Genomic DNA, 115343 nt, shown 5'->3' with positions numbered 1-115343 from the left:
AATGGCGATCGGACCGGTTGTTGACAACGGTTTTTACTACGATATCGATCTTGACCGTACGTTAACCCAGGAAGATGTCGACGCGCTCGAGAAGCGGATGCACGAGCTCGCTGAGAAAAACTACGATGTCATTAAGAAGAAAGTCAGCTGGTACGAAGCGCGCGAAACCTTCGTGAAGCGTGGCGAGACCTATAAAGTCTCTATTCTTGATGAAAACATCGCCCATGATGACAAGCCTGGCTTGTACCATCATGAAGAATATGTCGATATGTGCCGTGGCCCGCACGTGCCGAACATGCGTTTCTGCCATCACTTCAAACTGATGAAGACCGCAGGGGCATACTGGCGTGGCGACAGCAATAACAAGATGCTGCAGCGTATTTATGGTACTGCATGGGCCGATAAAAAAGCCCTGAATGCCTACCTGCAACGCCTGGAAGAAGCGGCCAAGCGAGACCACCGCAAAATTGGTAAGCAGCTTGACCTGTATCATATGCAGGAAGAAGCACCGGGTATGGTGTTCTGGCATAACGATGGCTGGACTATCTTCCGCGAGTTGGAAGTTTTTGTTCGCTCGAAACTGAAAGAATATCAGTACCAGGAAGTTAAAGGTCCGTTCATGATGGACCGTGTGCTGTGGGAAAAAACAGGTCACTGGGACAACTACAAAGATGCAATGTTCACGACCTCGTCTGAGAACCGTGAGTACTGCATTAAACCTATGAACTGCCCGGGCCACGTGCAGATCTTTAACCAGGGTCTGAAATCCTATCGCGATCTGCCGTTGCGTATGGCTGAATTTGGTAGCTGTCACCGTAACGAGCCGTCAGGTGCGCTGCACGGTCTGATGCGTGTACGTGGCTTTACTCAGGATGATGCACATATCTTCTGTACTGAAGAGCAGATTCGCGATGAAGTTAACGCCTGCATTCGTATGGTCTACGATATGTACAGCACCTTTGGCTTCGAGAAAATCGTCGTCAAACTGTCCACTCGCCCCGAAAAACGTATCGGTAGCGATGAAATGTGGGACCGTGCTGAAGCTGACCTGGCCGTTGCGCTGGAAGAAAACAACATCCCGTTTGAGTTCCAACTGGGTGAGGGCGCATTCTACGGTCCGAAAATTGAATTTACCCTGTATGACTGCCTCGATCGTGCATGGCAGTGCGGTACTGTACAGCTGGACTTCTCTCTGCCGTCCCGTTTAAGCGCCTCTTATGTTGGCGAAAACAACGAACGCCAGGTGCCGGTTATGATTCACCGCGCAATTCTTGGGTCGATGGAACGTTTCATTGGTATCCTGACCGAAGAGTTCGCTGGCTTCTTCCCGACCTGGCTTGCGCCGGTTCAGGTTGTGGTCATGAACATCACCGATTCTCAGTCTGAATACGTCAACGAATTAACGCAGAAACTACAAAATGCGGGTATTCGTGTAAAAGCAGACTTGAGAAATGAGAAGATAGGCTTTAAAATCCGCGAGCACACTTTACGTCGTGTCCCTTACATGTTGGTCTGTGGCGACAAAGAGGTAGAAGCAGGCAAAGTTGCCGTGCGCACCCGTCGTGGCAAAGACTTGGGCAGCCTGGACGTAAATGAAGTGATTGAGAAGCTGCAACAAGAGATTCGCAGCCGCAGTCTTCAACAACTGGAGGAATAAGGTATTAAAGGCGGAAAACGAGTTCAAACGGCACGTCCGAATCGTATCAATGGCGAGATTCGCGCCCTGGAAGTTCGCTTAACAGGTCTGGAAGGCGAAGCTTTGGGTATTGTGAGTCTGAGAGAAGCGATCGAAAAGGCTGAAGAAGCTGGAGTAGATTTAGTTGAAATCAGCCCTAACGCCGAACCGCCAGTTTGTCGTATTATGGACTACGGCAAGTTCCTTTATGAAAAGAGTAAGTCTTCTAAGGAACAGAAGAAAAAGCAAAAAGTTATCCAGGTTAAGGAAATTAAATTCCGTCCTGGCACCGACGATGGCGATTACCAGGTAAAACTCCGCAGCCTGGTACGCTTTCTGGAAGATGGCGATAAGGCTAAGATCACGCTGCGTTTTCGCGGTCGTGAGATGGCCCACCAACAGATCGGTATGGAAGTGCTCAACCGCGTCCGTGACGATCTGAGTGAACTGGCAGTAGTCGAATCCTTCCCTACGAAGATCGAAGGCCGCCAGATGATCATGGTGCTCGCTCCTAAGAAGAAACAGTAAGGCCTTCAAGTAGCAATGCCTGTGGAGCCTACGGGTTCCACAGCCGTTGTTCGCCTACGTTTCGTTTATTAACAATGCGAAGTGGAAGTTATTAAAATGCCAAAAATTAAGACCGTACGCGGTGCTGCTAAGCGTTTCAAAAAAACCGGTGGTGGTGGATTTAAGCGTAAGCACGCAAACCTGCGTCATATTCTGACCAAAAAATCTACTAAGCGTAAACGTCACCTGCGTCCAAAAGGCCTCGTGTCTAAAGGCGATCTGGGTCTGGTTATCGCGTGCCTGCCGTACGCATAAGCCGTTAACGTTTAATTCATTTTTTTACTAAGAATATAGAGACAGGAGAGCACATATGGCTCGCGTAAAACGTGGTGTAGTTGCCCGTGCACGTCACAAGAAAATTTTGAAACAAGCTAAAGGCTACTACGGTGCGCGTTCTCGCGTATACCGCGTTGCCTTCCAGGCTGTTATCAAAGCTGGTCAGTACGCTTATCGTGACCGTCGTCAGAAAAAGCGTCAGTTCCGTCAACTGTGGATTGCGCGTATCAACGCAGCAGCACGTCAGAACGGTATTTCTTACAGCAAATTCATCAACGGCCTGAAAAAAGCCTCTGTTGAAATCGACCGTAAGATCCTGGCTGACATCGCAGTATTCGACAAAGTAGCGTTCACCGCTCTGGTCGAAAAAGCGAAAGCAGCTCTGGCATAAGCCGGTGAAAAGAGGGAGCCTTGCTCCCTCTCTTTTATTTGTAGTGCAATCAATTAGTTGACAATTTATCCGTAAGCCTTTTCAATAAAGGTTGTCCGGTTTTTACCACACAAGGTAACGCAAGCATGAATGCTGCTATTTTCCGCTTCTTCTTTTACTTTAGCACCTGAAATCAGGAGGCTTGCGCGTGAAAGAAGAAACGGAAAACAGCGCCTAAAAGCCTCCCTGGTGGAGGCTTTTTTTATACGCGTCATCCTTCAAGTTGTCTCTGTATTGGCTGCATTCGCTCTTTTGCAGCGTTGATACAACTTGAATGATTTTGCGTATATACGAGCGACTAGTGAATATCGCAACATAACGAGGAAAACCATGTCACATCTCGCAGAGCTGGTTGCCAGTGCAACGGCCGCCATTAACCAGGCTTCAGATGTTGCCGCGTTAGACAATGTCCGCGTCGAATATTTGGGCAAGAAAGGGCACCTGACCCTTCAGATGACAACCCTGCGCGAGCTGCCACCGGAAGAGCGCCCGGCAGCAGGTGCGGTAATCAATGAAGCCAAAGAGCAGGTACAGCAAGCGCTGAACGCGCGTAAAGCCGAATTAGAAAGTGCCGCGCTGAACGCGCGCCTGGCTGAAGAAACTATCGATATCTCCCTGCCGGGACGCCGTATCGAAAATGGTGGACTCCACCCGGTAACGCGTACTATCGACCGTATTGAAAGTTTCTTCGGTGAGCTGGGCTTTACCGTGGCGACTGGTCCGGAAATCGAAGATGACTATCACAACTTCGATGCGCTGAACATTCCTGGCCATCACCCGGCGCGCGCTGACCACGACACTTTCTGGTTTGATGCAACGCGTCTGCTGCGCACACAGACTTCCGGCGTGCAGATCCGCACCATGAAGGAAAAACAGCCGCCGATCCGTATTATCGCCCCGGGCCGCGTTTATCGTAACGACTACGATCAGACGCACACCCCGATGTTCCATCAGATGGAAGGCCTGATCGTTGATACCAATATCAACTTCACCAACCTGAAAGGTACGCTGCACGATTTCCTGCGCAACTTCTTTGAAGAAGACCTGCAGGTTCGTTTCCGTCCTTCTTACTTCCCGTTCACTGAACCTTCTGCGGAAGTTGACGTCATGGGCAAAAACGGAAAATGGCTGGAAGTACTGGGCTGCGGCATGGTTCACCCGAACGTGCTGCGTAACGTCGGTATCGATCCAGAAATCTACTCCGGTTTTGCCTTCGGAATGGGGATGGAGCGTCTGACCATGCTGCGTTATGGCGTTACCGATCTGCGTTCTTTCTTCGAAAACGATCTGCGTTTCCTCAAACAGTTTAAATAAAGGCAGGGTAATACAATGAAATTCAGTGAACTGTGGTTACGCGAATGGGTTAACCCGGCGATTGATAGCGATGCGCTGTCAAACCAAATTACGATGGCGGGTCTGGAAGTTGACGGTGTGGAACCTGTTTCCGGCGCGTTCAACGGCGTTGTGGTGGGTGAAGTGGTTGAATGTGGCCAGCACCCGAACGCTGACAAACTGCGTGTCACCAAAGTGAATGTAGGCGGCGACCGTCTGCTGGATATCGTCTGCGGTGCGCCAAACTGCCGTCAGGGGCTGAAAGTGGCCGTGGCAACCGTGGGTGCCGTTCTGCCGGGCGATTTCAAAATCAAAGCCGCAAAACTGCGCGGTGAGCCGTCTGAAGGTATGCTGTGCTCATTCTCTGAGCTGGGTATTTCCGACGATCATAACGGGATTATCGAACTGCCTGCCGATGCGCCAATTGGCACCGATATCCGTGAATACCTTAAGCTTGACGACAACACTATCGAAATTAGCGTCACGCCGAACCGCGCCGACTGCTTAGGCATTATCGGTGTCGCACGTGATGTTGCTGTGCTGAACAAAGCTCCGCTGGTTGAGCCGGAAATCGCGCCTGTAGTGGCAACCATTAGCGACGTCCTGCCGATTCAGGTCGAAGCCGTAGAAGCCTGCCCTCGCTATCTGGGCCGCGTGGTTAAAGGCATCAATGTTAAAGCGCCGACACCGCTGTGGATGAAAGAAAAACTGCGTCGTTGCGGTATTCGTTCAATCGATGCCGTGGTTGACGTGACTAACTATGTGCTGCTCGAACTGGGCCAGCCGATGCACGCATTCGACAAAGACCGCATTGAAGGCGGAATTGTTGTCCGTATGGCAAAAGAGGGTGAAACCCTGGTATTGCTGGATGGCAGCGAAGCGAAGCTGAATGCGGATACGCTGGTGATTGCGGATCATAACAAAGCGCTGGCGATGGGCGGCATCTTTGGTGGCGAACATTCCGGCGTGAATGATGAAACGCAAAACGTCCTGCTGGAATGTGCATTCTTCAGCCCGCTGTCTATTACCGGTCGCGCACGTCGTCACGGTCTGCACACCGATGCTTCTCACCGCTATGAGCGTGGTGTTGATCCGGCTCTGCAACATAAGGCCATGGAACGTGCAACGCGCCTGTTGATCGATATCTGCGGTGGCGAAGCGGGTCCAGTCATTGACGTGACGAACGAAGACACGCTGCCAAAACGCGCAACCATTACGCTTCGTCGTAGCAAACTGGATCGTCTGATCGGACACCATATTGCGGATGAGCAGGTGAGCGACATTCTGCGTCGTCTGGGTTGTAACGTGACGGAAGGGCAGGATGAGTGGAAGGCTGTCGCGCCGAGCTGGCGTTTCGATATGGAAATTGAAGAAGACCTGGTCGAAGAAGTCGCCCGCGTATACGGTTATGACAATATCCCGAATACCCCAATTCAGGCGGGTCTTATCATGGGTACGCATCGTGAGGCGGATTTATCGCTGAAACGTGTTAAAACCATGCTGAATGACAAAGGCTACCAGGAAGTTATTACCTACAGTTTTGTTGATCCTAAAGTCCAGTCGCTGTTGCATCCGGGTGAAGAAGCGCTGCTGCTGCCAAGCCCAATCTCTATTGATATGTCGGCTATGCGTTTGTCCCTGTGGACCGGCTTGCTGTCTACGGTAGTGTATAACCAGAACCGTCAGCAGAACCGTGTGCGTATTTTTGAAACAGGTTTGCGTTTTGTACCGGATACGCAGGCTAACCTCGGGATCCGTCAGGATCTGATGCTGGCGGGCGTTATCTGCGGCAACCGTCATGATGAACACTGGAATCTGGCGAAAGAGACGGTTGATTTCTATGATCTGAAGGGCGATCTGGAAGCGGTTCTCGACCTGACAGGCAAACTGGCGGACATCCAGTTCAAAGCTGAAGCGAATCCAGCCCTGCATCCGGGTCAGTCTGCGGCGATTTATCTGAAAGGTGAACGTATTGGTTTCATTGGGGTTGTTCATCCTGAACTGGAACGTAAACTGGATCTGAACGGTCGCACTCTGGTGTTCGAACTGGAGTGGAATAAGCTCGCAGACCGCATGGTGCCTCAGGCGCGTGAAGTTTCTCGCTTCCCGGCGAACCGCCGTGACATCGCCGTTGTTGTGGCAGAAAACGTTCCCGCAGCGGATATTTTATCCGAATGTAAGAAAGTTGGCGTAAATCAGGTAGTTGGCGTAAACTTGTTTGACGTGTACCGCGGTAAGGGTGTTGCGGAGGGTTATAAGAGCCTCGCTATCAGCCTGATCCTTCAGGATACCAGCCGTACACTTGAAGAAGAGGAGATTGCCGCTACCGTCGCCAAATGTGTAGAGGCATTAAAAGAGCGATTCCAGGCATCATTGAGGGATTGAACCTATGGCGCTTACAAAAGCTGAAATGTCAGAATATCTGTTTGATAAGCTTGGGCTTAGCAAGCGGGATGCCAAAGAACTGGTCGAGCTGTTTTTCGAAGAGATCCGTCGTGCTCTGGAAAACGGTGAGCAGGTAAAACTCTCTGGTTTTGGTAACTTCGATCTGCGTGATAAGAATCAACGTCCGGGACGTAACCCGAAAACGGGCGAAGATATTCCCATTACAGCACGGCGCGTGGTGACCTTCAGACCCGGGCAGAAGTTAAAAAGCCGGGTTGAAAACGCAACGCCCAAAGAAGAGTGATTTAACGATACGCAAAGTATGACGCGTATAACTAAAAAGGCCGCTATGCGGCCTTTTTCCTTTTCACTACTGAATCAGCACCGTAGAATCTCCCCATCTTTTTTCAGCAGAATGGAAAACATGCTGACTTTCGCCCATCAACAGCAGCGACGAAACGTGCGCTGGATACTGTCTCTGTCAGTGCTGATGCTGCTGGCAACCATGATAAGTTTATGCGCAGGAGAACAGTGGATTGCTCCCGGCGATTGGTTTAGCGCTCGCGGCGATCTGTTCGTCTGGCAAATTCGACTGCCCCGTACACTTGCCGTATTGCTGGTAGGCGCCGCACTGGCCCTGGCTGGCGCGGTGATGCAGGCGCTGTTTGAAAACCCGCTCGCGGAGCCTGGTTTACTCGGCGTGTCTAATGGCGCGGGGGTAGGGCTTATTGCGGCTGTGCTGTTGGGGCAAGGGCGATTGCCCGGCTGGGCATTGGGCCTATGCGCCATTGCTGGCGCGCTGATTATCACCCTCATTCTTCTTCGTTTTGCCCGCCGACATTTATCGACCAGTCGTTTGCTGTTGGCCGGCGTGGCGCTGGGGATTATCTGCAGCGCGCTGATGACCTGGGCTATCTATTTTTCCACCTCTTTTGATCTTCGACAGTTGATGTACTGGATGATGGGGGGATTCGGCGGCGTAGACTGGCATCAGGCCTGGCTCATGGTGGCATTGATTCCGGTGCTGGTGTGGATCTGCTGTCAGTCGCAGCCGATGAATATGCTGGCGCTGGGGGAAACCTCCGCGCGCCAACTGGGGCTGCCTTTATGGTTCTGGCGCAACTTGCTGGTGGTTGCAACGGGATGGATGGTTGGCGTGAGCGTGGCGCTGGCAGGGGCAATTGGTTTTATCGGGCTGGTAATCCCTCATATTATGCGACTGTGTGGATTAACCGATCACCGCGTTTTACTCCCTGGGTGTGCGCTGGCGGGGGCAATTGCACTACTGTTTGCTGATGTTGTCGCACGTCTGGTACTGGCATCGGCTGAATTACCCATTGGCGTGGTGACGGCCACGATGGGCGCACCGGTATTTATCTGGTTATTGTTAAAAGCTGCGCGCTAGAAAGCGCAGGTTCGGTCTATGCTTAAAAGCTGAACAGGGTCATCCCACTATTCACCTGTTGTTCTGGAGATGCTATGCAAAACACGCTTTTTAATACGGAAGTGACAACCATCGACGGCGAGGCGACCTCATTGCAGGCGTATGCCGGAAATGTACTGTTAATCGTCAACGTAGCCTCAAAATGTGGGTTAACGCCGCAGTATGAGCAACTGGAAAACCTGCAGAAAACATGGCATGGGCAGGGTTTCACCGTTCTGGGATTCCCCTGCAACCAGTTTCTGGGGCAGGAGCCCGGCAGTGAAGACGAGATTAAGACGTATTGCAGCACAACCTGGGGCGTTACCTTCCCGATGTTCAGTAAGATTGATGTCAATGGCGAAGCCCGCCATCCGTTGTATCAGAAGCTGATTGATGCGGCACCCACTGCGGTTGCACCTGCAGATAGCGGATTTTATGCGCGTATGGCGAGTAAAGGCCGGGCACCGCTCTACCCGGACGATATTCTGTGGAACTTCGAGAAGTTCTTAGTCGGTCGGGATGGACAGGTGCTGCAGCGTTATTCACCTGATATGACGCCTGAGGACCCGGTTCTTGTACACGCTATAAAGACTGCATTGGCCAACTAATGTCCCGATTAATGCTGCTACAGGATGTTGCGGAATCGACCCGACTCGGCCCGCTATCTGGTGAAATTAAAGCAGGAGAGATCCTGCATTTAGTGGGCCCCAACGGCGCGGGGAAAAGTACGTTGTTGGCGCGAATGGCGGGACTGACGACCGGAGAGGGGTGCATCACCTTTGGTGATACACCGCTCGGTGATTGGCCGGCAGCGAAGCTGGCGCAATATCGTGCTTATCTTGCGCAACAGCAAAATCCGCCTTTTGCGATGCCGGTCTGGCATTTTCTGACGCTGCATCAGCCTGATAAAGCGCGAACAGACCTGCTGCAGGAGGTGGCTGATGCGCTTGGGCTGGGAGATAAACTAGGATGTGGTGTTAATCAGCTTTCAGGGGGGGAATGGCAACGTGTGCGTCTGGCGGCCGTCATCCTGCAAATGAGCCCCCAGTCTAATCCGCATGGGCAACTTTTGTTGCTGGATGAGCCGATGAATAGCCTGGACGTGGCGCAACAAAACGCGCTGGACAGATTGTTGAGCCAGCTGTGTCTGCAGGGAATCGCCATTGTGATGAGCAGTCATGATCTTAACCATACGCTACGCCATGCGCACAAGGCGTGGTTGCTCAAGCGCGGAAAGCTGCTGGCGAGCGGTGCGCGTGATGTGGTGCTAACGCCAGCCAATCTGTCGTTAGCCTACGGTGTAAATTTCCGTCGCCTGGATATTGAAGGCCACAGAATGCTCATATCAACCACTTAAGTTAAATGGGTTCTTGAAAATCACATAATTTCCACGCTAAATTGACACAAAAATAAAAATCAGAGGATTCGTCCTGAATGCGCTTTTGGCTCCTTTTCATCACAGCATTGTTTTTGGCGGGGTGCAGCAGCCATCGTGCTCCTGCGCCAAATGCCCGACTGTCGGACTCTATCGCCGTTATCGCAGGTCTTAACGATCAGTTGCAAACCTGGCATGGTACTCCCTATCGCTATGGCGGTATGAGCCGTAGCGGGGTGGATTGTTCGGGATTTGTGTTGATGACAATGCGTGACAAATTCGATCTGCAACTCCCGCGCGACACGCGTACGCAATCAAAGATTGGTACTGAGATCGATAAAGATGATTTGCTACCCGGCGATCTGGTTTTCTTTAAAACGGGTTCCGGTGAAAGTGGTCTGCATGTCGGGATTTACGATACCAATAATCAATTTATCCATGCTTCAACCAGTCGCGGAGTGATGCGTTCTTCGCTGGATAACGTCTACTGGCGTAAAAACTTTTGGCAGGCGCGCCGAATTTAATCATTGCGGGTGACGAGATCGGCTCGCGGCTTTCTCGTCATCCGCATTTTAAATGTCAACTTTCACTTCTGCTGTTTGTCGGTCTATAACCCTGAACATTAAGAGCGTATCTTGCTAAAAATATGATTTATCCCGAGATATTAAAAAGTGCAAGGCTGGATATTCGTTTATAATCAGGATAAGCTAAAAAAAAAGGATTCGATTTACTGGCTAAAAAGGGAAAAATGAAAGGGCCTCAATTTGTATCAGCAGCAACGTATTTTTCCATCCTTTGCTACAGGATGCCGGATTACACCCATGCAGAGGGGCTGGCACAATGATTGTTTCACTGGATTATCTTTATCATTCAGAGTTCTCTTTTCTTCCTGCACGAAGTGAAAAAGGTGACCTTGAGTTCGTCGATATTGTTACAAACTTTGTCAGCCCGGATGGCGACGTACACATGCCAACAGAGCTGGTTATGCCCCGGATGTCAGACGACGAGCAATGCCGCTTATTTGCCGAGAAGCTGGAATTAATCGAAACGTGCCAACACTTTTTTATTCAACGCAAAATTCCGGCCTGGATTAATTTAACGCCAGCGGTCGCTAATACTTTATTATCAGACGCTGAATATGCTTCACGTGTTGAACGATTTTCATTTATTGAACTGACGATTAATGAAAGTTATCCAGAGTTAAACAGTGGCAAAGAAAATCCCACACTGGCGGCTCTGGCTGCGCGATTCCCATTAATACTGACAAACTACGGTGCCGGGGGCATATCCACGCGGGCAATTTTTGATGGTCTTTTCAAACGGGTCGTGCTGGATAAAAACTTTGTTCAACAACGGATTACACATATTTCGTTTGAGCCGTTTATGCGGGCTATTCTGGCGCAATTATCTCCCTGCTGCGAATCAATCATCATTAGCGGTATTGATACACAAGAGATGCTGACGCGGGTATTACCTTTGGGATTTAGCGCGATGCAAGGGGGACTGTGGCCGGCGGTATCACCGGCAAAGATTATTTCACTGGTAAAATGATAACCCTTTTATTTGCTGGTGTTTAACAGGCTATTAACAGTCTACACTAGAGACAGGAGGCCCTATGACCCTGTCTTTTACTACGCGCTGGCGTGATGAATTACCAGCAACCTATACCGCTCTTTCGCCCACCCCCCTGAAAAACGCGCGCATCATCTGGCATAACGATGCTCTGGCTGCGCAATTGGGTATTCCAGCTGCGTTGTTTGATGTTTCTGATGGGGCAGGTGTATGGGGGGGCGAATCGCTATTACCTGGGATGTCGCCTTTGGCGCAAGTTTATAGCGGGCACCAGTTCGGTGTTTGGGCAGGTCAGCTTGGCGATGGCCGCGGGATCCTGCTGGGCGAACAACAACTTGCGGATGGTTCAACATTTGACTGGCATCTGAAAGGCGCTGGATTAACGCCTTATTCCCGCATGGGGGATGGGCGCGCTGTGCTGCGCTCGACGATTAGAGAGAGCCTGGCCAGTGAAGCCATGCATTATTTGGGGATACCTACAACCCGGGCCTTGTCGATTGTCACCAGCGAGACTCCGGTGCAGCGAGAGACCACTGAAGCAGGCGCGATGCTCATTCGCGTGGCACAAAGCCATATGCGTTTTGGCCATTTTGAGCACTTTTATTATCGTCGTGAACCGGAAAAAGTACGTCAGCTTGCTGACTTTGCGATCCGTCATTACTGGCCACAATGGCAGGAAGAGGCAAATAAGTATCAGTTGTGGTTTACGGATGTTGTTACGCGTACCGCGACGTTAATGGCCGACTGGCAAGCCGTAGGCTTTGCGCATGGGGTGATGAACACGGACAACATGTCGATTCTTGGTCTGACGATGGATTATGGTCCCTTCGGTTTCCTTGATGATTACGTGCCAGATTTTGTCTGCAACCACTCCGATCATCAGGGGCGCTATAGTTTTGATAATCAGCCTGCTGCAGCTTTGTGGAACCTACAACGTCTGGCGCAGACGCTGTCGCCATTCATCCCGGTTGATGTGCTCAATGATGCGCTGGACGGTTATCAACTGGCCTTGCTAACCCGCTATGGGCAACGAATGCGGCAAAAACTGGGTTTCTTTAGTGAGCAGAAAAACGATAACGAAATCCTTAGCGAACTGTTTAGCCTGATGGCGCGGGAAGGTAGCGACTATACGCGAACGTTCCGCATGCTCAGCCAAACTGAGCAACACAGCACCTTGTCCCCACTGCGCGATGAGTTTATTGACCGTGCGGCATTTGACGACTGGTTCACTCGTTACCGCACGCGCCTGCAACAAGACAATGTGGCTGACGTAGTCAGACAAGCGCAGATGAAGACGGAGAATCCGGCTATGGTGCTACGTAACTGGCTGGCACAGCGGGCAATTAGCCAGGCAGAGCAGGGTGATTATACCGAACTACATCGGTTACACGCTGCGTTACGTACGCCGTTTATCGATCGGGATGATGATTATATCAGCCGTCCACCTGACTGGGGCAAACGGCTGGAGGTGAGCTGTTCGAGCTAAGGCGCGAGAAAAACTTGTGGGGATGCGTTGGCCGGGTGTTGGCCAACGTGAACCTGAGCACCGTACCAGCGTATCAGATCATCAGCCTGTAACACGGCGTCGGGCGTCCCTTGAGACACAATGCTTCCTTGATGGAGCAGTATGATCCGGTCAGCCCACAGTGCTGCCAGATTGAGATCGTGAAGGATGATGCAAACATGCAATTCTCCTGAAGCGGTGAGTGTCTTTAGTAATCTCAGCAGATGTTGCTGATGGTACAGATCTAACGCTGACGTCGGTTCGTCGAGAAATAGCCAACCGCGAGGTCCGGCGTTGCACCACAATTGTGCCAGCGCACGGGCTAACTGAACGCGTTGTTGTTCGCCACCGGAAAGCGCGGCGTATTGCTTGCCCGCCAACGGTGTGCAGCCGGTGACTGCCATTACCTGTGCGATAAGCTCGTGCTCGGGATGTTGGGACCAGGGGGCACGGCCCATCGCGATAACGGCTTCTGTCTGCCAGTCAAAACCTACCTGCGTTTGCTGACGCATAACCGCGCGATGGCGTGACAGCGACTGCGTACTCCAGTCAGCCAGTGATTTGCCATCTAACAAACAGCGTCCGGCAGTCGGTTTAAGAAAGCCGGTCAACAGACGTAGCAGGGTGGATTTTCCCGCACCATTCGGCCCGATTAACGCGACCAGTTCACCTTTAGCGAGTTTGAGCGATACGTCGTCAATTACTGAGCGATAAGCAAGGCGATAGTGAAGTCCTTCGGCAATAAAATGTTCAGCCATGCGCTCCTCGCTGACGAAAAATAAGCCATAAAAACCACGGTGCGCCGAGAAGACTGGTCAACAGACCGACCGGCATTTCCGCAGGCGCAACTGCGGTGCGGGAGAGAGTATCGGCAATCAGTAGTAAAAATGCGCCAGCCAGAACGGAACCGGGGATCACGGCCCGATGGTCTGATCCGAGCCACATACGCATTAAATGCGGAACAACCAAACCGATGAACCCAATGACTCCGCTGACCGCTACAGCAGCGGCCACGAGTAATGCGCTGCACAACAACAAAATACGTTGGATCATCCGAACATCAACGCCGAGATAATGCGCCTCCTCCTCACCCAGTTGTAGCAGGTTCAGCGCCGGAGCCAGACGCCAGATGATCAGCACCGTCGGGATAGTCAGTGACGTGACAGCCAGTAGCGTGGACCACTGCGCGGCTCCCAGACTTCCCATCCCCCACAACGACAACTGGCGCAATTGCGCATCATTACTGACCCACGACAAAACGCCAACCGCCGCCCCGCAGAGTGCGTTGATGGCAATTCCGACCAACAACAGACGCGATAGCGAACCGTCACGCTGTTGGCTGAGGATAAAAATCACCACGGTAGCAGCCAGTGCACCGAGAAATGCCGCCATCATTGGCGCATACAGCATGAGTAACGCGGGTAATGAGACCGGTAACACCACCCACAGGGCGACGGCGCAGGCCGCACCGCTGCTAATACCCAGTAGCCCTGGATCGGCAAGCGGGTTGCGAAACAATCCCTGCATGACGCAACCTGCCAGTGCCAGTGAGCCGCCAATCACCAGCGCCAGCAGAACGCGCGGTAGCCGAATGGTGAGCCAGATTTGACGCAAAGCATCATCTCCGTCCTGCCAGAGCAGGCTTACCGGCAGGCGCAACGCGCCAAAACCGGTCGCCAGTATCGTCATTACACCCAGCATAAAGGCCAGCGTCCATAACGAGCAGGTGATTCGTCGGGCCATCAGGGCAATTGCTCCGCTTTGGCGCGTAGCTGCAAAATGGCCTGTGGCGTGCGAACGCTGAAGCCCAGTAATGCCATATCATCAATCTGCAGTACCTGCTTATTGCGCCCGGCAGGCGTTTGCGCAAGTCCCGGTAGCGCCCACAGGTTATCTTCGCCACCCATCGCCTTAACGCCGTCCTGCGAAATCACCACCAGATCGGGCTGGCTGGCAATGACGCCTTCTTGTGATAACGGCTGGTAACGGCTAAAACCCTGCATTGCGTTACGTAAGCCGGCTGCGCGAATAGCGGCATCAGCCCCCGTATCCTGTCCTGCAGCCATTGCGGTCATTCCACCATGATTGAGAATAAACAGAACGCGTTTATCAAGCTTTGTGGCGGGTAATGCCGCGAGTTCCTGGCGTAATGTGTTGCGCAGGGCTTCGCCTTTAGCCTCCTGGTGTGTCGCCTGCGCAATGACCTGCACTTTCTCATCAATCACGCTAAGCGTATTACTGGCAGGGACCGTGACAACCCTGACGTTGCTGTGTTCGACCTGCTTCAGGGCCAGAGAAGGCTGCGATTGTGCGCTGGCTAGCACCAGAGTAGGGCGGGTAGCCAGGATACCTTCGGCGTTGAGCTGACGTAAATAGCCTACATCGGGTAATTGGGTCGCTTCCTGTGGCCACTGACTGGTGCTGTCACGTGCCACGAGGGATGATTGCGCATCCAGCGCATACACAATTTCGGTGACGTCGCCACCGAGAGCCACAACGCGTTCTTCGTCAGCAGCCAGCGCTGCGATGGGCAGCAGCGCAATCAGGACCAGCAGTTTTTTCATGCGGCCAGTCCTTTTGGCGTTAAGGCATCGATCTGCGCTCGCCATTGTGTTTGCTCTGGTTCCCCTTCCGTACGCTGTCCATAAAGCTGGGCAATTTGCGTGCCATCGGCAGCAAACAGTTCCAGACTGGTGACGTGGCCATCGGCGGTCGGTTTGCGCGTTACCCACGTTTCGGCTACACACTCTTCCAGCAGATGCAGGGTAAAGGTCGGGTTGAAAATATTCAGCCAGCCTTTCATCGGCACCAGTTTTTCTATTACGCCGGTAAAAATCTGTACGCAGCCGCGATTACCCACGAAAACCATAATTTCATTGCCATCCTGGCGCGCGGTATCAAGTAACTGCGCCAGTGCGCTATTAGAAACTTTACAGGCCAGATCGTCGCCCACCAGATTAAATGCCTGTTGACGGGTGAGATCGTGGCGTTTCAGCAGACCGAAGAACTGATGTACATCGGTCATCGCTCGCCACTCTTGATCAACAGTCTGCGCATCGACCGTGATGACGGCTGGCGCAGAAGTGTTGGCAGGTTGCAGTACCAGTGGCGGGTTTTCAGCGAAGATGAAACGGGTCAGCAACGCAGCCCATTCCTCAACGAGGGTATTCTGTGTGGCATAGACTTTCAGCAGCGCATCCCCCTGATGGTCAAAGAACTGAATGCTCTGACGCTCGCCGTGGGCGGTGGTCTCACTGATATGAAAAGCGCTTGCCCACTGATTAAGGAACAGGCGCAGGTCGAGGGCGCGCGGATTAAGAACCAGTCCGGCATGACCGTTCAGGTGTTGATTGGTAAAAGCGCCAACCTGTTCATGCACCGCATATTCGTTACGACAAATGCATTTGGTTTCGCCTACGGCTTCCAGTGCGCCGAGTATTTCGCGGACTTCGCCACGCAAGCGCCAGGCGTCATGGCCGACGCGCGCAAAGGTCAGTTCGGCTTCGCTAATATTCATCAATCCTGCAATGTCGCGTGCGTATTTGCCGGGATTTTCTTTCTTCAGTTCCAGCCAGCGTGTGTAATGATTCATTGTCTCTTCCTTCCAGATTGCTACCCCGGCGAACCGGGGAAAAGTGATTACCACTGATAACTCACGAAAATTTTGCCATTGCGACCATCCTGCGGGATGCCTTGTGGCGACCAATACTCTTTATCAAAAGCGTTGCCCAGCACCAGCGTGGTGGTCATACCTTTCAGTGCCTGTTGGCCCTGATAGCTCACGTAAAAGTCGTTTACGGCATAGCCGGGCTGTTTAGCGTAGCTGCTGCTGATATGCGTGGAGCGGTCCGCAAACGTGCCTATCCAGCCGACTGAGAAACCGCTGTGTGCCACGGGTATGTTCAGTTTGCTGGTGACGGTATCCGGGTTAATGCTGGAAATGTATTCGCCCGTGTCAGTATCTTTGCCGCGTGTGCGGTTATAGGCCATATCGAGACTGAACAGATCGGCGGAGTACTTCGCCATCACGTCCCAGCCCCAGATTTTGGCGTTGGGGACGTTATAGGACATGGTTGTCGCGGCAGCAAAGTCGACGCTGGTGGAGATGTAATCTTTCGCTTTGGTGTCGAAATAGCTGGCTTTAAATTCGAGCGCATCGCTCGCCATCAGCAGATCGTCAAAGCGCAGACCAAATCCGTACTCCTGCGTTTCGTTGGTTTCTGGACGCAGGTTAGGGTTTGGCACCCAGTAGTTAGTGTAGAAACGACCAATCGAGAAGTGTTTCGCATCGTTATACATCTCGCCCATGGTCGGCGCACGGAAGGCCTGAGCGTATGAACCGAACAGCATCAGCCAGTCGGCTGGCGTAACGGTCATTCCTGCGCGGGACGACCATTTGTCGGCATCGACATCCGCGTAACCATCGCTGCTACCGCGATATGAGTCATAGCGTGTACCACCCAGCAATGTTACGGGCAGATCTCGCAGGGTGATTTCATCCTGCAGCCAGCCGGAGCTAAAATCAATTTTTGCCTCAGGGAAACCGGTCGTCGCACCTCCGGGGCGTTGTTCCTGGCGATAGTACTCACCACCGTAAGTTAACAGGTGAGAAGCAAAGGAGTCGGTAAACAACCGGCTGCGGTTATCAATTTTTCCGCCTTTGGTCGTTTGTTTGCGAAACTCATTAGTCGCATCCGGATTCTGGGCATTAATGCGAGCCTCGGACCAGTAAAGGCGAGCATCAGCGTTCAGCCAGTCATTGTCCACAGGGGCGAGCGTGTAGGTCAGTTGCGCATCACGCTGGATGGTTGAACGGTCGGTCATCGGGTTGCTGGTGGCATCCGCCGCGCTGGTTTGTGGGTTCTTAGGTTCACGGGCGTCATTGTTGTAGTAGCGCAACGAGCCTGCCAGCGTCTGGGCGCTGTCAATTTTCCAACTGCCTTTCGCCAGCATATTGTTGATCGCTTCATCGTTTGGCGCTGTAGTGCCGTCGCTCTGGCGCAAATCCCCGCGATCGCGACTCGACCATGCAAGCAGTCCGTCCAGCGTATCGGTGCGCCCAAATGCGCTGGCACCCATACCGAGGCTGTGATCGCCGGTTGCCGCAGTACCGAACACGCGGTAACCGCTGTTTTTACCCGCTTCAAGTAAGTCTTTAGCCTCTGCTGTGTCATAGGCGATTACCCCGCCGAGCGCACCGCTGCCATACAGCAGAGCCGAAGGGCCACGCACCACTTCGATACGTTTAATGAGCGCCGGATCCAGAAATGTACTGTTCAGGTGTCCGGTATCGGTGCCCTGACGAACGCCGTCAACCAGCACCAGAACGCCGCGGCGGTCATAGCCGCGCAGATTGACGTCCTGACCGTTGGTTCGTCCTGTACCATCAAGGGTAAGTCCAGGCACTTTACGTAACAGATCGGCTGCTGAACTGGCGGTCTGGTTTTCCGGGGCGGTCGCATCAATAACGCTGACCATCATCGGCGCTTCAAAGGCATTACGGGCATTGCCGGTGGCGGTGACGGTCATATCTTCGACCGCCGCATACGCGAAAGTGGGCAGGCTACTGACAATCGCCAGCGCCAATAGCGAGGGACGCAGGGATGCAGTGTGCAGGTATGGCATAGCAACTCTCCATTAGGAAATCGAAAGCGCTGGCTGCCTGGGTATCACCTGGGTGGCTGGCGAAAGGTGTTGTTTATTTGGTCAGAATGAGTTTTCCGGCTTGGGTCTGGCGCAGCAAGTAATGCTGACCATCATGTTCTATGATCACGCGTCCTTCTTTACCCAGCAGGCTTTTACTGTCAATTCGACGCTCATTTGGCATGACAGAAGGCGGTGTTTTTTCTTTTGCAGGCGTTGCTGTAGTGTTATCCATACGTGACATAGTGTTTAAAAATAACAATCAATGTAACAATGATAATCATTATCAATAAACTGAGAATTTGCATCAAGTCTTTTTGTGAAATAATTGTGACGGGATCAAATTTGCGGGATTGTGCTGCATTAAAAAAGCCCGGTCGCATTACGCTGACCGGGCCTGGATGGGCACGAACCTTAGGTCGGGTCAGGCGAAACCACCGCCCGGGCATGATGTTAGAATCGACTGTCTACCGCCGCGGCGAGTTTTTCGACCAGCAGTTCCGTATCTTCCCAGTTCAGGCAGGGATCGGTGATTGACTGACCATAAACCAGTGGCTGGCCGCTGACGATTTTTTGCGTACCTTCGCGTAAGAAACTTTCCGCCATGATCCCGGCTATTGCCGTCGAACCATCGCGAATCTGCTGACAGACGTCATCGCACACTTCTAACTGACGGCGATGCTGCTTCTGGCAATTGCCATGGCTGAAATCCACCACCAGATGCTCCGGCAGAGAGAATTCATGCAGCGTATCGCAGGCAGCGGCAATATCTTCGGCAGAGTAGTTCGGCTTTTTACCACCGCGCATGATGATATGACCGTAGGGATTGCCGCTGGTCTGATAGATAGTCATCTGCCCGGTTTTATCCGGTGAGAGGAACATGTGGCTGGCGCGTGACGCGCGAATAGCATCGACGGCGATACGCGTGTTGCCATCTGTTCCGTTTTTGAACCCGACAGGGCAGGAGAGCGCGGAAGCCATTTCACGGTGAATTTGGCTCTCTGTGGTGCGTGCGCCAATTGCGCCCCAGCTGATCAGATCAGCAATAAACTGACCTGTCACCATATCGAGGAATTCAGTGGCCGTCGGTACACCCAGTTCGTTGACCTGTAACAGCAGTTTACGTGCCAGCTCAATACCATGATTTACACGATAGCTGCCATTCAAGTCCGGGTCGGAAATGAGGCCTTTCCAGCCCACGACGGTACGCGGTTTTTCAAAATAGGTACGCATCACGATTTCCAGACGCGCCTGGTGTTTAGTGCGCAGTGCCTGCAAACGCGTGGCGTATTCCATGGCGGCATCGAGATCGTGAATCGAGCATGGTCCAACGATGACCAGCAAGCGAGGATCTTCACCATTCAAGATTTTTTCTATCCGGCGTCGGGAATCCGTAACATGGCGGGCGACGGAGGACGAAACAGGATGCCGTTGCGCAAGCTCTGCTGGAGTGACCAGGTTGTCAATACGCGCAGTACGGAGTTCATCGGTTCTGTTCATTACTTATCTCAGAAATTTGTTGCTTCAACGGCAGGACTACCGGGAAGTGATGTACATCACAATATCACACTCATCCTGCCTGGTGGCGAGCATAATAACAAAAAATCGAACCAATGCACTAGCATTCTAGTACATGCGGCGATTCAGCCCCATAATGTCGAGGATCTTGGTGGCAATCTCTTCTACCGAGTAATTGGTACTGTTCAGCCATGGGATCTGGTTTTTTCGGTACAGCGCTTCTACCTCAGCAACTTCCATTCGGCACTGGCGCAGCGAAGCGTACCGGCTGTTCTCCCGGCGCTCTTCGCGGATCGCCGCCAGGCGCTCAGGGTCGATGGTCAGGCCGAATAATTTATGCTGCAACGGCTTCAGAGAGGCGGGCAGCACCAGATTATCCATATCATCGGCAATAAAGGGGTAGTTGGCCGCACGGATACCAAACTGCATAGCCAGATACAAACTGGTCGGAGTTTTGCCGCAACGAGAAACGCCAAGCAGGATCACCTGCGCCTGATCGAGGTTGCGCAACGAAATACCGTCGTCGTGCGCGAGGGTATAATCAATGGCGGCAATACGCGCATCGTACTTGTTGAGGTTGCCGGGATTCAGGCCGTGCGTGCGATGTGCGATCGGCGTGGGGTCGAGTTTCATCTCATGTTGCAGCGGCGCGACCAGTGCCTGGACGATGTCCTGGCAAAAACCTTCACTTTGTAAAATGATCGAGCGAATTTCCGGCAACACGATGGAGTAGAACACCAGAGGACGCACACCCGTTTGTTGATAAATGGCGTCAATCTGGTCTTTAACCGCCCGCGCACGACTCTCATTTTCAACAAACGGCAGCGTAATGCTGCTGATCGTGACCGGAAATTGCGACATTACCGCGTGACCCAATACCTCTGCGGTGATGGCTGTGCCATCAGAAATATAAAATACATGACGATCAACAGCATTATCCATTTTGCTCATCCTGGGGGCAGACATAATTCTCTGAAAGCATAAATTAAAATTCGTCAGAAGCGAATATTGCTGCATCAGTTTTATAAAGTGAAACAGTATTTTTATATTTAATGAAAAGTACATTTCATTTTTCGGAACAAATGTTTATACCGACTGATTTTGTGGTGATCCCGTGCCGTTCGCGGGTTTGCGCAAATGCGGAAAGAATCTGAAAAAATAAAAAATAAAGTTGCTTGAACGATTCACCGTTTTTTTCGCTGAGGTAAATATGCCAAGATAATTACGCAAAATTGAGTTTCCTAACCTCGTTCATATATAAGGATTGTTCGATGTCCAACAATGGCTCGTCACCGCTGGTGCTTTGGTATAACCAACTCGGCATGAATGATGTAGACAGAGTTGGGGGCAAAAATGCCTCCCTGGGTGAAATGATTACTAACCTTTCAGGTATGGGCGTTTCCGTACCGAATGGTTTTGCAACGACCGCCGATGCGTTTAACCAGTTTCTGGACCAAAGCGGCGTAAACCAGCGCATTTATGAGCTGCTGGATAAAACGGATATTGACGATGTCACCGAGCTTGCAAAAGCGGGTGCACAGATCCGCCAGTGGATTATCGACACTCCTTTCCAGCCTGAACTGGAAAATGCCGTCCGCGATGCCTACGCGCAGCTGTCAGCGGACGATGCCAATGCTTCTTTTGCCGTGCGTTCCTCCGCTACAGCAGAAGATATGCCAGATGCGTCATTCGCGGGCCAGCAGGAAACGTTCCTCAACGTCCAGGGATTTGATGCCGTACTGGTTGCTATCAAACACGTGTTTGCCTCGCTGTTTAACGATCGCGCAATCTCCTATCGTGTTCATCAGGGCTATGATCACCGCGGCGTCGCGCTCTCTGCGGGCGTTCAGCGGATGGTGCGTTCTGATCTCGCGTCTTCCGGTGTCATGTTCTCCATCGATACCGAATCCGGTTTCGATCAGGTGGTGTTTATCACGTCTGCATGGGGCCTGGGCGAGATGGTGGTGCAGGGCGCTGTGAACCCGGATGAATTCTACGTGCATAAACCGACGCTGGCGGCTAATCGTCCGGCGATCGTTCGTCGCACCATGGGTTCGAAAAAAATCCGCATGATCTACGCGCCGACCCAGGAACACGGTAAGCAGGTAACGATCGAAGATGTGCCGCAGGAACAACGCGATGTTTTCTCCCTGACTAACGAAGAAGTGCAGGAACTGGCCAAGCAGGCGGTGCAGATCGAGAAGCATTACGGTCGTCCGATGGACATCGAATGGGCGAAAGACGGTCATACCGGCAAGCTGTTCATTGTACAGGCTCGTCCGGAAACCGTACGTTCTCGCGGCCAGGTGATGGAGCGTTATACGCTGCATGCGCAGGGTAAAATTATTGCTGAAGGTCGTGCCATCGGTCACCGCATTGGCGCGGGTCCGGTCAAAGTCATCCAGGACATCAGCGAAATGAACCGTATCGAACCAGGCGACGTACTGGTTACCGACATGACCGACCCGGACTGGGAACCGATCATGAAGAAAGCAGCGGCGATTGTCACCAACCGTGGCGGTCGTACCTGTCACGCGGCGATTATTGCCCGTGAACTGGGAATTCCGGCCGTGGTAGGCTGTGGCGATGCGACCGAGCGCATGAAAGATGGTGAGAAGGTTACTGTCTCCTGTGCCGAAGGCGACACCGGTTATGTTTACGCTGACATGCTCGACTTTAGCGTGAAGAGTTCCAGCGTGGAGACCATGCCGGATCTGCCGTTGAAGGTGATGATGAACGTCGGTAACCCGGACCGCGCTTTCGACTTCGCTTGTCTGCCAAACGAAGGTGTCGGCCTGGCGCGTCTGGAATTTATCATCAACCGTATGATTGGCGTACACCCGCGTGCTCTGCTGGAGTTTGATGACCAGACGCCTGAGCTGCAAAATGAAATCCGCGCCATGATGAAAGGTTTCGATTCTCCGCGTGAATTCTACATTGGTCGTCTGACGGAAGGGATCGCGACGCTGGGGGCGGCGTTTTATCCAAAACGCGTCATCGTGCGTATGTCTGACTTTAAGTCCAACGAATATGCCAACCTCGTCGGCGGTGAGCGTTATGAACCGCATGAAGAGAACCCGATGCTGGGCTTCCGTGGGGCGGGCCGTTATGTTGCCGATAGCTTCCGCGACTGTTTCGCGCTGGAATGTGATGCCGTAAAACGTGTCCGTAACGATATGGGCCTGACTAACGTCGAAGTAATGGTACCGTTTGTTCGTACCGTTGCCCAGGCGAAAGCGGTGGTGGAAGAGCTGGCACGCCAGGGGCTGAAGCGCGGTGAGAACGGGCTGAAGGTAATCATGATGTGTGAGATCCCATCCAACGCCTTGCTGGCTGAACAGTTCCTCGAATACTTCGATGGCTTCTCTATCGGGTCTAACGACATGACACAACTGGCGCTGGGTCTGGACCGTGACTCTGGCGTGGTTTCTGAACTGTTTGATGAGCGTAACGATGCGGTGAAAGCACTGTTGTCGATGGCGATTCGTGCCGCTAAGAAACAGGGTAAATACGTGGGTATTTGTGGCCAGGGCCCATCTGACCACGAAGACTTCGCGGCCTGGTTGATGGAAGAAGGGATCGACAGCCTGTCGCTCAACCCGGACACCGTTGTGCAGACCTGGCTGAGTCTGGCTGAACTGAACAAGTAACATCATGCCTATCCGGCCTATTCAACGTAGGCCGGATAAGATGCGCTAGCGTCGCCATCCGGCACTTTATCCTGCAACACTCTCCACGCTCAAACGCTGAATAATATCCTGACGCAGTTGGTATTTTTGTACTTTACCGGACGCTGTGCGCGGTAATTTCTCTACGATCACAATGTGCTCAGGGTATTTGTACTTTGCCACCCGCTTGCGACTAAAAAAGGCTACCACTGACTCCAGCGACAGCGAATGGTGCGGAGGTTTTAGCACCACATACGCACACGATCTTTCGCCTAAACGATCGTCCGGCATTGCCACAACGCAGGCATCATGGATACGCGGATGCTGCAACAGAATATCCTCGACCTCGCGGCTACTGATATTTTCTCCACCGCGCACAATAATATCTTTCTTACGCCCGGTGATTTTGATGTATCCGGCATCGTCCATTCGGCATAAATCGCCGCTGTAATACCAGCCGTCTTGATCCAGCGCACGGGCGGTGAGTTCAGGCTCATCAAGGTAGCCCATAAACACATTGGGCCCGCGGGAGGCCTCTTCTCCTTCCATACCCGCAGGCAACGTGTTACGTGCCTCATCGACGACTTTAATTTCCACGCCGGCTGCGGCATATCCGTCGGTGTTCATCATGCGGGAAAGCGAATCATCCAGATTGACCACCGCGTGCGGCGAGCTTTCTGTTGAGCCATAGACGCTTAAAAGTTTAATGCCGAGCAGCTGACAATCGCGGGCTATTTTTTTCGGAATAGTGGTGCCGCCGCATAAGAAAAAGCGTAACGACGAGAGATCGTAGGGATGTTTTTCCACGCTACACAGCATGTCATAGACGAACGGTGTGGCGCCGAGTACGCAGGTACAGCGCTGCTGTACCAGTAATTCGAGACAGGCTGCTGGAGTAAAAATATCCAGCAGTACGCTGCGTGCGCCAATTAAAAACGGTGCGGTCACGCCATGTAAAAAACCGGTAGCATGGCCAAGTGGCGCGGGCATTAAAAATACATCCAGCCAGGTAAGATTAAGACGGGCACAATAGGCGCGTTCACTGGCCAGGATGTTGTTGTGGGTCAGCATTACCCCTTTGGGCATCCCCTCTGTTCCGGAGGTAAACAGCACCGCAGCCAGCTCATCGGCATGCACACTAATTGGCTGGGTTAATTGTGGTGATAAAAGAAGCTGGCTGAGTGCCAGTGAGTCTGTCGCGGGTGCCAGCTTATCGACGGCAACAATCTGTTGCAGATGCGGCAGCTGGTTTTGCAAGGGCAGGATCAGATCTACCGGCCGGGTTTGTTTAAACAGCGTAGGTGCGAAAAAAATCTTTGCCTTGCATTTGTTCAGTACCCATACCAGCTCGGCTTCGCGCCAGGCAGGAAGTAGTGGTACGGAAACCGCTCCGGTTTTCAGACAGGCCAGATAGATAAGGGTAAATTCACACCAGCCGGGCAGTTGAAAGGCGACGCGGTCACCTGGCTGGATTCCGCAGGCTAACAACCAGGTCGCCAGACGGCTGGCCGCGCTGTCGAGCGCGGCGTAGGTGTATGAATCGCCGTGATTATCGACCACAGCGATTTTGTCCGGCATCGCCTGGGCTGTTTGGCTCCAGTAATCACCCAGCGATGCATCCCCCCAAAACCCTTGTTGTCGATAAGCTTCCCGACGTTCGGCATTAAACGTTAATGTGACACTCATGAGTTATTCCCTGGATAATTTCGGTACACGTCCTGCCGAATAACAGATGTGCTGTATCCGGCGTGCAACAGGCGATACGTGTTAGCCGTAACGGAAATCCACACCAAATGTCCCAACCGGGTATTCCCATTGTTCGAGGATAGTAGAGCCGCACAGAACCCGGCAGGTACCACATTCCAGGCAGCCTGCGGAATCAAAATGAATATTTCCACTTTCGTCCTGCTTATACAGTCCAGCAGGACAGGCTTTCAGCAGTTTGCGAAATTCTTTCATGTCAGGATGTTCGGTAAGGATGATGTGCGGATGCCCCTCATCGACATTGAATTTATTAACGCCCAGTTTGACGTCAACATTTACGGTGTTGTCCTGACTCATAGTGCGGTTGCTCCCTTGATGCCGTCTTTCAGTAGGTTCATCAGCCCAATCTGCTTCGCGTGGGATAAAATGGTCTTGCGAATTGGCTGGTTTGGGCTGCCATCAATGGTGAACATATCGCTCATGATATCGGCCACCATGCGCGGGTATTGGGTAAACAAACGGGGGTTTTCCATTAGCGCGGGGATCTTACGGAAATGCTGTAAATCACGCATCACACAACCCTGTGCAAGGGCGCGTTTGTAGTCCATCAGGCTGTTGGCGGAGAAATCCTGACGTTCTTTCGCTGCAATGGCGGTTTTGGCCGCAGCCTCTGCTGAAGCAATCGCCAAATCCATGCCACGCACGGTGTAACCCAGGTTCAGACAAAAACCGGCGGCGTCGCCGACTATCATCACACCGTCATCAACCAGCTTCGGTACCATCGCCAGGCCGCCTTCCGGCACCATGTGTGCGGAATACTCCAGCAATTCACCGCCGGCGATCAGTGGGCGAATAGTGGGGTGCTGTTTAAAATCTTCCAACATTTGCGGAATGCTTTTTGTCGCATGCCCGATATTGCCCAGACCACATACCAGTCCCAGAGAGACGGAGTCTTTGTTGGTATACAGGAAACCTCCGCCCATCAGGCCATTAGATGGCGAACCGGCAAACAACCAGGCGGCACCTTCATTTCCTGACAGATTAAAACGATCTGCAATGACTGCTGGCGGCAGGCCGATCAGTTCTTTTACGCCAACGGCATAATGATGTGCCGAAGAAGGCGGTACCATTCCCAGTGAACGTCCCAGCATGGAATTGACGCCATCAGCAAGGATAACGATATTGGCTTCCAGGATATCGTCACCCGCCTGCACGCCAGTGACTTTGTTGCCTTCCCGGATCAGGGAATCGACGCGAACGCCCGGAATAAACTGAGCCCCGGCCTGTTCGGCTTTTTCCATCAACCAGGGATCGAGCCTGTTGCGCAATACGGTATATGAGTCCTGCGCTGGGGTATTGTCTTTTTCACGGTGGAAATCGAGAGTGACAGCACTTTCTTCCGTCAGGAAAGAGATTTTTTCGCGGGTCACTTTCCGTTCGACAGGGGCTTCCTCTGCAAAGCCGGGCATAATGTGCTCCAGGCTATGCGTGTAGAGTCGTCCTCCGGTCATGTTTTTGCTGCCGGCACTGTTTCCGCGCTCAATAACCAGCACGTCCAGCCCGGCCTGGGCCATCACGTAACCTGCTACCGCACCCGCCACGCCAGCACCGACCACAATGGCATCAAATTTTTCATCTGACATGTTCTTTGCTCCTTTCCCGCTGCGAATGCAGCGGGATATGTGCGTTAAATGTGGCCGTTAGCGACTGAGCTGTTCGATAAGGGCCGGGACGACTTTGTAAATGTCACCAACCAGACCGTAATCGGCGTAGTTGAAGATCGGGGCTTTTTTATCTTTATTGATGGCGACTATGATCTTCGCGCCGTTCCCGCCGACCATATGTTGAATTTGCCCTGAAATGCCCAACGTCAGGTACAGATCTGATTTCAACAGCACGCCGGAAACGCCAATATAGCGCTCGCGCTCCATCCAGTTTTCACCTTCGGCAATAGGGCGTGAACAACCCACTTCGGCACCCAGAACGGCGGCAAGATTGCGTACCATCTGCAGGTCGCTCTCGGCCACCAGGCCACGACCGACGCCAACCACGCGTTTGGCTTTGCTGAGATCGACACTGCTGAGAGATTTGGCGCGACGTTCCTGGCAAACAATCTCATGAAGTGGCGTGATATAAGGTGCTGAGATGACAGGGCAAGTGTGCGCAGGATTGGTTTCTGCTGGTTCAAACATACCAGGGGCAAGCGTGATAATCGCCAGCGCGCTATTCAGTTTTTCTTTACCGAATGCCAGACCGCCATACATACGGTGTTCTGCAAACAGCGCACCTGCATCGAGAGTGACCGATGTGGCGTCGTTTACCATCGCCGCATTGAGTTGCATGCTTAACCGCGCGCCCAGTGATTTTGTGCGTTTAGACGCAGGCATCAGCAACAGGCCGGTGTGCGTTTGCAGTAAGGCTGAGACAGTCTCGGCGTAGTTTTCAACACGCTGCAGTTCACTGGCGTGTTCGAGCACGATGATGTCATCGGCACCCAGCGCTTTCACCTGATCGGCCTGTTCGTTGCCCTGCACAATAAGGTGTACCTGCTCGCCCCACTGGCGGGCGGCGGTCATTAATTCCGCATAGCGTTCTACGTTATCGCTAAACACCCATACGTTGGCTAATTTACTCATGATGATTGTTCTCCGTTGGGCTTAGTTCAGGGCTTTTTTCAGATGTTCGGCCAGTTCGGCAATGGCTTCTGCTGAGTCATTTTCCAGAATGATGTGCTTACGTTCTGTCTGCGGTGGAACGCTAAGGCTGACTAATTCCGCCAGCGGTGACGCTGGCGTCCAGCCAATATCGCTGGCCTGCCAGGGGGTGACGGGTTTTTTGCCGGCACCAAGAATAGCTTTCATTGCCGGAATCCGCGGTGTATTGATATCCGAGGTCACGCAAATTACTGCCGGGAGCGGCAGGTCAATGACTTCGACTTCATCTTCAAGGGTTCGCTCAACCAGAATGCGGTCGCCGTTACGTTGGATGTTGCTTACCGCGTTAACCACAGGAAGCTGCAGGAGCTCACCTACCAGTAGACCGACCTGTTGTGCGTAGACATCGCCGGACCCTTCCCCGAACAGCATCAGATCGAATTTAATGTTTTTAGCCGCACAAGCCAGCGCCTGGGCGGTATCGCGCGGCAGCGCATGCTCCAGCTGAGGGTCCTGCACCATAAACAGGCTATCCGGACCGCGGGATAGCACGTCTTTACGTACTTTAGAGTTTTGCAACAAGGAGCCGCCCACGGTTAAGGCGACAATCTCATCGCCTTCGGCGGTAAGTTGTGTGGCGGCTTCAATCGCATTCAGATCAAATTGACTGATTTTGGCATCGGCCCGATCAAAGTTAAGCGAGCGCTCTGGGGTAATAACAATGTCCTGTTCTTCAGGCACCAACTTAAAGCAGGTTATTATTTTCATGGCATCTCCAGTGAGTCACGTTCGGATGATGACGAAGTGCGTCATTATCGGCAGTAGGGAAAATTTGACTGAAAATAGTGTGCGGCAGAGTGGGGCCTGTTTTCGACGGGGCAATCTGTTTTCATTCCCAACAATCTTGCAGAAAAATGTGCAACGGCGATGCGGAGTTTCTAAGCGAGGAGTAAAAGTTGTGTACGCAAGGTTACACCGTGAAAACAGTAAACGAGGGTGTAATTGAGAAATGCATCCTATTTTTAAGCGATATCTGCCCGCATTTGTTTCTGATATGTAAATCGTTAATGTTGAATTAATAACATTTATTCTTTTCAATTAGTATAAAACGTAAATAACGCACGCTAACAGTGTTCCTGGACAAGAGGTGTCATCTTGCAGACGGCGCAAATAATTTTGTTTCGCTTGGATAGAATATCGTTGTATAACGTGGTTAATCGTTATCATTTAACACTATTAATTTTCCGCACATTTACCATCTAAAGGTGGAGGCTGTCATGTATCAACGATGTTTTGATAATGCCATGGAAACCCTTTTTGAGCAGGGGAAGACCCCCAGATTTTCGCGATTCGTCATCAGTGATGATCCTAACTGGGAGTCGGGCCACCATGTGCATGACAATGAAACCGAACTTATCTATGTCAAAAAAGGTGTCGCGCGCTTAATTATTGATTCTTCACTGTATGTCGCTCACGCCGGGGATATTGTGGTGATAGAACAAGGACGGTTACATGCTGTCGCCTCGGATAGCAACGCACCAGCCACGACCTACACCTGTGCACTGTACGGTTTTCGCTTCAATGGTTGGCAGGATAACCAGCTGTTGCAGTTACACTCGTGTCCGGTCATCAGCGTCGGCCAGGGGAAGGAGGTTATTAAGAGTATTTTTAATGAACTGAGTATTATGATACCGCAGTGTAAAAATAATCTGTCATCCTCTGCTTATGATGCCTTTGCCTACGCATTAACCGTCTTGTATTACGAAAACTTTAAAAATGCTTATCGTTCGGAGCAGGGGTATATTAAAAAAGACGTGTTAATTAAAGATGTTCTGGTGTATTTGAATAACAACTTTCGCGAAAAAATCACACTCGATCAGTTGTCGAAAAAATTTCGCGCCAGTGTGAGTTATATTTGTCACGAATTCACTAAAGAGTATCGTATTTCGCCGATTAATTATGTTATTCAGCGACGGATGACGGAGGCAAAATTTTCGCTGACGAATACGGAAGCGTCGTTAGCGGAAATCTCGTGGCGGGTGGGGTATGAAAATGTTGATCACTTTGCCAAACTCTTCCAGCGACACGTAGGCTGTACTCCCAGCGATTATCGTAAGCAGTTTAAAAATAATCTGACTGAGCAGGAATGCCTGCAGCCGGAAATCTGATTTTCTGGCGTAAGTCCGGATAGCGTTTATCCGCTATCCGGATGATAGTACGGCTTACTTGTTTTGATAATCTTTCAGGATCTGACGTCCGGCGACGTAGATCATGATTTCATCGGTGCCACCGCCAATGCGTTCGCAGCGTACATCACGCCAGAACCGGGATACCCGGGCTTCATCGGTATAACCCAGACCACCCATTATCTGAATTGCGTCGTCGATAACTTCCATCGCTGTGCGCGCGCAGTACAGTTTTGCCAGCGCCGCACTGGTACGCAGTGATTGTTCCTGATCGGCCTGCCAGGCGACTTTCAATACCATATTGCGCATGTTTTCGATTTTAACCGCCATCAGCGCCAGTTTTTCCTGGATCATCTGGTTGTGGCCAATCGGTTTACCAAAGGCGATACGCTGGTTGGCGTAACGTGCGGCATCCTCGAAAGCGCATTCGGCAAAGCCGGTGCTGCGTGCTGCGTTGATCAGTCTCTCCATTTCGAAGTTGTACATCACGTTGAGGAAGCCCATACCCTCTTCGCCGACCATATCACTTTCGTCAACTTCAACGTCATCAAGATAGACTTCGCAGGTACTTAACATGTGCCAGCCGATTTTGTGCAGCGGATTAACTTTGATGCCGGGTTTCTTCGAATCCACCCACCACAGGGTAAAGGCTTTCTTCGGATCTTTCGGCTCGGGATCGCTAGCCAGAACCAGCATATACGGGTACTCTTTGGCACCGGTAATAAAGGTTTTTTGCCCGTTAAGGTACACCTTGCCGTTTTTGCGGGTGTAGCTGGTGGTGGCGCTGTTGTTATCTGAGCCAGCTCCCGGTTCGGTTAACGCCAGCGCATAGGCCGGATCGCCCGTTTCCATGGTGCTTTCAGCGGTTTTACGTAGCTGCTCCGCGGAGCCAAAACGGCGCATACTGTGGATACACTGGCCGTTAGTGATCAGAAAGGCAGGCGCACCACATTTTGAGACTTCCATCAGCGCCAGCATTTGCGTGACGTAATCTGCCGGAATGCCACCGAACTCTTCCGGCACGCCCAGCATCGAAATACCGTTATCCGCAAGCGCGCGCATAAATTCTTTAGGGTAGGTGGAGGTCTGATCGCAGGTGCGGAAATATTCTTCCGGGAAATTACTGGTGATCAGTTCCCGAATGCTGGCAAGCAGCAGCTCTTGTTCTTCAGTTAATGAAAAGTCCATCAGGGTACTCCTTTTAATTGGCGGCGTCGGGCAAAACAAAACCCATCGTGGCATCGATAAATAATCTTTCGTCCATCAGTTTCAGGTCTGGAGAAATAACGGGGGTGAATTCCATTTTGTCCAGAATGTCTTCTTGTAAAGAAACACCAGGGGCAATTTCTACTAAATGGAGGCCATCTTCTTTTAACGTAAATACGGCGCGTTCGGTGATGTAACGTACATCCAGTCCACGTTCGAGGGCAATTTTTCCACTGAAGGTGATTTCAGGTAATTCGTTAACGAATTTCTTCACCCGACCTTCCTGCACGATATTCAATTTGCCGTCGGCAACATCTGTTTTCAGACTTCCGGCTGTCAGGGTGCCGCAGAAAATAATTTTCTTCGAGGTGGCGCTGATATCAATAAAACCGCCAGTGCCCATGATCTTGCCATTGAATTTATGCACACCGACGTTGCCGTGCTGATCGACTTCGGCGAAGCTTAAATAGCACACATCCAGACCGCCACCGTGGTAGAAGTCAAACTGGGAGGTCATATCCAGAATAGCGCGGGTATTGACGTTGGCCCCAAAAGCGATGCCCTGCGAGGTAATACCGCCGATTGGCCCGGTTTCAACCGTCAGTATGAAGTCATCGGCACAGCCTTCTTCACGCGCGACGAGACCAATACCATCGGCAATTCCTACGCCAACGTTACCCACTGCACCTTTGCGCATTTCGAACAGCGCACGTCTGGCCACCAGTTTACGTTGGTTAAGCGGCAGGGCAGTTTGCAGGCTGTCATCAAGGATGAAATCGCCTGAAATAAAACGGTTAACCGGCGCTCCGCCATACAACTGAGTCTGTTCTGGATCGATAACGACGATATCCACCAGATAGCCAGGGATCCGCACGGCTTTAGGGTGCAGTGTGGCTTTCTTCACCATTTTTTGTACCTGCATCATGACGATGCCGCCGTTGTTATGCACGGCCTGCGCGATGACCAGCGCATCGAGATACATCACTTCATCTTCAAAGGTGGCGTAGCCTTCGCTATCACAGGTTGTGGCGCGAATAAAGGCGATATTCGGCGCAATGGCTTTGTAGTAGAGATACTCTTTGTTATCAATTTCTACCAGTTTGATCAGATCTTCGGTGGTCACTTCATTGAGTTTGCCACCTTGTTGGCGGGGATCGACAAACGTGCCAATGCCGATATCACTCAAAATACCTGGCTGATGGGCCGCAGAGGCACGCAGGGTTTGAGTTAATACGCCTTGTGGATAGTTGTAGGCGGCTATTTTATTTTGTTCCGCGAGGTCGGATATCCGTGGGGATTGTCCCCAGTGACCGCACAACGCCCATTTAACTAAACCTTCCTGTGCCAGTGGACTAATACCCCGGTCTGCACGGTCGCCCAGTCCTGTCGGGCTAATTAGCGACAAATTACGTGGCGATTGGCTATTTTTATATTTCTCGGCTAGTGCATTAATTAATGTTGTGGCTTCAAGTATCCCACCGCCAGCGCCTAATACGCAGAGTGTGGCTTCATCCGGAATATAATCAATTGCGTCAGCTGCAGATAATACCGGTACCCGACCATTTAAGCGTGTTGGTCTTGAAAGTTTCATATAAACTCCAGGTTATATTCGTGCGAATGCCTATCGCTATATTCGATAATAGTATTTTGCGTTATTTGAAAATATTTAATCGTCTGCCAGATATTCGTGGTAAAACGAATATCTGGGGCAGGGCGTTATTTATTGCAATTTAAAAATATTGGGCTATTAAGCCTGGTGTAATATTGTCAGAACGGTACGTAGATCGGTTACGGAGATTTGTCCTGGGGCCGAGGCTTTTTTCACCGCACCAAACGTCGCCGCTGAGCCGAAAACTTCGCCGGACAGTCGTGAGATCACACCGGTTTTCGCCATTGACATGGTAATAATTGGGCGGTCGGCGTAGCGTTCCTGCATTTCCAGCGTTGCGCTAAGCAATGTCAGCACATCCGCTTTGCTTTGCGGCATCAACGCGATTTTGGGAATATCTGCACCAAGTTCCTGCATTTTACGCAGTCGCTGGACAATATCATCGGCTGCTGGTGTCTTGTGAAAATCATGATTCGACATAATAACGAAGACATTTTTTGCGTGCGCATGCTCGACGGTCGCTTTAACCAGTTCATCACCGGTGAAAAGCTCCAGGTCGATCATATCTACCAGACCGCTGTCCACTGCTGCGCGGTTTAATGCAATATAGTTTTCGACGGACAGAGCCTGTTCACCCCCTTCTTTGGCACTACGGAAGGTGAACAGCAACGGTTTATCCGCCATCACATCACGGATCGCACGTGCGGCTTCCAGTACTGCGTCAATGGAAGCGACATCTGCAAAATGGTCAACACGCCATTCCAGGATGTCGAAATCCGCTTCGCGATAGGCCAGTGCTTCGCTTTTTACCGTTGAGATGTCTTTACCCATCAGTGAGACAATGATCTTCGGCGCACCCTCGCCAATCACGAGGTTTCTTACGGTTACGGTTTTCATTGATTACCCTTTAACTATTCACAAATACTGCCCATCAGGCTGCAAAACCCATAACCTGTTTGACATACTCCAGCGGGAAATCTTTCCCGGTCCAGAGCTTGAACTGCTCAGCCCCTTGCCACAACAACATGCCGTAACCATCAATCGTTTTGCAACCGGCATGTTGTGCCTGTTGCAACAACCTGGTCATATGCGGGTTATACACGCATTCGGTCACCAGCAGTTCCGGGCGAAGCAGGGAAACGTCGGTCACAATAGATTCGTTATCCAGCGGTTTCATGCCGACTTTCGTGCCGTTGGTCAAAATATCCGCGCTGGCGAGTGCCTCGGCAAATGCCTGTCGATCGGCAAGGTCGATCACGGTGACAACGCAGTCGGTGTTTTCATTAACACGTTTAGCGAATGCCTGCGCCTTTTCAAAGAACTCATCTTTACGGTTAAAGATCTTAATTTCTTTGATGCCTTCAATGGCTGCCTGAGCGCCAATGGCTGTAGACGCGCCGCCCGCGCCCAACAGTACCATGGTTTTACCTTTAATATCGAAGCCGCTTTCTTTAATCGCGCGAATATGGCCGGTGCCGTCGGTGTTGTAACCACGCAGGTAGCCATCATCATTAACGATGGTGTTGATTGCGCCAACCAGTTTGGCGGCAGGTGTTAATTCATCAACATATTCACAGGCCAACTGTTTATTGGGCATAGATACCCCGGTGCCGCGCATTTTTAACGCTTTTAAACCAGCAATTGCATTAGCAAACGTTGAGTTATCGACTTCAAATGCCATGTAGGTAAAAGGCAGGCCCGCTTTTTCTAATGCTTTATTTTGCATCTCAGGGGACAGACTGTGTCTGATAGGGTAGGCCATCAGACCAATCAGTTCATACTTTGCTGTTACGTCCATTTGATACTCCTTCTAAACAATTTATTGAAAATAACGTTCGCCCAACCGCACATCATTTTTGGGGATATCAAATACGCGGTAATAGCGAATAAAGACGATGATGGCGGTGATGAATGCCAGCAGAGCAAATGCAAGGTCCAGCAAAATGATGTATTGCAGGCCGATGTTAGAAAGGTATCCGGTGATCAGTGGGATAATAAAGTTGGCTACACCACCCATCATCATATAAACACTGGTGACTTTGGCTTTGCTCTTCGGGAAAAACTCTGACATCACCGAGACACCGAGCTGTAAAATACCGCCAGCAGCAGAAAAGCCAATCAGAAACGAACCTGCGTTACAAACCAGCGGAGAGGGATACAAATAAATGACCGCAGCGGTAATGCTTGCCAGACCAGCGTTAAAAACGTTAGCCCAAATGGGGCGAACCATTTTCTTCAGGAGGGCAGCAAAGATGAATACGCAGACCAGCGATCCCATGCTGTAGTAAGAGATGGTTTTTAGTGCGTCAGTTTCCGCCATGCCAGCAAATGCCATGGCATATTTCGGCATCCAGACCACGATGACATAAAAGGTTGAGAATGCGGCAACCCCAAACAGCACGGAAGCGACACCTTCCAGCCAGACCAGGGGTTTACTGTTCATCTGTGGCAGATCTTTGGCGAGACCCGCGTCCACCATCTGGCTGGGAAAGCGACTTTTTAACAGCATCAGGGTGATGACCACGAACAGTACACCCGGGATGATGACCGCATAGCCGTACCAGACATGGTTGAGCAGCATGGTGCTGACGACGATGGGGTAAATCATCTGGCCAAACGACACCATGGCTTTAACCAGAATAACCGCCGAGCCGGATGCTTTGGGGAAACATTCCATTAACGCCGGATAACCGCCGGTATCCAGCGCTGAATTCGCTACGCCAACGCATACAGCCAGAATAAAGGCAATCATCAGATTGGGGCTGGCGGGAATACCGAAGAAGAACAGCATATATAGAATAACGCCTAACAGAATGATAGCCCGACGACCGAACTTATCTGAGAGAACGCCAAAGAATAAAATACTGACCAGTCGACCAAGACCAATGCCGGAAATTAGATAGGCAATCCCTGCATTATCGGTTGAAAACTTTTCAGCCAGGGAGGTCATGTTTTGCGCCAGTGTGATGACGCTAATACCGTGTAAAAAATAACTTAAATAAATACAGGTTATCGCCAGAAGAAATGGCGTGTTAAAGGTCTTTTTCTGAGACATTTTTTCACAACTCCTTGCGGATTTTAAAATTATTCTGTGCTCGTCGGTGTAGTTTAAATTTCGGCGACCTTGTGATTAATATACCGGGCAGTAGTTATTGTACCTACATAGCATGGCGTTTAAGTTACCAGGTATATTGCATATCAAACTGTGAAACCTAATTCGTCAGACCGACGTTTTGCCGTTATTTTAAAAATACGTCCAATTATTTTGCAGAAGAGGGGAACAATATTGCACCCGCGTTATTGTGCGAGTGGTGCCATGTTTAACTGACGCTTTGCTGCAAGCCGGCTGCGATAACCAATAAACAGTGCCAACAGGAAACCGAACGCAGCGATACCCGCATCAAACCACATGATGTGCGCAATACTGGTTTCGGAGAGCCTGGCGGTAATCAGTGGGATCGTGAAGGTCGCGATACTGCCCGCGCTGTAGTAAATACCGGTAGCTTTACCTTTCGCCTGCGGGAAGCGAGCGGCCATTAGCGTTAGACCGATTTGCACGACGCCTCCGGCTGATGAGAACCCGATGACAAAGGCGAATGTAATCACGACCCAGGTCGTTGGATGCAGGCAAACTGCCAGCAGCGCGACAAAGGAGATAAAGGTGTACAGCATCAACAGAGACGTGGCACGACCCGCTTTTCTCGCCAGGGGAGCAGTAATGAATACGCACAGCAGAGAACCACAGGTGTAAATACTTAACAGCTTGATAGATAACGTATACGGCATACCGGCGACAAACTGACCATACTGTGCCAGCCACTGGCTAACCAGATAAAATGTGGCCATCGAGATATAGCCATACAGGGTGTAACTCCCCAGATCGAGAAGGGAACAACCATGCTTCGGCTGAATAGGTTCCTGTAAAGAGGATGATGGCATGATGGAATGCTTCGGCCCCGGATGTGCAGGGAAGCGGCAGCGAAACAAAAATATGCCGTTGACCGCCATAATTCCCGCCGCCAGCAAGAAAGACCAGCCAAACCAGAGTTCAGCCCACACCAGCAGGCTGATAACCATCGGCAACAGAAACTGGCCGCTGGACACAAAGGCTTTAATCAGGATATTGGCGGTGCCGGGTGAACGGGGGAAGGCTTCCATCAGGCTGGGGTAGGTTCCGGCATCAAGAAAACTGTTTGCCATTCCCGCTAAAAAACCAAAGGCGTAGGCAATCACAATGCTGTGAGTATTGATGATGCCAAAAAAGAAGATGAGGTAGCAGATCATGCCAAAAATGATAAACGGTCTGCGCCCATAGCGATCGGACAGCATGCCTGCAACTAATAAGACGCTTAACCGACCGATACCAAGGGAGGAGATGACAATCGAGACCCCCGCGGCATTGGTTTGCCACTGCTGTTCAAGTGAGGACATATTGAGGGACATCAGAATGACCCCCATACCGTGTACCAGGTAATTAAGGTACAGCCCTATCGCAGTAGAGAAATAGGTGTTTTTCATAATGTGTTACTCGGCGAAGAGGCTAAATGGATGTTGTATTTTGTGTCGCGTAGGGCGTGTTAGCCCAAATAGTATGCAGACTGCGCGTGAGCGAGGGCATAATGTCGGGTGCCCGTGTTGCAACGTAGTGCTGGCGTTATGACCGCCTAACACAAACGCTCGAGGTTGTGTGCATAGAGTTCCACTGCAGCAGATTGGTAGATTTTCCAGTCGAGAAAATTGTCGTGGTTATAAACTGCCTGAAAAGAAACCAGATCGGGGAAAAAACGCATTGTGTTATTACCAATACGATTATTTATTTTTTCGATGATCGCGTTAATTCTTAACTTTCTCTTGGCTTTCATTTCTGCACAAATGCACGCGATGTTTTCCGGGATTTCTTTTTCCCCACTTTCCCATTGTTGCCAGGCAACAATGTCGCCATCACGCGCGATATACGCGGCGCTTTCTTCTACCGTCATAGCAAAAATATGGCGGATAGCCTGCAATTCTAATGCGTTCATTATTTGATCACTTAATAAAAGACGGTGGAATAGTAATAGCATTGTTGTGGATATTTCGGCTTGAAGAGAGTCACAGTATCTTGTGCAATATTATTTGTTATTAATCTGTGAAGTTGGTGCATTTGGCGTGAGAGTGAAATAAAACAATTGGCTAGCTGATGTGATGTAGGCCGTGATGGGACGTGGAAATGCAGGATAAAAAAAAGCCCATCGTGGGAGATGGGCAAAGACTACACACAGCAATTCGTTGTTTCACTCAGGGGATTTCCATGCTTATAAATCAATGTGTTGATCTAAAGCCTTGGGGTAATAGTAGGCATGCTGGTTTTTCACGTCGATCAGATTCATCTCAATAGTTTAAAAACTGTAAAGAATTTGCGACATAAATGAGTATTCCCACAGCGCTGGAGTTGGGTTTGGTTCGGGGAGCCGCGATGTATTTATCAGCAATAGTAAACAATCAGGCGGCAATGTTGCCGCCTGATGCCGGATTACTTATTGCTTTCGATTTCAGCGATTTCTTCGAGAATTTTATCCGGGTCAGTGCCCGGTGCAGGGGCTTCATTGACCCATGCGGAGAACAGGCGCCATGAAACAGCCAGTACCACTGGGCCGATAAACAGACCAATCATACCGAATGCAATCAACCCGCCGATAACCCCGGAAAGAATAAGGATCAACGGCAAATCAGCCCCCATACGGATCAGCATGGGACGAATAACGTTATCCAGTGTTCCGACCACGCCACTCCACACCAACAGCACCGTGCCCCAGGTAGAATCACCTGTCCAGTAAAGCCAGATAATGGCCGGAATCAGCACCGGTAAAGGCCCCAGTTGCACCAGACAGGAGAGGATCATCAACACCGCCAGTAGCGTCGCGTAAGGTACCCCCGTTACCGCCAGACCAATACCGCCGAGGACGGCCTGTACCAGCGCGGTGACGACCACGCCTAATGCAACCGCACGAATGGCCTGTGCTGCCAACAGGATTGCCGCGTCACCGCGTTTTGATGCAAGACGGCAGGCGAAGTGGCGAATGCCTAGCGCCACCTGCTCACCGCGCCAGTACAGCAGGGCGCTGAATAGCAACATCAAGCCACAGTGCATCATAAAGCGGCCAATATGCGCGGCCTGACCAACAAACCAGGTGGTTGTGGTACCGATATAGGGACGAACCTTAGCCATGATAGCCGAACCGCCCATATCCAACAGGCTGTGCCATGCGCCATAGAGTTTGGCACCCACCAGAGGAATACTGTTTAACCACGCCAGATCCGGCAGCGTCATATCACCGGCGGTAACGGCATGAATCAGGGGACCACTGCCATCAACGATGCTGTTGACCAACAGAGCGATAGGAATAATAAATAACAGAACTAACAACAGGGTCATCACCAGCACGGCCAGCGAACGGCGTCCCCACAGCAATTTTTGTATACGTATCAGGATGGGCCAGGTCGCAATGACCACCGTACCTGCCCAGGCAAAACCGAGGATAAAGGGTTGCACAATCCAGAGACAGGCCACAATCATGATGGCTAAAAACAGCACCGATAGCAGCACTTGTGCAATATCCCTGGGCTGACGGAAATTTACCATAAATACTTTTCACCTTTGTCTTTGCGTCAGAACGTTGACGCGACGTGAACACGTTAATCACACTCTATAATGATGAGCAATTTCAGCGGTTTTGAACAGGCGGATTCTGCCTGTAAATCTGCTGAGCGTATTAGAAAAAAATGTGATACAACAAACAAAGCAACACGCAAACGATTAAATTCACAACACAGACCGCAGGAAAGGGTCACTATAATGATTCCACAAATTTCTCAGGCGCCAGGTGTCGTTCAACTGGTGCTCAATTTTTTGCAGGCGCTGGAGCAGCAAGGGTTCACGGGCGATACGGCAACGAGCTATGCCGATCGTCTGACAATGTCGACGGATAACAGTATCTATCAGCTTCTGCCTGATGCCGTGGTTTTCCCTCGTTCGACGGCTGATGTGGCGCTTATTGCCCGCCTGGCGTCAGAACCGCTCTTTTCGTCGTTGATTTTTACCCCTCGCGGCGGCGGCACAGGCACCAACGGGCAGGCGCTTAATCAGGGCATTATTGTTGATATGTCCCGTTACATGAGCCGCATCATTGAAATCAATGTGCAGGAAGGTTGGGTGCGGGTAGAGGCGGGGGTGATAAAAGATCAGCTTAACCAATATCTGAAACCCTACGGCTATTTCTTTGCGCCTGAATTGTCCACCAGTAACCGGGCGACGTTGGGGGGAATGATCAACACCGACGCTTCCGGGCAAGGTTCGCTGGTCTACGGTAAAACCTCCGATCACGTGCTGGGTATTCGCGCGGTATTGATGGGCGGGGATATTCTCGATACCCAGCCGATGCCGGTTGAATTTGCCGAAATGCTCGGTAAAAACAATACGGCGATTGGGCGCATCTATAAGACGGTTTATGAACGGTGTCGTGAGAACCGACAGTTGATCATTGACAAGTTTCCAAAGCTCAATCGCTTTTTAACCGGCTACGACCTGCGGCACGTCTTCAATGATGAGATGACCGAGTTTGATTTAACCCGCATCCTTACGGGGTCCGAAGGTACGCTGGCCTTTATCACCGAAGCCCGCCTTGATATCACGCCGCTGCCTAAAGTTCGGCGACTGGTCAACGTCAAATACGATTCGTTTGACTCTGCATTGCGTAATGCGCCAGTGATGGTGGAAGCGCGCGCGCTGTCGGTCGAAACCGTCGATTCAAAAGTGCTTAATCTGGCGCGTGAAGATATTGTCTGGCACTCCGTCAGCGAATTGATTACCGATGTCCCGGATAAAGAGATGCTCGGGCTGAATATCGTCGAGTTTGCTGGTGACGATGAAGCATTAATTGATTCTCAGGTCAGTGCGCTGTGTGAACGTCTGGACGGGCTAATTGCCCGGCAGGAAGCCGGCGTAATTGGCTGGCAGCTGTGTACCGAACTAGCTGGTGTCGAGCGCATCTACGCCATGCGGAAAAAGGCCGTTGGTCTGCTGGGTAATGCCAAAGGCTCTGCGAAGCCGATTCCGTTTGCCGAAGATACCTGCGTACCGCCGGAACACCTGGCCGACTATATTGCCGAGTTCCGTGCGCTACTCGATAGTCATGGCCTGAGCTATGGCATGTTTGGTCACGTGGATGCCGGGGTGCTGCACGTCAGACCCGCGCTGGATATGTGCGATCCGCAACAAGAAGTGCTGATGAAACGCATCTCTGATGATGTGGTGGCGCTGACGGCCAAATACGGTGGTCTGCTATGGGGCGAACACGGGAAAGGTTTCCGTGCTGAGTACAGTCCGGCATTCTTTGGCGAGGAACTGTATCGCGAACTGCGCAAAGTGAAGTCGGCGTTTGATCCGCAAAACCGGCTCAATCCGGGGAAAATTTGCCCTCCGGAAGCCATCGATGCGCCAATGATGAAAGTGGATGCGGTTAAACGTGGGACTTACGATCGTCAAATCCCGCTGGCCGTTCGACAGGAGTGGCGTGGGGCAATGGAGTGTAACGGCAACGGGTTATGCTTTAACTTCGATGCCAAAAGCCCGATGTGTCCGTCGATGAAAATTAGCCTCAATCGCATTCACTCGCCAAAAGGGCGGGCAACGCTGGTACGGGAATGGTTGCGCCTGTTGGCCGATCGTGGGATCGACCCCGTGAAACTGGAAAAAGAGTTGCCAGAAAAACGTGCCAGTTTACGTACGCTAATCGCCCGAACCCGGAACAGCTGGCATGCACGTAAGGGCGAGTATGATTTCTCGCATGAAGTGAAAGAGGCGATGTCCGGGTGTTTGGCATGTAAAGCCTGTTCTACGCAGTGCCCGATAAAAATTGACGTTCCGGAATTCCGCTCGCGCTTCCTGCAGCTGTATCACACGCGCTATCTGCGCCCGCTTCGCGATCACATGGTCGCCACCGTTGAGAGTTATGCACCGCTGATGGCGCGCGCACCTAAAACGTTCAACTTTTTCATCAATCAACCACTGGTACGTAATCTGGCTAAAAAACACATCGGCATGGTGGATTTGCCGCTGTTGTCTGCACCATCATTACAACGACAGCTGGTCGGGCATCGTTCGGCCAATATGACGCTGGAACAGCTTGAAGCTCTCAGCCAGGAGCAAAAAGCACGTACGGTGCTGGTGGTGCAGGACCCTTTCACCAGCTATTACGATGCACAGGTAGTGGCTGATTTCATCCGACTGGTAGAAAAATTGGGTTTGCAGCCGGTGTTGTTGCCATTCTCGCCTAACGGCAAAGCGCAGCATATAAAGGGCTTTTTAAACCGGTTTGCAAAAACGGCGAAAAAGACCGCTGAATTCCTCAACCGGGTGGCAAAGCTGAATATCCCAATGGTCGGTGTCGATCCGGCGCTGGTGCTATGTTATCGCGATGAATACACGCTGGCGCTCGGCGAGCAGCGCGGTGATTTCCATGTCTTACTGGTCAATGAGTGGTTATCGGCTGTACTGGCGTCACAACCGCCGGTCGCTATCGGTGGCGAACCGTGGTACTTCTTCGGACACTGTACCGAAGTGACCGCTCTGCCGGGAGCGCCTGCGCAGTGGGCCGCGATTTTTGCCCGGTTTGGGGCCAAACTGGAAAACGTCAGCGTGGGGTGCTGCGGGATGGCGGGTACCTATGGTCACGAAGTGAAGAATCATCAGAACTCACTGGGGATCTATGAGTTATCATGGCACCAGGCAATGCAACGATTGCCGCGTAACCGTTGTCTGGCTGCCGGGTATTCATGTCGAAGCCAGGTTAAACGCGTAGAAGGCACAGGCGTTCGCCACCCATTACAGGCATTACTGGAGATTATAGGATGATCTGGAAACGTGAAGTCACACTCGAGGCGCTCAACGCCATGGGTGAAGGAAATATGGTCGGGCTGCTCGATATTCGTTTTGTGCATATCGGCGACAATACTCTGGAAGCCACAATGCCCGTGGATCATCGCACCAAACAACCCTTTGGTTTGCTGCACGGCGGGGCGTCTGTCGTGCTGGCTGAGAGCATTGGCTCGGTGGCTGGATATCTGTGTACGATGGGCACTCAAAAAGTGGTGGGCCTTGAGATTAACGCCAACCACGTTCGTTCTGCACGTGAAGGGCTCGTCAGAGGGGTGTGCAGCCCTGTGCATACCGGTTCACGTCATCAGGTGTGGCAAATCGAGATCTTTGATGAGCAGGGTCGGTTATGCTGCACCTCGCGACTGACGACCGCTATTTTGTGATGCATGTTGAGTTTGGTCATTATCTGCGCAGGTAATGGTGTTATACTGTGCAGGTTCTGAACACAAGCGAGGATGATATGTCTACCCAATTAGACCCGGCCCAACTGGCAATAGAATTTTTACGTCGTGATAAAACCGATCTTTCACCAGCTCAGTACCTGAAAAGATTGAAACAATTAGAGCTGGAGTTTGCCGATTTATTAACGCTCTCTTCGACTGAACTGAAAGAAGAGATCTATTTTGCCTGGCGCCTGGGCGTTCATTGATTCCGGTATGCCTGTCGTAATAAAAACCCCGACACATGTGTTCGGGGTTATTTTTTGCCTTAAACCTTGTTTACCACTTCATCTCACCGGTATTCACTTTCGCACTCAGCTCCAGAGAGCTTTCGTCTGCAAGGCCCGGCCATGCTGCGGTCATTGTTTTTATCACGTAGGCTGAACCTTTTTTCGCGCCCAGCGCCTGCTCAAACGACTGCAAATAATCCTGGGTGAAGTGAATCGCTTTATCACCCGTCGGGCGTTCACCAATATAATGACCGGGAATCACCTGAGTGGGATGTAATTGCTGCATTTCACTCAGCACGTTTCGCCATGCCGTGCGCTCTGCCGATGACTGCGTGTCCGCTGCCCAGACGTGAATACCTGAAGCGATACCGGTTCCGCCAATGATGGCGCGGTTCGCCGGGATCCAGACATACGCCGCATAGTCATTAGGATGGCGTAATTCCAGCGTTTCGCCATCAACCGTAAAGCGTGTTTGCGTGGTGGCCTGCGGTACAGTGAGCGATGTTGGCGCGCCATCTTTCATCTGTGGGCCCCAGAACTGTAATTTGGCTTCTTTGGTGGCACGAATATGATCCACCACGTGCGGCGTAGCCAACACTTTTACACCGGGGAAGGCTTTGACAAGTGGCTCAAGGCCAAAGTAGAAATCCGGATCGCCAGACGTGATCACAATGGCTTTCAGCGTCTTACCGCTGGTGCGAATCAGTTGCACCAGTTTTTCACTGTCTTTGGTGCTGAATTGGGCATCAAACAAAATCGCTTCTTTCGGGCCGGACACCAGCGTAGAAGAGACCGGGAAAATAGCCTTTTCCTGCGGATTGTAGACATCCAACTGTAGTGGAGCGGCAAATGCCGAAGAGGCAAACAGGGGTAACAGCATAGCCAGTGTATTGATTTTCATAACGGGGAACCTTGTGCAGGACATTGTCTTTTGATCGTTCCCGTATTTTAAGGAAATTCGGATCTGTTAGAATTCCCATATCAGGACATGCTGAGTTTCATAAAACGATCGGATGGGATGCAATGGACAGAGTCATGGCGGCAACAGTTTTTAACCATATCTGTGATTTAGGCAGTTTGAGTGCCGCCGCGCGCGCGCTGGGGCTTTCCCGGCCGATGGTCAGTCGCTATCTGGATGAGATGGAAAAGTGGACCGGGGCGCGGCTTATCCATCGTTCGTCACGGCGCTTGACAATCACGCCTGCCGGTGAAGAGGCATTGGTGAAAACCCGCACCCTGGCACAGCTTTCGCGAGATATCGGTGCCGCCGGGCTCGCGCAAACTCCATCGGGCACGCTACGTGTGGCGTGTGCACATTTTACCGCCATACATATTCTGGCGCCGGTGCTGCCCGCGTTTCTTGCTCGCTATCCTGACCTCCGCATTGAAGTTGAGATCAACAATCAACCGGTAAGCCTGGTTGGAGAGCGTATCGATGTGGCGATCCGCATCACGGAAAACCCCGAACCCGGAACGATTGCCCGGCGCTTAGGGGATTGTGAATCGGTGTTATGTGCCTCCGTGGATTATCTTAACCAGCATGGCATCCCAAAAAACGTCGACGATCTTGCGCAGCATAATTGCCTTTATTACAGCGGATTCGCCGGAAAGTCATGGCATTTTCTGGATGCGCAAGGGCAAGCTGTCACTGTGGCCATTAAAGGTAATTTAAGCGCCGGTATCTCGTCACTGCTATGTGAATCCGCCCTGGCGGGGATGGGGATTGCGTTGGTACCTGAGCAGGAGGCGAGAGAAGGGCTGGCGCAGGGGAGATTAATACGACTTCTACCCCAACTACAGCCTAAACGCCTGCCGATTTATGGTTTATATCTTTCCCGCGATCACCAGCCTGCGGGGTTGCGACTGTTGCTGGACGCACTGAATGAGACACAGTGCTAACTATGTGATTGAGTGTGTTTATCAAATAGTCAAAGCGCAATTTGTGTTAAAAAAAATTTATCAGTGTATGAGATTCTTCTGATCGCCCCTTCAAGAGCTAAGCCATTGTGAGTGCCGGAGATAAGCGCCGGATGGGGCCGGAACCCTTAAGCCTGCCAGCAAGCAGACTTAAGGGTTTTTTATGGCCCACATGCGCTTTGGGCCGTATTGCTCCCCCGTAGTCATCCCCACCTATCCCTTAAATAGACATTATCTATACATCTTTTAGCATTTGACCTGCCGGAACGATTACACATTCATAATCTATTATTAATCAATGTATTGAATAAAAAAATCCATCCCTGTTAACCCTCGCCGCAGGGTCTATGCTTAATAAAAGTCGTCAAAAAGGGCGGTTAACCCGAATGCCCCTGCTGTTGAGGGGTTGAAGTGATAATCATTATCACTAACATGGTGTTATAGCTTAAAAGCTAGTGACTCGAGGTAACCCTATGGAATTGCATTCAGGAACATTTAATCCCAACGATTTTGCGTGGCGCGGGCTGACGTTAACGCCAGCGGCAGCGGCGCATATCCGTGAACTGGTGGCAAGGCAACCCGATATGTTGGGTGTGCGGTTAGGCGTGAAACAAACCGGGTGCGCGGGATTTGGCTATGTGCTGGACACCGTCAAGCAACCTGAGAAAGACGATCTGCTCTTTGAAACAGAGGGCGCCAGACTTTATGTCCCGTTACAGGCGATGCCGTTTATCGATGGAACTGAAGTCGATTTCGTGCGTGAAGGATTAAATCAGTTATTTAAATTTCATAACCCGAAAGCCCAGAACGAATGTGGCTGTGGCGAAAGCTTTGGGGTATAGGCGGTACTATGTCTCGTAATACTGAAGCAACTGACGATGTCAACACCTGGGCTGGCGGGCACCTCAATTACAAAGAGGGGTTCTTTACCCAACTCAAAACCGATGAGCTGGCCAAAGGGATCAACGAAGAGGTCGTGCGCGCGATTTCGGCAAAACGAAATGAACCCGACTGGATGCTGGAATTCCGTCTGAATGCGTTTAACGCGTGGCTGACGATGGAAGAACCACACTGGCTAAAAGCGCACTATGACAAACTGAACTACCAGGATTACAGCTATTACTCTGCACCTTCTTGCGGTAATTGTGATGAAACCTGCGCCTCTGAACCGGGAGCGGTGCAACAAACGGGCGCGAATGCATTTTTAAGCAAAGAGGTTGAGGACGCGTTCGAGCAGCTTGGCGTACCGGTCCGTGAAGGCAAAGAGGTGGCGGTGGATGCCATTTTCGATTCGGTGTCAGTCGCAACGACCTACCGCGATAAGCTGGCGGAACAGGGTGTTATTTTCTGCTCGTTCGGCGAAGCCATCCACGATCATCCTGAACTGGTAAAAAAATACCTCGGTACCGTCGTCCCGGGGAATGACAATTTCTTTGCCGCGCTGAATGCGGCGGTAGCATCAGACGGCACGTTTATTTATGTGCCGAAAGGCGTGCGTTGCCCAATGGAACTGTCGACCTATTTCCGTATCAATGCAGAAAAAACCGGACAGTTTGAACGCACGATTCTGGTGGCGGATGAGGGGAGTTACGTCAGCTATATCGAAGGTTGTTCGGCACCGGTGCGTGACAGTTACCAACTGCATGCGGCGGTGGTTGAGGTGATCATCCATAAAGATGCTGAGGTGAAGTATTCAACGGTACAAAACTGGTTCCCCGGCGATGGCAATACCGGCGGCATCCTGAATTTCGTGACCAAACGTGCGCTATGTGAAGGCGAAAACAGCAAAATGTCATGGACGCAGTCAGAGACCGGTTCTGCCATTACCTGGAAGTACCCGAGCTGCATTTTGCGTGGTGATAATTCGATCGGCGAATTCTACTCCGTTGCGCTGACCAGCGGTCATCAGCAGGCCGATACCGGCACCAAAATGATCCACATTGGCAAGAACACGAAATCGACCATTATCTCGAAAGGGATTTCTGCCGGACATAGCCAGAACAGCTACCGCGGCTTAGTGAAAATTATGCCTACCGCCACTAACGCCCGCAACTATACCCAATGTGATTCGATGCTGATCGGGGCGGACTGTGGGGCGCATACCTTCCCGTATGTGGAGTGCCGTAACAACAGCGCTCAGCTTGAACATGAAGCGACGACCTCGCGCATTGGCGAAGACCAGCTGTTTTACTGCCTGCAACGTGGCATCAGCGAAGAAGATGCTATCTCGATGATCGTCAATGGTTTCTGTAAAGACGTGTTCTCTGAGCTGCCGCTGGAATTTGCTGTGGAAGCGCAAAAACTTCTCGCCATAAGTCTTGAACACAGCGTCGGCTAAAATTTAAGGAAAGCACATGTTAACCATTAAAGATTTACAGGTCAGTGTGGAAGATAAGGCGATACTGCGTGGGCTGAGTCTTGAGATTCGCCCCGGAGAAGTCCACGCCATTATGGGGCCGAACGGTTCCGGGAAAAGCACGTTGTCTGCGACACTCGCCGGACGAGAAGATTATGCAGTCACTGGCGGGACGGTAGAATTCAACGGTAAGGATTTACTGGAACTGTCACCGGAAGACCGTGCCGGTGAAGGCATCTTTATGGCATTTCAGTATCCGGTAGAAATCCCCGGCGTCAGTAATCAGTTTTTCCTGCAAACGGCACTGAATGCTGTGCGCAGCTACCGTGGCGAAGAGTCGCTGGACAGGTTTGACTTCCAGGATCTGATGGAAGAAAAAATTGCGTTGCTGAAGATGCCGGAAGATTTGCTCACCCGTTCGGTCAACGTGGGCTTCTCCGGCGGAGAGAAAAAGCGTAATGACATTTTGCAAATGGCGGTACTGGAGCCTCAGTTGTGCATTCTGGATGAGTCGGACTCCGGGCTGGATATCGATGCGCTGAAAATCGTCGCAGACGGCGTGAACTCGCTACGCGACGGGCAACGCTCATTTATTATCGTCACCCACTACCAGCGAATCCTCGACTATATCAAACCCGATTACGTCCACGTTCTCTACCAGGGGCGCATTGTGAAGTCCGGTGATTTTACGTTGGTTAAACAGCTGGAGGAGCAAGGGTATGGCTGGCTTAGTGAACAGCAGTAATGTGCTCCAGCAGTGGCATCATCTGTTTGAAGCGCAGGGTGAGCGTCGCTCACAGCATGCGCAACAACACCTGCAACAGATGTTGCGGCTGGGGTTGCCGACGCGTAAACATGAGGACTGGAAATACACGCCGCTGGAAGGGTTAACCAACAGCCAGTTTGTCAGTGATGTTGCTGAGATAACGTCAGCCCAGTGTGAAGCGTTGGCACCGACTATTGATGCCATACGACTGGTATTTGTCGACGGGCAATTCTCTCCAACGCTGAGCGACAGCACAGAAGGTAGCGGTTTTGACATTACCGTTGATGATGCGCGTCAGGCGCTCCCTGCGGCTATCCAGCCAGAGGTGTTCCTGCATCTGACCGAAAGCCTCTCACGCAGCGTCACGCACATTCAGGTCAAACGATATCAACGTCCAGCGAAACCGCTGCTGTTGATGCACATCACCCAGGGGCTGGCAGGTGATGAGGTGAATACCGCGCACTATCGTCACCATCTTGAACTGGCCGAAGGTGCAGAGGCTACCGTCATTGAGCACTATGTTAGCCTGAATGCGCATCGACATTTTACCGGTGCACGCTTAACGATGAACGTGGCGGCAAATGCCCATTTTCACCATATCAAACTGGCGTTTGAGAATCCGGTTAGCCACCATTTCGCGCATAACGATATCCAGTTAGGGGCAGATGCGACGGCGGTGAGCTACAGCTTCTTACTCGGTGGTGCGGTATTACGCCATAACACCAGTACCCAGCTTAATGGGGAGAACAGCACACTGCGCCTTAACAGCCTGGCGATGCCGGTGAAAAATGAAGTCTGCGATACCCGAACCTGGCTTGAACACAATAAGGGGTATTGCAACAGCCGCCAGTTACATAAAACGATTGTCAGCGATAAAGGCCGGGCGGTGTTTAATGGCCTGATTAACGTGGCGCAGCATGCCATTAAAACCGATGGTCAGATGACCAACAATAATTTGCTGCTCGGTAAACTGGCGGAAGTGGATACCAGGCCGCAACTGGAAATCTACGCTGATGACGTGAAATGCAGCCACGGGGCGACGGTAGGGCGGATCGACGATGAACAGATGTTCTATCTGCGTTCGCGTGGGATTGGCCAGCAGGATGCCCAACAGATGATTCTCTACGCGTTTGCCGCTGAACTGACGGAAGCTCTGAGCGATGAAACGCTGAAACAACAGGTACTGGCGCGGATAGCCCAACGTCTGCCGGGAGGCGTAGCATGACATTTCCCATTGAAAAAGTACGGGCCGATTTTCCGGTCCTGACGCGTGAGGTCAACGGCTTACCGCTGGCTTACCTCGACAGTGCTGCCAGTGCGCAAAAGCCCAACCAGGTGATTGATGCCGAGGCAGAGTTTTATCGGCATGGCTATGCGGCTGTCCATCGGGGGATTCATACGCTCAGCGCTCAGGCAACGGAAAAAATGGAGAATGTCCGTAAGCTGGCGTCATTGTTTATTAACGCGCGTTCAGCCGAAGAGCTGGTGTTTGTCCGCGGTACGACGGAGGGCATCAACCTGGTGGCGAACAGCTGGGGCAATAGCAATGTTCGGGCGGGTGATAACATCATCATCAGTGAAATGGAACACCACGCCAATATTGTCCCCTGGCAGATGCTGTGCGCCCGTGTAGGTGCGGAACTGCGTGTTATCCCACTGAATGCCGACGGGACGTTGCAACTGGAAACGCTATCGACGCTGTTTGATGACCGTACGCAACTGTTGGCCATTACCCACGTATCTAATGTGCTGGGCACTGAAAATCCGCTGCCGGAGATGATCGCGCTGGCGCATCAGTACGGCGCAAAAGTGCTGGTAGACGGCGCGCAGGCGGTCATGCACCACCCGGTGGACGTGCAGGCGCTGGATTGCGACTTTTATGTCTTCTCCGGACATAAGCTGTATGGACCCACCGGCATTGGCGTGTTGTATGCCAGAGAGTCGCTGCTGCAGGAAATGCCACCGTGGGAAGGCGGTGGCTCGATGATAGCAACCGTCAGTCTGAGCCAGGGAACGACGTGGGCTAAAGCCCCCTGGCGGTTTGAAGCCGGAACGCCGAACACCGGAGGGATTATCGGTCTGGGAGCGGCCATTGAATATGTTAGCGCGTTGGGTCTTAGTGAAATCAGCGAATATGAACAGTTCATGATGCGCTATGCGCTGGAGCAACTGGCGGAGGTACCTGATCTGACGCTCTACGGCCCGGAAAACCGTCTGGGCGTGATTGCGTTTAACCTCGGCAAACATCACGCGTATGACGTCGGTAGCTTTCTTGATAACTATGGAATTGCAGTGCGGACTGGGCATCACTGCGCTATGCCATTGATGGCTTATTATCACGTTCCCGCGATGTGCCGGGCTTCCATTGCCATGTATAACACCCATGAAGAAGTGGATCGCCTGGTAACGGGCCTCAAGCGTATTCATCACTTGCTGGGATAACAGGGAGGCATTATGGCTGCGCTACCGGATAAAGAAAAACTGTTGCGTAATTTTCTGCGTTGCGCTAATTGGGAAGAGAAATACCTGTACATCATTGAACTGGGTCAGCGCCTGCCGGAATTAACTGCCGACGATCGCTGCCCGGAAAATAGCATTCAGGGATGTCAAAGTCAGGTATGGATTGTTATGCGGCAGAATGCTGAAGGTATTATTGAATTACAGGGCGACAGTGATGCGGCAATTGTGAAAGGACTTATCGCCGTCGTCTTCATTTTGTATGACCGGATGACGGCTCAGGATATTGTGAATTTTGATGTGCGTCCGTGGTTCGAAAAAATGGCGCTCGCACAGCATCTCACACCTTCACGTTCACAGGGACTGGAAGCGATGATACGGGCGATCCGCACCAAAGCCGCAACTCTTAGCTAAACTGATAAAACACGTCATCTTTCAGGCTGACTGGAATGATTCCGTGCAAGGCATCGCAATGACTCGTAGGCCGGATCGGACGTTTGCCGTCATCCGGCAACAACGCCAGGGGGGTGAGTGAGTATGAAACGCGCGTCTGTTATTACGTTAATGCTGATCGGCGCCTACAGCGCTATTCAGGCCGCCTGGGCGGTCGATTATCCTTTGCCACAGGCTAACAGCCGTCTTGTCGGGCAAAATCAAACCTACACCGTGCAGGAAGGCGATAAAAACCTACAGGCGATTGCCCGTAAGTTTGATACCGCCGCAATGCTGATCCTTGAAGCCAATAATACTATTGCCCCCGTCCCTAAACCCGGAACGCTGATCACTATTCCCTCGCAATTATTGCTGCCAGATGCGCCACGCGAAGGCATTATTGTGAATCTGGCGGAACTGCGTCTGTATTACTTCCCGCCGGGAGAGAATAGTGTTCAGGTATTCCCGATTGGTATCGGTTTGCAGGGGCTGGAAACGCCGGTAATGGAAACGCGGGTTGGTCAGAAAATCCCCAATCCGACCTGGACCCCTACTCCGGGCATCCGTAAACGCTCTCTGGAGCGCGGCATAACATTACCGCCGGTAGTGCCTGCGGGGCCAAATAATCCGTTAGGGCGCTTTGCACTGCGTCTGGCGCATGGAAACGGTGAATACCTGATCCATGGCACCAGCGCGCCGGACAGCGTGGGCTTGCGTGTGAGTTCCGGCTGTATTCGCATGAATGCACCGGACATCAAAGCGTTGTTCGAGCAGGTGCGGCCAGGTACGCCTGTCAGAGTGATCAACGAGCCGATAAAGTACGCCGTCGAGCCAAATGGTATGCGCTATGTTGAGGTGCACAGGCCATTGTCACCGGAAGAGGAACAAAACGTCCAGACTATGCCGTATGTGCTACCAGCAGGCTTTACCCAGTTTAAAGACAATAAAGCGGTGGATAACAGTCTGGTGGAAAGGGCGTTGTATCGTCGTGCAGGTTATCCGGTCACCGTCACTGTCGGGCAAGCATCGGTCGCGAGCAATGGGCCAGAAGTGAAGTCTGCGCAAAATGGTGTGCCGGGAGAAGATGCTGAGGTGCGCGCTACGCAATAACAGGGAAGGGGAATTCAGAGCAAAAAAAATGGCGCACAATGTGCGCCATTTTTATTACACAGATACTATTACTTGCGGTATTTAGTAGCTGCGTTGTCCAGACGCTGGTTAGCGCGAGCTGCGTCATCTTTAGCAGCCTGAACGTCGGAACGCATTGCGTTCACGTCGTTGCTCAGCTGGTCAACTTTAGCGTTCAGAGTCTGAACGTCAGAAGACAGCTGATCGATTTTAGCGTTGCTGGAGCAACCTGCCAGCAGAGTAGAACCCAGGATTACCGCGCCCAGTACCAGTTTAGTACGATTCATTATTAATACCCTCTAGATTGAGTTAATCTCCATGTAGCGTTACAAGTATTACACAAAGTTTTTTATGTTGAGAATATTTTTTTGATGGGAATGCACTTATTTTTGATCGTTCGCTCAAAGAAGCATCGAATTGTGCAAAAACAGCTAAAAACTCGTGAGAAAACAGAAAGCTTCCATCGGATTCATCTTAGATAATCTCGGATTGGATAGTGAAATCCGATTTGATTTTTTATTAATCGTGGCTATCAAGAAAATAAAAAAGCGCCGCAAGGGCGCTTTTTAAGCAAATTAATTCGCGATGGAATTATTACAGCACGTGAACAGATGCCGTATTGGTGGTGCCGCTCGGAACCAGCGCACCGGAAACCATCACCACAACGTCACCTTTCTGTGCCAGACCGCTTTCCAGAGCAACTTCTTTACCCAGGCGATAGAAATCATCGGTAGAGCTGATTTCTTTAACCACCTGTGCAACAACGCCTTTGCTCAGCACCAGCTGACGCGCGGTAGTTTCGTTGGTGGTCAGCGCCAGGATGGTGGCATCCGGGAAGTATTTACGTACTGCGCGAGCAGATTTACCGCCCTGGGTTGCGACGACGATCAGCGGAGCATCCAGTTTTTCTGCAGTTTCAACCGCGCCACGGCAAACGGCTTCGGTGATGCGCAGTTTGCGGCTGTCGTTGTTGAAGTCCAGACGGCTGGTCATCACGCGGTCAGTACGCTCACAGATGGTCGCCATGATGGTAACGGCTTCCAGCGGGTATTTACCTTTTGCAGACTCACCAGACAGCATGACTGCGTCGGTACCGTCGAGGATGGCGTTAGCAACGTCACCAGCTTCTGCACGGGTCGGACGCGGGTTTTTGATCATGGAGTCCAGCATCTGGGTCGCAGTGATAACGACTTTACGTGCGCGGATACATTTTTCGATGATCATTTTCTGCGCGAAGATAACTTCTTCAACCGGGATCTCAACGCCCATATCGCCACGAGCAACCATGATGCCGTCAGACGCTTCGAGGATTTCGTCGAAGTTGTTCAGGCCTTCCTGGTTTTCGATTTTGGAGATGATCTGGATGTTTTCGCCGCCGTGCGCTTTCAGGTGCTCGCGGATTTCAACGACGTCAGAACGTTTACGGATAAAGGAGGCTGCAACGAAGTCAACGCCTTGTTCGCAACCGAAGATCAGGTCTTGTTTGTCTTTTTCAGCCAGTGCTGGCAGGGCAATGGAAACGCCCGGCAGGTTAACGCCTTTGTTTTCGCCCAGGTCGCCGTTGTTCAGCACTTTACAAATAACTTTGTTACCTTCGATAGCGGTAACTTCCATGCCGATCAAACCATCGTCGACCAGAACGGTGTTACCGACGGACAGGTCTTTAGTGAAGCCTTCATAGGTAACAGCAACGATTTCATTGTTGCCCACAACAGATTTGTCGGTAGTGAAAGTGAAGGTCTGGCCCGCTTTCAGAGAAACGTCGTTGCCGCCTTCCAGCTTAATGGTACGGATTTCCGGACCTTTGGTGTCGAGCAGAATAGCGGCTTTTTTACCGGTTTTGCTCATGACGTTGCGCAAATTCTTGATGCGCTGACCGTGTTCTGCGTAATCACCGTGGGAGAAGTTCAGACGCATGACGTTCATGCCCGCGTCCAGCATTTTGGTTAACATCTCTTCGGATTCGGTTTTCGGACCGATGGTGCAAACAATTTTCGTCTTTTTCATGACAGTCTTAGTCTTTAAGTTGAGAAGGATATGGAAATCTGGCTTCCATCGCGCACGGATGGAAAGCTAAACCTGAGTTACGAAAGTTGTGATGCCTCGCTCTAAGAATAGGTGACATCGATAAAGCGTGCAGAGGAATGTGTGCTTGCGTTTCAGCCCAACGGGATGGTGAGTTTTGTAGTCGTTGAGTTTTACAGGTCAATGTGCTGAAACCATTCAAGAGACAATTGGCGCGCATTATACGCTGAAAATTATCAAAAAGGAAAATGGAAACAGCGTTTCAAAAGAGTTCTGTGCAGTTTCACAAGAAATATTCACTAATTTGTTCATAGGTATGGATAAAGAGGTTATCCACCGTCGAGGTTTGTTGCGCAACAACCTGCATTTGTCCTCTCAGATGAGGGTTATCCTGTCATCCCGGCTCGAATGTCTTCATATTTCTAAAAGTTATATCAAATTCTTTTTAATTCATTTTAAAAGTCAATCTCGCTGATTACACTCATTTGGACATCCATACTGCTAAACAGCCAAAAGCACTAGCAGGATAACAATAAGCAGCAGCGGATACCCAAACGACATGATTGTCCTGAAAAATATTTCGAAAGTGTTTACGCCAGGCAGGCTTTCTATTACCGCTGTCGATGATGTCAACCTGACGGTTGAGCAGGGGCAGATTTACGGGATCATTGGTTACAGCGGGGCGGGAAAAAGCACCTTAATACGTTTGCTCAATGGTCTGGAAAAACCGTCCTCCGGTAGCGTGACGATTAACGGCCAGGATATTTCCGCCGCCCGCGGGGAATCGTTGCGTCAGGCACGGTTGAAAATCAGCATGGTGTTTCAGCACTTTAATTTACTGTGGTCACGCACCGTCAGTGAAAATATCGCTTTCTCTATGCAAATTGCCGGTGCGCCGAAAGCGATGATTAAGGCGCGAGTGGCCGAGCTGATTACCCTTGTCGGTCTGAGCGGTCGCGAAAATGCGTATCCATCGCAGCTCAGTGGCGGCCAAAAGCAGCGCGTAGGGATCGCCCGCGCGCTGGCGAATAATCCTGATGTACTGCTCTGTGACGAGGCTACGTCAGCCCTGGATCCGCAAACTACCGATCAGATTCTGGAGTTACTGCTCGATATTAACCGTCGCTTCAAATTAACCATCGTGCTGATCACCCATGAAATGCACGTGGTACGCAAGATCTGCGATCGCGTCGCGGTAATGGAAAACGGCAGGGTGGTTGAAGAGGGCGATGTACTTACTGTCTTTACCCATCCACAGCAACCGATCACCCGACAGTTCGTTCGTCAGGTGAGTCAATATGCCGAGGAAGACGAATTCAACCCGCAGCTGGCCAGCGAACTTGGCGGCGTGGTGATCAGGCTTACGTTTACCGGGCAACGTACGCATCGGCCAGTGGTTGGCGAATTGACCTTACGCTATGGCCTGCCGTTTAACATTTTGCACGGCAAGATGACGCAAACCGCGCACGGTGTGTTTGGTCAGCTCTGGGTGCACGTTGTGGCCTCTGAGGAACAATTGAACAATATTTTGGCCGACCTGCGCCAGAGCGACATTGAAGGCGAGGTGATTCAACATGCCTGAAGATCTGTTTCCCCATCTGAAGTGGGACCAACTGCTGGCAGCGACCCAGGAAACTCTCTATATGACGGCACTTTCTGGCGCGGCAACGTTTGTCCTTGGGATTGCACTCGGGCTGGCGCTATTCCTGACCGCTCGCGGTGGACTATTCCAGAACCGCGCCTTGTATAGCGCGATCTCGCTGGTGGTCAATATTTTCCGCTCGATCCCGTTCATCATTCTGATCGTATTGCTAATACCGTTTACCAAAACGATCGTTGGCACCATTCTCGGCGCCAATGCCGCGTTGCCCGCGTTGATTGTGGGGGCTGCACCTTTTTACGCACGCCTGGTCGAAATCGCCCTGCGTGAAGTCGATAAAGGCGTTATTGAAGCGACGCGCTCGATGGGCGCACGTCTGACGACGCTTGTTTTTCGGGTTTTACTGCCGGAATCCTCACCCGCTCTGGTGTCCGGGATCACCGTGACGCTGATTGCACTGGTTAGCTACAGCGCGATGGCGGGGGTGATTGGTGCCGGTGGTTTAGGGAACCTGGCTTATCTGGAAGGATTCCAGCGCAACCACAGCGACGTCACGCTGGTGGCGACGGTAACGATTCTGCTCATCGTCTTCATCATTCAGCTTTGCGGCGATGTGATCACCTCTCTGTTAGATAAACGCTAATAAAATACGGAAACCATCATCATGAAAAAATCACTGACATTACTCGCAGCTGCAACCTTAAGCGCCCTGAGCTTTGCCTCGTGGGCAGATACGCTGACCGTTGGCGCGTCCAACGTGCCGCATGCAGAGATCCTCGAGCAGGCTAAGCCTATACTGGCGAAGCAAGGGATAGACCTGGAGATTAAACCATTCCAGGACTACATTCTGCCGAACACCGCGCTGGCGGGTCGTGAGATTGACGCTAACTACTTCCAGCATATCCCGTACCTGAATAGCGTGATTAAAGATCATGCTGGCGACAAATCCTATGATTTCGTCAGCGCAGGGGCGATTCATATTGAGCCGATTGGTATCTATTCGAAAAAGGTGAAGTCACTGAAGGATCTGCCGGAAGGTGGCAAGGTGATCATGCGTGATGCGGTATCTGAAGAAGGTCGTATTCTGTCGATTTTTGAAAAAGAGGGCGTGATCAAGCTGAAGCCGGGTGTGGATAAAGTGACGGCGCGCATTAGCGACATCGTAGAGAACCCGAAAAAGTTGAAGTTCTTACCTAACGTGGAAGCGGCGCTGTTACCGCAGATGTATAACAATGAAGAAGGGGATGCGGTGGTGATTAACGCCAACTACGCAATCGACGCCGGACTGGATCCAGTGAAAGATCCGATTGCCGTAGAAAGCGGTGAAAACAACCCGTATGCCAATATCATTACCGTGCATCGCGGTGACGAGAAGAAAAAGGATATCGTGGCGCTGGTTGATGTGCTGCACTCCAAAGAGATCCAGGACTGGATCCGTACCAAATATAAAGGCGCGGTGATCCCGGTTAATAACTGATCCGCTTTTTGCTGAGTGGCGTATGAACGGTAACACATTGATGATGTCAACGATTGGTGTGTTGACCAGTTCATACCAGATGGACCGGAACGCTGATGTCTATCGATCCGGTTAACCATATGGCTGGATAGTTGATCAGATATATGGGGCATTGAAATAAAAACTATAAAGGGACTCTGATGGAGTCCCTTTATTTATTCAAGTATGCCATTATCACCAATGCAATAAATGAAATTGCTACGGATATATTAAAATAATGAGTTATCACATAAATTCTTGTTAATTTTTTCGGTAATGATTTTATAAACTTCACATCGCAAGGGTTGGAACTATCTAAGGCCTTTTTATTGAGTATCAAGGGGCTTGTGATAAAATTCGTTTTTATATTATAACCAGTTAAAAAAAATGGTGATGATTTATAAAATAGTATGGTGTTAAATGGCAATTCGCCAAATTCTTTCTTATATAAACCACATATTACATAAAAATTCTTATTGCCAATAAACATTAATATATACATGATTATGACACTGAAAACAACTATTCCAGTTAAAATTAATATGATTAATCCATTGTTAGTCATATACTTCCTTATTATTTAACCATGGCAGAGGAAGCTAATTAATTGCTTCTGATTGGGTATTAATTAGTAGTGTTATATATTGATTCACCTATAAATGTCCCTCCTTCTTCGCCAGCCTTACCAACTCCAAATGATGTTATTGCTGGTACAACAATTTGGCAAGCTAAAGCTCCCACGCCTCCCTCTGTAGCACTTATAGCAGCCAGTACAATTGAACAGACGGCTGTCGATGTTCGTTTAATGGCAAAGTTAAATGCTACCGGAGCAGCTAACCCGCCAGTAAATTTACCAATTTCAGTGTAAGCCGTTTTTTCACAATCTCTACCAATTGTACAGGCATCATAAATAGAATTAGCACCATTCAATGCTGACAAGACAATACCAACTTTATTGAATGTTTTCATCAACTTTACCAGTTTTGCTGATTTTTCTATATAAGTTGCGTAACCTTCAATATCGTCAACCCCGGTCTGATTCCATTTATGAATAATAGACGATGACGACAATCTCAGTGCTTTTTTATATCATCATACTGAGCAAGACCAATATGCTCTCTAAATATTTTTAAAAATATCCCATCCAGCTTTTTGAATAATCGCATACGTTCTACAAAAAATTGCTCGCCAATTAACATACCACGCGTTGCATATTGATTTTTATATGCATCCTGAATTTGCTTTAACGTACTTTCAATTTCACCAAAATATTTTTCTGACATATCACTAAGAATACCACCATAGTCAGAACCATATGAAGTAAACATGTCTATTGCATGTCTGTTTTGATACAAAAACCTTGCTTCATCTAATGTTAATGGTTCCAGCGCATTATCAATTTTATCTCTGGCTTTCTCGATATGTTTGATTTGATCTGCATCCTGTTTTTCTGGATCTGCAATAATTAAAATTGAACCCGGTTTTTTCTTCATGTCTGGATTTAATTTTTTATATAGTTCGCGCGTTCCCTCTGGCGGATTAATAAAAATATAAGGTTCATATGATGATGGTGTGGCCCCGTAAGGTAATACGCAAAATCCAGCATCTACAGGTTCGCGTGACGGTTCATCTTCATCTTCATCTTCTTCTACTGGACAGGATGGCCCCGGTCTCATAGTTAGCGGGGGTGGTGCGTTCTGTGGCGCTACAGACGCTACTCTGGTTACTGGTTGAGGAGCGGAGACAATTTTGCTTTCGTAATCGTATGACGCATAAATATACGAGTTAATAAATCGACATCTACACAAGCATGTTCCAACACTATGCGCAGTTCCGGCAGCACTTCTGCCATGAATAAAGTAACCAGGTTGTCCCCCCACTATTTGGTAAAGTTGTTTATCTGAGCCACATATATAGTGATCACCTTCACAAGCGGTTGGTTGCCCATTAATAATATGATTTGCACAACCAGTAACAATAGTTCCTCCACACGTTGTTTTATCGCCAACGATTAAAAAATATGCGCGTCCCATTTGCGTACTCCTTATTTTATTAAATTTAAATTCTCTGGGTTACAAAAAATCCATGAGTTTTCCCAGGTTGCCATATAAACACAATCATCTATTCTACTGGACTCCTTTAGTTTTATTCTATTGTATGCAATTAAACTTTGTTCTTTCAAATAATCAATATCATAACTACACAGTGATTTAGTATGATTTATGAAATCAGGAAATCTTTTTCTCCATATTTTACAAAACTCATCTGTTATCTTTTGAGGAATTTGTAATATTGGATGTTCGCTATCCTCAGTTATAATTCCAGGGTTATATTTGGCTGGGATTGTTACTTGAGCTAAATGATAATTTGAACTAATAATTTCATGCTCTTTATTAGCCCACAATCCGGCATGTAATAACAAATAATAATCGTCGGTTTTTTTAATCTGCTGATTATTCATCATCATTTCTTTAATATTGAAATCATCTAATGGATATACATCCCATTTTTCATTAAACCTCTGTGCTAAATATGTTGAATAAAATGCCGCGTCCATTTTTGAATAAAATATAGAAATGCCTTCAATATTCTTATCGTATTTTCGCCATAACGGCTCTAACATCTTTTCATTCTTATGTGTAGTCTTATTATGTATTCCAGTGATCCGACCTAAAACCCATAATTCATGCTCGCTTATGTACTGACAAACTTCTCTATTGCTTTGATAGAAATACATTTCAGAAACTTACTCATCGGTTAAAAGAACAATGAAAAACTAATTTTTATATCAATTATGTGATTCCTGTAGCATAAAACATAAAAAAGCCTGAATCTTTTTTTGAATAATTCAGGCTTTCAATAATTAATTTAATTAAATTTTATTTATGAATGCGTTATAATTTTTTTCCGATGCTTTTATTAACATGATTAACGATTTATACGCTCAATTCTCGCTGGCAACCCCTGACGCACAGCGGCTCCTGAAACCCAATCCAGCCAGGTGTTGGCAACCTTTCGTGTCGGATCCGCAAAGCCCAGATCGTTGATATTGATTCCCGACTTTATCTTTTTATCAAATGGCATCGGCTCACCGTCGAGCGTATGCTGCGCAGCGCCCATCTCTTTATGTCCATAGCCATGCTCAATTGCGATTACCCCAGGCATCACGCCCTGCAGTAAGCTGATTTGCGCTTCAACCTGCCCGCCCGGCGTGGTGATGCGAACGGTATCGCCGTGAGATAAACCATAGCGCTTGCCGTCCTGCGGGTTAAGCGCCACCAGATTAACCGGCTTCAGATGATGCAGGCGCGGGATCACGGCCGACGCGCTGGACATGGTATTCGATTTAAAGGAAATCAGTTTCAACGGCCACTCTTGTTCCGGGAACAACTCCTCAACCGCACGTCCATCAGAGAGGCGCGAAGGATACCACGCCGGACAGCCGCTGTAGCGCTCGCCGGTAATCGCATGACGGTGTGCAGCGACATCCGCATTCCATATTTGCAGCGGTTTTTCCCACGCATTGCCGACGCGGTTATCGACCCGACCACTGTTATCTGGCGCAAAACGGCCACCGCGCGAATAGATAAACGCCACGCGACTCACCTCATCGGTTTTTAACGTTTGGGTCATCACCGGCAAGATTCGTTGCACCCCGGTCAGCGCGATATCCTCTTCCCGTGCCTCCGCCACAGGCGTTTTGCCCATAAAAGCAATGTTGGCGGCCAGCCGCAGATAATAATCTTCGGCGCGGTTGAGCGGATACTGATTGCCCTGCGGGTCGGCAATGGCATTGTCACCAAAGCCGGGGAGACCAATGAGTTTTGCCACCGCGATGCAGAAAGCCTCCATTGAGACTGGTTGACCGTCAGCGGTCTGGCGGGTAGCTGGCCTGACCACGGGCCAGCGGGCGGTGGTGGCTTTACTGGCGACACCGGCCCATGGGGCGCTGAATCCCCAGCTTTCAAAGTTATGCGTGTCCGGTACGATGTAATCCGCCAGCGCGGTTGTTTCGTTCATGAACGCATCAATCGCGATAAACAGCGGCAAACGTGCAGGATCTTTTAGCTTTTCTTCTGCCACACCGCGTAAGCCCGCAATCCCATAAAACGGGTTGGTCATGTTGGAGATCCAGGCCTTTAGCGGATACGGATAACCTTCCAGTGCTGAAACCAGCAATTCGGTAAGCTGGCCTGCGACAAACGGATACCAGGGCGCTTTGGCCGGGAAGGGCGATTGCCCGGCGGCGACTTTGTTGCGGTACTCTTCGGAAGATTCATAGGCTGTCTTGCTGCGGGCGATGCTCAGACCTTTAGGTTTCACCTTCCCGGCAAAACTGTCCATATTGTAGCGCGGGCCGTCAGTTGCGCCGTTGAACTTACCGCCGCCGACGAACACGCCGCCTTCGAGGCTCAGGTTCCCGATCAACGCATTGAGCATCATTACCGACCAGGCATTATAAAAACCGTTACCCGCCATCATCCCACCGTGCGTGATCACTGCTGCTTTTCGTCCGTGACGGGTGAAAGCATCGGCCAGCGCGCCAATGTCTGCCTCAGAAACACCACACTGCTGGCTGTATTGCGCCATTGACAGTTTCTCAGCGGATTCTTTCAGACACTGGAAGCCACTTTTTACCGTGACCGTTTGCCCCCCGGCCAGCGTGACTTCACGGGAGATGAACAGTTGGGCACGTTGGCAACTGCTGGCGGCGACGATCTCTCCGGCTTCGTTAATGACTGTTGGTTCGTTGGCGGCGTCTGCGCGTAAATGCGCCAGCGTTAAATGCTGACCGGCGAGCGTTGGAATTTCATCGGTAATGACCAGATGGGTGGCGTTGGTCCAGCTTTTTTCCCCGGCCTGCTTCATGGCCTGTACGTCTGGAATAGCCAGGTAATCAGCGTTATAGCGCTGCTTTTCAATTATCCAGCGGATCATCCCCATCGCCAGAGCGGAGTCCGTCCCTGGGCGTACGGGCTGCCAGTGCCCACGATCGTCGGCAAGCACTGTCGTTAGCGGTAGGGCTGGTGCAACCACAACATAGCGGAAGTCATCACGTAAACGGGCACTGGCGAGTTGCCGTGCCTGGCGTTTAAACGGGTTGCCGGATTGTGCTGGAGACGTCCCCATAAACAACGCAAATTCGACATTATCCCAGTCGGGTTTTACGTGGGTATTTTTATCAAGATCGCCCATCAACGCGCCAGATCCGGCACGATAGGCCAGACCACAGTATGCGCCATGGGCACCGAAGTTTTTGCTGCCGAAACTGTTCAGGGCAAAGCGACGCAAAAATGTATCACGTCCTTCATCACTGGTATTGGTGACCAGTAGCTGATTGGATTTTGGGCCGAAACCGGGGTGTCGGGCATCAATCGGCGTATCAGGATCGTGGATCGCCCGCAGACCGTCAACGTGGCCTTCGCCAAACAGATCGCCGCCTTCCACCACTTCTTTGATCAGTTGCTCAAAGCTGATGCGCTGCCATTTGCCTTCCCCACGTTTACCCACGCGTTTCATTGGCTCCAGAATACGCAGTGGGCTGTACAGGCCTTCAAGTAACGTTGCACCGCGAGCGCAAGCGGTGGAGCGGGCATCAAGGCCGGTTTCGCCCGCCAGTTGTTCCATCGCGGCGGCAAAGGGAACAGAGGAGTCAATGTGGTGTTCGTGAGATAGCGGATGGTACGGGTTGCCCGCAATACGCAACACTTTGCCTTGTTCGTTATCAACACGGACACGCACGCCACATTGCGTCCAGCAGCCGAAACACTGCGTCATGGAGATCACCTGTTGCGGGTTCTGTTGCCAGCGCGTTTGGGCATGTGCTTCGGGGATGAGTGCATTACCAAAGATACGGTCACGGGTTATTTTTCCTGATGTTCCGTCAAGCAAACCATCAATCGCACGCTTTGCCACGTCCCGATAACTCAGGCCGAAGGTCACCATGCCCCCGACGGCTAGACCAACTTTAAGCCACTGACGACGAGTTAAATTAGCCATGTTGCATTCTCCTTGCGATCGCGTTCAGGGCTTCACGAACCATAATGATCAGTGCGACCCACAGGCCAAAAGTGCCAAGAATAGCCAGCCAGCCATCTGTGCCACCGGGCAGGATATAGGGATTAAACTGGGCGTTAAATTTCGGTACGGTCTGTACCTGAATGAGTAATGTCCAGCGCATTAGCCAGCACAATGCCATTGCACTTATTGCCAGCGAAATACGTAATGGCAGTGATAACGGATGGCGTAACACCAGGGCGCAAACGCCCAGTGAGGTAACCCAAAGTGCAATCCAGCCGATGGCGTAATGTCGCGCGGAAGCCGCCACATCCAGCCACTGGCGAATTGCTGACCCCGATAGCGTGTTGCCACTAGCCCATATCACCACCACGATAGCCAGCGCGCACAGCGTGGCTATCTGTCCCCATGCCAGTTTGCGCGGTAATGTTGTCCCTGCGTTTTTCACCGTGGCGATAAGCAGGGCAAGGAACGTTTGCAGGGCACTGAGGAACATCGCTACCGGGAAGGCGTAGCTGAACCAGATCGGACGCGCCTCGACAATCGAGACCTCGCGACCTGTATAGACCAACAGTCCAATCGCCGATAGCGCACTTCCCACGGCCAACCATTTAGTGACGCTGTAACTTTTTGCGGTTAATCGCTTAACCTGTTGTGCGATAAACCACAGCCCTAAAAACCCGGTGAACAGCGGTAAAAACAGCGCGCCCCACGGCATCCACGACCATGGCGTAGGAAAGGCGTAGAAATGCCAGACACGAGCGGTCTGGTGTAAATCAGCGGTCAGCGCCAGCGGCGCGGTAATCGCGCAGGTCAGGGCGATTAACAGCGTCAGGTTTTCCAGTTCCGGCGTCTCTTGTTTGCGCCAGTGAAGCGCACAGGCAAACAGTGCGGCGCAGGCGGCAATGCCGATAAAAAAGAAATATTGCACAGCCCAGGGTAACCAGCTTACGTCCTGTGGATGCGTCAGAACCTCTTCGATAATCAAGGTAGGGTTCATTTAAACCTCCTGCCAGAGCGCGGGCTGGGCACGCCCCATTAATGGTGTCACAAAGGCCTCATCCAGGCCCAGATAGAACACGTGCGGCGAGGTGCCACTTTCCGGTTTCAGGACCTTGATGGCGTCATGATGTTGTTGCAGCATTTGAGAAATCCGGCTGTGTGGATCCTTGATATCACCGATGATGCGCGCGCCGCCAACACACGACTCTACGCAGGCCGGGAGCAGGCCTGCTTCCAGTCGATGAACGCAAAAAGTGCATTTATCGGCGGTTTGCGTTTCATGGTTGATAAACCGTGCATCGTATGGGCAGGCCTGCACACAGTAGGCGCAGCCAACACAGCGTGTGTTGTCGACAACCACAATGCCATCTTCGCGCTGGAAGGTGGCCTGCACCGGACACACCGGCACGCAAGGGGGGTTATCACAATGGTTGCACAGGCGCGGCAGCAGGACGTTGGTGACGCTTTGCTGGCCTTCAAGTTGCACCTGATACTGATTAACGTTGGTACGAAACTCACCTTGCGGCGTCTGGTTTTCAATCGCGCAACTCACGGTGCAGGCCTGGCAGCCGATACATCGACGCAGATCGACCAGCATGCCGTAGCGATGCTGGGGCGATCCTTCATGCCGTTCAGGCGAAAAGGGAAACTGGGCCTGTGCGAGGGGAACCAGTGATGCGCCAGCGGTCAGGACGCCCAGTTGCTGGAGAAACTGCCGTTTACTGCTGTCCATATTTTCTCCCGTTACGATGCAACAACGAAACATTGGTCACGCCGTTGATTTGCGTGTGATGAATAAAGAATCTCAATGATTTACAGTGTAAAAATCGTGGTGGGGGCAGCTCTATTGTGGTTAACCACATACCCGGCTTGTTGTTGATCTAAAACAACATAATTGACAGGGATAATTCAGTGGGATGTAACGTCGTTCGATGTCTGACGCTATTGGCCTCCGTGTGGATGCTCGGCAGCGTGGCGTGGGCAGGTTCGTGGAATGTGGGTATTTTGGCGATGCGTGGCGAGGTCTCTACACGTGCCCACTGGCAACCGCTGGAAACCCTGTTAAATCAGCAAATTCCGGGTGAACAGTTTCATATTCAACCGCTGGATCTGCAGCAGATGCAGGAGGCGGTTAACCGTGGAACCGTCCAGTTTGTGGTCACCAATCCGGCGCAATTCGTGCAGTTAAACAGCCATGCAGCGCTTCGCTGGCTGGCATCATTACGCTCCACTCGTGGCGGAAAGGCAACCAGCAACGTGATTGGCAGTGCGGTCCTCGTCAGGCGCGACAGTGGGATTGTGAATGCACATGATCTGATTGGTAAAACGGTAGGTGCCATTGATGCTCAGGCATTTGGCGGTTATTTGCTGGGATACAAAGCGCTCAGCGATGCGGGATTGCGCCCTGAACGTGATTTACATCTGACGTTTACCGGCTTTCCTGCCGATGCCTTGCTGTATTTATTACGTGAAAAAGCGGTTCAGGCGGTGATTGTGCCCGTGTGTCTGCTGGAAAAAATGGATGAAGAAGGGCTAATCCGCAAAGCGGACTTTAGGGCCGTGATTAGCTATCCAACGTCAATTCCTTGCGTAACCAGCACGCCGCTCTATCCTGACTGGTCGTTTGCTGCCTTGCCCGCGGTCAGTGATGAACTGGCCGATCGTGTCACGCGGGTACTGTTTAACGCGCCACAAAACGCTGTCTTTCGTTGGGGCGCGCCGGCCTCAACCCGCGAAGTAGAAGCTTTGCTGCGCGATGTCCGCCAGCACCCACAGCAGCGCCAATTGTGGCTGGATGTCAAAAGCTGGTTTATTCAACATCGTCTGGCCATGGGGGCGGCGGGTATCGTCCTGTTGTTGCTGACGCTGAATTACATCTGGGTCATGCTGCTGGTCCGCCGACGTGGAAGACTGCTTGAGCGTAATAATGTGCTGTTGCGTAAACAGGAACAGGCGCTGGAAACCGCGCGTCAAATGAGCGTGCTGGGCGAGATGACGTCCGGATTCGCTCATGAACTTAACCAGCCGCTTTCGGCTATCCGCCACTATGCACAGGGTTGTCTGATTCGTCTGCGCGGCCAGGATCAGCAGCATCCGTTGTTACCCGCCCTTGAACAGATTGACGAGCAGGCGCAGCGGGGCGCCGATACGCTACGCAATTTACGTCAGTGGGTCAGTCAGGCGCAGGGAAATCCGGTGATGACTGACGACTGGGAGCCCATTAACATTCATGATGCGATCCATCATGTCTGGCAGTTATTACGCATGGCACAGCAATTCCCGACGGTAGCGTTACAAACGCAGGTCGATAATTCGCTCACGGTTACACTGCCGACCGTTTTGCTGGAGCAGGTTCTGGCTAATCTGGTACTAAACGCGGCCCAGGCGGGGGCAAAAACGGTGTGGTTCTCAGCGTGCAGTGAGGAGCATGGTGTGCGTATCCTGGTGCAGGATAACGCCGGAGGGATCGACGATGCGCAGTTATATCAGGCATTCCAGCCCTTTATGACCACCCGCAAGGAAGGGATGGGACTCGGGCTGGCCATTTGTCAGCGACTGGTTCGCTATGCAAATGGCGACATTAGCATCAAAAATCACCCAGCGTCTGACGGTCTGGCGGGCGTAGCGGTGACATTACATTTTAAGCAAACACAGGAAGGAGGGCGTCGTGGCAATAATTCATCTGTTGGATGACGATGTAGCGGTTACTCAGGCCTGTGCATTTTTACTGGAAAGTATGGGGTATGAGGTACGCTGCTGGGAGCAGGGTAAAACATTTTTGGCTCAGGCCGATCTGCATCAGGTCGGCGTATTACTGCTGGATATGCGCATGCCGGTACTGGATGGACATGCCGTGCATGAAGCAATGCGTCAGCGCGAGAGCACCCTGGCGGTGGTATTTCTTACCGGGCATGGTGATGTGCCCATGGCGGTTGAACAAATGAAGCGCGGAGCCGTCGATTTCTTACAGAAGCCGGTTTCAGCCGCGCCGCTACAGGCTGCGCTGGAAAATGCTGTGCAGGCCTCGGTAGCGGCTTTTTCGCGACAGGAAATCGTTGCTTGCTATCAGCAACTTACCCCGAAGGAGCGAGAACTGGCGAATCTGGTTGCAAAGGGGTTGATAAATCGGGAAATCGCCGATGCCATGAATATTGCCGTTCGCACGGTTGAAGTGCATCGGGCGCGGGTGATGGAAAAAATGCGGGCCGGAAGCCTCGCCGAGCTGGTAAATCGACTTCAGCGGATCCAGTAAAATTTTGACATTTATTTGATTTTCATTGGATTTTGTCTAATTTGCCAGAGTGATATATGCTGTGGGTTTGAGTTAATGACGAGCGGGTGAATATGGGAAATCAAACCAAAGACGACGAGCTGTACCGCGAGATGTGCAGAGTAGTCGGTAAAGTAGTGCTGGAAATGCGCGATCTGGGGCAAGAGCCTAAGCATATCGTCATTGCTGGCGTACTGAGAACAACCCTCGCCAATCAGCGTGTGAAGCGCAGTGAGTTAGAAAAACAGGCCATGGAGACGGTGATTAAAGCGTTGGCCGGTTAATCCATAAAAGAGGGCGGTAGAATTATTCTGCCGTCCTCTTATTTTATTCTTCGTTATCTTCCAATAAATATAATTTAGTTCGGTCACTAAAATTACGCATTGCGCTATATATTTGATTATATATCGAGTGGTATATAACACAATATTTGTGATTGCACTCCCAAATATTTTCATGCATATGAAATGTTATTTCAATCTCGCTTAATGATAATAAATATCACTCCACATTAATTATTTTCCTTCCGATTTTTAATTGATAACGATCAAGGTTACAGGGGGGGAATAACCACATTATTTATCTGCCTAACCCTAAAGGATTATACCCGAGTTTAGGGTATGGATTGATTCAGTTTAACCACCGTCATCTGTGCGATCAGGTTAGGGCAAAAATTCACGTGTTGTTGGCAACATTTATGGCCGATTTGACCTGATCTGCATTCATTAAAATTAGCCTGGATCTGTTGCTACTACAGCGTTTGCGAAGAGGATGCGAAATAAATGAACCAGGTTGATCGTCCATTTTTAGATTGTGGTTTAACGCGGCTTGAGTTTCTGCGTATATCAGGGAAGGGTCTGGCAGGATTAACGATTGCCCCCGCTCTGCTATCCCTTTTTGGTTGCAAGCAGGAAGATATCGATAGCGGCACCGTCGGACTTATCAATACGCCGAAAGGGGTGCTGGTGACTCAACGAGCCCGCTGTACTGGCTGCCACCGCTGTGAAATTTCCTGTACTAATTATAACGATGGCGCTGTTGGCACCTTCTTTTCCCGCATCAAAATTCATCGTAACTACTTCTTTGGCGATGATGGCGTTGGGTCCGGTGGCGGGTTGTACGGCGATTTAAACTACACCGCAGACACCTGCCGTCAGTGTAAAGATCCCCAGTGCATGAAAGTCTGCCCGATTGGCGCAATTACCTGGAAACAGGAAGACGGTTGCATTGCCGTAGATCATAAACGCTGTATTGGCTGCAGTGCCTGTACCACGGCCTGCCCATGGATGATGGCGACCGTTAATACCGTAACGAAGAAATCCTCAAAATGTGTTTTATGCGGGGAATGCGCTAATGCTTGTCCGACAGGGGCATTAAAAATTATTGAGTGGAAAGATATTACTGTTTGATGGATAGCAGGGCTGCCTGATACGCGTCATTTAATGCCGGAAAATTGCAGTTTTTGAATAAAAGAACTGCCTGAAAGGTGGCGAGTATATCTATCGGACCTTCTTGCAAAGGAAAACATGATGGCTAATGGTTGGACAGGTAATATTTTACGGGTCAATCTCACCACGGGTAATATCACCGTTGAAGATTCCAGTAAATTTAAGAAATTTGTCGGTGGGATGGGCTTTGGCTATAAAATTATGTACGACGAAGTCCAGCCAGGCACCAAACCTTTTGATGAAGGAAATAAGCTGGTTTTCGCGACCGGGCCGCTAACCGGTTCGGGCGCGCCCTGCAGTTCTCGCGTTAATATCACCTCATTATCGACATTTACCAAAGGCAATTTAGTGGTCGATGCCCATATGGGCGGTTTCTTTGCCGCACAAATGAAATTCGCGGGTTACGACGCCATTATTATCGAAGGGAAATCACCTTCTCCGGTCTGGATCAACATCAAAGACGATAAGGTCAGCATCGAAAAAGCGGACTTCATATGGGGTAAGGGTACGCGCGCAACCACTGAAGAAATTTGCCGTATCACCAGCCCGGAAACGTGCGTTGCAGCTATTGGTCAGGCGGGTGAAAACCTTGTTCCGCTTTCCTGCATGATTAATAGCCGTAACCACAGCGGCGGAGCCGGCACTGGTGCAGTCATGGGGTCGAAAAACCTGAAGGCCATTGCGGTAGAAGGGACCCAGGGGGTCAATATTGCCGATCGCAAAGAGATGAAGCGGCTTAATGACTACATGATGACCGAGCTAATCGGCGCCAACAACAACCATGTTGTGCCGAGCACGCCGCAGGCCTGGGCTGAATACTCTTCACCTAATTCGCGCTGGACGGCTCGCAAAGGGTTGTTCTGGGGCGCTGCGGAAGGAGGGCCAATCGAAACGGGGGAAATTCCACCGGGAAACCAGAATACGGTCGGTTTTCGTACCCATAAATCCGTGTTTGATCTCGGCCCGGCCGCTGAGAAGTATACCGTCAAAATGAGTGGCTGCCATTCATGTCCAATTCGCTGTATGTCGCAACTCAATGTTCCCCGTGTGAAAGATTTTGGTGTGCCGAGTACCGGCGGAAATACTTGCGTGGCGAACTTTGTACATACCACTATTTTCCCGAATGGGCCGAAAGATTTCGACGATAAAGACGATGGGCGCGTCGTAGGAAACCTGGTTGGCCTGAACCTGTTTGACGATTATGGCATCTGGTGTAACTACGGGCAGTTGCACCGTGACTTTACTTACTGCTACTCCAAAGGCGTCTTTAAGCGAGTGTTACCTGCGGCAGAGTATGCAGAGATCCGTTGGGATCAACTGGAAGCAGGCGATCCGAACTTTATCAAAGATTTCTACTATCGACTGGCGCATCGCGTGGGTGAACTCAGCCACCTGGCAGATGGTTCCTACGCGATTGCAGAACGCTGGAATCTGGGCGAAGAGTACTGGGGTTACGCGAAGAACAAACTATGGTCGCCGTTTGGTTTCCCTGTTCACCATGCGAACGAAGCCTCGGCGCAGGTGGGGGCGATCACCAACTGTATGTTCAACCGCGACTGTATGACGCATACCCATATCAACTTTATCGGCTCCGGTTTACCGCTGGCGCTACAGCGTGAAGTAGCGGGCGAACTGTTTGGCTCACAGGATGCCTACGATGAAACCAAAAACTATACCCCGATTAATGCCGCCAAAATCAAATACGCCAAATGGACGTTGCTGAAAGTCTGTCTGCACAATGCGGTTACGCTGTGTAACTGGGTCTGGCCAATGACGGTTTCGCCATTGAAGAGTCGAAACTATCGTGGAGACCTCGATCTGGAAGCGAAATTCTTCCAGGCCGTAACGGGGGATGAAACAACTCAGGCGAGTCTGGATTTGGCCGCGGAGCGCATTTTTACCCTGCACCGTGCTTATACAGTCAAGTTGATGCAAACCATGGATATGCGTAATGAGCACGACCTGATCTGCTCCTGGGTGTTTGATAAAGATCCGAAGATCCCAGTCTTTACCGAAGGGACCGACAAGATGGACCGGGAAGATATGCGTCAGTCGCTAACGATGTTCTATCAGGAAATGGGCTGGGACCCGGCGTTGGGCTGCCCAACTCGCGACACCCTTCACCGCCTCGGCCTTGAGGATGTGGCTGCCGACCTGGCTGCACACAATCTGTTGCCGGCGTAAGGAACGCAGATGACGTACGTGAGTAACGACCTGGCCGCTGCAGAGGATGTGCATGGTGATGACGTGGATAGCCAAAAGAGACAGTGGCTGCACGCGTTACACCAGCCTGTCGCACACCAGAGTTCGTCATTAATTCAGGAACCCACCAGTCCGGAGTCGATAGTGGCGGATTTTATCCGCCAGCATTCTGCTTCAGGTCAACCGGTGGCACGCAGCGTGTTTCTGTTGCCACCTTATTCGGTTCCTGAAAGTGACCTGGCTACGCTGCTGGACGCGATGTGTCAGCACGCATCCGACGCAGATATTCTCTGTATCCAGGGGGCAGAGGATACCTACTTCTACTCGACGCAAACCATGACGGCAAACTACGCCGAGATGTGTGTGCAGGTGGTGGAAAATGATATCTGCCGTGCCATTGCAGAAGCGGTACGTTTTGACTGCCAAACGTATCCTCGCCCCTATAAGGTCGCCATGCTGGCGCAGCCGCCATACCACTTTGCACCTGAGCAGGTTACGGCGGCGCTCACGGCAATGGAAACGCATCCTGATTATGCAGACATACGTGCTGTGGAATCGTCGAATGCGGAACCTTATCTGTTTAGCGAGCGCTTTATGAGTTACGGCAAAGCGTATGGCCTGTGCGAATGGCTTGAGGTTGAGCAGTATCAGAACCCCTGAATTTTTCAGGTTGATGTCATGGAACGTGTGGACGATCACTGTCACAGCATTAGAGGATAACCCGATGTCCTTCACCCGACGAAAATTTGTCATTGGCATGGGGACGGTGATTTTTTTCACCGGCCCAGGCCAAAACCTGTTAGCGAGTACGAAGAGTACTAAAAACGTTCGTTATGTCATGATCCACGACGAATCATTGTGCAACGGATGTAATATTTGCGCCCGAGCGTGCAGGAAAACGAATCATGTTCCTGTTCAGGGGAGTCGTTTATCAATAGCCCATATCCCGGTAACGGATAACGATAACGAAACGCTGTATCACTATTTTCGTCAGTCCTGTCAGCATTGTGACGATGCCCCCTGCATTGAGGTGTGTCCGACCGGTGCTTCCTGGCGAGATGAAAACGGGATTGTGCGAGTCGATACCTCTCGTTGTATCGGCTGCAGTTACTGCATTGGCGCATGTCCGTATCAGGTACGCTATCTCAACCCACAAACCAAAGTGGCGGATAAATGCGACTTCTGCGCCGAATCACGTCTGGCGAAAGGTTTCCCGCCAATTTGCGTCAATTCTTGTCCAGAGCACGCGTTGATTTTTGGCCGTGAGGACAGCCCGGAAATTCAGACCTGGTTGCGGGAAAACAAGTACTACGAATATCAACTTGCAGGCGCCGGGAAGCCCCATCTGTATCGTCGGTTCGGTCAACATTTGATTAAAAAGGATAATGTATGAACGCGTCGCAGAATGCCGAACAGTTTCACGCACAGCTTGCGCAGTACGTCCCAATGTTTTCGCCGGATTACTGGCCTGTCTGGTTGGTTTTCGCCGGGTTAATGCTGGTGGGGATGTGGCTGGTGCTGGCACTCCACGCAATGTTGCGCTTTCGTTCAGCGAATAAAGCGTCTGCAGGACACGGAGATAAGGTCTATTTATACTCGAAAGCTGTCCGTTTGTGGCACTGGTCGAATGCGCTGTTATTTCTGTTGCTGCTGGCCAGCGGCCTGCTAAATCATTTCACTGCGGTCAGTGCCCCAGTGATGAAAAGCCTGCTGACTGTGCATGAGGTCTGTGGCTTTTTGCTGCTTGCCTGCTGGATTGGTTTTGTCCTGATTAACCTGATTGGGGGGAACGGGCATCACTATATTATTCAGCGTCAGGGCTGGATCGGCCGGGCGCAGAGGCAGACGCGATTTTACCTGTTTGGCATTATGCAGGGCGAAGCGCATCCATTCCCGGCATCAACGCGTTCGAAATTCAATCCGTTACAGCAGGCGGCGTATGTCGGCGTGATGTACGGTTTGCTGCCGCTACTGCTGATCTCCGGGTTGCTATCCCTGTACCCACAGGCTGTGGGCGATCTGTTCCCTGGCGTACGTTACTGGTTGCTGCAGGCGCACTTTGCGCTGGCTGTCGTGAGCGTGTTTTTCATTTTTGGACATCTTTATCTCTGCACCACAGGACGCACACCGGGCGAAACCTTTAAGTGCATGGTGGATGGCTATCACCGGCATTAAGAGATGATGATTACGCGTGGTGACTTACGGGCCTGGCGCGTCGGGCCCGTGATGTATCGCTGGTTTCTGCGTGCGTTTCCTGAAGGAGGCAGCTATGCGGAGGTGCACCGTGCACTCCAGCAGGAAGGGTATAGTGACTGGGCAGATAGCCTCGTGGAATACGGCTGGTCAAGATGGCAGGATGAAGAGAATTTTGTCCAGCAGGATATCTGTGCGATGGGCCGTGTTGTCTGTCCGCAGACGGCAGACGACAACGGTAAACAATTGGCGAGCGCGGCTGATGGCGACAGTCTCGGTAGCGCGGGCGATAACATTAAAATCGTCAGCGCCGGGTACGCCGCGCAGATTGCCAGTGCAGGTTACAGCGCACGTATTGGCTGCGTGGGTTATAACGCTCATGTTGCCAGCTCCGGTGAGCGTGGCCGTATTGCCATCGCGGGAAACTCCACACGAGTCAGTAGTGTGGGAGGCGGTACACGAATGGCCAACACGGGTATGCGGGTGCGCATCAGTTCGCTGGGTGACAGAAGTCGTATCGCCAGCAGCGGTGATTTAACCCAGATAGCCAGTTTTGGCGCAGAGTCGAAAATCGCCAACTGCGCGGACAACGTGCAGATCATGGCCAACGGAGAAAACACTGTTATTGCCAGTACTGGCGTGGTCGATTCAATAATTCTCGGCCCCGGCGGATGCGCGGCTCTTGCCTATCACGACGGTAAGAGAATGCGCTTTGCGGTGGCTATTGAGGGTGAAAATAACATTCGCGCAGGGGTGAAGTATCGGCTCAACGAAGACCATCAATTTGTGGCATGTTGAGCCGTGTTGCTATTTCAACGCGAACCGACGCTGAGTGATCTTCTCCAGGCTAAAGCACAGCAGGTAATAGACCAGTCCGGTAAAGACAAAAATGGCCGCCGGGTAAATTTGTACCCGGTTGTTAACCTGACCCGCAACCGTCGTGAGTTCAGGCACATTGACGATAAATGCCAGCGACGTGTCCTTGAGTAGCCCGATAAAAATCCCCGTTAGCGAGGGCAGTACGTTGCGCAGAACCTGTGGCAACAGAATTAACCCGAGCGCCTGGAGCGGACGAAACCCCTGAACGATGGCCGCATCATACTGACCGTCTGGCAGCGCAGTGATACCTGCGTACACAGAATGCATCACCGAGGCGGCGGTAAACCAGGCCAATGCCAGCGTGACGGTTATGGCTCCCGGTAAATCACTGCCTGTGAGCATGGGCAACAGATACCACATCCAGAAAATCACGAAGATTAACGGAATACCACGAATAAACTCTGCCCAGATAAACAGCCCCTTACGTATCGCCCCAGGAAAACGCCAGGCACAGCAGGCGAGTGCGATCCCAGCGGGAAGCGCCAGTGCCGCTGCGCCAATCGCCATCAACAGCGTGAGCAGAACGCCCCCCGGTTGCCCCTCTGTGACCCGCCCCCACAGGAGGTAGTCCAGATTGTCGGTAATAACCGAAATATTAGCGATCATGCAGTAGGCTCCTGAAACGGAATATGCGTGTTTTACGTGCCAACGGTTTACCTGCTGCAGACACAGGGCCAAGACGGGTTAACAACATCCCCAGTACAATGCCGGTCAGCAGGTAGAGTGCCGTGCCGACGGCAAAGGCTTCCAACGCATGGGCGTTATAGCTTTCAATTTGCCGTACCTGGTATGTCAGTTCTGCAAAGCCAATGCCGCTGGCCAATGAAGACAGCTTCATCAGATTAAGATATTGCCCCACGATCGGCTGCCAGGCATTTGCCAGCCCCTGAGGGAGCAGGATGTGACGAAACGTCGCCCATGACGAAAACCCCTGTGCTATGGCTGCCTCGCGCTGCCCGCCAGAAACAGCCTGTAAACCGGAGGCGACCTCTTCGACCAGAAAGGCCGAGGTAAAGACACCCAGTCCCCATGCGGAGCAGAGAAACTCCGGCGTTAACCACCAGACATCCCCCGGCAGAATGGACCAGGAGTGTTCCGCATTAATGAAGGTAATCACAATCACGTCGCGAGGAAGGAGATTCCATGCAGCGAAGTACCAGAACATCAGTTGGACGAGTAAAGGAGTATTGCGAAAAACAGAGACCCACACGCTGACCATGGTGGTCGCAAAGCGCTGTCCTGTCAGGCGCAGGCTGAGCAGAAAGATGGCAAACACCGTGGCGAGTACCACGCCGGCTAGCGTGACCCAAAGTGTGGTCAGAAAACCAGAGATTATCCATTGCAGAGGTTGCCCGCTCAGCACCCCCTGCCAGTCCATTGCATGCATTATAACGATGACTCCTGGTGTAACGGGTCGAGCACTTTTTTCAGAAAACGTTGGGTCCTGGGGTGCTGAGGGCGAGTGAAAAACGCCTCAGGAGGTGCGACTTCGAGAATATCGCCGCCATCAATAAACACCACACGATCGGCAATCTCCCTGGCGAAATGCATTTCATGGGTCACGACAATCATGGTAATACCGCTATGAGCCAGACGCTTCATGACCTGCAACACTTCGCCAATCATTTCTGGATCCAGCGCGGAGGTGGGTTCATCAAACAGGATGATTTGCGGCGAGGAGGCCAGCGCGCGGGCGATAGCAACACGTTGTTGCTGCCCGCCGGAAAGTTGGGCGGCATACGCATCGGCTTTCTCAGCTAATCCTACCTGTTCCAGCAGTGCAAGTGCCCGTTGCTCAGCATCCGCTTTTTTCCAACCGTGAACATATTCCAGCGCCAGCGTGATGTTCTGCTGTGCCGTCAGGTGGGTGTAGAGATTGAATTGCTGGAACACGAAACCAATCCGGCTGCGAAGCTGACGCAATGCGGGGCCGCGCAGCTGACCGATTGGTTTGTCATCAATAAAAATATCGCCGCCGCTCAGTGACTCCAGTTGGTTTATCAGGCGAATAAGCGTCGACTTTCCTGAGCCAGAAGGCCCGAGAATGGTGACGACTTCGCCCGGTTCAACCGACAGGCTGACGCCGTTAAGCACGGTATGATTGTCATAGTGTTTTATGACATTACGCAGTTCAACACGCGCCTGGCGCAGATGCGTAAAATCCGCAGCCGAAGCTGCGGGACGATGAAAAAGGCCTGAGAGCATATTACTTCGCTTCTATTTTGAAGGCGCGGGGCTGTGGATTTTTGGTTTGCGGACCAAACCAGACATCATAAATTTTGGCTGCCTGCCCGGTTGACTCGAGCTTTAATAGCTCGTCGTTCACGGCCTTCAACAGCGCAGGTTCACCTTTTTTCACACCCACACCAATTTCTTCTTTGCTCAACAGGTCGGGCAAAATTTTGAAATCTGCTTTATCCGGCGCACCGCCTAACAACCCTGCCAGAATGGTGCTGTCCTGGGTGATCGCCTGGACATTACCATTACGCAGTGCGGTTAATGCCAGCGGAATATCGTCATAGGCCAGCACACGTGATTGTGGAAAACGCTGATGCAACGCCTGCTCACCTGTCGTCCCTTTCACCGCACCGATACGGGCCTTACTGTAGTCATCAAGCTTATCCGGCGATTTTGCCGGAACGAGGAATTGCTGTCCGGTAACGAAGTAAGGGGCGGAAAAATCGATAACCTGTGCACGCTCAGGTGTAATCGTGATATCCGCTACGATTAAATCGGCCTTACCGGACTGCAATAACGGTATACGGTTAGCCGGATTGGTGGCGACCAGTTCCAGTTTAACGCCAAGTGATTTAGCCAGCGCTTCAGCGAAATCAACGTCGTAGCCGACAATTTTATGTGTTTTTGCATCAATAGAGCCGAACGGTGGATTGGCGTCAAAGGTGGCGATTTTTACCACGCCTGCGGCTTTGATATCGGCCAGTTGATCGGCCTGAGCGTATGACGCGGCAATGCCTGACGCCAGCAGGACACTGAGTGCCAGCCATGTTTTTTTTGTGCTGTGAATTGTCGTTGCCATCATTTTCTTTGAATCCCTGTTGTTTTGGTTTGTGCTTTTTACGCTCCCATAACTTGCGGCGGTGACCAAATAAGAAAAAATTCTTATCTATATACAAAATGGTATTAGTGAAAAGGGTGTTAATTGCGGGTGAAAATAATGAAAAACTGAAATGCAAAATAGCGCACAACGTTGGCAAAAATTCGCATTTCATTTTTTACGCATTCTGCGCTGGAATAAGTTGAGCCCAACAGACAGCGGAGGCGGAGAAGATGAACGGGGTTAAATATCTTTGGTTGCGTATAAAGAATCGACATCCACAGACTCCACAACATGGTGCGGAACGAAATCTTCAGCGTGTTGTGGAGTCTGTTCTTCCTGTCGCCAGCCTGTATGGGGTGGATATCGCCAACATTGATCCGGAGTGGTTCCGTGATAAAACAACACGCTGAACTTCGCCTGACGCGCGAAATGTACTGGAATGAAGTGTGCAAAATGAGCAGAAATACTACTGAATCTCAATTCTGATCTGTAACATACATCGAAACAGGTCTGGATTGGGAACAAGCATGCTGCGTGATAATTTTAACGATCTCTATTATCTCATTGTCGTTGCCCGTGAACGCAGTTTTACCCGCGCCGCAGCGAAGTTAGGGGTCTCGCAGTCAGCATTAAGCCATGCCATTCGCGGGCTTGAGGAGCGACTGGATGTCAGATTGCTGACCCGTACCACGCGAAGCGTCGCGCCAACTGAAGCCGGAGAACGGCTTATCAACAGTATCAGTCCGCGTTTCGATGACATTGAGTCGGAGCTACTGGCATTAACCGATATTCGCCAGCGCGTGGCGGGGAATATCCGTCTGACGCTCGGGGAACATGCGTTGCAATCGACCGTCTGGCCTGCACTACAGCCGTTTTTGCAGGCGTATCCTGATGTAAATGTGGAAATGACCATCGACAACAGCCTGACGGATATCGTGACGGGACGCTATGATGCCGGTATCAGGCTTGGCGAGCAGGTGGCCAAAGATATGGTTGCTGTCAGGATCGGTCCCGACTGGCGCATGGTTGTGGTGGGATCCCCCGCCTATTTTGCCCGCCATGGCAAACCGCAAACCCCGCATGATTTACAGAATCATAACTGTATCAATATGCGCATGCCGACCCTGGGCGGGCTGTATGCCTGGGAGTTTGCCAAAAATGGGCAGGATCTCCGCGTGCGGGTAGAAGGGCAGCTTATTTTTAACAATCTTCCACCGCGTATCAGTGCGGCGATTTCGGGCATGGGCCTGGCATTTGTACCGGAAGACACCGTCGAGCAGGCGGTAGCAGAGGGAGCGCTGGAAAAAGTGCTGGAAGACTGGTGTGAACCTTTTCCCGGTTATTACCTGTACTATCCCAGCCGTAGACAACATACCGCAGCCTTTGCACAGCTGATTGAGGCGTTGCGTTATACGGCGTGAAGCGCAGGCTGACTATAAAAAAACCGGCATTGAGCCGGTTCAGAAATTAGATTTTGCAGGCATCGCCGCAGTCGTTATCAGCAATCATTTCCTGCGCTTTTTTGTCCGCATCTTCCAGACGTTCAGCATTACGCTCTTGCGCTTCTTCCAGCCCATCAAAGACCAGATTATCGAGATCAATTTCCATCATTCACCTGCCAGGTTCAGCGTTTAACATCATTCCATTATATTGCAAAAATGTTGCTGAACAGCAGCGATTATTGCTACTAAGCACGTTCTTATACCAGGTCAGCGTATTTTTCCGGCAGCGTATCCCACAGATGGCGGTTCGCTTCCAGCAGCAGACGGTGCTGCTCAACGGCGTGCGCGTTTTCCCGTGCCCTGCGCGACATCAGCGTCCAGGCCTCCAACGCTGAAAACCTCTCGTCATTCACTCGTTATGTTAATTAAATGTTGTTAAATCGAGTTGAGCCCTTGTTTATTCAGGAACGTGATGTGCGATTTGTTTTAACAAATATGCGACAAAATCACTATACATATAACTTAATATCTTTTATACATTAATTGTTCAACCCTGCGACTATTCCACAAAAGAGAAAGCAATATGGAACAGACACCTGATAAGAAAAACGATAATTTTCAAAAAGATGGCAAAGAACAGTTCAACCGCTCGATCGGGCTTATTTCAAATTTTGCGTTGGGTTTTACCTACCTGTCACCGCTCACCGCTGTTTATTCGCTGTTCGCGTTGGCAGTGACGCTGGCGGGACCACCCGCGGTGTGGTGGATTTTAATCGTCGCGTGTGGGCAGTTGTTAGTCGCCCTGGTGTTTGGTGAGGTTGCGTCTCAATATCCGATCACCGGGGGGCTGTATCCCTGGGCGAGAAGGTTGTGGGGTAAGAAATATGCGTGGATCGCCGCCTGGATCTACCTGTGGGCGCTGGTGGTGACGATTACCTCGATCGCGGAATATACATCAACATTTGTTGAATCACTCTTTCATTATGGGCAGACACCCGCCACCATGCTGGTGACCTCCGTCTTGCTGCTGCTTTTGATGATGGCCGTCAATATGTCCGGGACCAGGAATCTGGCCAGGGTCGCCAAAATTGGTTTCTGGTGTGAAATCGTCAGCGTGATTGCGCTGGGTATTTATCTGCTGATTTTCCACCGTTCACAGCCTTTCTCCGTCATCTTTGATTCGATGGGGGTACTGGCGCATGACGGAAGTTATTCCACCGCCTTTATGTCTGCCGCGCTGATGGGCCTGTTTATGTTCTTTGGCTTCGAGGCGTGCGGTAACGTTGCAGAGGAAGTGCAAAATCCAAGCAAAAAAATTCCGGTAGCCATGATTTTAAGTATCGTGTTTGGCGCGATCTCCGCCATTATCTCCGTCATGGGCTATTTGCTGGCGTCACCGAACCTGGTGAGTATCGTGAATGGCAAAACCGCCGATCCGATCCCGGCAATCCTCAATGAAGCGCTGGGGGAAACCGGTGCGACGGTCTTTATCGTTGTCGCTATTATCGCGATGCTGTCGTGCATTCTGTCTCTGCAAGCGGCGTTAAGTCGTCTTATCTTTTCTTTCTCCCGCGACAGAATGCTGCCGGGCAGCGAGTGGATGGCCAAAATTTCCAAAAATGGTGTCCCGGATAATGCCATGGTCGTCAGCTGCGTGTTGCCGGTTATCATTTGTGTCTGGGTCTATTTCCAGCCAGATAACTTATCGCGTATCACCGCATTTGCTGTGATCGGTATTTATATTTCATTCCAGATGGTGGTACTGGCCGCGCTGCGTCAACGTCTGAAAGGCTGGAAACCCGCCGGAGAGTGGACGATTGGTGGTTGGGGCGTGATTGTAAACGTGCTGGCATTAGCTTACGGCCTGTGTGGGATCTGGTTACTGGCGCAGCCAGCTGACAGCAGTGATTTCATCGACCGTTGGACAGTACTGTTTGGTCTGGCGATTGTGGTAGGTTCAGGATTGATCTACATGTTCCTTACCCGACCTTTTGGCCGCTCGGCTGCACCGGAAAACGATGCTATTGCCTATGCCACGAAGCTCAATATAGGGCAGGATAACTAAAACTAAGGGCCTTCGGGCCCTTAATTTCGAACGCTTTGCGCGCCGGATACAACGCTGGCATCCTTATCCGGTAACGCTCAGCCTTGAATGGACTATTTCTGGTAGTGATAAAGGATAAAGTAGTCGCTTTGATACACCACCGTGCTGTGGGCTGGTGACAATAATTCACCGACGCGAAAGCGCGGCCAACTGGAAAAGATGATCCGGTTTTCCAGATTGGTCAGAATGACATAATCAGGGTGAGGGCAGGAGAGCAGTTCGGCTTCTATCTGACTGACCAGCAGATCGACGGCGGCGACGCCGAGGAACTGATCATGATAGTAAACCGGAACCGCTGAGGTTAGGGTATAGGAGATGTTACAGATATAGTCGACATACGGGCCATGGATGTACGCTTCACCTGCCGGAGGCGAATGCTTAAACCACTCAAAGGTTCTGAAATCCAGCCGCTGTTGCGTCGCCTGATCCAAATCCAGATGTGCCTGACTCAATCCATTATCTTTCTTATACCACCATTCCAGCAGCCAATATTCTTTGGTGGTTTCTGTACTCTCAATATGGCTGGCGAAACCTGCGCCCGAACAGTAGTGATTGTTGTTCAGTGTGCTCTTGATGTGTTGTTGAACCGTTGATCTGACAGCGGGGTCGAGGACAACTTCGGCGGAGCCTTTTTGCACACCGGCAATGGCCTCGTGAATGCTCCTCGCCAGCGCAACGGTAGACTCTACGGTAGAGGCGGTAATATCATCAATTTTACGGATTAATGCGCTTAAGGATGTCGAAGAGCTCATGGTCTGTCCTGCCTTCACTGATTGTCAGTTCGAGTTATATTTCAGCTTTTTTTCAATAAGGTAATAGGTAAACGTATCGATGATCTGCGTGGCGTACTGGACTGACCCGGTCTCGTTATGGGCGGCTAGCGCGTCGGCCAGCGCCGAATAAAGCGCGATAATTTCCGCATGAATATTGTCGGCGCGATAGAGTATTGCCACCAGTGATGCCCACTCGGCCTGGACCTGAAGCTCCTGGTTGGCCAGCCGTGCTGAATGAGAGCTGGCCGCAATTGCCAGCAAACAACGCATATCGGCCTGAGTCATCAGTTCTGGTGAGTCGGCTTTCCTCAGCACGTCTACAAACTCGCGAAATTTGGCAATATCCGCCGCGGTCATGCGTCTGGAGGCTAACCTGGCGCTGTGGCTGATAATGGCGCAATGCATTTCGCCTAAATCCGAAAGGTAATCGGTACTGATCGATTTAAACGGATGCAGGGCGCTATTTTTGCCATCAATATTCTCGCAAACGAAGCTCCCGCCATTACGGCCACGAACCGTATGGATAAGATTATTAGCCCGAAGCGTGTTGAGCGCTTCTCTGATAGTAATATGTGAGACACCCATCATCTTTGCCAAATCGGTTTCATTGGGCAGCTGTTCTTTTGGCTCCAGTAACCCGGTAATAATGGCATTTGACAGGCGCTGCACTATCTGGTCTGAACGACTGACCTGCCCGATAGGCGCAAATATGACCGCATGAGTAATCATAATCTTTTCTGCACTCAATTCCCTGAAACAACGACCATTTTTAACACATGCCCGCGGGGCACGAAAGGTCAGAATGGCCGCGTTATTTTACATGCCCACGCGCAACATCGCTGCACAGGCGGATGTGTGTCCCGATAGCGTCAAAGCGCACTGCACGCTGACGATGAAAAACCTTACCCTGAAAATGTAAAATTTAAGTTAAAAATGCGAGGTTTATCATAGTGTCAATGTTGCGCATTTGAAAAATTTTTACAATATATATATTACATAAGCTTCTTTATGTATTAATTGGCGGGAGACAGGCATGAGAACCCTGAAGCATTTTATAAATGGGCAATATGTAGCGGGTAACACAGAAGACACGTTTGAGCTGGTGAGTCCGGTTGACGGTGAAACGTACGCCTTATCGCCTAATGCCGGTGCGACTGAGGTGGATCTTGCCTACTCGGCGGCCGCGGCGGCATTTAACATGTGGAAAAAATCGACACCAGCCCAGCGGCAAAAAGCACTGCTGCAACTGGCGGATGAGATAGAAAAAAATGTTGAACGACTGGTCAACGCGCAAAGCCAGGAAACCGGTCAATTGCGTCATTTTATCGAAAAAGAAGAGATTGCAGCCTCGTGCGATGCGATCCGTTTTTTTGCCGGCGCAGCGCGTTGTCTGGAAGGGAAGGCCGCCGGAGAATATTCCGCCGGGTTTACCTCAACGATTCGTCGTGAGCCGTTGGGCATTGTGGGACAAGTCACACCGTGGAACTACCCGTTTATGATGGCGGTGTGGAAGATTGCGCCGGCGCTGGCCGCAGGCAATACGGTAGTTTTAAAACCGAGCGATACCACCCCGGTAAGTACGCTGCTCCTGGCTGAACTGGCGGCCCCCTTATTTCCGCGTGGGGCGTTTAACGTCGTGTTGGGCAAGGCCAGTACTGGCTCACTGGTGGTTTCTAACCCGACGGCTTCATTGGTGTCGATTACCGGTTCGGTACGCGCTGGTCTGCAGGTTGCGGCATCAGCAGCAGCTAACCTGACAAAGGCCCATCTTGAACTGGGTGGCAAAGCACCCGCCGTCGTGTTTGCTGATGCAGATATGGACAAGGCGATTACTGCCATCACTACCGCAGGATTTTTCAATGGCGGACAGGATTGTACTGCCGCCACGCGCATCCTGGTGGAAGATTCTGTCTATGCGACGTTCCTGGAAAAACTGATCCAAAAAACGAAAAGTATCAAGTTTGGTCCTCCGCAGGATCAGGATGCGTTATATGGCGCGCTGAATAGCAAAAACCAGCTTGAGCAGGTGAAGGGGTTTATTGAGCGTTTACCTGCACATGCGAAAATTGAAACCGGTGGTCATGCGGGGCCTGGACCGGGTTTCTACTTTGAGCCAACGATAATTTCCGGCCTGCATCAACATGATGAAGCCATCCAACACGAAGTGTTTGGCCCGGTAATGACCATTCAGTCGTTTTCTGGTGATGAAGACGCGTTGCGCAAAGCGAATGATGTGGAATATGGCCTGGCCGCGAGCGTCTGGACCTGCAATCACAGTCGCGCTCAGCGTTTCAGTATTGATCTCGATTTCGGCACAGTATGGATTAACAGTCATATTCCTCTGTGCGCCGAAATGCCGCACGGTGGATTCAAAAAATCCGGCTACGGAAAAGATCTCTCCTCTTATTCGCTCGATGAGTATACCCGGGTGAAACATATCATGTGTGATATTTCCGAATAACAGGTAATACGATGAAAACATTAAAAATAGCCGCACTTTCATTGGTGATGTTCTCAGGATTCAGTCTGGCAGAAAGCTCACCGCTGAACACGGTTAAAGCATATATGGCAGCATGGAATGCGCATAATGCGCCGCTGGCTGCCCAGTACCTGGCGGACGATGCCGTTTATTACGATGCCGCCGCAGGAGAGCCGGTAACCGGCCGGAAAAAAGCTGAAAAAGACGTGATTGGTGCATTTATTAAGGCGGTCCCGGATCTGACCTGGAAAATGGTCGGTAAACCTGTCGCGGATGAAGATACTGTGGCATTTCGTTGGGAATTCTCGGGTAAAAATAGCGGCGAATGGGCGGGAAGTCCGCCGACAAATAATCCGATCAAATTTGAAGGTGTCAGCTATATTCATGTTAAGGCAGGAAAAATCACCTGGCAGGGTGATTATTATGACGCTAAAAAACTGGATGAAGAGCTGAAGCCAGTGAAGTAGTCGGCGGTATCCTCCTTGTATCTGCGAGGGGGAACCTCTCATTTGTAGTGTTTTTTAGGACAATGTGTCAGTGGCAAAAGGATAAAGTTAATGGCAATTACCCGACGTGATTTTCTCAACGGCGTGGCGGTGACTATCGCTGCGGGACTGACCCCTCTGGATCTGGTCAGAGCGGCAGGAAAGGGGCACGAATTTATTGATGGAAGTTATTATCCGCCTGCGTTAACGGGGCTACGCGGTAACCATCCGGGTTCGTTTGAAATGGCCCATGCGTTAGGCCGTGAACATAAGCACTTTGATTTAAGCGCTCTGCCCATCGAGGAAGAGTACGATCTGGTGATTGTGGGCGGCGGTATCAGCGGACTGGCCGCGGGTTGTTTCTGGCATGAACTGGTCGGAAAAAACAGCAAGGTGCTGATCCTCGATAACCATGATGATTTTGGTGGTCACGCCAAACGCAACGAATTCACCTCCGCAGGCAAAAAACTTATCGGATATGGCGGGAGTGAAGCCTTTCAGTCACCCGCGCATAATTTCAGCCCCGAAGTGAATAAGCTGATGGAAACCGTCGGCGTGAGCGTCACGCGGTTGAAAAAGAGTTTTGACGTTAATTTCTACCCCGACTGGCAACTAAGTCGTGGCGTCTTCTTCGATAAAAAGAATTTTGGTGAGACGAAAATAGTCAGCGGCGATCCGGGGCGTGCGGTATCCGATGATATTCCGCCGGATCGGCTCAATGGCCGTAATATCGAAGACTTTATCAATGACTTCCCCTTGAGTGAGGAAGATCGTAAAGCCCTGATCGATTTGCATGTGCGTCCGGTTGATTATCTTCCTGGGATGACGGTTGATGAGAAAACGGAATGGCTGGATACCCACAGCTATAGTGAGTTTCTTTCCACCAGGGTTGGTTTAAGCAAAATGGCGCTGCTCTATTTCCAGCAGCGTTCCAACGATTTCTTTGCCATCGGTATTGAAGGCATTTCCGGTAGTGATGCTCGTGCGTGCGCATTGCCGGGAATGGAAGCGTTAGGGCTGCCGCCGCTGGACGGTGAATCGCTTGCCGACCTCGAAGAGCCATATGTCTATCATTTCCCGGATGGCAATGCGGGTCTGGCACGGTTGCTGGTCAGACACATGCTGCCGGACGCGCTGCCTGGCAATACCATGGAAGATTCTGTCCTCGCCAGACTGGATTATGAAAAGCTCGACTTGCCGGAAAACACCACGCGTTTACGCCTGAACAGCACGGTGATTAATGCGGCGAACGTGGAGGGTGGCGTTGCCGTCACCTGGCTACGCGATGGCAAAATGCATCGCGTGCGCGGTAAGAATGCCATCATGGCGGGCTATAACATGATGATCCCATATCTGGTACCGGAAACACCAGAGCAGCAGCAGGCTGATCTCAAACTGAACGTGAAGGCGCCGCTGGTGTACACCAATGTGGTGGTCAAAAACTGGCAAGCGTTTAAGCAACTGGGGGTTCATGAGTTTTATTCACCGGCCGCGCCTTACAGCCGAATCAAGCTCGACTATCCGGTCAGTATCGGCGGATATCAACACCCGGCCTCGCCGGACGAGCCAATGGTGATTCATATGGTCTATGTGCCCACGTATCCTGGCAGTAATCTGTCCGCGAGGGAGCAGTTCCGTTTAGGGCGTGCTTATTTGCTGGGGACCACGTTTGCCGCACATGAAGAGATGATCCGTTCTCAGTTGCAGGAAATGTTTGGCTCAACCGGTTTTGACAACCAACGGGATATTGCGGCCATTACCGTAAACCGCTGGGCGCATGGTTATGCGTATTACGCTAATTCACTGTTCGATGATATGGAAAAAATGCCGGAGATTATTGAGCGGGCGCGTAAACCTATCGGACGTATTGCCATCGCTAACTCTGATGCTGACTGGAGCGCTTATGCTCATGCTGCGATCGATCAGGCATGGCGTGCGGTTAATGAACTCAAGGATATGGGGTGATTTATGCGTAATGTAACCGTTTTAATCGCCTGCCTGTTTACCGCTTCTGTCTCTGCCGCTGAATCTAACGGTGAGTACATCGCGAGGATCTCAGACTGCGTGGCATGCCATACCGCGGAAGGCGGCGCGGCGATGGCGGGAGGTAAGAGGTTCCCCACGCCGGTTGGTGATATCTATTCGACGAATATTACCCCGGATAAGACGCACGGTATCGGCAACTATTCTTACGACGATTTTGAGAAGGCCGTGCGCCAGGGGATTGCCAAAGACGGTCATCCGCTGTACCCGGCGATGCCTTATCCTTCTTACTCGAAACTGTCCGACGCAGATGTTCAGGCGCTGTATAGCTACTTCATGCATGATGTTAAGCCGTCAGCAGAACCCAATAAAGAGAATGCTATTCCCTGGCTGATTTCGGCCCGCTGGCCGCTGCATATCTGGAATTGGTTGTTTACCGATGCGCCGACTGCCGCTGTTGAAGGCAACAAAGCGGATGATACGGCAGTGCGGGTAAAACGGGGGGCTTATCTGGTTGAAGGTCCGGGTCACTGCGGGTCATGCCATACTCCGAGAGGGGTGGCGATGAACGAAAAAGCCTATACCAATGCCGATGCTGAGTACCTGAGCGGGGCGATGATCGACGGCTGGTATGCGCCATCGCTGCGGGGAACCGGGATGTCTGAGCAGGCGTTAACGTCATTGCTGCTGACGGGGAAAAGCAAACATGCTGCGGTATCGGGATCGATGTCTGAAGTCGTCAGCCAGAGCACACAGTACCTGACGGACGAAGATGCCACGGCGATTGCGCAGTATCTGTTGAGCCTGAAAAGCACGAAGACGGAACCGGCGCGTACGACAGCCGCTACGGCCTCCTGGTCGAATTCCCCTGAAGCGGGTAAAGTGACCTACAACCGCTACTGCTCGACCTGTCATGGTCTGGAAGGGAAAGGGACCGATGATAATGCACCTTCGCTTATTCACAATCCGTTAGTGATGGTAGACGACCCAACTCCGTTGTTCAGGGTGATTGCCCACGGCGCAGAAACACCGACGACGCGGGGGAATGTCTCCTTTAAGATGCCAGCCTATGGCGGGTTGCTCAGCGACAGCGAAATGCGCGATGTGATCAATTACGTGCGTAAAAGCTGGGGTGAAGGTAATGGTGAGGTAAGTCAGGAAGATCTGTCCGGGATTAAAAAAGCCTCACATTAATCTGTGCAATGATACCGGATGGCGCTGCGCTTCTCCGGCCTACAAAAAGCGTACTTCGTAGGCCGGATAAGGTGCTTACTCGGTGTTTATCCTGATAATATCCGCAAGTCGGGTAAACGCCGCAGCCATCTCATGTTCTTCAATACTGGCAAAGCCCAGCAGCAGACCGCTGCGTTTTTCTTCTTTCACGTAGTACCGCGAAAGTGGGCGAACCAGAAGACCTTGTGCGTTGGCCTGTTGGGCAATTGCGCTATCATCAGTACCCGCAGGTAGCTGTAAAATCAGATGTAGTCCGGCGTTGCTGCTGTAAGGTCCCAGATAATCCTCACCAAGCTGGCTGATGATGAGCTCTACCAACGTATGGCGTCGGCGGCTATATAACTGGCGCATTTTACGGATGTGCGCCGCATAGTAACCCTCACGAATAAACTCAGCCAGCGCCGCCTGAATCAGGAGATGCCCACCACGATAGAGATCGTTATGTACCTTCATCAGTGGGGCGGCAAGCGGTTTGGGTATCACAACGTACCCGAGCCGCAGTGCCGGATAGAGGGTCTTGCTGAAGGTGCCGATATAGATAACCGGAGCATCTTCTTCCAGTCCCTGCAATGACGGGATGGGTTGGCCGGAAAAACGAAACTCGCTGTCGTAGTCATCTTCCACAATCCAGCTGTGCGTTTCACGTGCCTGATAGAGTAGCTGCCGTCGTCGACCAAGGCTCATTACCGGGCCAAGCGGATATTGATGTGACGGTGTCACAAAAATAAGTTTCGGCGCCGGTTCGACGCAAGCAGGCGCAAGCATGCCTTGTTCATCAACCGGGATGGCCGAAAAGTTGACGGCATTGATGCGCAGAATGTTTTTTATTCCCCAGTAACCGGGTTCTTCAATCCACGTATTATCGCCAGGATTACACAACGAGCGGGTTACCAGATCCAACGCCTGGTGAATGCCCTCGGTAATCAATATTTGATCTGGCGTACAGCGCACGCCGCGTGCGGTGCGCAGATAGTCCGCCAGCGCTTCTTTCAGTTCAATCAAACCACCAGTGGCATCGTAGGTGAGAAACTCCGGGCGTAGCCGCCTTGCCAACCGATCCTGAATTTTTTTCAGTGTGCGATGCGGGAAAGAATGCACGTCCGGTACACCAGGAATAAAAGCTCCCCACTGGCGAGGGCTGGCGCTGGCATGCCCAAGCAGTTCAAGGCTACGGACGGACAAACTGGTGTGGTCTTCACGTGTCGCAGGTGAAACCGGAGGTTTATTAGGGGCCAGACCGAGATTGTCCAGCACGCTGTCGGTCACAAATGTACCGCTGCTGGTGCGCGCGGAGATATAGCCTTCGGCCTGCAACTGCTCGTAAACCCGCAGGACAGTATTCCGTGATAACGCCAGCTCACTCGCCAGGTCGCGTGAAGGTGGCATGCGGGTAGCGGGTTTCAGGCTCCCCTCAAGGATACAGCTACAGATGGCGGCATACAGGCGACGATGCAGCTTCTCGTCAGTCTGCTGGCTAAATGCATGCTTGATCACATCTCCGGCAAGTGAACGCATTTGGATCCTTAAAATAAAACGATTTGGCTCTCGATTAAAGTACCAGATGGCGTCTAAATTTAAAGGGTAATTCAACCAATTGTGTTTATGGACAAGGTGTAGAGAATGAACAATAAAAACCTGCAACAACGTCGTCTGGATGCCACCCCACGTGGCGTGGGTGTGATGTGTGATTTTTATGCCCAGTCGGCTGAAAACAGCACGATTACCGATATTGAAGGCAATCAGTATATTGATTTCGCCGCCGGGATTGCCGTGCTGAACACCGGGCACCGCCATCCGCGTCTGGTGCAGGCCGTTGAGGCGCAACTGCAAGCCTTTACCCATACGGCTTATCAGATTGTTCCCTACGAAAGTTATGTATCGCTGGCGGAGAAAATCAACGCGGTGGCGCCAATTGACGGTAAGCGTAAAACGACATTCTTTACCACCGGGGCTGAGGCCGTGGAAAATGCGGTTAAAATTGCCCGCGCTCACACCGGTCGCCCTGGCGTTATCGCCTTTGGCGGTGGTTTCCATGGGCGGACATACATGACGATGGCGTTAACCGGCAAAGTGGCGCCATACAAAAAAGGCTTCGGTCCGTTCCCGGGGTCCGTTTACCATGCGCCATATCCTTCTGCGCTACAGGGGGTTTCAACTGCAGACTCGATTAAAGCGATAGAACGTTTGTTTAAAGCGGATATCGATCCGAGCCAGGTCGCTGCGATTATCTTCGAACCCGTCCAGGGGGAAGGCGGCTTTGTTGTCGCTCCGGCGGAGTTTGTCGCGGCAATTCGCCGTATCTGCGATGAGCATGGCATCGTGATGATTGCCGATGAGGTGCAAAGTGGTTTTGCCCGTACCGGGGAGCTGTTTGCGATGGATCACTATGCTGATAAAGCAGACCTGATGACCATGGCGAAAAGCCTTGCGGGTGGGATGCCGTTGTCGGGTGTCGTAGGCAAAGCCGATATTATGGATGCGCCTGCGCCGGGTGGGCTGGGGGGGACTTACGCCGGAAACCCGCTATCGATTGCGGCAGCTCATGCGGTACTGGATATTATCCGTGATGAAAAGCTGTGCCAGCGTGCGGCAGCGCTTGGCGAGCAACTGCGTGCTGTGCTGACCGATGCGCGTGCAGTATGTCCTGAACTTGCCGAAGTGCGGGGATTAGGCTCGATGATTGCCGCTGAATTCTGCGATGCGGCCACGGGTGAACCCAGCGCCACCGCCGCGCAGCGCGTGCAGAAAAAAGCGCTTGAGCAGGGGCTGCTGCTGTTAACCTGCGGCCAGTATGGCAACGTGATCCGCTTCCTTTACCCATTGACTATCCCGCAGGATCAGTTTGCAAAAGCGTTAGAGATAATCAAAACGTCGATGAAGTAATCTCGTTCAATTCAGATCGTGTGTAAAGCCGACAGTAGTCATTACCGTCGGCTTTTTTGTTGTAACCATTTCGCCAATCCTCTCTCGTTATATATTTACATATATATCGATTAAGCCTATTCTATTCATCATACAAATATAATAAACGTGCCCCGCAAGAGAAGGCGCTTGTGTTATCGACCGCCAGTCTTTCTATCTAACGAATTGAATCAACAAATGTTAAATTGCAAAATCACCCCTATTGCCTCCGGGTTGCTGACTTTTTCTTGTCTTGCCGCCCCCCTGTCGGCCCATGCTGATGACACCATTACCGTTACTGCTTCCGCGCCTGCTCAATCTTCGTTTCCCGAGCAGGAGCCTGCGGCGGCTGAAAAAAAAGCGACGATCGGTAGCCTGGGCCAGCGAGAGTTAATCGATGTTCCGTGGTCGGTACAAACACTGTCGAAAAAGGTGATTGATCAGCAACAAATCAAAGATGTTAAGGACGTTTATCGCTACATACCGTCCGTTCAGGGAGAGGGGGTTCGACCACAAACCCGTGGCATGCAAGGAAGCGTGGTGCAAAACCATATGATTGATGGGCTGAATGCCGTTTCCACCACCGAATATCCGACAGAGCAGTTCCAGAATATAGACGTACTGAGCGGTATCGCAGGTTCACTGTATGGACCCGCTAACCCGGCGGGGATGTTTAATCTGGTCTCGAAACGCCCTCTGGATACGCCACTGCATCGGGTTACCGTAGGGCAAGGTACAGGGTCAGGAACGCTGGCATCAATGGATTTCAGCGGGCCTGTCGACGCGGGAGACAGGGTGAAGTACCGCCTCAACCTGATGAATGATGAAGGGCACAGTTACACCACCGATAGTCATGTTCGTCGGCAGTACGCGGGATTGGGCCTGGATTTTCAGTTGACCGATAAAACCGTACTGGAGAGTAATTTCAGCTATTACCATTATTACGAAAAAGGCATGCCGGGCAGCTTTGCGCTGGCAAAAGGCGTGCAGTTTCCTTCGGCATTCGATCCGACGAACAGTAAATATGGCCAGTCATATGCAGGTCATGATGATGAAACGACCACTGCGGACATGCACATCAAGCATGATTTTGACGGTAACTGGATGCTGGATCTGGGGGCCTTACACCAGATTGCTGACCGTGAATCGACGGCAGTAACCAACACCCTGACGGATAATCGGGGTCACTACACCACCACGACCTCGAATTCAGCGGCCAGTCGCTTTACGATCAACAGCTATTTAGCGAACCTGACCGGCAGCATTGATTCCGGCTGGTTGACGCAGGATATCGCGACCGGAATGCGCGGATTTGTATGGAAAAACTATAACCCGAGAAATGGGGGAACCTTTACGCTGGGGCATTCTTCACTTGATCAACATCCCGACTATCCGCGCCCGCCTTATCCTGACTTTACTAATCGCTATCATTCGGCGACCACTACGCAGCATGCATTTCTGTTAAGCGATACGCTGCATTTCACTCCGCAATGGAGTTTGTTGCTGTCTGGCAGCGAAAACTTGTTTACCGTCAGCAACTATAACAAATCCGGTCATGAAACCAGTCGCCAAAAGGATAACGGCATGAGCGGCTCCGCCAGCCTGATGTATAAACCGGTTGAGAACGTCACGCTGTACACCACCTGGGCTGACAGTTTGCAGCAGGGCGATACCGCACCTGCCGGGGCCAGCAATGCAGGACATGTGCTGGATCCGTACCGCAGCCATCAGGTGGAAGTGGGGGCAAAATATGCGCCCGTCAAAGATCTGCTGCTCACCGCGGCGCTATTTGAAGCAAAACGTCCCTTTGCTTATACCAACGACAACGGCGAATTTGCTCAGGACGGTACGCAGAAAAACCGTGGGCTGGAACTGATGGCTGATGGGCATATCACGGAAAATTTACGGGTGTTAGGGGGAGCCGCCTGGTTGGACCCCATGCTGCACAACACTGCCGCCAGTAATGCAGATGGTAAGCAGGTTGTCGGCTTGCCACGCTTTACCTCGAATGTGCTGGCAGTCTATAGCATTGAACAGGTTCAGGGACTGGATGTGGATGCCAACGTGCATTACGTCGGACGTCGGGCTACCGATAACGCGAATGATACCTGGGTAGGCAGTTATACCACAGTGGATATTGGTAGCCGTTATGCCACCAGACTGTGGAACACACCCACAACTTTCCGGTTTGATATCACTAACCTGACTGACCGCCGCTACTGGACCAACATTGTCCCCGGCGCGTTGACGGGTTATACGGGGGCCGGGGCGGCCAGTGCGCAACTTGGCGCCCCACGTCAGGCGCAGATTTCCGTTCAGGTTGATTTTTAAGGATTGCTGATGAAAACGTGCCACACATGGTTGCTCTGTGTGTGGCTGGCGTTTCCCACCCTGGCCACGCGTCAGGTTGTGGATGATGCCGGTCACACTGTAACCGTCCCCACACAAGTTCAACGTATTGCGGATAGCTGGTTTGCCCATCACTCGGTGTTGATGACGCTGGGGGCGGGACGTCAGATTGTCGCCACCGTCAACCATCCACAGAGCCAGCCGTGGATGTTCAAAATAAACCCATCGCTGAATCAGGCCTTACAAATTCACGGGACGTCATTCAATAGCGAGGCCCTGCTGGCTCTGCATACCGATGTTCTGTTTGTCGCAAAGGGCAAGGGGGATGCGCAGAGTTACAACCAGGCGGGTATCCCGACGCTGGAAATGGCATTTACTGATTATCCTTCGATGGAAAAGTCAGTCACGACCACGGCGGACGTGTTAGGCACGGATCAGGCCCGTGCCAGGGCGGTGGCATATAATCAATTTTTAACCCGCACCATTGCGGATGTTCGCGCGAAAACGGCGACGTTAGCGGAAAATCAGCGCCCGCGGGTTCTGCACATTCAGTCGCTGAACCCACTGAAAGTCGACGGTAGAAACACGTTGATTGATACCTGGATTGCGCTCTCTGGTGGGCGGAACGTCGCCGGGGAAGTGGACGGTAACATGAAAGAAGTCTCACCCGAGCGGGTGCTGTATTGGCAGCCGGAGGTGATTATTCTCGGGGCGGGATGTGGCGATATTGCCAGTTCACCTTATGCAGCGTTGTTCAAAGAGCTTAACGCGGTGAAACAGGGCAAAGTCTGGCGCAATCCGGCGGGCGTCTTCCCCTGGGATCGCTATGGAACCGAAAGCGCGTTGCAGTTGCAGTGGGCCGCGTCAAAGCTGCATCCAGCACTGTTTGGCGGCCTGGATATGGTTAACGTAACCCGCGATTTTTACCGCCAGTTTTTTGATTATTCGCTTAGCGAGGCGCAGGCGAAGCGGATTTTAGCCGGGCTACCCCCACAGGGGTAAAGCGGGAAGCGCTGACGGGCAAATGCAGGCCAGTTCAGGGTTACACGCTGTATTTGCCGTGACGAACCGCGTGGCGGTATACCGTGTCTGGCGATAATGGGTTGCCAGCTATCACGTTATATAATTTAATGCATATCGAATTTTTCCCAGTCCAGATGGTATCTATGTTAACTCTTCGCTCTTTTGTGCTGGTTTGCGCCAGCATGTTTTTTGCCTTTTCCGCACAGGCGGATCGCACTATCACCGATCAGCTTGGGCGTCAGGTTACAATCCCTGACCATGTCGATAAGGTGGTTGTGCTGCAACACCAGACGCTGAATATTCTGGTGCAACTGGATGCTGCGCAGGATATCGTCGGCGTGATGTCGAGCTGGAAAAAACAGCTTGGGCCTGAGTTTGCCCGGTTTATGCCGACAATAACTACGCTGCCTACGCCTGGCGATCTCACCAGCGTGAATATCGAAAGTTTGCTGGCGATTCATCCTCAGGTAGTGTTTGTCGCCAACTATGCGCCCGCTGAGATGATCCAGCAGATTCAGAATGCCGGTATCCCGGTGGTGGCTATCTCGTTACGTCAGGATATTGCCGGGCAACAGAATAAAATGAACCCGACGATGGCTGATGAAGAGCAGGTCTACAACGAAGGCTTAAAGCAGGGGATCCGCCTGATTGCGGATGTGGTAGGGCGTAAAACGCAGGCGGAAACGCTGATCAATTACGTCTTTACGGCGCGAGCAAAATTCAATGCACCAGTTGCGGCCATCCCGGAAGCGCAAAAGGTTCGCATTTATATGGCTAACCCTGACCTTATGACCTACGGTTCCGGGAAATACACTGGCCTGATGATGCAACATGCGGGTGGGTTAAATGTGGCGGCGGCCAGCGTGAAAGGCGCGCGTCAGGTGGCGCTTGAGCAGGTGCTGGCGTGGAACCCGCAGGTGATTTTTGTTCAGGACCGATATCCGCAGGTGGTCAAAGAGATCCAAAACGATCCTAACTGGCAGGGAATTGACGCGGTGAAAAATCATCGTGTCTGGCTGATGCCTGAATATGCCAAAGCCTGGGGTTATCCGATGCCGGAAGCATTGGCAATAGGTGAGTTGTGGATGGCCAAAAAACTTTACCCGGATGCCTATAAAAATGTCGATGTGGATGCGCAGGCGCAGGATTACTATCAACGTTTTTATCGTGTGAACTGGCAGTCAGATGCTGCTAAGTAAACGGGATTTCCCCTTGCAATCATTACTGATAGCAGGGGTGTTGGTGCTGGGGGTCAGTTCGCTGTGTCTTGGACAATATCCGCTGTCACTTCGTGAAGTGTTTTATCAACTCACCCATTTTGGCGATGCGCAGGGTATTGCCAGTCAGGTGATATGGACAGTCAGACTACCGCGTATTCTGATGGCGTTGCTGGCGGGCGGCGCGCTGGGATTGTGCGGCGCTACCTTGCAAGGGGTGTTTCACAATCCATTGGTCGACCCGCACATCATAGGCGTAACCTCGGGGGCGGCCTTCGGCGGGACGCTGGCGATTCTGCTGGGTCTTGAGCCGTGGCTGATGATGGGGTCAACCTTCTTCTTCGGTCTGGCAGCGCTCATTCTGGTATATGCCATTGCGGCCTTACAAGGGCTGGAAAATACGCTGGTGCTGATCTTATCTGGCATTATTTTAAGTGGTTTTTTTGCCGCGCTGGTGAGCCTGATTCAATACCAGGCCGATACGGAAGAAACCTTGCCGAACATCGTATTCTGGCTGCTGGGCAGTTTTGCCACGGCTAACTGGCATAAAGTCCTGCTGCTGGCGATCCCGGTATCCATTGCGGCGACGATGTTGTACCAGTTGCGCTGGCGGATAAATCTGTTATCGCTCAATGATAAAGATGCTAAAGCGCTGGGCGTGGCGGTGGTTCCGCTGCGGCGTAGCGTGCTGGTGTGCTGCGCGTTTTTAGTTGCCGCTCAGGTGGCGGTCAGTGGCAGCATTGCCTGGGTTGGGCTGGTTATTCCCCATCTTGCGCGGTTGCTGGTGGGGGTTGATCATCGTCGCTTGCTCCCGTGTGCTTTTTGGATGGGAGGTGGTTTTATGATTGCGGTCGATGATATCGCCCGCACTCTGATGCATGCGGAAATACCGCTTGGGATCATCACCGCGTTGCTCGGCGCACCGCTGTTTGCCTTCTTGCTCATTCGTACCAGTCGTCGGGGGAAACAATGACATCTATTGCGCTCAGCGTGAATCAGCTTAGCTATGGCTATCGCTCTCCACTGTTTGACCCCCTCACTTTTCAGTGCCAGAAAGGCCAGATCTGGGCGGTGCTTGGGCGAAACGGTCTGGGTAAGAGCACGCTGCTGGATACGCTCACGGGCACGCGACCCGCGCTGGGCGGGAGTATTGATGTTCATGGGGGGATAGGCATTGTGGCCCAGCATTGCCATCTGCCGTTTCCCTATACGGTGAGCGACGTGGTGTTGATGGGGCGGGCGCAGCACGTAAAATTGTTTGCTCAGCCCAGCCGCCAGGATCAACAACGGGCGGAGCAGGCGCTGGAACAGCTAAACATTGCGCATCTCGCCGCCACATCGTTTAGCTCACTTTCTGGCGGTCAGCAGCAACTGGTGATGATTGCCCGTGCTCTGGTTACAGAATGCCAGACGCTGTTGCTTGATGAGCCATGTTCAGCGCTGGATCTTGCCAATCAGCAGGTCGTGCTGCAGCTCATCAGTGATTTGGCACACCGGCAGGGGTGTAGCGTGCTTTTCTCGACGCACGATCCGTTGCACGCCTTACAGATTGCAACTCATACGCTGCTGTTGCTTCCTGAGGGAAAATGGCTGGCAGGGCCGACGGACGGCGTGGTGACAGAAGATAATCTGTTCCAGGCCTATGGCTTGCCATTGCGAAAATTCAGTGTGGAAAACTATCAGACTCCATTTATTGCGCCGCTGTTTGCTATCCACCGCTAACAGGCAAGAAACCGGCGGCGGTCAGCAACGCCTGACCGTCGTTGGCAAGCATAAATTTAACCAGTCTCATCACCTCTTCAGAAGCATCGAGCACCGCCAGTTGGTATTCACACAAGATGTTCTGTTCCGCAGGAATAGCAACGTAGCGAACATCGGACGGTGAACCGAGTGCTTTTGCATAATGTGCGTAACCAATAAACAGATCGGCCAACCCCTGGCGAAGAAGCCAACTGCTTGCCAATTCTCCTGGCGGGATGCTGAGCGTATCGCGGCCACCAACCAGTGGCAGGGCGCGTGCACGAAGCTGTCGTCCAAGTCCCGGTTCCAGTGCATCCATGTTATCGAAAAATGTCCAGGTATAATCACCGGAAGGGTCGCAGCCCGGTGTGGATGTGCCAATACGCAGCACCGGGTCGCGTAGTAAATCCAGCCATTCACCGCGCCGGTTGGTAACCAGGCCCAGTTGATTCCAGCACAGTGTATGCGTGGAAACGGCCCGGTGTGTGTCCAGTAGTCGTTGTGGATGTGCCCGATTTGCACTGGCGAACAGAGCACACGGTTCCCCGGCTTCAATACGCTCGCGCAGCAAACCTGCCGGGCCATAGCCAACGTTGACCTCAATGCCGCTAAGGCGGGTGAACTGATTGAGTAGTGGGGTAAATGCCAGTCGTAAACTTCCCGCAGCAAGGAGGGTGATTGAAGAGGGCATGATATCTGATCTCTGGGCTATGGCGGTTATGCGAAGAAGGTGAATGATACGCCCTGCACAAGGGACTTTGAAGGCATCTGATGATGCCATTTCGCTTACATCATTTGATGTTGTAGTCACTTTCAAAGGGTTATTTGATCCAGCGTGCGGTGGGATGCTGACGCTGTCTTTTTTTGTTCTATGCTTTGACCGTAATGAAAGATCCTGAACGGAAGAGGGCATACGTGCAGGGGGAAGACAAATGACAATCTTGTGTAAGACCTGCGGAACGCCCTATGACGATACGCATGGGGCTATAACGCATTGCAAAATCTGCGAAGATGAGCGCCAGTATGTTCCCGTTACCGGACAATCATGGATCGATCCAGCCGCGCTTCACGCGACGCATACGAATAAATGGCTGCAGCATGAGCGTTCGCTACTGAGTATTCAGACCGTGCCACGGTTTGCCATTAACCAACGGGCATTTTTGCTACGCACCCCGCAGGGGAATGTGCTCTGGGATTGTATTGCGAATCTGGACCCGGCCACGCAGACGCTCATCACCGCGCTGGGTGGGTTGAGTGCCATTGCCATTTCGCATCCTCACTACTACTCCACGATGCAGGATTGGGCGGCAGCATTCGATGCACCAATCTATCTGCATGCCGACGATCGCCAGTGGATTATGCGTGACAGCCCCTCTATTCGGCTATGGGAAGGCGATGTGCATAAATTACTCCCTACCGTGACGTTGTTACGCCTGGGCGGACATTTTGCGGGGGGGAGTATTATGCATATTGATGATGGGGAGGGGATAATCCTTGTGGGCGATATTTTGCAGGTCACTCCCGGTGCGGATGCTGTGTCGTTTATGTGGAGCTACCCCAATATGCTGCCATTGCCGGCAAGCGCGGTTATCCACATTATGCACGCGTTGCAGGATGTCAGATTCGACCGACTCTATGGCGCGTTTGAAGGTCAGGATATTAAATCCAACGCCAGACAGATTGTGGTGCGATCGGTGCAGAAGTATCTTGCTTGTCTGCGCAAAGAATAGAATGGGTTTCAGGAGAACGTTTGAGAATTTAGCACCAAATCAAAGGGATATGATTTGGTGCGTCCGAGTGGACTCGAACCACCGACCCCCACCATGTCAAGGTGGTGCTCTAACCAACTGAGCTACGGACGCAAATGGTGCGTTCAATTGGACTCGAACCAACGACCCCCACCATGTCAAGGTGGTGCTCTAACCAACTGAGCTATGAACGCAACGTTGTAGGTGACAACGGGGACGAATATTAGCGGCACAGACCGAATGAGGCAAGAGGGAATTAGCATTTTTCTGCATGTTTTCACGCGATTGCAGAGTAATTAAGCAAGTTGACTATATTTTGTTGATTTTGCAGCGTGTTTTTTATTCAGACAGCGAACTGGAGCATACCAGGTTCGGTTTGAATGACAGGGGCGCTCAGACTTTACGCGCTGTAAGGATAGTAGTTTCTATTTTCTCTGGGGTAGTGAAAGGGGTAAAACGCTTGAGCGGCTTGCTGTCACGCCTATCGGGAAGCCCACACTGTAGTTGATGTGACAGGCTTCGCTGCGTACGCGACAGTGGATTGGACAGAAAACTGATTCAAGAGGCGATGAACTTTTGCGAAGAACAGAAATTCTCTGCGGTTCAGTTATGGACATTCCATAATTTATATTAACCAACCTGACGAGTGTTCCATTCGTCGCGCGTGATTTCCCAAAGTTCAGAATCCAGCAAACCGCTGACATACTCTTTCTTTTCCGTCTTGATAAGCCGCATGCCGCTACTGTCTGAAATACGTTTGGAACGGATATTGAGAGATGCTTTCGGCGCACGCAATACCGTCTTATTTAACGTATTAAACCAGTAATCCGTAGCGATATTACTGGCCTCACGCATAAAACCCTGACCCTGATATTCCGGATCTAACCAAAATCCACGGTTATTATCCTCAACGTCATAAAGGCAAATTAAACCTATGAGAGCGTCAGGGGCCTCACGGAGTCTGATAGTCCAGATCCACGCAATCCCTTTTTCCATATCAGGCAGGGCAACGTTATTGACGTAATTCTCCGCACCGTTATCAGGATAGGGCCAGGGTACTGAGGAAACCATATAGCGAACTATCTCCCAGCGTGGATAAAGCAACTGAATCTGCGAGGCATCTTCGGCTTCTAATGGTTTTAACAGCAAGCGTTCCGTATGGAGTTTTGGTATTTTCATATGCGCTTTTCCTACAAGAGCAAGATAAGAGAATCAATGTGGGGAGGATTTTGAAAAAATATTAATAACCAGAACTCCAGCACAAATAAGAAGCATGCCTGCGATCGCCGGAAAATCAAGTTTTTGCCCACTTACCAACCAGCTCAAAAGGCTGATTAATACGATTCCAGCACCTGACCAAATTGCGTACGCAATACCCGTTGGAATGGTCGACAGAGTCTGGGAGAGAAGATAAAAGGCTGTGCAGTAGCACACAATAGTTGCTACCGATGGCCATAGGCGTGTGAATCCGTCAGAGAACTTCATCAGGGTTGTACCTATGACCTCAGCTACAATAGCTCCTGCAAGGAAAATGTATGAATTCAAGATCTGATCCCATGTGACAATCTAAAGCAAATATCGTATCACAAAGGGTTGGGTGAGTTTGAACGCAGCCCAAACTACTTTTTCGTGTAGTGATTAATAATCACCACGATATTGATTATTTTACGGCGCTGACCGCATGAAGAATTACACTTGCCACGGCATCTGGCTGAGAAATATGTGGGGCATGACTGGTGTTCAGGGTAGTCACCGTCGCGTGAATTTTCTTCGCCATCGCTTTCTGTAAGTCAGTGTCGAGCATATGATCCTGTTCGCTGACAATATACCAGGAAGGTTTATTTTCCCATGCCGCGTCTTTCACTTTTTCGCCAAATACTGCGCCGTTAGTTGGGCCCTGAGTGGCGTAGATAAGTCTCGCTTGTTCCGCAGTAACATCCTGCGCCAGGTGCTGAGAAACGCCTTCAGAAGTGAGCTTCAGATAACCCGCATCATCAGCATCAATATGGCTGAAACCTGATGGCGTAGGATAATCTTTTGTTAAATCACCGACAGACTCTCCGGCCGATGGTGCAAAAGCGGCAACATAAACCAGTGCTTTGACGTTCTCATTTTTTGCACCGGCCTCTGTAATGACTGCTCCACCATAGGAATGGCCGACCAGCACAACAGGACCTTTTACTCGTGCCAGTGCGCGACGTGTTGTGGCGGTATCTTCAGCAAAGGAGGTGAGTGGGTTTTGTACGGCAACGACATTAAGCCCTTTAGCCTCAAGCAAAGGAATGACCTTATTCCAGCTTGAACCATCTGAAAATGCGCCATGTACAAGCACAACCGTGGGTTTAGCCGCTTTAACATCAGCTGCAGATGCCAGCGCTGAACAGCTCATGGAGGCCGCCATCAGTAAGGAAAGAGAGCGATTTTTCATATCAAGAATGCCTTTGTTAGTGATCGGATGCTCAGCGATTAAGTGAGCTAAGTTGACTGGCAATGTACATTGAAAACGTAATGCGATAAATTTACGTAAATAACCATCACCTGGAACATTTTATTTCAAATGGATCGTTTAACCTGCATGCAGACATTCATTAGGGTGGTCGAGTCAGGCTCCATTTCTGCCGCAGCGGGTGAACTGGATCAGTCCTCTCAACTGACGGGTAAGCAGTTACGCATGCTTGAGCAAAATCTTGGCATTCAACTGATCAACCGTACGACCCGGAGCCAGAGCCTGACGGACAGCGGCCGTCTCTTTTATGAAAGAGCGAAAAATATTCTGGCTGAAATGGAAGAAGCGGAAGCCGTGATTGCTGAAACCCGTGCGATCCCCCGTGGTAATCTCAGGATCAGCGCTCCCATTACCTTTGGCAGTCAGCTGCTGGCCTCAAAACTGCCGGAATATCTCAAACAAAATCCCGAAGTCTCGCTCGAACTCTGTTTGTCGAATCGCACTGTCGATCTGGTTGAAGAGCGCTTTGATGCCGTTTTTCGTACGGGAGAACTGGCGGACAGCCAGCTACTGGCAAGAACGCTTGCTCCCTATCAGATGGTTATTTGTGCTGCACCGGCTTATCTTGAAGAGGCTGGAACGCCCTCTGTGCCGCAGGATTTGACGCGGCACCAGTGCCTGATCTTTACCCATACATCAATGCGGACGGAATGGAAATTTGAAGGCCCTGGCGGACAAGTCTCGGTACCTGTAACCGGCAGGTTTAAAACGGACAACAGCGAAGCCCTGCTTGCTGCCGCCCTCTCAGGGCTGGGAATCATTATGCAACCGCTTCCGCTGATGAGCGCGGACATCGCCGCCGGGCGGCTGGTGCGGGTTCTGCCCGATTATGAACTGCCCGGTCGGCCCGTCCATGTGCTTTATGCCCAGGACAGAAGAATGACTCCACGATTACGAAGTTTTATCGATTTCTGCATCACCCATTTTGGCACTTAGATACCCGTGAAGACGGCTTACTTCGGATCGCCGAGAACCTTTTTCAACTCCTCGATATCCTCTTCAACCGCTGTTTTAAGACCGCGGCGTTCCAGCCAGTTTCTGCCCCATATGCTTAGATCCAGAACCAGTTTGTTCAGCTCCCGTCCTTCGTCACTCAACGAGTATTCAACCTTTGGTGGAACAACGGGATAAACCTGGCGAATAATCAGGCCATCCTCTTCAAGTTCACGCAGTTGCTTCGTCAGTAAACGCTGATTGATGCTGGTTAAAAACCGCTGGAGTTCGCTAAACCGAAGCGTACCGTCCTTAAATAAATGATAGAGGATCACCCCTTTCCATTTCCCACCCATGATATGCAGTGCTGCTTCCATTGAACAACCTGGTGCCGAATCGTAGTTACGTAATTTCTTCATAAAAACATCATGGTTACCTTTTGGTAAGTATGTGCATTTTTTTAGCGTATAAACGAATTATCATCGTATGGTACTTTTAGCGGGCTAAATATCAATCACTTTCTGGAGTAGAAATGTCAGCTTTGCTTTTTGAACCCATCACAATCAACGGCGTTGAATTCCGCAACCGTATTGCCATGTCCCCGATGTGCATGCACTCGGCATCTGACGACGGCAAGATTAATGACTTTCATGTTATCCACTACGGCGCGCGTGCCCTGGGCGGAGCAGGTCTTATCATGCTGGAAACGGCCTCTGTATTACCGAATGGTCCAATCGGTCCTGGAGACATCGGTATCTGGGATGATAGCCATATTGAAGGTTTGTCCCGCGTGACAGATGCCATTCACCGTTTTGGCGCGAAAGCCGGCGCACAGATTGGACATGCTGGTCGCCAACTGGGAATTGACCTGCCCTCTATCGCGCCGTCAGCTATTCCGTTCACACCTGAGTCCCGCGTACCACAGGCGATGAGTATTGAGCAAATTAACGAAGTCGTAGAGGCGTTCCGTCAAGGTGCTCGCCGTGCGCGTGAAGCCGGTTTTGACGTTATTGAAATCCACGGTGCCCACGGCTATCTGTTGAATCAGTTCCTGTCGCCGCTAGCGAACAAACGCACCGATGAATACGGCGGTAGCCACGAGAATCGTTACCGCATTGTGCGTGAAGTCATTGACGTCGTGCGCAGCGAGTGGAAAGGCCCATTGTTCCTGCGTATCTCTTCAACCGATTATGTTGAAGGCGGAAACCGTCCGGAAGACTTCTTGATCTACGGCAACTGGATGAAAGAACAAGGTATTGATCTGATTGACTGTTCAAGCGGCGGAATTGCGATGGTACAGGTAAACACTTACCCAAATTATCAGGTCCCTGCAGCCGAGCTACTACGAAGGGAGTTGGATATTAAAACCGGGGCTGTAGGTCTGATCGAAACAGGTCGTCAGGCAGAAGAAATTTTGCAGAATGGCCGGGCAGATATCATTCTTGTTGGCCGGGATATGCTGAAGGATCCGTTCTGGGCGCGTACTGCAGCAGACGATTTGAACGTTGTACTCCCCGTTCCTGCACAGTACACCCGCTATGGTTCTGGCTGGCAGCGTTCTCAGCCGCGACTGCCGGCAGCTGACCTGGCAAGCACTGTAGAGCAATAATAACAGCTACTTCATCAGCCCTGCACGGTTGTAATGCTGTATCTGTACCAATAGACCCTTTGTTGTAACCCTCATAGTTAAAAAAACAGAAGTGCTTTCCTATTGCCCCTGCATGCTGACGCAGGGGTTTTTTTATTGAGAACATCTGATTTTGTATTGCGGATGGTAAAAACCTTAAAAATCAAAGATAAAATTAATTCCATAAATATACTCATCAAATCATATCAACGTCCGCTCCTGGCTGTGAGTCAAAACACCGAAGCACAGTACTGTGACTCCTCAACGTTATCCCTGTGCTGATTTCTTACTCTGTGTTCGATCGGATGAAATAACAATGGCTATGCCAGCCAGAACGATCAGTGTGCAAACCAGAATTCTCAAATCAGGCAATTCGCCAAGAAATAGCACTCCACCTACCGCAGCAATACAGGGCACGCTCAACTGCAGCGTGCTGGCGGTTGCTGAAGACATAGTGGCAACAAGTTGGTACCAAAGTACGTAAGCCACACCAGAAGCCAGTCCGCCGGAGAGCAGGGCAAGGATGACGCCGTTGGCGTCAGTATGCACGGGCTCCTGTCGTACCAAACTCAGGATGAAAATAACCGGAAGGCTCAGAATGAAATTTCCTGCAGTCGTCCCGGCAGGAGAGAGGATATTTTTCCCACGCACAGAATAAGCTCCCCATGACATGCCTGAAACAACCATCGTCAGGGCGGGTATCAAAGGGGGAGCGGTTGCGCCGGGGAGCAGCAGCATAATGATCCCCCCGATGGCAATAACGATCCCGGTGGCTTTGTATCCGCTAAGTGTTTCACCTTTTATTAATCCCCAGCCAATCATGCAGATCTGCACTGCGCCAAACAGCAGTAATGCGCCTGTTGCGGTATTGAGCTGCACATACGCGATTGAGAAAAATAATACATAGGCACACAGCAACAGGGCATCGATGATTTTCCAGCGTATTTCTTTCAGTTTACCCCGGGCTATATGCCAGAAAAACAGCATTACTGCACCACCGAGTAATCTCAGCACGCTGAACGTTTCAGGATCTGAATACCCATTCTTTAAGGCGATACGACAGAGGATAGAATTGGCTGCAAATGCAGTTAGCACCAGGAGAACCAGCAACAGCTTTTTCATATCCATCCTTAATGTTGACGATCTGTTGCAGAGTATAGAGTGCGTACATCAGGACAGACATGCTAACGATGCTTTTGTTTATAATCCAACACGATAACGTTGCACAGGGGCTGGCGCTATCCCTAAATGATGCTCAGGAAAGTGAGAATGGAAAGAACTGATACACGGCCACCATAGCGGAGGTACTTAATATCACACTGATGATGAAGTAAGTTTTGAAGGGCTGCTTTTGTGTTTTATGGTGAAAGAGTTGTTGGCCGACAATGGCTCCAGCCCATCCGCCCACAGCGCCAAATACCAGCAACGTGGATTCCGGCACTCTGCGCCAGGCCTTACGCGCTGCCATTTTGTCCACGCCGTAAATCGCCAGCGTCAATATGTTGGCGAGCAGGCCCCATATCAGCAACGGATGTGGGGCAAAAAGGCTACTGACCGCAGCGCAGACCAGTAGCAAATAACAATAGCGATTGAGATTCATCTCATTAACCACAGCCGGAACGGAGAGGCGATTATCTTAACCCAGAACCGACACCGATAAATGGATATGTAGATTCCTGGAAGCCAGGGTTATCCAGATTTTGATACAGAAAATGTCGGGGTCGCATGTCCAGTCTATAAAATAGAACATTATGAAAAGTAATGATATTGTTCTACCAGCCACGCTCATAACGAGGTTTTATGAAAATCAGAAGGTTCAAGAATGGAGATGAGATTTCGTTACTCAGCGTTTTCTTATCTTCTGTACATACCCTCGCATCCCACTATTACACACATGAACAAATAGATGCCTGGGCCCCGTCAGATATCGACCCGGATCACTGGACTAATCGCATGAGGGCACTACGTCCCTTTGTTGTTGAAGTGGATGGTGAAATAGCTGGATATGCGGATGTTCAGCCAAATGGGTACATTGACCATTTCTATGTCTCGGGAGTCTACCCGAGACAGGGCGTAGGGACGCTACTGATGGACCGCATTCATGAAGAAGCCAGACAACGTGGAATGGGTGAACTTACTTCAAATGTCAGTAAGGCTGCGGAAGCGTTCTTTCTACGACACGGCTTTCATGTCGTGGAACGAGGTTTCCCTGTGTGTCGTGGCGTGACACTACAAAATGCACTGATGCGGAAATATTTGGCGAAACAGATGAAAAGAAAAAGAGTCGTGTCTGGATAGTTAAATCAGAGTGTCATCATCATTTCATGCCAGGCCATACCACCGTGGTCTGACTCTGACGGTTTCATATACTGGTAACCAAAATGAGCATACAGATCGACGTGGCGATCTTTACACAACAGGTGGATTGTTTTTTTGTTCATTGCTTTCATATGCGCCACGAATTCACGCATTAGCAACGACGAGTATCCTTTGCCCTGATAATCCGGGTAAACCACGACAGACATAATCACGGCATTAGGTGCATCCGGATCGTGTCCAACCAGTTCTTTAAATTCTTCATCAGACATCACGACTTCCCATGCGCAGCCTGCATTGATGAAACCAATAACGTCGCCGTTCAGCTCCATACACAGGAAACCTTCCGGATAGCGGTTAATACGGGTAGCTATTTTCTCGCGCGTTGCGGCTTCATCCCCTTCGTAGGATGTGATTTCAATATCATAGCAACGATCGACATCGGCGGCAGTGGCCTGACGGAATACAGGGGTAGACATAGTTTTGCCTCTTCAGAATCATTTTGTTGGAAATATACTATCTTTTTTCAATCATGCTTTCGCTGCATTTTATGCAAAAATAAAATGTACAATATTCATTAATCACTATTTTCAAATTTCACCCGGAAAAAAGAACCATGGTGTCGACGTTGCGCAAGACCGATCTGAATTTATTGCTTATCTTCGATTCTCTTTATCGGCATGGGAGCGTAACGGAGGCCGCTAATGAAATGGCGCTAAGTCCGTCGGCGCTGAGTCATGCGCTCAATCGCTTACGTGCCTCACTGGATGATCCCTTATTTGTGCGCACTGGCGGACGCATGGTGCCAACGTCAAAAGCAGAGAGCATTGCCGCCAACGTTTCCGCCGCTCTGAACAGTCTCTCGACTTGCCTACATGAGCCTGAACACTTTGAGCCGGAAAAAAGCCGGGAGACGTTTATTTTTGCCGCCACGGACTACACGGCCGCTGTGATCCTGCCAGGCCTGATCGCGAGAGTTAACAGCCTCGCGCCGGGTATTACCATTAAGCTTATCTACTCACGCGATTTTAACGCCGATGAAGATCTGCTTTCGGGCAAAGTTGATTTTGCTCTTGGTTTTGAAGAAGAGCAGAAAAACCCCCGGCGCGGTATTGAGTCCATTACCTGCTTTACTGATGATTACGTGGTTGCGGTGCGACGTGGTCACCCTGAAATTTATGATTCCCTTACCCATGAGCGCTATATTAACGCCGGACACGTGGTGGTACGCCCATGGCTGGAATCCCGGGGTGCTATCGACCGCTATCTGGAAAGTCAGCAGGTACGCCGCCGAATTGTTGTTGAATTACCAAGTCTGATGATTGCCCCGCTCATTGTTTCAAATACTGATCTGGTCATCACGCTGCCCAAGCGGGGCATCTCATCTGTTTTTGATATGAAAAATCTTGTGGTGTTTACTCCTCCATTCCCAACACCCCAATATATTCTGAAGGCTTATTACAGCCCACAGCTCAGTAACTCCCCTGGACATTTATGGATGAAAGAGCAAATTTTACAGCTTTGCGAGCCGCAAAACCCGATTACGTCAATGAATGCAGCCGATCAAACCCCTGACCCAGATCGGTGATCAGGTCATCCGGATCTTCCAGGCCAATCTGGAGCCGAAGGGGTTCTCCCTTCTTGTGCCAGGTTGTTGTAGTTCGATATTCCCGGCAGCCGAAAGGAATAATCAGGCTTTCAAAACCGCCCCAGGAATACCCCATTCCGAACAGCTGCATGTCATTTAGCATGCGTGTACGGGATCAAGCACCACAGAGAACAGCCCTGACGATCCCGTAGGGTCTCGCTTCCATATTTCATGTCCCGGACAATCCGGCATTGCGGGGTGGAGTACAGTTTTGACTTCAGGTTGTTCTGCAAGCCAGTGAGCAATTGCCAGTGCTTCCGCTTCTTTCAGCGAATATGCAACGTTCTTAAACCATGTAAGGCAAAGAAACAGTCTTCTGCACCCGGTAACATGGCAAGTATGCCCAAAATCATGCCCGTTGATGTTGGGCTTTAGATACTTTTTACATCAACGTAACCCGCTTCCAGATAGCAGACAAAACTGGGTCAGAAAGTTAATTTATCCTGCTTTTTTGCCCGCAACTCGTTAACAATACCTACAAACGCAAGACCGACGGGAACAAGGGCCCCCCACAGGACGGAGTTCCAGCCGTAGAGGCTGAGTAGAGCACCTGAAGAAAATGACCCTACAATCATAACCCCAAATACCACAAAATCGTTCAGGGACTGGACCTGGGTTTTCTCTTCTGGACGATGATATTCAATGATCTTCGCCGATGCGCCGGTGAAGCCAAAATTCCAGCCGAGACCCAGCAAAATCAGCGACAACCAGTAGTGAAAAATATCGGTTCCACCGAGTCCGGCGAGGACAGAGCATGCAGTGATAAGCAAACCCGCAGCAGCGATACGCATGGCTCCAAAGCGGTTAATTAATTTGCCAGTGAAGAAACCCGGACCGTACATGGCAATAACGTGCCACTGGATACCGAGATTGGACGCCTGTTGAGAGATGCCGTGCATGTGCATCGAGAGTGGTGCAGCCGTCATCAGGAAGTTCATCACCATATAGGTTACCGCACCGCTGAATACGGTTCTGGCAAACCCTGGCTGACGGGCAATTTCGCGTAAAGGCCGCCCACCCGTTTTTATCGCGCAGGTAGGTTCTGCGGTTTTTACGCCTTTAAGTATGAATGCCGAAATAACGGCCACGAGCGCCTGCGCGAGGAACGTGACGGCGAAGGTATGAGGCGGCCAGAGGTGCATCGTGCCTGAAACCAGCATCGGGCCAATCACGCCGGCAACCACGCCGCCTCCCATCACCAGCGACAGGGCCCGGGCGCGACGTTCTGGCGTGACGCCGTCGGTTGCCGCAAAACGAAAGCTGAGCGCAACGGCTGCATAGGCTCCGCCCATGAAGGCGGCAATGCAGAACAATATAAATGAGCCAATCACGACGGCCAGGGCGGCGGTCAGTCCAGTCAAGACACCCGCCCCGGTTCCGACCATAAATGCGCTTTTACGGCCATTTTTACGCGCTAATGAGCCTAACGGCAGGATACAGCCTGCCATCCCCAGAACAAACATGGTGATGGGAAGTGTAGCCAGCGAGCTGCCGGGAGCGAGGGCGTTACCCACAATTGCGCCAGTGGCATAAAAGACGACAGAGTTGGCACCCGCGAGGGCCTGCGCGGCCGACAGGCGAATGATATTATTTCTCTGGTCTGCAACGGGCAGGAAATGTTCTGCGGACATGTGATTAATTATCCTGATTCATGGTGAGCACTATCCTGTATCGCGCCAGACCTTGCTTAAGTCTGTTGAGCGCCTCATTTGCCCGTTCAAATGGCAACAGCTCTGTGATGGGCAACGTCTGAAAGAGGTGGCTGAACTGCAGTGCGCGCTCGGTTTGCGCCGGTGTGCCGACGAAGGAGCCTGTCAAGGTGCGTTCAGCGCCGATCATCATACCCGGCGAGACCTGCAGCGGCTTTTGTCCTGTACCCAGCAAGATTGTTTTACCCTGGGGGGAGAGGGCGGACAAGAGGGCTGAAACCGTTTCTGAAGCCGGTGCAGTTGCCACGATAAAATCCACACCGCCGTCATTTTTCAGGCGTTCTGATGCATTTTCCTCAAGTGTATTGATGTAGTGATGCGCACCCAGCTTAAAGGCTGCGCGTTCTTTTTCGCTACCCCGTGCAATCACAGTCACCTCAAAACCCATTTTACGGGCGTACTGAACAGCCATGTGGCCAAGCCCACCCACTCCGAGAACAGCCACTCTGTCGCCCGCTCTTGCGCCTGAATTACGCAGTGCGTTGAAGGTAGCGGTACCGGCGCAAAGGATCGGGGCTGCATGCACGGAAGAGAGCGCGGAGGGAATTGCTATCAGCGCGGTATGTCGCATGACAACGTACTCTGCGTAGCCGCCATCGCAGCTGAGGCCCGGCGTCAGTTGATTTTCACAGAGATGAAAAAGCCCTCTGCGGCAAGGTTTGCAGTGCTGACAATACCCACCCAGTCGGCCGACGCCTACGCGCTGACCGCATTGCCAGATATCGGGTACCCTGTTCCCCTTGCGGGCAATAAACCCGACGATTTCATGTCCCGGTATACGGCCGGGTTGGCCCTCCTGCGGCGCTCTTTCCGCGTCCCGGAGATCGGCACCGCATACTCCGCATGCTTCAATTTTGATAAGCACCTCATCCGGACCGGGAGCGCGTATCGGCCGCTTTGTCATTTCCAGCACACCGGGGGCAACGATCTGCATCGCGCGGTATTTTTTATTCATAAATGGCACCGATATAATAGGGATTATCAGATGGCAAGGGCGAGATCTTTAGCCCTGGCTTCCTGAACAAAGACGGCCGTCATACAGGCATTAAACGCAGCGAGCATTAATTCCCGCGGATCAGGAGCCAGTCCCTCGCCACCCAGCGAAACCGATTCATCGGAATCGATAACATGGTTTTGAAGTGCCAACGGAGCGGAACCTCCGGAATACGGCTGGCAGAGCGTCCGGCGCGGTCTTCAGGCGTTACGGCCAGCCATCACACCGCCATCAATATCCCAGATAGCGCCGGTGACCCAGCCAGTTTTTTCAGAAAGCAGGAAAGCCACAGTTTCCGCGATGTCGACTGGCGTACCCACGCGTCCGATCGGATGGAAGCTGTCAAAGCTGTTCATCACATCTTTTACGTCGTCTTTCGGAATGAAGCCTTCGTAAATAGGAGTGTGAACAACGGCCGGAGAAACCGCATTCACGCGGATCCCTTTTTCACCCAGCTCAATGGCCAGGTTTTTAGTCAGCGCGTGCAGACCGGCTTTGGCCATCGAATAGGCTGAAGACGGCGTGGCACCAATCGCCTGCTGCGCCCACATGGAGCCGATATTCACGATGGAGCCTTTAATCCCGGCATCAACCATATTGCGCACCACGTCACGGGTAATAAAGAACGTTGCGCGGTTAATGCTCATATACATGTCATAGTCTGACGCTTCATGTTCGGTGAAGGGTTTTGGGAAAAACACGCCAGCCGCATTGACCAGCAGGCTGATATCTTTGTGTTCGGCATTAATGGTGTCTACCACATGCTGCATCCCTTCTTCTTTCATCAGGTCGGCAACGATGATAGAAACCTGACCATCCGCAGCCAGTGCCTGGCGGGCCTGCCCGGCTTTGTCCTGACGATTGCCAACAAGCACAACGTTGCCGCCGTTTTTCAGAACCAGCTTCGCCGTTTCGAAGCCCATACCGCTTGTACCACCGACCACTAACAGTTTTTTACCGGCAAAAGATGCGTTCATCGCTAACCTCTTTGAATTCATATGGTTGTTATTGATGAAAAGCCGTACTCCTCATCGTGTGAAATCAGAATGCCACCCGGACGCCTGATTGACGACTGAGAAGAAATTGCGACTCAGGAAAGAAAATCTTTCTCGCTGGCGTATACTGAGAAAAATAATGAATCAGGATTTCCACAATGCGATCGCTAAACCGACTTAAATGGCTGCACGCTTTTGAAGCCACCGCCAGGCACGGCAGCTTTACCGGCGCGGCACAGGAGCTTGGCGTTACGCCCGCTGCAGTAGGCCAACTGGTACGCTCGCTGGAAGACTGGGTCGGACACCCGCTTCTTCACCGCACCCGCTCCGGAAAAGAGCGGCTGACGCTGGTTGACGAAGCGGAGGAGGCGCTACAGGACATCACGCAGGGACTGGACAAACTCGAAACCGGGTTAAACAAGCTTCGCGGTCGCCGCTCGCGTTCGGTGGTGGTGGTGACAGCATCGCAGGTGCTGATGATGAACTGGCTGATGGATCGCCTGAACCGGTTTTCGGAAACGCACGAAAATATCAATCTGCGGCTTAACGTCACGGAAAAACTGATGGATGTGTCGCACGGCGAGGCGGACATCGGTATTCGCTGCGGACAGGGCGACTGGCCAGGCGTGCATAAAACCTGGCTGATGGATGAAGAAGCGGTGCTGGTCTGCAGTCCGCGCCTGGTGCCGCCCGGGAAAATGGCCTGCCGTGAATGGCTCGCCACGCAAAAACTCATTCACGATGACACGCCGCATCCTGGGGCGGATTTTCCGTCATGGGATGCTGTCCTGATGGCGGTCGGTGCACCCGAAGCGCTGGATAGCGGGCTGCATATTAACTCCACCTCAGCGGTCATCCTGTCGGCCCTGAGCGGCAGGGGCGTGGCCATCGTTCGTTACGCTTTGGTGAAGCAGCTTATCGAAACCGGTCAGTTGGTTCAGCTGCACCCCGATCGCCGTTGGCCGCTCAAATGGTCCTATTATCTGGTCACCCCGCAACAAAAAGTTATGCGTGATGAAGTCAACATTTTCCATGACTGGCTTCTTCAGGATGTCGTCTCAGACCGTTCATAAACTGCCCCCTCAGGCATTACGCTGCCCCGGCAATCACGTCGGGCGCGTAGTGCTTATACCACGACAATCCACGACATAGAATTTCTTTTCTGCTTCGCAAGATTATCTGATTTGTTGAAGCTGTCTGGCTTTCTGATAATCGCCCTCAACGAAAGGTAATACAGACCGGTTTTTTAAACGGGCGTATTACTTCAACCCTGAACGAAGGAGAGAACGATGGCTTATCTGCAAATCACCCTGAATATCAGTAATGAAAACCGTGCGGCAGCCGCTGAGGTATACCAGAAATACAAAACTCCGTTTCTGACCACCATTGAGGGTGCCACCTCTAAAGAGCTGCTTGTCCGCGACGAGGACGTCCAGGTGCTGCACGGTTTTACGACCGTTGCGCAGGCGCAGGCATACCTTAACAGCCTGCTGTTTACGCAGGATGTCGTTGCCGGATTAAAACCGTATTTAAACAGTGCGCCTGACGTGCGTATTTTCGACGTCATTTAATAACTTTTCTGAGACAAACAACAACCGGAGTTTTGAATGTTCTTAAACTGGAATGAATATCGCAGTGGCCTGCTCGCCACCATCGACAAATTTGCCAAACTGCAGCCTGAGTTTATGAAAGGCTTTCAGCAGATGGATAAAGGTGCGTCAGAAAGCAAGCACCTCGATCCCAAAACCCATGAACTGATTGCGCTGGCCGTGGCCGTAACCACCCGCTGCGACGGTTGCCTGGCCGTTCATGTGGATGCTGCTGTTAAGTACGGTGCCACGCGCGAAGAGATCGCCGAAGCGCTGGCGGTTGCCATAAACCTGAACACCGGCGCAGCGCTGACGTATACCGCGCGCGCACTGGATGTGTACGATAATCTGCCGAACAAATAGGCCTGCACACGGCTCCGCGTGGGGCCGTCTAATCACTGATTATGATGTTACTGAATTATGATTTTTCGCAGCGCGTGATCATTACCCCGGATGATTATCAATGGATATTTTCACCCTAGCCCTGGGTTGAGCGCATGATGCTTGACCGGATTGGTCGCGAGCAGGTACGCGCAACCCTTCTCGTCAGGCTGCGCCAGATGTCTGCCGATGCACGCCAGCCGGTCAGGTTATATACGCAGAAGGCGGCTAACTGGCATGGTCAGCCGCAAAGACAAGTCTTCGCTTTATTCTCTGGCACCTCAGAAACAGTGCTGCTTCAGAAGCTTGCCCCAGGCGCACGGATTTTCTGTGCGGCCGCATGTTGGCGGAGCAGAGATCCACGACGTATCCGAGCCAGATTCGGGTAAAACGGCGATTTTTGGTTTTACTGGCGTACTTGCAAAATCGAGATGAACTGTCAGCGATGCTGTTCTCAAAAGCCTTTGGCGGGAGCCGCTCGTACGCTTATTTGGGCAGGATGCGGTAGAGCCCGAAGCTGAGTATATAAAAGACTGGGCGGCCGATCCGTTTCTGCAACGGAATTTGATCTCCAGCAGGAAGTCGGCCACGTAATACCTGAGCAACTTCCCGTCAGGGGAGAATTGTCCGGTGAGATAACAGGTATTGCCAGTGAATGGTCGCCGCAGTTCCCGGGCTATCTGACAGGCGCAATTGACTCTGCATTAACGGGCGTTCAGCGCTGGCTACAACAGAAATAACCCGCGAAAATGGGGGGCTACCATCCGAGCAGTAGATGGGTTGTTGAAAACAGAGTATCCGGTTCGATAATGCGTCAGCTTTTAAAAAGAGCTGGCTTCTGAAGCGTCGGCTCCTGGCACAATGCGGACAAGCTGACTTAGCTGAAGGTCCGCTGAGAGCGAGGAGCAGAAGTTCGTAATCCCTTTAGACAATCCTCCAGGGAGGTTATGATAAAAGATACAGCCATAAAGCCTAAAGGGAGTGGACATGACATTGTTTGAGGAATGTAAGGAACTGCTCAAGACAGATTTTAATGTTGTGGAAGGGGATGATTTGAGCGCGATAATGGATATTTTTCATCAATATCCATGGCATAGCGGTAATCTCAGATGGTCGGAAATGGACTTCAGCGATTATGAACTTAGTCATGATATGTTTAACGGGGGCGGTTTAGGCAATGAAACTGTATTTGTCATAGCGGATGATGCGAATGTACCGAGCCTGTACACCATTCTGTGTAAATGCCTTTTCTCAGAAGTGACCGCTCAGGCGGTCACCGAACTCGATGATAAAACGGCTCATTGCCATGCGCCAGTCCCTCAGCGGCATCGTCCATTTTTGTGAGGCGGCCTGGATTGCCAGCCACACGACCTTTTTCACTGACTCATCCGTCGGGAACACCTTGCGCTTTTTGATCGCATGCCTGATCACGCTGTTCAGTGACTCAATGGCGTTGGTCGTGTAGATGACTTTGCGGATATCTGCCGGGTAGGCGAAGAACGTCGCAAGGTTCACCCAGTTTGCCGTCCAGCTCCGGCTTATCTGCGGATAGCGGCTGTCCCAGGCGCTGGCGAACGCTTCCAGCGCCTGCAGACCTGCTTCTTCCGT

The 115343-nt window shown here is 51.3% G+C and carries 114 protein-coding genes, 2 tRNA genes, 1 other RNA gene, 3 pseudogenes and 1 other annotated feature (1 of these 121 cut by a window edge); of the genes and pseudogenes, 62 read left to right on the top strand and 58 right to left on the bottom strand.

Going from position 1 to position 115343, the window contains the following annotated elements; all coding sequences use genetic code 11:
• The 14 genes from thrS to selO all read left to right on the top strand — a co-directional run.
• Positions 1–1657 carry the 3' portion of a threonine--tRNA ligase gene (thrS, locus tag SK32_RS06795; RefSeq protein WP_040233697.1) on the top strand. Its footprint begins 272 nt before the window's first position, so only the last 1657 of its 1929 coding nucleotides appear in the window; the start codon falls outside the window, past its left edge; its stop codon occupies positions 1655–1657.
• Positions 1658–1660: 3 nt separating this feature from the next.
• Positions 1661–2203, top strand: a complete 543-nt coding sequence (gene infC, locus SK32_RS06790) for a translation initiation factor IF-3 (protein ID WP_048997935.1) — start codon at positions 1661–1663, stop codon at positions 2201–2203.
• 96 nt (positions 2204–2299) lie between these two features.
• Positions 2300–2497, top strand: a complete 198-nt coding sequence (gene rpmI / locus SK32_RS06785) for a 50S ribosomal protein L35 (protein WP_003030583.1) — start codon at positions 2300–2302, stop codon at positions 2495–2497.
• Positions 2498–2552: 55 nt separating this feature from the next.
• Entirely contained in the window at positions 2553–2909 is a 357-nt protein-coding gene (gene rplT / locus SK32_RS06780; protein ID WP_003030578.1) for a 50S ribosomal protein L20, read from the top strand.
• Positions 2910–3029: 120 nt separating this feature from the next.
• Positions 3030–3154, top strand: a sequence feature (Phe leader region).
• Entirely contained in the window at positions 3035–3079 is a 45-nt protein-coding gene (gene pheM, locus SK32_RS25980; RefSeq protein ID WP_001386830.1) for a pheST operon leader peptide PheM, read from the top strand. (Overlaps the previous feature by 45 nt.)
• Before the next feature lie 124 nt (positions 3155–3278).
• Positions 3279–4262: a phenylalanine--tRNA ligase subunit alpha gene (pheS, locus tag SK32_RS06775; RefSeq protein WP_003832580.1), complete on the top strand. Its 984-nt coding sequence runs from the start codon at positions 3279–3281 to the stop codon at positions 4260–4262.
• Positions 4263–4277: 15 nt separating this feature from the next.
• A complete protein-coding gene (pheT, locus tag SK32_RS06770) occupies positions 4278–6665 on the top strand; it encodes a phenylalanine--tRNA ligase subunit beta (RefSeq protein WP_048211873.1) in 2388 nt (795 codons plus the stop codon).
• A gap of 4 nt (positions 6666–6669) precedes the next feature.
• The gene (gene ihfA / locus SK32_RS06765) at positions 6670–6969 is read left to right on the top strand and encodes an integration host factor subunit alpha (RefSeq protein WP_003030571.1); all 300 of its coding nucleotides are present in this window, start codon (positions 6670–6672) and stop codon (positions 6967–6969) included.
• Between the two features lie 120 nt (positions 6970–7089).
• A complete protein-coding gene (btuC, locus tag SK32_RS06760; RefSeq protein ID WP_048211872.1) occupies positions 7090–8070 on the top strand; it encodes a vitamin B12 ABC transporter permease BtuC in 981 nt (326 codons plus the stop codon).
• Between the two features lie 74 nt (positions 8071–8144).
• Positions 8145–8696, top strand: coding sequence for a glutathione peroxidase (locus SK32_RS06755; RefSeq protein ID WP_048211871.1), 552 nt, complete (start codon positions 8145–8147; stop codon positions 8694–8696).
• Entirely contained in the window at positions 8696–9445 is a 750-nt protein-coding gene (gene btuD, locus SK32_RS06750) for a vitamin B12 ABC transporter ATP-binding protein BtuD (RefSeq protein WP_048211870.1), read from the top strand. Before SK32_RS06755 ends, btuD begins: the two co-directional genes overlap by 1 nt.
• Positions 9446–9522: 77 nt before the next feature.
• Positions 9523–9987, top strand: a complete 465-nt coding sequence (locus tag SK32_RS06745) for an NlpC/P60 family protein (protein ID WP_003832591.1) — start codon at positions 9523–9525, stop codon at positions 9985–9987.
• A gap of 316 nt (positions 9988–10303) precedes the next feature.
• Entirely contained in the window at positions 10304–11014 is a 711-nt protein-coding gene (locus tag SK32_RS06740) for an EAL domain-containing protein (protein ID WP_048211869.1), read from the top strand.
• Between the two features lie 64 nt (positions 11015–11078).
• A complete protein-coding gene (gene selO / locus SK32_RS06735) occupies positions 11079–12521 on the top strand; it encodes a protein adenylyltransferase SelO (protein ID WP_048211868.1) in 1443 nt (480 codons plus the stop codon).
• Here the strand turns inward: selO and SK32_RS06730 are convergent.
• From SK32_RS06730 to ppsR, 8 genes are all read right to left on the bottom strand, one after another.
• Positions 12518–13297, bottom strand: coding sequence for a heme ABC transporter ATP-binding protein (locus tag SK32_RS06730; protein ID WP_048211867.1), 780 nt, complete (start codon positions 13295–13297; stop codon positions 12518–12520). The genes selO and SK32_RS06730 overlap by 4 nt on opposite strands.
• Positions 13290–14282 carry a FecCD family ABC transporter permease gene (locus SK32_RS06725; protein ID WP_048211866.1) on the bottom strand — a complete coding sequence of 331 codons (993 nt, stop codon included), beginning with the start codon at positions 14280–14282 and terminating at the stop codon, positions 13290–13292. The genes SK32_RS06730 and SK32_RS06725 overlap by 8 nt, the downstream gene beginning before the upstream one ends.
• On the bottom strand, positions 14282–15103 hold the full coding sequence (locus tag SK32_RS06720; protein ID WP_048211865.1) for a heme/hemin ABC transporter substrate-binding protein: 822 nt from the start codon (positions 15101–15103) through the stop codon (positions 14282–14284). The genes SK32_RS06725 and SK32_RS06720 overlap by 1 nt, the downstream gene beginning before the upstream one ends.
• The gene (gene chuS / locus SK32_RS06715; RefSeq protein WP_048211864.1) at positions 15100–16131 is read right to left on the bottom strand and encodes a hematinate-forming heme oxygenase ChuS; all 1032 of its coding nucleotides are present in this window, start codon (positions 16129–16131) and stop codon (positions 15100–15102) included. Before chuS ends, SK32_RS06720 begins: the two co-directional genes overlap by 4 nt.
• 47 nt (positions 16132–16178) lie before the next feature.
• A complete protein-coding gene (locus tag SK32_RS06710; RefSeq protein WP_048211863.1) occupies positions 16179–18164 on the bottom strand; it encodes a TonB-dependent hemoglobin/transferrin/lactoferrin family receptor in 1986 nt (661 codons plus the stop codon).
• Between the two features lie 73 nt (positions 18165–18237).
• Positions 18238–18426: a hemin uptake protein HemP gene (gene hemP, locus SK32_RS06705; protein ID WP_048211862.1), complete on the bottom strand. Its 189-nt coding sequence runs from the start codon at positions 18424–18426 to the stop codon at positions 18238–18240.
• A 209-nt stretch (positions 18427–18635) separates the two neighbouring features.
• Positions 18636–19682, bottom strand: coding sequence for a 3-deoxy-7-phosphoheptulonate synthase AroH (gene aroH / locus SK32_RS06700; protein ID WP_048211861.1), 1047 nt, complete (start codon positions 19680–19682; stop codon positions 18636–18638).
• 126 nt (positions 19683–19808) lie between these two features.
• A complete protein-coding gene (gene ppsR / locus SK32_RS06695; protein WP_003030553.1) occupies positions 19809–20642 on the bottom strand; it encodes a posphoenolpyruvate synthetase regulatory kinase/phosphorylase PpsR in 834 nt (277 codons plus the stop codon).
• 329 nt (positions 20643–20971) lie between these two features.
• Here ppsR and ppsA point away from each other — a divergent pair, with 329 nt between their 5' ends.
• The gene (gene ppsA / locus SK32_RS06690) at positions 20972–23350 is read left to right on the top strand and encodes a phosphoenolpyruvate synthase (protein WP_048211860.1); all 2379 of its coding nucleotides are present in this window, start codon (positions 20972–20974) and stop codon (positions 23348–23350) included.
• Between the two features lie 66 nt (positions 23351–23416).
• Here the strand turns inward: ppsA and fadK are convergent, their stop codons facing one another.
• From fadK to SK32_RS06665, 5 genes are all read right to left on the bottom strand, one after another.
• The gene (gene fadK / locus SK32_RS06685) at positions 23417–25054 is read right to left on the bottom strand and encodes a medium-chain fatty-acid--CoA ligase (protein ID WP_048211859.1); all 1638 of its coding nucleotides are present in this window, start codon (positions 25052–25054) and stop codon (positions 23417–23419) included.
• 81 nt (positions 25055–25135) lie between these two features.
• Positions 25136–25429 carry a ferredoxin family protein gene (locus SK32_RS06680; RefSeq protein WP_048211858.1) on the bottom strand — a complete coding sequence of 98 codons (294 nt, stop codon included), beginning with the start codon at positions 25427–25429 and terminating at the stop codon, positions 25136–25138.
• Entirely contained in the window at positions 25426–26715 is a 1290-nt protein-coding gene (locus SK32_RS06675; RefSeq protein WP_048211857.1) for an FAD-dependent oxidoreductase, read from the bottom strand. Before SK32_RS06675 ends, SK32_RS06680 begins: the two co-directional genes overlap by 4 nt.
• Before the next feature lie 57 nt (positions 26716–26772).
• Positions 26773–27708, bottom strand: coding sequence for an electron transfer flavoprotein subunit alpha (locus SK32_RS06670; protein ID WP_048211856.1), 936 nt, complete (start codon positions 27706–27708; stop codon positions 26773–26775).
• A gap of 21 nt (positions 27709–27729) precedes the next feature.
• Positions 27730–28494 (bottom strand): electron transfer flavoprotein, encoded by a 765-nt coding sequence (locus tag SK32_RS06665; protein WP_048211855.1) that lies wholly within the window; start codon positions 28492–28494, stop codon positions 27730–27732.
• Positions 28495–29003: 509 nt separating this feature from the next.
• Between SK32_RS06665 and SK32_RS06660 the strand changes: the two genes are divergently transcribed.
• A complete protein-coding gene (locus SK32_RS06660) occupies positions 29004–29894 on the top strand; it encodes an AraC family transcriptional regulator (RefSeq protein ID WP_048211854.1) in 891 nt (296 codons plus the stop codon).
• A 54-nt stretch (positions 29895–29948) separates the two neighbouring features.
• Here the strand turns inward: SK32_RS06660 and SK32_RS06655 are convergent, their stop codons facing one another.
• From SK32_RS06655 to ydiK, 9 genes are all read right to left on the bottom strand, one after another.
• A complete protein-coding gene (locus SK32_RS06655; protein WP_048211853.1) occupies positions 29949–31100 on the bottom strand; it encodes an acyl-CoA dehydrogenase in 1152 nt (383 codons plus the stop codon).
• 13 nt (positions 31101–31113) lie between these two features.
• A complete protein-coding gene (locus SK32_RS06650) occupies positions 31114–32709 on the bottom strand; it encodes an acyl CoA:acetate/3-ketoacid CoA transferase (protein ID WP_048211852.1) in 1596 nt (531 codons plus the stop codon).
• Between the two features lie 156 nt (positions 32710–32865).
• Positions 32866–33624: a type I 3-dehydroquinate dehydratase gene (gene aroD / locus SK32_RS06645; protein WP_048211851.1), complete on the bottom strand. Its 759-nt coding sequence runs from the start codon at positions 33622–33624 to the stop codon at positions 32866–32868.
• 34 nt (positions 33625–33658) lie between these two features.
• Positions 33659–34525, bottom strand: coding sequence for a quinate/shikimate dehydrogenase (ydiB, locus tag SK32_RS06640; protein ID WP_048211850.1), 867 nt, complete (start codon positions 34523–34525; stop codon positions 33659–33661).
• A 21-nt stretch (positions 34526–34546) separates the two neighbouring features.
• Complete coding sequence (locus SK32_RS06635; protein ID WP_048211849.1) at positions 34547–35782, bottom strand: MFS transporter; 1236 nt, start codon at positions 35780–35782, stop codon at positions 34547–34549.
• A gap of 242 nt (positions 35783–36024) precedes the next feature.
• Positions 36025–37245: an MFS transporter gene (locus SK32_RS06630; protein ID WP_048211848.1), complete on the bottom strand. Its 1221-nt coding sequence runs from the start codon at positions 37243–37245 to the stop codon at positions 36025–36027.
• A 146-nt stretch (positions 37246–37391) separates the two neighbouring features.
• The gene (locus SK32_RS06625; protein ID WP_048211847.1) at positions 37392–37748 is read right to left on the bottom strand and encodes a YdiL family protein; all 357 of its coding nucleotides are present in this window, start codon (positions 37746–37748) and stop codon (positions 37392–37394) included.
• A gap of 195 nt (positions 37749–37943) precedes the next feature.
• An RNA gene (rprA, locus tag SK32_RS24480) (antisense sRNA RprA) lies at positions 37944–38051 on the bottom strand.
• A gap of 188 nt (positions 38052–38239) precedes the next feature.
• Positions 38240–39349, bottom strand: coding sequence for an AI-2E family transporter YdiK (gene ydiK, locus SK32_RS06620; protein ID WP_048211846.1), 1110 nt, complete (start codon positions 39347–39349; stop codon positions 38240–38242).
• Between the two features lie 213 nt (positions 39350–39562).
• On the opposite strand from ydiK, the gene ydiJ reads away from it, so the two are divergent.
• The 3 genes from ydiJ to SK32_RS06605 all read left to right on the top strand — a co-directional run bounded on the left by ydiJ (position 39563) and on the right by SK32_RS06605 (position 43292).
• Positions 39563–42619 (top strand): D-2-hydroxyglutarate dehydrogenase YdiJ, encoded by a 3057-nt coding sequence (ydiJ, locus tag SK32_RS06615; RefSeq protein ID WP_048211845.1) that lies wholly within the window; start codon positions 39563–39565, stop codon positions 42617–42619.
• Positions 42616–43026 carry a 1,4-dihydroxy-2-naphthoyl-CoA hydrolase gene (menI, locus tag SK32_RS06610; protein ID WP_005120251.1) on the top strand — a complete coding sequence of 137 codons (411 nt, stop codon included), beginning with the start codon at positions 42616–42618 and terminating at the stop codon, positions 43024–43026. Before ydiJ ends, menI begins: the two co-directional genes overlap by 4 nt.
• Positions 43027–43103: 77 nt before the next feature.
• A complete protein-coding gene (locus SK32_RS06605; protein WP_005120249.1) occupies positions 43104–43292 on the top strand; it encodes a YdiH family protein in 189 nt (62 codons plus the stop codon).
• Between the two features lie 70 nt (positions 43293–43362).
• Here the strand turns inward: SK32_RS06605 and SK32_RS06600 are convergent, their stop codons facing one another.
• On the bottom strand, positions 43363–44214 hold the full coding sequence (locus SK32_RS06600) for a Vmh family MBL fold metallo-hydrolase (RefSeq protein ID WP_048211844.1): 852 nt from the start codon (positions 44212–44214) through the stop codon (positions 43363–43365).
• 122 nt (positions 44215–44336) lie between these two features.
• Between SK32_RS06600 and SK32_RS06595 the strand changes: the two genes are divergently transcribed.
• From SK32_RS06595 to ldtE, 8 genes are all read left to right on the top strand, one after another.
• Positions 44337–45212 carry a LysR family transcriptional regulator gene (locus SK32_RS06595; RefSeq protein WP_048211843.1) on the top strand — a complete coding sequence of 292 codons (876 nt, stop codon included), beginning with the start codon at positions 44337–44339 and terminating at the stop codon, positions 45210–45212.
• A 491-nt stretch (positions 45213–45703) separates the two neighbouring features.
• The gene (sufA, locus tag SK32_RS06590; protein ID WP_005120243.1) at positions 45704–46072 is read left to right on the top strand and encodes a Fe-S cluster assembly scaffold SufA; all 369 of its coding nucleotides are present in this window, start codon (positions 45704–45706) and stop codon (positions 46070–46072) included.
• Between the two features lie 8 nt (positions 46073–46080).
• Complete coding sequence (sufB, locus tag SK32_RS06585; protein ID WP_048211842.1) at positions 46081–47568, top strand: Fe-S cluster assembly protein SufB; 1488 nt, start codon at positions 46081–46083, stop codon at positions 47566–47568.
• A gap of 16 nt (positions 47569–47584) precedes the next feature.
• Positions 47585–48331 carry a Fe-S cluster assembly ATPase SufC gene (gene sufC / locus SK32_RS06580; RefSeq protein ID WP_048211841.1) on the top strand — a complete coding sequence of 249 codons (747 nt, stop codon included), beginning with the start codon at positions 47585–47587 and terminating at the stop codon, positions 48329–48331.
• Positions 48306–49577 (top strand): Fe-S cluster assembly protein SufD, encoded by a 1272-nt coding sequence (sufD, locus tag SK32_RS06575; protein ID WP_048211840.1) that lies wholly within the window; start codon positions 48306–48308, stop codon positions 49575–49577. Before sufC ends, sufD begins: the two co-directional genes overlap by 26 nt.
• Entirely contained in the window at positions 49574–50794 is a 1221-nt protein-coding gene (gene sufS / locus SK32_RS06570; RefSeq protein ID WP_048211839.1) for a cysteine desulfurase SufS, read from the top strand. The genes sufD and sufS overlap by 4 nt, the downstream gene beginning before the upstream one ends.
• Before the next feature lie 12 nt (positions 50795–50806).
• A complete protein-coding gene (sufE, locus tag SK32_RS06565; protein WP_048211838.1) occupies positions 50807–51223 on the top strand; it encodes a cysteine desulfuration protein SufE in 417 nt (138 codons plus the stop codon).
• Between the two features lie 123 nt (positions 51224–51346).
• On the top strand, positions 51347–52351 hold the full coding sequence (gene ldtE, locus SK32_RS06560; protein WP_048211837.1) for a L,D-transpeptidase LdtE: 1005 nt from the start codon (positions 51347–51349) through the stop codon (positions 52349–52351).
• 68 nt (positions 52352–52419) lie between these two features.
• Here ldtE and lpp read toward each other — a convergent pair whose 3' ends face one another.
• The 3 genes from lpp to ynhH form a co-directional block, all read right to left on the bottom strand.
• Entirely contained in the window at positions 52420–52656 is a 237-nt protein-coding gene (gene lpp / locus SK32_RS06555; protein WP_003029373.1) for a murein lipoprotein Lpp, read from the bottom strand.
• Between the two features lie 307 nt (positions 52657–52963).
• Positions 52964–54376 (bottom strand): pyruvate kinase PykF, encoded by a 1413-nt coding sequence (pykF, locus tag SK32_RS06550; RefSeq protein ID WP_003029366.1) that lies wholly within the window; start codon positions 54374–54376, stop codon positions 52964–52966.
• A gap of 7 nt (positions 54377–54383) precedes the next feature.
• Positions 54384–54578, bottom strand: coding sequence for a protein YnhH (ynhH, locus tag SK32_RS26590; protein ID WP_245163452.1), 195 nt, complete (start codon positions 54576–54578; stop codon positions 54384–54386).
• 375 nt (positions 54579–54953) lie between these two features.
• On the opposite strand from ynhH, the gene SK32_RS06545 reads away from it, so the two are divergent.
• The 4 genes and pseudogenes from SK32_RS06545 to SK32_RS26420 all read left to right on the top strand — a co-directional run.
• Positions 54954–55976 (top strand): methionine ABC transporter ATP-binding protein, encoded by a 1023-nt coding sequence (locus SK32_RS06545; protein ID WP_048211836.1) that lies wholly within the window; start codon positions 54954–54956, stop codon positions 55974–55976.
• The gene (locus tag SK32_RS06540; RefSeq protein WP_048211835.1) at positions 55969–56637 is read left to right on the top strand and encodes a methionine ABC transporter permease; all 669 of its coding nucleotides are present in this window, start codon (positions 55969–55971) and stop codon (positions 56635–56637) included. Before SK32_RS06545 ends, SK32_RS06540 begins: the two co-directional genes overlap by 8 nt.
• A 21-nt stretch (positions 56638–56658) precedes the next feature.
• Entirely contained in the window at positions 56659–57471 is an 813-nt protein-coding gene (locus SK32_RS06535) for a MetQ/NlpA family ABC transporter substrate-binding protein (protein WP_048211834.1), read from the top strand.
• 16 nt (positions 57472–57487) lie between these two features.
• Positions 57488–57596: pseudogene (locus SK32_RS26420) on the top strand (hypothetical protein); the annotation flags it as partial.
• A gap of 65 nt (positions 57597–57661) precedes the next feature.
• Here SK32_RS26420 and SK32_RS06530 read toward each other — a convergent pair.
• From SK32_RS06530 to ttrB, 7 genes are all read right to left on the bottom strand, one after another.
• Positions 57662–58054: a hypothetical protein gene (locus tag SK32_RS06530; protein WP_048211833.1), complete on the bottom strand. Its 393-nt coding sequence runs from the start codon at positions 58052–58054 to the stop codon at positions 57662–57664.
• Between the two features lie 59 nt (positions 58055–58113).
• Positions 58114–58458: a hypothetical protein gene (locus SK32_RS26415; RefSeq protein WP_053065224.1), complete on the bottom strand. Its 345-nt coding sequence runs from the start codon at positions 58456–58458 to the stop codon at positions 58114–58116.
• 104 nt (positions 58459–58562) lie between these two features.
• Positions 58563–59522 (bottom strand): PAAR domain-containing protein, encoded by a 960-nt coding sequence (locus SK32_RS24470; RefSeq protein ID WP_231591566.1) that lies wholly within the window; start codon positions 59520–59522, stop codon positions 58563–58565.
• Positions 59523–59533: 11 nt separating this feature from the next.
• The gene (locus tag SK32_RS06520) at positions 59534–60112 is read right to left on the bottom strand and encodes a hypothetical protein (protein ID WP_223236937.1); all 579 of its coding nucleotides are present in this window, start codon (positions 60110–60112) and stop codon (positions 59534–59536) included.
• A 305-nt stretch (positions 60113–60417) separates the two neighbouring features.
• Positions 60418–63489 carry a tetrathionate reductase subunit TtrA gene (gene ttrA / locus SK32_RS06515; protein WP_048211832.1) on the bottom strand — a complete coding sequence of 1024 codons (3072 nt, stop codon included), beginning with the start codon at positions 63487–63489 and terminating at the stop codon, positions 60418–60420.
• Positions 63482–64507 carry a tetrathionate reductase subunit TtrC gene (gene ttrC / locus SK32_RS06510; RefSeq protein WP_048211831.1) on the bottom strand — a complete coding sequence of 342 codons (1026 nt, stop codon included), beginning with the start codon at positions 64505–64507 and terminating at the stop codon, positions 63482–63484. Before ttrC ends, ttrA begins: the two co-directional genes overlap by 8 nt.
• A complete protein-coding gene (ttrB, locus tag SK32_RS06505; protein ID WP_005122827.1) occupies positions 64508–65242 on the bottom strand; it encodes a tetrathionate reductase subunit TtrB in 735 nt (244 codons plus the stop codon).
• A gap of 227 nt (positions 65243–65469) precedes the next feature.
• Here ttrB and ttrS point away from each other — a divergent pair, with 227 nt between their 5' ends.
• The 9 genes from ttrS (at position 65470) to ydhT (ending at position 74421) form a co-directional block, all read left to right on the top strand.
• Positions 65470–67203, top strand: coding sequence for a tetrathionate respiration histidine kinase TtrS (gene ttrS / locus SK32_RS06500; RefSeq protein ID WP_086523840.1), 1734 nt, complete (start codon positions 65470–65472; stop codon positions 67201–67203).
• Positions 67178–67762: a tetrathionate respiration response regulator TtrR gene (gene ttrR, locus SK32_RS06495; protein ID WP_048211829.1), complete on the top strand. Its 585-nt coding sequence runs from the start codon at positions 67178–67180 to the stop codon at positions 67760–67762. The genes ttrS and ttrR overlap by 26 nt, the downstream gene beginning before the upstream one ends.
• Positions 67763–67854: 92 nt before the next feature.
• Positions 67855–68064, top strand: a complete 210-nt coding sequence (gene fumD, locus SK32_RS06490; protein ID WP_040233753.1) for a fumarate hydratase FumD — start codon at positions 67855–67857, stop codon at positions 68062–68064.
• A gap of 498 nt (positions 68065–68562) precedes the next feature.
• A complete protein-coding gene (locus SK32_RS06485; protein ID WP_048211828.1) occupies positions 68563–69189 on the top strand; it encodes a ferredoxin-like protein in 627 nt (208 codons plus the stop codon).
• Between the two features lie 120 nt (positions 69190–69309).
• The gene (locus SK32_RS06480; protein WP_048211827.1) at positions 69310–71412 is read left to right on the top strand and encodes an aldehyde ferredoxin oxidoreductase; all 2103 of its coding nucleotides are present in this window, start codon (positions 69310–69312) and stop codon (positions 71410–71412) included.
• A gap of 9 nt (positions 71413–71421) precedes the next feature.
• Positions 71422–72090 carry a YdhW family putative oxidoreductase system protein gene (locus SK32_RS06475; protein WP_048211826.1) on the top strand — a complete coding sequence of 223 codons (669 nt, stop codon included), beginning with the start codon at positions 71422–71424 and terminating at the stop codon, positions 72088–72090.
• Between the two features lie 64 nt (positions 72091–72154).
• Positions 72155–72823, top strand: coding sequence for a 4Fe-4S dicluster domain-containing protein (locus SK32_RS06470; RefSeq protein ID WP_048211825.1), 669 nt, complete (start codon positions 72155–72157; stop codon positions 72821–72823).
• Positions 72820–73605, top strand: coding sequence for a thiosulfate reductase cytochrome B subunit (gene phsC, locus SK32_RS06465; RefSeq protein WP_048211824.1), 786 nt, complete (start codon positions 72820–72822; stop codon positions 73603–73605). Before SK32_RS06470 ends, phsC begins: the two co-directional genes overlap by 4 nt.
• Before the next feature lie 3 nt (positions 73606–73608).
• Positions 73609–74421, top strand: a complete 813-nt coding sequence (ydhT, locus tag SK32_RS06460) for a protein YdhT (protein ID WP_048211823.1) — start codon at positions 73609–73611, stop codon at positions 74419–74421.
• 9 nt (positions 74422–74430) lie between these two features.
• On the opposite strand, the gene SK32_RS06455 is transcribed toward ydhT, so the two are convergent.
• From SK32_RS06455 to SK32_RS06440, 4 genes are read right to left on the bottom strand one after another with little or no spacing between them, the layout of a single operon-like run.
• On the bottom strand, positions 74431–75108 hold the full coding sequence (locus SK32_RS06455; protein WP_048211822.1) for an ABC transporter permease subunit: 678 nt from the start codon (positions 75106–75108) through the stop codon (positions 74431–74433).
• Positions 75098–75889 (bottom strand): amino acid ABC transporter permease, encoded by a 792-nt coding sequence (locus SK32_RS06450; protein ID WP_048211821.1) that lies wholly within the window; start codon positions 75887–75889, stop codon positions 75098–75100. Before SK32_RS06450 ends, SK32_RS06455 begins: the two co-directional genes overlap by 11 nt.
• The gene (locus SK32_RS06445; RefSeq protein ID WP_048211820.1) at positions 75889–76707 is read right to left on the bottom strand and encodes an amino acid ABC transporter ATP-binding protein; all 819 of its coding nucleotides are present in this window, start codon (positions 76705–76707) and stop codon (positions 75889–75891) included. Before SK32_RS06445 ends, SK32_RS06450 begins: the two co-directional genes overlap by 1 nt.
• A 1-nt stretch (position 76708) precedes the next feature.
• Positions 76709–77542, bottom strand: coding sequence for an ABC transporter substrate-binding protein (locus tag SK32_RS06440; protein ID WP_048211819.1), 834 nt, complete (start codon positions 77540–77542; stop codon positions 76709–76711).
• Between the two features lie 248 nt (positions 77543–77790).
• On the opposite strand from SK32_RS06440, the gene SK32_RS24465 reads away from it, so the two are divergent.
• Positions 77791–77970: a hypothetical protein gene (locus SK32_RS24465; protein WP_075551381.1), complete on the top strand. Its 180-nt coding sequence runs from the start codon at positions 77791–77793 to the stop codon at positions 77968–77970.
• Positions 77971–78087: 117 nt separating this feature from the next.
• Positions 78088–78981, top strand: a complete 894-nt coding sequence (locus tag SK32_RS06435) for a LysR family transcriptional regulator (protein WP_048211818.1) — start codon at positions 78088–78090, stop codon at positions 78979–78981.
• A 46-nt stretch (positions 78982–79027) separates the two neighbouring features.
• Here SK32_RS06435 and SK32_RS25975 read toward each other — a convergent pair whose 3' ends face one another.
• Positions 79028–79168 carry a hypothetical protein gene (locus SK32_RS25975; protein ID WP_086523654.1) on the bottom strand — a complete coding sequence of 47 codons (141 nt, stop codon included), beginning with the start codon at positions 79166–79168 and terminating at the stop codon, positions 79028–79030.
• A gap of 417 nt (positions 79169–79585) precedes the next feature.
• Here SK32_RS25975 and SK32_RS06430 point away from each other — a divergent pair, with 417 nt between their 5' ends.
• A complete protein-coding gene (locus tag SK32_RS06430; RefSeq protein ID WP_048211817.1) occupies positions 79586–81067 on the top strand; it encodes an APC family permease in 1482 nt (493 codons plus the stop codon).
• A gap of 92 nt (positions 81068–81159) precedes the next feature.
• Here SK32_RS06430 and SK32_RS06425 read toward each other — a convergent pair whose 3' ends face one another.
• Both SK32_RS06425 and SK32_RS06420 read right to left on the bottom strand, forming a co-directional pair.
• Positions 81160–81858: a cache domain-containing protein gene (locus SK32_RS06425; RefSeq protein WP_048211816.1), complete on the bottom strand. Its 699-nt coding sequence runs from the start codon at positions 81856–81858 to the stop codon at positions 81160–81162.
• 24 nt (positions 81859–81882) lie between these two features.
• Positions 81883–82608 (bottom strand): FadR/GntR family transcriptional regulator, encoded by a 726-nt coding sequence (locus SK32_RS06420; RefSeq protein WP_040233767.1) that lies wholly within the window; start codon positions 82606–82608, stop codon positions 81883–81885.
• Between the two features lie 304 nt (positions 82609–82912).
• Here SK32_RS06420 and SK32_RS06415 point away from each other — a divergent pair, with 304 nt between their 5' ends.
• From SK32_RS06415 to SK32_RS06400, 4 genes are all read left to right on the top strand, one after another.
• The gene (locus SK32_RS06415) at positions 82913–84340 is read left to right on the top strand and encodes a gamma-aminobutyraldehyde dehydrogenase (RefSeq protein WP_048211815.1); all 1428 of its coding nucleotides are present in this window, start codon (positions 82913–82915) and stop codon (positions 84338–84340) included.
• 11 nt (positions 84341–84351) lie between these two features.
• Positions 84352–84825: an ester cyclase gene (locus SK32_RS06410; RefSeq protein ID WP_053065222.1), complete on the top strand. Its 474-nt coding sequence runs from the start codon at positions 84352–84354 to the stop codon at positions 84823–84825.
• 90 nt (positions 84826–84915) lie between these two features.
• On the top strand, positions 84916–86808 hold the full coding sequence (locus SK32_RS06405; RefSeq protein ID WP_048211814.1) for an NAD(P)-binding protein: 1893 nt from the start codon (positions 84916–84918) through the stop codon (positions 86806–86808).
• Positions 86809–86811: 3 nt separating this feature from the next.
• A complete protein-coding gene (locus SK32_RS06400) occupies positions 86812–88020 on the top strand; it encodes a c-type cytochrome (RefSeq protein WP_048211813.1) in 1209 nt (402 codons plus the stop codon).
• Between the two features lie 75 nt (positions 88021–88095).
• Here SK32_RS06400 and pdxR read toward each other — a convergent pair whose 3' ends face one another.
• Positions 88096–89574 (bottom strand): MocR-like pyridoxine biosynthesis transcription factor PdxR, encoded by a 1479-nt coding sequence (gene pdxR, locus SK32_RS06395; protein ID WP_048211812.1) that lies wholly within the window; start codon positions 89572–89574, stop codon positions 88096–88098.
• A 105-nt stretch (positions 89575–89679) separates the two neighbouring features.
• Between pdxR and puuE the strand changes: the two genes are divergently transcribed.
• From puuE to SK32_RS06365, 6 genes are all read left to right on the top strand, one after another.
• Positions 89680–90942, top strand: coding sequence for a 4-aminobutyrate transaminase (gene puuE / locus SK32_RS06390; RefSeq protein WP_048211811.1), 1263 nt, complete (start codon positions 89680–89682; stop codon positions 90940–90942).
• Positions 90943–91158: 216 nt separating this feature from the next.
• The gene (locus SK32_RS06385) at positions 91159–93291 is read left to right on the top strand and encodes a TonB-dependent receptor (protein WP_048211810.1); all 2133 of its coding nucleotides are present in this window, start codon (positions 91159–91161) and stop codon (positions 93289–93291) included.
• Positions 93292–93300: 9 nt separating this feature from the next.
• Entirely contained in the window at positions 93301–94311 is a 1011-nt protein-coding gene (locus SK32_RS06380; protein ID WP_048211809.1) for an ABC transporter substrate-binding protein, read from the top strand.
• Positions 94312–94475: 164 nt separating this feature from the next.
• Positions 94476–95531 (top strand): ABC transporter substrate-binding protein, encoded by a 1056-nt coding sequence (locus SK32_RS06375; protein ID WP_048211808.1) that lies wholly within the window; start codon positions 94476–94478, stop codon positions 95529–95531.
• Complete coding sequence (locus tag SK32_RS06370) at positions 95518–96522, top strand: FecCD family ABC transporter permease (protein ID WP_048211807.1); 1005 nt, start codon at positions 95518–95520, stop codon at positions 96520–96522. Before SK32_RS06375 ends, SK32_RS06370 begins: the two co-directional genes overlap by 14 nt.
• Entirely contained in the window at positions 96519–97271 is a 753-nt protein-coding gene (locus SK32_RS06365; RefSeq protein WP_048211806.1) for an ABC transporter ATP-binding protein, read from the top strand. The genes SK32_RS06370 and SK32_RS06365 overlap by 4 nt, the downstream gene beginning before the upstream one ends.
• Here the strand turns inward: SK32_RS06365 and SK32_RS06360 are convergent.
• A complete protein-coding gene (locus SK32_RS06360; RefSeq protein WP_048211805.1) occupies positions 97258–97980 on the bottom strand; it encodes a substrate-binding domain-containing protein in 723 nt (240 codons plus the stop codon). The genes SK32_RS06365 and SK32_RS06360 overlap by 14 nt on opposite strands.
• A 241-nt stretch (positions 97981–98221) precedes the next feature.
• Here SK32_RS06360 and SK32_RS06355 point away from each other — a divergent pair, with 241 nt between their 5' ends.
• Positions 98222–99019 carry an MBL fold metallo-hydrolase gene (locus SK32_RS06355; protein WP_048211804.1) on the top strand — a complete coding sequence of 266 codons (798 nt, stop codon included), beginning with the start codon at positions 98222–98224 and terminating at the stop codon, positions 99017–99019.
• 55 nt (positions 99020–99074) lie between these two features.
• On the opposite strand, the gene SK32_RS06350 is transcribed toward SK32_RS06355, so the two are convergent.
• From SK32_RS06350 to SK32_RS06335, 6 genes and pseudogenes are all read right to left on the bottom strand, one after another.
• A tRNA-Val gene (locus tag SK32_RS06350) sits at positions 99075–99151 on the bottom strand.
• A 3-nt stretch (positions 99152–99154) separates the two neighbouring features.
• Positions 99155–99231 (bottom strand) — tRNA-Val (locus SK32_RS06345).
• Between the two features lie 199 nt (positions 99232–99430).
• A pseudogene (locus SK32_RS26410) lies at positions 99431–99517 on the bottom strand (glutathione peroxidase); the annotation flags it as partial.
• Positions 99518–99667: 150 nt separating this feature from the next.
• Positions 99668–100216: a GNAT family N-acetyltransferase gene (locus tag SK32_RS06340; RefSeq protein WP_048211803.1), complete on the bottom strand. Its 549-nt coding sequence runs from the start codon at positions 100214–100216 to the stop codon at positions 99668–99670.
• Positions 100217–100249: 33 nt separating this feature from the next.
• Positions 100250–100582: an EmrE family multidrug efflux SMR transporter gene (locus tag SK32_RS24455; protein ID WP_071887338.1), complete on the bottom strand. Its 333-nt coding sequence runs from the start codon at positions 100580–100582 to the stop codon at positions 100250–100252.
• 115 nt (positions 100583–100697) lie between these two features.
• Positions 100698–101465 (bottom strand): alpha/beta fold hydrolase, encoded by a 768-nt coding sequence (locus SK32_RS06335; RefSeq protein WP_048211802.1) that lies wholly within the window; start codon positions 101463–101465, stop codon positions 100698–100700.
• A 129-nt stretch (positions 101466–101594) separates the two neighbouring features.
• On the opposite strand from SK32_RS06335, the gene SK32_RS06330 reads away from it, so the two are divergent.
• A complete protein-coding gene (locus SK32_RS06330) occupies positions 101595–102479 on the top strand; it encodes a LysR substrate-binding domain-containing protein (protein WP_048211801.1) in 885 nt (294 codons plus the stop codon).
• A 17-nt stretch (positions 102480–102496) separates the two neighbouring features.
• Here the strand turns inward: SK32_RS06330 and SK32_RS06325 are convergent, their stop codons facing one another.
• A complete protein-coding gene (locus SK32_RS06325) occupies positions 102497–102895 on the bottom strand; it encodes a winged helix-turn-helix transcriptional regulator (protein WP_048211800.1) in 399 nt (132 codons plus the stop codon).
• A gap of 113 nt (positions 102896–103008) precedes the next feature.
• On the opposite strand from SK32_RS06325, the gene namA reads away from it, so the two are divergent.
• Positions 103009–104085, top strand: a complete 1077-nt coding sequence (gene namA, locus SK32_RS06320) for an NADPH dehydrogenase NamA (protein ID WP_048211799.1) — start codon at positions 103009–103011, stop codon at positions 104083–104085.
• A 285-nt stretch (positions 104086–104370) separates the two neighbouring features.
• On the opposite strand, the gene SK32_RS06315 is transcribed toward namA, so the two are convergent.
• Both SK32_RS06315 and SK32_RS06310 read right to left on the bottom strand, forming a co-directional pair.
• On the bottom strand, positions 104371–105225 hold the full coding sequence (locus SK32_RS06315; protein ID WP_048211798.1) for a DMT family transporter: 855 nt from the start codon (positions 105223–105225) through the stop codon (positions 104371–104373).
• 133 nt (positions 105226–105358) lie between these two features.
• Positions 105359–105703 (bottom strand): DUF1294 domain-containing protein, encoded by a 345-nt coding sequence (locus SK32_RS06310; protein ID WP_048211797.1) that lies wholly within the window; start codon positions 105701–105703, stop codon positions 105359–105361.
• 200 nt (positions 105704–105903) lie between these two features.
• On the opposite strand from SK32_RS06310, the gene SK32_RS06305 reads away from it, so the two are divergent.
• Positions 105904–106401 (top strand): GNAT family N-acetyltransferase, encoded by a 498-nt coding sequence (locus tag SK32_RS06305; RefSeq protein ID WP_048211796.1) that lies wholly within the window; start codon positions 105904–105906, stop codon positions 106399–106401.
• A 5-nt stretch (positions 106402–106406) separates the two neighbouring features.
• Here SK32_RS06305 and SK32_RS06300 read toward each other — a convergent pair whose 3' ends face one another.
• Positions 106407–106898 carry a GNAT family N-acetyltransferase gene (locus SK32_RS06300; RefSeq protein ID WP_048211795.1) on the bottom strand — a complete coding sequence of 164 codons (492 nt, stop codon included), beginning with the start codon at positions 106896–106898 and terminating at the stop codon, positions 106407–106409.
• 137 nt (positions 106899–107035) lie between these two features.
• Between SK32_RS06300 and SK32_RS06295 the strand changes: the two genes are divergently transcribed.
• Positions 107036–108007 (top strand): LysR family transcriptional regulator, encoded by a 972-nt coding sequence (locus tag SK32_RS06295; protein ID WP_048211794.1) that lies wholly within the window; start codon positions 107036–107038, stop codon positions 108005–108007.
• On the opposite strand, the pseudogene SK32_RS25670 reads toward SK32_RS06295, so the two are convergent.
• The 5 genes and pseudogenes from SK32_RS25670 to SK32_RS06280 form a co-directional block, all read right to left on the bottom strand.
• Positions 107961–108405, bottom strand: a pseudogene (locus SK32_RS25670) (PLP-dependent transferase); the annotation flags it as partial. The gene SK32_RS06295 and the pseudogene SK32_RS25670 sit on opposite strands and share 47 nt — an antisense overlap.
• Before the next feature lie 87 nt (positions 108406–108492).
• The gene (locus tag SK32_RS06290) at positions 108493–109698 is read right to left on the bottom strand and encodes an MFS transporter (RefSeq protein ID WP_048211793.1); all 1206 of its coding nucleotides are present in this window, start codon (positions 109696–109698) and stop codon (positions 108493–108495) included.
• Positions 109699–109702: 4 nt separating this feature from the next.
• Positions 109703–110731, bottom strand: a complete 1029-nt coding sequence (locus tag SK32_RS06285; RefSeq protein WP_048211792.1) for a zinc-binding dehydrogenase — start codon at positions 110729–110731, stop codon at positions 109703–109705.
• A 26-nt stretch (positions 110732–110757) separates the two neighbouring features.
• Entirely contained in the window at positions 110758–110922 is a 165-nt protein-coding gene (locus tag SK32_RS24440; protein WP_225807905.1) for an OsmC family protein, read from the bottom strand.
• Positions 110923–110970: 48 nt separating this feature from the next.
• Positions 110971–111747, bottom strand: coding sequence for an SDR family NAD(P)-dependent oxidoreductase (locus SK32_RS06280; protein ID WP_048211791.1), 777 nt, complete (start codon positions 111745–111747; stop codon positions 110971–110973).
• A 176-nt stretch (positions 111748–111923) separates the two neighbouring features.
• On the opposite strand from SK32_RS06280, the gene SK32_RS06275 reads away from it, so the two are divergent.
• The 4 genes from SK32_RS06275 (at position 111924) to SK32_RS26700 (ending at position 115079) form a co-directional block, all read left to right on the top strand.
• Entirely contained in the window at positions 111924–112838 is a 915-nt protein-coding gene (locus tag SK32_RS06275) for a LysR substrate-binding domain-containing protein (RefSeq protein ID WP_048211790.1), read from the top strand.
• Positions 112839–113054: 216 nt separating this feature from the next.
• Complete coding sequence (locus SK32_RS06270; protein ID WP_048211789.1) at positions 113055–113336, top strand: hypothetical protein; 282 nt, start codon at positions 113055–113057, stop codon at positions 113334–113336.
• Positions 113337–113372: 36 nt separating this feature from the next.
• Positions 113373–113717 (top strand): carboxymuconolactone decarboxylase family protein, encoded by a 345-nt coding sequence (locus SK32_RS06265; RefSeq protein WP_048211788.1) that lies wholly within the window; start codon positions 113373–113375, stop codon positions 113715–113717.
• 1005 nt (positions 113718–114722) lie between these two features.
• A complete protein-coding gene (locus SK32_RS26700) occupies positions 114723–115079 on the top strand; it encodes a CDI toxin immunity protein (RefSeq protein ID WP_156182751.1) in 357 nt (118 codons plus the stop codon).
• On the opposite strand, the gene SK32_RS06250 is transcribed toward SK32_RS26700, so the two are convergent.
• Positions 114987–115343 (bottom strand): IS256 family transposase (locus SK32_RS06250; RefSeq protein ID WP_048211787.1); only part of this gene is annotated, 357 nt, incomplete at its 5' end. The genes SK32_RS26700 and SK32_RS06250 overlap by 93 nt on opposite strands.

The sequence above is a fragment of the Citrobacter sp. MGH100 genome (assembly GCF_001034465.1).
Classification (GTDB): Bacteria; Pseudomonadota; Gammaproteobacteria; order Enterobacterales; family Enterobacteriaceae; genus Citrobacter; species Citrobacter youngae.
Note: the sequence above shows the minus strand (reverse complement) of the source record. Positions and strands in the feature narration are given on the sequence as shown.

Excerpts from the sequence above, each read along its gene's own strand:
- SK32_RS06275 (WP_048211790.1), top strand. The coding sequence starts at position 111,924 with ATGCGATCGCTAAACCGACTTAAATGGCTGCACGCTTTTGAAGCCACC.
- SK32_RS06530 (WP_048211833.1), bottom strand. The coding sequence starts at position 58,054 with ATGACTAACAATGGATTAATCATATTAATTTTAACTGGAATAGTTGTT.
- SK32_RS06400 (WP_048211813.1), top strand. The coding sequence starts at position 86,812 with ATGCGTAATGTAACCGTTTTAATCGCCTGCCTGTTTACCGCTTCTGTC.
- SK32_RS06665 (WP_048211855.1), bottom strand. The coding sequence starts at position 28,494 with ATGAAAATAATAACCTGCTTTAAGTTGGTGCCTGAAGAACAGGACATT.
- SK32_RS26700 (WP_156182751.1), top strand. The coding sequence starts at position 114,723 with ATGACATTGTTTGAGGAATGTAAGGAACTGCTCAAGACAGATTTTAAT.
- SK32_RS06605 (WP_005120249.1), top strand. The coding sequence starts at position 43,104 with ATGTCTACCCAATTAGACCCGGCCCAACTGGCAATAGAATTTTTACGT.
- SK32_RS06430 (WP_048211817.1), top strand. The coding sequence starts at position 79,586 with ATGGAACAGACACCTGATAAGAAAAACGATAATTTTCAAAAAGATGGC.
- ttrB (WP_005122827.1), bottom strand. The coding sequence starts at position 65,242 with ATGGACAGCAGTAAACGGCAGTTTCTCCAGCAACTGGGCGTCCTGACC.
- SK32_RS06455 (WP_048211822.1), bottom strand. The coding sequence starts at position 75,108 with ATGATCGCTAATATTTCGGTTATTACCGACAATCTGGACTACCTCCTG.
- rpmI (WP_003030583.1), top strand. The coding sequence starts at position 2,300 with ATGCCAAAAATTAAGACCGTACGCGGTGCTGCTAAGCGTTTCAAAAAA.
- SK32_RS06520 (WP_223236937.1), bottom strand. The coding sequence starts at position 60,112 with ATGTTAGAGCCGTTATGGCGAAAATACGATAAGAATATTGAAGGCATT.
- SK32_RS06450 (WP_048211821.1), bottom strand. The coding sequence starts at position 75,889 with ATGCATGCAATGGACTGGCAGGGGGTGCTGAGCGGGCAACCTCTGCAA.
- SK32_RS06635 (WP_048211849.1), bottom strand. The coding sequence starts at position 35,782 with ATGTCTCAGAAAAAGACCTTTAACACGCCATTTCTTCTGGCGATAACC.
- SK32_RS06660 (WP_048211854.1), top strand. The coding sequence starts at position 29,004 with ATGTATCAACGATGTTTTGATAATGCCATGGAAACCCTTTTTGAGCAG.
- SK32_RS06440 (WP_048211819.1), bottom strand. The coding sequence starts at position 77,542 with ATGATGGCAACGACAATTCACAGCACAAAAAAAACATGGCTGGCACTC.
- SK32_RS06680 (WP_048211858.1), bottom strand. The coding sequence starts at position 25,429 with ATGAGTCAGGACAACACCGTAAATGTTGACGTCAAACTGGGCGTTAAT.
- SK32_RS06600 (WP_048211844.1), bottom strand. The coding sequence starts at position 44,214 with ATGAAAATCAATACACTGGCTATGCTGTTACCCCTGTTTGCCTCTTCG.
- btuC (WP_048211872.1), top strand. The coding sequence starts at position 7,090 with ATGCTGACTTTCGCCCATCAACAGCAGCGACGAAACGTGCGCTGGATA.
- SK32_RS06485 (WP_048211828.1), top strand. The coding sequence starts at position 68,563 with ATGAACCAGGTTGATCGTCCATTTTTAGATTGTGGTTTAACGCGGCTT.
- fumD (WP_040233753.1), top strand. The coding sequence starts at position 67,855 with ATGGGAAATCAAACCAAAGACGACGAGCTGTACCGCGAGATGTGCAGA.
- SK32_RS06730 (WP_048211867.1), bottom strand. The coding sequence starts at position 13,297 with ATGGCTGAACATTTTATTGCCGAAGGACTTCACTATCGCCTTGCTTAT.
- SK32_RS06405 (WP_048211814.1), top strand. The coding sequence starts at position 84,916 with ATGGCAATTACCCGACGTGATTTTCTCAACGGCGTGGCGGTGACTATC.
- SK32_RS06725 (WP_048211866.1), bottom strand. The coding sequence starts at position 14,282 with ATGGCCCGACGAATCACCTGCTCGTTATGGACGCTGGCCTTTATGCTG.
- SK32_RS06375 (WP_048211808.1), top strand. The coding sequence starts at position 94,476 with ATGTTAACTCTTCGCTCTTTTGTGCTGGTTTGCGCCAGCATGTTTTTT.
- SK32_RS06475 (WP_048211826.1), top strand. The coding sequence starts at position 71,422 with ATGACGTACGTGAGTAACGACCTGGCCGCTGCAGAGGATGTGCATGGT.
- ydiB (WP_048211850.1), bottom strand. The coding sequence starts at position 34,525 with ATGGACGTAACAGCAAAGTATGAACTGATTGGTCTGATGGCCTACCCT.
- SK32_RS06655 (WP_048211853.1), bottom strand. The coding sequence starts at position 31,100 with ATGGACTTTTCATTAACTGAAGAACAAGAGCTGCTGCTTGCCAGCATT.
- phsC (WP_048211824.1), top strand. The coding sequence starts at position 72,820 with ATGAACGCGTCGCAGAATGCCGAACAGTTTCACGCACAGCTTGCGCAG.
- sufB (WP_048211842.1), top strand. The coding sequence starts at position 46,081 with ATGTCTCGTAATACTGAAGCAACTGACGATGTCAACACCTGGGCTGGC.
- ttrC (WP_048211831.1), bottom strand. The coding sequence starts at position 64,507 with ATGAACCCTACCTTGATTATCGAAGAGGTTCTGACGCATCCACAGGAC.
- SK32_RS06335 (WP_048211802.1), bottom strand. The coding sequence starts at position 101,465 with ATGAAAAATCGCTCTCTTTCCTTACTGATGGCGGCCTCCATGAGCTGT.
- SK32_RS06365 (WP_048211806.1), top strand. The coding sequence starts at position 96,519 with ATGACATCTATTGCGCTCAGCGTGAATCAGCTTAGCTATGGCTATCGC.
- hemP (WP_048211862.1), bottom strand. The coding sequence starts at position 18,426 with ATGTCACGTATGGATAACACTACAGCAACGCCTGCAAAAGAAAAAACA.
- pheS (WP_003832580.1), top strand. The coding sequence starts at position 3,279 with ATGTCACATCTCGCAGAGCTGGTTGCCAGTGCAACGGCCGCCATTAAC.
- SK32_RS06270 (WP_048211789.1), top strand. The coding sequence starts at position 113,055 with ATGGCTTATCTGCAAATCACCCTGAATATCAGTAATGAAAACCGTGCG.
- SK32_RS06310 (WP_048211797.1), bottom strand. The coding sequence starts at position 105,703 with ATGAATCTCAATCGCTATTGTTATTTGCTACTGGTCTGCGCTGCGGTC.
- lpp (WP_003029373.1), bottom strand. The coding sequence starts at position 52,656 with ATGAATCGTACTAAACTGGTACTGGGCGCGGTAATCCTGGGTTCTACT.
- ppsR (WP_003030553.1), bottom strand. The coding sequence starts at position 20,642 with ATGGATAATGCTGTTGATCGTCATGTATTTTATATTTCTGATGGCACA.
- SK32_RS06370 (WP_048211807.1), top strand. The coding sequence starts at position 95,518 with ATGCTGCTAAGTAAACGGGATTTCCCCTTGCAATCATTACTGATAGCA.
- SK32_RS06385 (WP_048211810.1), top strand. The coding sequence starts at position 91,159 with ATGTTAAATTGCAAAATCACCCCTATTGCCTCCGGGTTGCTGACTTTT.
- fadK (WP_048211859.1), bottom strand. The coding sequence starts at position 25,054 with ATGAGTGTCACATTAACGTTTAATGCCGAACGTCGGGAAGCTTATCGA.
- pdxR (WP_048211812.1), bottom strand. The coding sequence starts at position 89,574 with ATGCGTTCACTTGCCGGAGATGTGATCAAGCATGCATTTAGCCAGCAG.
- SK32_RS06330 (WP_048211801.1), top strand. The coding sequence starts at position 101,595 with ATGGATCGTTTAACCTGCATGCAGACATTCATTAGGGTGGTCGAGTCA.
- SK32_RS06625 (WP_048211847.1), bottom strand. The coding sequence starts at position 37,748 with ATGAACGCATTAGAATTGCAGGCTATCCGCCATATTTTTGCTATGACG.
- SK32_RS06425 (WP_048211816.1), bottom strand. The coding sequence starts at position 81,858 with ATGAGCTCTTCGACATCCTTAAGCGCATTAATCCGTAAAATTGATGAT.
- SK32_RS06285 (WP_048211792.1), bottom strand. The coding sequence starts at position 110,731 with ATGAATAAAAAATACCGCGCGATGCAGATCGTTGCCCCCGGTGTGCTG.
- sufE (WP_048211838.1), top strand. The coding sequence starts at position 50,807 with ATGGCTGCGCTACCGGATAAAGAAAAACTGTTGCGTAATTTTCTGCGT.
- SK32_RS06670 (WP_048211856.1), bottom strand. The coding sequence starts at position 27,708 with ATGAGTAAATTAGCCAACGTATGGGTGTTTAGCGATAACGTAGAACGC.
- SK32_RS06535 (WP_048211834.1), top strand. The coding sequence starts at position 56,659 with ATGAAAAAATCACTGACATTACTCGCAGCTGCAACCTTAAGCGCCCTG.
- menI (WP_005120251.1), top strand. The coding sequence starts at position 42,616 with ATGATCTGGAAACGTGAAGTCACACTCGAGGCGCTCAACGCCATGGGT.
- SK32_RS06630 (WP_048211848.1), bottom strand. The coding sequence starts at position 37,245 with ATGAAAAACACCTATTTCTCTACTGCGATAGGGCTGTACCTTAATTAC.
- ydhT (WP_048211823.1), top strand. The coding sequence starts at position 73,609 with ATGATGATTACGCGTGGTGACTTACGGGCCTGGCGCGTCGGGCCCGTG.
- ldtE (WP_048211837.1), top strand. The coding sequence starts at position 51,347 with ATGAAACGCGCGTCTGTTATTACGTTAATGCTGATCGGCGCCTACAGC.
- SK32_RS06480 (WP_048211827.1), top strand. The coding sequence starts at position 69,310 with ATGGCTAATGGTTGGACAGGTAATATTTTACGGGTCAATCTCACCACG.
- selO (WP_048211868.1), top strand. The coding sequence starts at position 11,079 with ATGACCCTGTCTTTTACTACGCGCTGGCGTGATGAATTACCAGCAACC.
- SK32_RS06355 (WP_048211804.1), top strand. The coding sequence starts at position 98,222 with ATGACAATCTTGTGTAAGACCTGCGGAACGCCCTATGACGATACGCAT.
- SK32_RS24470 (WP_231591566.1), bottom strand. The coding sequence starts at position 59,522 with ATGGGACGCGCATATTTTTTAATCGTTGGCGATAAAACAACGTGTGGA.
- aroD (WP_048211851.1), bottom strand. The coding sequence starts at position 33,624 with ATGAAAACCGTAACCGTAAGAAACCTCGTGATTGGCGAGGGTGCGCCG.
- puuE (WP_048211811.1), top strand. The coding sequence starts at position 89,680 with ATGAACAATAAAAACCTGCAACAACGTCGTCTGGATGCCACCCCACGT.
- SK32_RS06720 (WP_048211865.1), bottom strand. The coding sequence starts at position 15,103 with ATGAAAAAACTGCTGGTCCTGATTGCGCTGCTGCCCATCGCAGCGCTG.
- SK32_RS25975 (WP_086523654.1), bottom strand. The coding sequence starts at position 79,168 with ATGGAAATTGATCTCGATAATCTGGTCTTTGATGGGCTGGAAGAAGCG.
- sufS (WP_048211839.1), top strand. The coding sequence starts at position 49,574 with ATGACATTTCCCATTGAAAAAGTACGGGCCGATTTTCCGGTCCTGACG.
- chuS (WP_048211864.1), bottom strand. The coding sequence starts at position 16,131 with ATGAATCATTACACACGCTGGCTGGAACTGAAGAAAGAAAATCCCGGC.
- ppsA (WP_048211860.1), top strand. The coding sequence starts at position 20,972 with ATGTCCAACAATGGCTCGTCACCGCTGGTGCTTTGGTATAACCAACTC.
- SK32_RS06300 (WP_048211795.1), bottom strand. The coding sequence starts at position 106,898 with ATGTCTACCCCTGTATTCCGTCAGGCCACTGCCGCCGATGTCGATCGT.
- ihfA (WP_003030571.1), top strand. The coding sequence starts at position 6,670 with ATGGCGCTTACAAAAGCTGAAATGTCAGAATATCTGTTTGATAAGCTT.
- SK32_RS06675 (WP_048211857.1), bottom strand. The coding sequence starts at position 26,715 with ATGTCAGATGAAAAATTTGATGCCATTGTGGTCGGTGCTGGCGTGGCG.
- SK32_RS06595 (WP_048211843.1), top strand. The coding sequence starts at position 44,337 with ATGGACAGAGTCATGGCGGCAACAGTTTTTAACCATATCTGTGATTTA.
- pheT (WP_048211873.1), top strand. The coding sequence starts at position 4,278 with ATGAAATTCAGTGAACTGTGGTTACGCGAATGGGTTAACCCGGCGATT.
- SK32_RS06540 (WP_048211835.1), top strand. The coding sequence starts at position 55,969 with ATGCCTGAAGATCTGTTTCCCCATCTGAAGTGGGACCAACTGCTGGCA.
- SK32_RS06315 (WP_048211798.1), bottom strand. The coding sequence starts at position 105,225 with ATGAAAAAGCTGTTGCTGGTTCTCCTGGTGCTAACTGCATTTGCAGCC.
- SK32_RS06305 (WP_048211796.1), top strand. The coding sequence starts at position 105,904 with ATGAAAATCAGAAGGTTCAAGAATGGAGATGAGATTTCGTTACTCAGC.
- SK32_RS06415 (WP_048211815.1), top strand. The coding sequence starts at position 82,913 with ATGAGAACCCTGAAGCATTTTATAAATGGGCAATATGTAGCGGGTAAC.
- SK32_RS06280 (WP_048211791.1), bottom strand. The coding sequence starts at position 111,747 with ATGAACGCATCTTTTGCCGGTAAAAAACTGTTAGTGGTCGGTGGTACA.
- btuD (WP_048211870.1), top strand. The coding sequence starts at position 8,696 with ATGTCCCGATTAATGCTGCTACAGGATGTTGCGGAATCGACCCGACTC.
- SK32_RS06360 (WP_048211805.1), bottom strand. The coding sequence starts at position 97,980 with ATGCCCTCTTCAATCACCCTCCTTGCTGCGGGAAGTTTACGACTGGCA.
- sufD (WP_048211840.1), top strand. The coding sequence starts at position 48,306 with ATGGCTGGCTTAGTGAACAGCAGTAATGTGCTCCAGCAGTGGCATCAT.
- SK32_RS06265 (WP_048211788.1), top strand. The coding sequence starts at position 113,373 with ATGTTCTTAAACTGGAATGAATATCGCAGTGGCCTGCTCGCCACCATC.
- SK32_RS06410 (WP_053065222.1), top strand. The coding sequence starts at position 84,352 with ATGAAAACATTAAAAATAGCCGCACTTTCATTGGTGATGTTCTCAGGA.
- SK32_RS06445 (WP_048211820.1), bottom strand. The coding sequence starts at position 76,707 with ATGCTCTCAGGCCTTTTTCATCGTCCCGCAGCTTCGGCTGCGGATTTT.
- SK32_RS06295 (WP_048211794.1), top strand. The coding sequence starts at position 107,036 with ATGGTGTCGACGTTGCGCAAGACCGATCTGAATTTATTGCTTATCTTC.
- ydiJ (WP_048211845.1), top strand. The coding sequence starts at position 39,563 with ATGATTCCACAAATTTCTCAGGCGCCAGGTGTCGTTCAACTGGTGCTC.
- SK32_RS06470 (WP_048211825.1), top strand. The coding sequence starts at position 72,155 with ATGTCCTTCACCCGACGAAAATTTGTCATTGGCATGGGGACGGTGATT.
- sufC (WP_048211841.1), top strand. The coding sequence starts at position 47,585 with ATGTTAACCATTAAAGATTTACAGGTCAGTGTGGAAGATAAGGCGATA.
- rplT (WP_003030578.1), top strand. The coding sequence starts at position 2,553 with ATGGCTCGCGTAAAACGTGGTGTAGTTGCCCGTGCACGTCACAAGAAA.
- SK32_RS06745 (WP_003832591.1), top strand. The coding sequence starts at position 9,523 with ATGCGCTTTTGGCTCCTTTTCATCACAGCATTGTTTTTGGCGGGGTGC.
- SK32_RS06755 (WP_048211871.1), top strand. The coding sequence starts at position 8,145 with ATGCAAAACACGCTTTTTAATACGGAAGTGACAACCATCGACGGCGAG.
- SK32_RS06435 (WP_048211818.1), top strand. The coding sequence starts at position 78,088 with ATGCTGCGTGATAATTTTAACGATCTCTATTATCTCATTGTCGTTGCC.
- SK32_RS06420 (WP_040233767.1), bottom strand. The coding sequence starts at position 82,608 with ATGATTACTCATGCGGTCATATTTGCGCCTATCGGGCAGGTCAGTCGT.
- SK32_RS26415 (WP_053065224.1), bottom strand. The coding sequence starts at position 58,458 with ATGAAAACATTCAATAAAGTTGGTATTGTCTTGTCAGCATTGAATGGT.
- SK32_RS06325 (WP_048211800.1), bottom strand. The coding sequence starts at position 102,895 with ATGAAGAAATTACGTAACTACGATTCGGCACCAGGTTGTTCAATGGAA.
- ydiK (WP_048211846.1), bottom strand. The coding sequence starts at position 39,349 with ATGGTAAATTTCCGTCAGCCCAGGGATATTGCACAAGTGCTGCTATCG.
- SK32_RS06290 (WP_048211793.1), bottom strand. The coding sequence starts at position 109,698 with ATGTCCGCAGAACATTTCCTGCCCGTTGCAGACCAGAGAAATAATATC.
- SK32_RS06545 (WP_048211836.1), top strand. The coding sequence starts at position 54,954 with ATGATTGTCCTGAAAAATATTTCGAAAGTGTTTACGCCAGGCAGGCTT.
- SK32_RS06740 (WP_048211869.1), top strand. The coding sequence starts at position 10,304 with ATGATTGTTTCACTGGATTATCTTTATCATTCAGAGTTCTCTTTTCTT.
- pykF (WP_003029366.1), bottom strand. The coding sequence starts at position 54,376 with ATGAAAAAGACGAAAATTGTTTGCACCATCGGTCCGAAAACCGAATCC.
- SK32_RS06340 (WP_048211803.1), bottom strand. The coding sequence starts at position 100,216 with ATGAAAATACCAAAACTCCATACGGAACGCTTGCTGTTAAAACCATTA.
- SK32_RS06650 (WP_048211852.1), bottom strand. The coding sequence starts at position 32,709 with ATGAAACTTTCAAGACCAACACGCTTAAATGGTCGGGTACCGGTATTA.
- SK32_RS24465 (WP_075551381.1), top strand. The coding sequence starts at position 77,791 with ATGAACGGGGTTAAATATCTTTGGTTGCGTATAAAGAATCGACATCCA.
- sufA (WP_005120243.1), top strand. The coding sequence starts at position 45,704 with ATGGAATTGCATTCAGGAACATTTAATCCCAACGATTTTGCGTGGCGC.
- SK32_RS06380 (WP_048211809.1), top strand. The coding sequence starts at position 93,301 with ATGAAAACGTGCCACACATGGTTGCTCTGTGTGTGGCTGGCGTTTCCC.
- ttrA (WP_048211832.1), bottom strand. The coding sequence starts at position 63,489 with ATGGCTAATTTAACTCGTCGTCAGTGGCTTAAAGTTGGTCTAGCCGTC.
- ttrS (WP_086523840.1), top strand. The coding sequence starts at position 65,470 with ATGCTCGGCAGCGTGGCGTGGGCAGGTTCGTGGAATGTGGGTATTTTG.
- aroH (WP_048211861.1), bottom strand. The coding sequence starts at position 19,682 with ATGAACAGAACCGATGAACTCCGTACTGCGCGTATTGACAACCTGGTC.
- namA (WP_048211799.1), top strand. The coding sequence starts at position 103,009 with ATGTCAGCTTTGCTTTTTGAACCCATCACAATCAACGGCGTTGAATTC.
- SK32_RS06710 (WP_048211863.1), bottom strand. The coding sequence starts at position 18,164 with ATGCCATACCTGCACACTGCATCCCTGCGTCCCTCGCTATTGGCGCTG.